At 72.7% G+C, this 110,101-nt stretch carries 86 protein-coding genes, 1 tRNA gene, 1 pseudogene and 1 riboswitch; of the genes and pseudogenes, 59 read left to right on the top strand and 29 right to left on the bottom strand.

Going from position 1 to position 110,101, the window contains the following annotated elements; translation table 11 throughout:
- Together ACIPK4_RS32885 and ACIPK4_RS32880 are read left to right on the top strand one after the other, a co-directional pair.
- Nucleotides 1-1,484: pseudogene (locus ACIPK4_RS32885) on the top strand (SUKH-4 family immunity protein); the annotation flags it as partial.
- A gap of 135 nt (nucleotides 1,485-1,619) precedes the next feature.
- Nucleotides 1,620-2,501, top strand: a complete 882-nt coding sequence (locus tag ACIPK4_RS32880; RefSeq protein ID WP_402319579.1) for a cellulose-binding protein — start codon at nucleotides 1,620-1,622, stop codon at nucleotides 2,499-2,501.
- Between the two features lie 138 nt (nucleotides 2,502-2,639).
- Here ACIPK4_RS32880 and ACIPK4_RS32875 read toward each other — a convergent pair whose 3' ends face one another.
- The gene (locus tag ACIPK4_RS32875; protein ID WP_402319577.1) at nucleotides 2,640-3,200 is read right to left on the bottom strand and encodes a CGNR zinc finger domain-containing protein; all 561 of its coding nucleotides are present in this window, start codon (nucleotides 3,198-3,200) and stop codon (nucleotides 2,640-2,642) included.
- An 81-nt stretch (nucleotides 3,201-3,281) separates the two neighbouring features.
- Here ACIPK4_RS32875 and ACIPK4_RS32870 point away from each other — a divergent pair, with 81 nt between their 5' ends.
- Nucleotides 3,282-4,139, top strand: a complete 858-nt coding sequence (locus tag ACIPK4_RS32870) for an alpha/beta fold hydrolase (RefSeq protein ID WP_402319574.1) — start codon at nucleotides 3,282-3,284, stop codon at nucleotides 4,137-4,139.
- A 105-nt stretch (nucleotides 4,140-4,244) separates the two neighbouring features.
- Here the strand turns inward: ACIPK4_RS32870 and ACIPK4_RS32865 are convergent, their stop codons facing one another.
- Both ACIPK4_RS32865 and ACIPK4_RS32860 read right to left on the bottom strand, forming a co-directional pair.
- A complete protein-coding gene (locus ACIPK4_RS32865; RefSeq protein ID WP_402319571.1) occupies nucleotides 4,245-5,141 on the bottom strand; it encodes a hypothetical protein in 897 nt (298 codons plus the stop codon).
- A 118-nt stretch (nucleotides 5,142-5,259) separates the two neighbouring features.
- The gene (locus ACIPK4_RS32860; protein WP_402319568.1) at nucleotides 5,260-6,921 is read right to left on the bottom strand and encodes an MFS transporter; all 1,662 of its coding nucleotides are present in this window, start codon (nucleotides 6,919-6,921) and stop codon (nucleotides 5,260-5,262) included.
- Nucleotides 6,922-7,292: 371 nt separating this feature from the next.
- Between ACIPK4_RS32860 and ACIPK4_RS32855 the strand changes: the two genes are divergently transcribed.
- From ACIPK4_RS32855 to mfd, 3 genes are all read left to right on the top strand, one after another.
- Nucleotides 7,293-8,069 carry an ABC transporter ATP-binding protein gene (locus ACIPK4_RS32855; RefSeq protein WP_376201765.1) on the top strand — a complete coding sequence of 259 codons (777 nt, stop codon included), beginning with the start codon at nucleotides 7,293-7,295 and terminating at the stop codon, nucleotides 8,067-8,069.
- Nucleotides 8,066-10,642, top strand: coding sequence for an ABC transporter permease (locus ACIPK4_RS32850; RefSeq protein WP_402319564.1), 2,577 nt, complete (start codon nucleotides 8,066-8,068; stop codon nucleotides 10,640-10,642). Before ACIPK4_RS32855 ends, ACIPK4_RS32850 begins: the two co-directional genes overlap by 4 nt.
- A gap of 226 nt (nucleotides 10,643-10,868) precedes the next feature.
- The gene (mfd, locus tag ACIPK4_RS32845) at nucleotides 10,869-14,405 is read left to right on the top strand and encodes a transcription-repair coupling factor (protein ID WP_402319561.1); all 3,537 of its coding nucleotides are present in this window, start codon (nucleotides 10,869-10,871) and stop codon (nucleotides 14,403-14,405) included.
- An 80-nt stretch (nucleotides 14,406-14,485) separates the two neighbouring features.
- Here mfd and ACIPK4_RS32840 read toward each other — a convergent pair whose 3' ends face one another.
- Nucleotides 14,486-14,668 carry an antitoxin gene (locus tag ACIPK4_RS32840; RefSeq protein ID WP_054222295.1) on the bottom strand — a complete coding sequence of 61 codons (183 nt, stop codon included), beginning with the start codon at nucleotides 14,666-14,668 and terminating at the stop codon, nucleotides 14,486-14,488.
- Nucleotides 14,669-15,002: 334 nt separating this feature from the next.
- Here ACIPK4_RS32840 and ACIPK4_RS32835 point away from each other — a divergent pair, with 334 nt between their 5' ends.
- Nucleotides 15,003-15,590, top strand: a complete 588-nt coding sequence (locus tag ACIPK4_RS32835) for a hypothetical protein (RefSeq protein ID WP_402319558.1) — start codon at nucleotides 15,003-15,005, stop codon at nucleotides 15,588-15,590.
- A complete protein-coding gene (locus ACIPK4_RS32830; RefSeq protein WP_402319555.1) occupies nucleotides 15,587-17,095 on the top strand; it encodes a serine/threonine-protein kinase in 1,509 nt (502 codons plus the stop codon). The genes ACIPK4_RS32835 and ACIPK4_RS32830 overlap by 4 nt, the downstream gene beginning before the upstream one ends.
- Before the next feature lie 43 nt (nucleotides 17,096-17,138).
- Here the strand turns inward: ACIPK4_RS32830 and ACIPK4_RS32825 are convergent, their stop codons facing one another.
- The gene (locus ACIPK4_RS32825) at nucleotides 17,139-19,535 is read right to left on the bottom strand and encodes a YfhO family protein (protein WP_402319553.1); all 2,397 of its coding nucleotides are present in this window, start codon (nucleotides 19,533-19,535) and stop codon (nucleotides 17,139-17,141) included.
- Nucleotides 19,536-19,789: 254 nt separating this feature from the next.
- On the opposite strand from ACIPK4_RS32825, the gene ACIPK4_RS32820 reads away from it, so the two are divergent.
- Together ACIPK4_RS32820 and ACIPK4_RS32815 are read left to right on the top strand one after the other, a co-directional pair.
- Complete coding sequence (locus ACIPK4_RS32820) at nucleotides 19,790-20,416, top strand: SurA N-terminal domain-containing protein (RefSeq protein WP_376204191.1); 627 nt, start codon at nucleotides 19,790-19,792, stop codon at nucleotides 20,414-20,416.
- Between the two features lie 30 nt (nucleotides 20,417-20,446).
- Nucleotides 20,447-21,517 (top strand): nucleoside triphosphate pyrophosphohydrolase, encoded by a 1,071-nt coding sequence (locus tag ACIPK4_RS32815; protein ID WP_402319550.1) that lies wholly within the window; start codon nucleotides 20,447-20,449, stop codon nucleotides 21,515-21,517.
- Nucleotides 21,518-21,544: 27 nt separating this feature from the next.
- On the opposite strand, the gene ACIPK4_RS32810 is transcribed toward ACIPK4_RS32815, so the two are convergent.
- Nucleotides 21,545-22,753, bottom strand: a complete 1,209-nt coding sequence (locus ACIPK4_RS32810; RefSeq protein ID WP_402319547.1) for a globin domain-containing protein — start codon at nucleotides 22,751-22,753, stop codon at nucleotides 21,545-21,547.
- Nucleotides 22,754-22,874: 121 nt separating this feature from the next.
- Between ACIPK4_RS32810 and ACIPK4_RS32805 the strand changes: the two genes are divergently transcribed.
- The 9 genes from ACIPK4_RS32805 to ACIPK4_RS32765 all read left to right on the top strand — a co-directional run bounded on the left by ACIPK4_RS32805 (nucleotide 22,875) and on the right by ACIPK4_RS32765 (nucleotide 33,738).
- The gene (locus ACIPK4_RS32805) at nucleotides 22,875-24,149 is read left to right on the top strand and encodes a cytochrome P450 (RefSeq protein WP_402319544.1); all 1,275 of its coding nucleotides are present in this window, start codon (nucleotides 22,875-22,877) and stop codon (nucleotides 24,147-24,149) included.
- Nucleotides 24,150-24,251: 102 nt separating this feature from the next.
- Nucleotides 24,252-25,286 carry a transglycosylase family protein gene (locus ACIPK4_RS32800; RefSeq protein ID WP_402319542.1) on the top strand — a complete coding sequence of 345 codons (1,035 nt, stop codon included), beginning with the start codon at nucleotides 24,252-24,254 and terminating at the stop codon, nucleotides 25,284-25,286.
- A gap of 282 nt (nucleotides 25,287-25,568) precedes the next feature.
- Nucleotides 25,569-25,738: riboswitch (cyclic di-AMP (ydaO/yuaA leader) on the top strand.
- Nucleotides 25,739-25,740: 2 nt separating this feature from the next.
- Nucleotides 25,741-26,451 carry a transglycosylase family protein gene (locus ACIPK4_RS32795; RefSeq protein ID WP_402319539.1) on the top strand — a complete coding sequence of 237 codons (711 nt, stop codon included), beginning with the start codon at nucleotides 25,741-25,743 and terminating at the stop codon, nucleotides 26,449-26,451.
- A gap of 329 nt (nucleotides 26,452-26,780) precedes the next feature.
- The gene (eno, locus tag ACIPK4_RS32790) at nucleotides 26,781-28,076 is read left to right on the top strand and encodes a phosphopyruvate hydratase (RefSeq protein WP_054222303.1); all 1,296 of its coding nucleotides are present in this window, start codon (nucleotides 26,781-26,783) and stop codon (nucleotides 28,074-28,076) included.
- Between the two features lie 210 nt (nucleotides 28,077-28,286).
- Nucleotides 28,287-28,775: a septum formation initiator family protein gene (locus tag ACIPK4_RS32785; protein ID WP_402319537.1), complete on the top strand. Its 489-nt coding sequence runs from the start codon at nucleotides 28,287-28,289 to the stop codon at nucleotides 28,773-28,775.
- A 46-nt stretch (nucleotides 28,776-28,821) separates the two neighbouring features.
- Nucleotides 28,822-29,379: a DUF501 domain-containing protein gene (locus tag ACIPK4_RS32780; protein ID WP_402319534.1), complete on the top strand. Its 558-nt coding sequence runs from the start codon at nucleotides 28,822-28,824 to the stop codon at nucleotides 29,377-29,379.
- A complete protein-coding gene (locus ACIPK4_RS32775) occupies nucleotides 29,376-30,347 on the top strand; it encodes an exopolyphosphatase (RefSeq protein ID WP_402319532.1) in 972 nt (323 codons plus the stop codon). The genes ACIPK4_RS32780 and ACIPK4_RS32775 overlap by 4 nt, the downstream gene beginning before the upstream one ends.
- Before the next feature lie 458 nt (nucleotides 30,348-30,805).
- Nucleotides 30,806-32,191 carry an NAD(P)/FAD-dependent oxidoreductase gene (locus ACIPK4_RS32770; protein ID WP_054222307.1) on the top strand — a complete coding sequence of 462 codons (1,386 nt, stop codon included), beginning with the start codon at nucleotides 30,806-30,808 and terminating at the stop codon, nucleotides 32,189-32,191.
- Between the two features lie 155 nt (nucleotides 32,192-32,346).
- Nucleotides 32,347-33,738: a class I SAM-dependent methyltransferase gene (locus tag ACIPK4_RS32765; RefSeq protein ID WP_402319528.1), complete on the top strand. Its 1,392-nt coding sequence runs from the start codon at nucleotides 32,347-32,349 to the stop codon at nucleotides 33,736-33,738.
- A 111-nt stretch (nucleotides 33,739-33,849) separates the two neighbouring features.
- Here the strand turns inward: ACIPK4_RS32765 and ACIPK4_RS32760 are convergent, their stop codons facing one another.
- Together ACIPK4_RS32760 and ACIPK4_RS32755 are read right to left on the bottom strand one after the other, a co-directional pair.
- Nucleotides 33,850-36,405: an ABC transporter permease gene (locus ACIPK4_RS32760; protein ID WP_402319525.1), complete on the bottom strand. Its 2,556-nt coding sequence runs from the start codon at nucleotides 36,403-36,405 to the stop codon at nucleotides 33,850-33,852.
- A 56-nt stretch (nucleotides 36,406-36,461) separates the two neighbouring features.
- Nucleotides 36,462-37,226 carry an ABC transporter ATP-binding protein gene (locus tag ACIPK4_RS32755; protein WP_402319675.1) on the bottom strand — a complete coding sequence of 255 codons (765 nt, stop codon included), beginning with the start codon at nucleotides 37,224-37,226 and terminating at the stop codon, nucleotides 36,462-36,464.
- Between the two features lie 450 nt (nucleotides 37,227-37,676).
- Here ACIPK4_RS32755 and ACIPK4_RS32750 point away from each other — a divergent pair.
- A tRNA-Leu gene (locus ACIPK4_RS32750) sits at nucleotides 37,677-37,756 on the top strand.
- A gap of 229 nt (nucleotides 37,757-37,985) precedes the next feature.
- On the top strand, nucleotides 37,986-38,834 hold the full coding sequence (locus tag ACIPK4_RS32745) for a Bax inhibitor-1/YccA family protein (RefSeq protein WP_402319522.1): 849 nt from the start codon (nucleotides 37,986-37,988) through the stop codon (nucleotides 38,832-38,834).
- Nucleotides 38,835-38,985: 151 nt separating this feature from the next.
- Here the strand turns inward: ACIPK4_RS32745 and ACIPK4_RS32740 are convergent, their stop codons facing one another.
- Entirely contained in the window at nucleotides 38,986-39,216 is a 231-nt protein-coding gene (locus ACIPK4_RS32740) for a DUF4287 domain-containing protein (protein WP_048479109.1), read from the bottom strand.
- Between the two features lie 106 nt (nucleotides 39,217-39,322).
- Here ACIPK4_RS32740 and ACIPK4_RS32735 point away from each other — a divergent pair, with 106 nt between their 5' ends.
- Nucleotides 39,323-39,697, top strand: coding sequence for a hypothetical protein (locus tag ACIPK4_RS32735; protein WP_402319519.1), 375 nt, complete (start codon nucleotides 39,323-39,325; stop codon nucleotides 39,695-39,697).
- On the opposite strand, the gene ACIPK4_RS32730 is transcribed toward ACIPK4_RS32735, so the two are convergent.
- The 3 genes from ACIPK4_RS32730 to ACIPK4_RS32720 all read right to left on the bottom strand — a co-directional run bounded on the left by ACIPK4_RS32730 (nucleotide 39,681) and on the right by ACIPK4_RS32720 (nucleotide 43,477).
- Nucleotides 39,681-40,544, bottom strand: a complete 864-nt coding sequence (locus ACIPK4_RS32730) for a hypothetical protein (protein ID WP_402319672.1) — start codon at nucleotides 40,542-40,544, stop codon at nucleotides 39,681-39,683. The genes ACIPK4_RS32735 and ACIPK4_RS32730 overlap by 17 nt on opposite strands.
- A gap of 386 nt (nucleotides 40,545-40,930) precedes the next feature.
- Nucleotides 40,931-42,151 (bottom strand): acetyl-CoA C-acetyltransferase, encoded by a 1,221-nt coding sequence (locus ACIPK4_RS32725; protein ID WP_402319516.1) that lies wholly within the window; start codon nucleotides 42,149-42,151, stop codon nucleotides 40,931-40,933.
- Nucleotides 42,152-42,442: 291 nt separating this feature from the next.
- Nucleotides 42,443-43,477 (bottom strand): SGNH/GDSL hydrolase family protein, encoded by a 1,035-nt coding sequence (locus ACIPK4_RS32720; protein ID WP_402319513.1) that lies wholly within the window; start codon nucleotides 43,475-43,477, stop codon nucleotides 42,443-42,445.
- Nucleotides 43,478-43,611: 134 nt separating this feature from the next.
- On the opposite strand from ACIPK4_RS32720, the gene ACIPK4_RS32715 reads away from it, so the two are divergent.
- Nucleotides 43,612-44,997, top strand: coding sequence for a cystathionine beta-synthase (locus tag ACIPK4_RS32715; protein ID WP_376203877.1), 1,386 nt, complete (start codon nucleotides 43,612-43,614; stop codon nucleotides 44,995-44,997).
- 328 nt (nucleotides 44,998-45,325) lie between these two features.
- Here the strand turns inward: ACIPK4_RS32715 and ACIPK4_RS32710 are convergent, their stop codons facing one another.
- Entirely contained in the window at nucleotides 45,326-45,703 is a 378-nt protein-coding gene (locus ACIPK4_RS32710) for a hypothetical protein (protein WP_054222315.1), read from the bottom strand.
- A 237-nt stretch (nucleotides 45,704-45,940) separates the two neighbouring features.
- Between ACIPK4_RS32710 and ACIPK4_RS32705 the strand changes: the two genes are divergently transcribed.
- Entirely contained in the window at nucleotides 45,941-46,783 is an 843-nt protein-coding gene (locus tag ACIPK4_RS32705; protein WP_054222316.1) for a MurR/RpiR family transcriptional regulator, read from the top strand.
- A 23-nt stretch (nucleotides 46,784-46,806) separates the two neighbouring features.
- Here ACIPK4_RS32705 and ACIPK4_RS32700 read toward each other — a convergent pair whose 3' ends face one another.
- Nucleotides 46,807-48,171, bottom strand: a complete 1,365-nt coding sequence (locus tag ACIPK4_RS32700; RefSeq protein WP_402319509.1) for a diaminopimelate decarboxylase — start codon at nucleotides 48,169-48,171, stop codon at nucleotides 46,807-46,809.
- Nucleotides 48,172-48,275: 104 nt separating this feature from the next.
- Here ACIPK4_RS32700 and hutU point away from each other — a divergent pair, with 104 nt between their 5' ends.
- The 8 genes from hutU to ACIPK4_RS32660 all read left to right on the top strand — a co-directional run bounded on the left by hutU (nucleotide 48,276) and on the right by ACIPK4_RS32660 (nucleotide 58,274).
- On the top strand, nucleotides 48,276-49,940 hold the full coding sequence (hutU, locus tag ACIPK4_RS32695; protein ID WP_402319506.1) for a urocanate hydratase: 1,665 nt from the start codon (nucleotides 48,276-48,278) through the stop codon (nucleotides 49,938-49,940).
- A gap of 38 nt (nucleotides 49,941-49,978) precedes the next feature.
- Nucleotides 49,979-51,169 (top strand): allantoate amidohydrolase, encoded by a 1,191-nt coding sequence (locus ACIPK4_RS32690; RefSeq protein WP_054222369.1) that lies wholly within the window; start codon nucleotides 49,979-49,981, stop codon nucleotides 51,167-51,169.
- On the top strand, nucleotides 51,160-52,500 hold the full coding sequence (locus ACIPK4_RS32685) for a formimidoylglutamate deiminase (protein WP_402319503.1): 1,341 nt from the start codon (nucleotides 51,160-51,162) through the stop codon (nucleotides 52,498-52,500). The genes ACIPK4_RS32690 and ACIPK4_RS32685 overlap by 10 nt, the downstream gene beginning before the upstream one ends.
- A gap of 275 nt (nucleotides 52,501-52,775) precedes the next feature.
- A complete protein-coding gene (gene hutI / locus ACIPK4_RS32680) occupies nucleotides 52,776-53,957 on the top strand; it encodes an imidazolonepropionase (RefSeq protein WP_054222320.1) in 1,182 nt (393 codons plus the stop codon).
- A 159-nt stretch (nucleotides 53,958-54,116) separates the two neighbouring features.
- Complete coding sequence (locus ACIPK4_RS32675) at nucleotides 54,117-54,776, top strand: LPXTG cell wall anchor domain-containing protein (protein WP_402319500.1); 660 nt, start codon at nucleotides 54,117-54,119, stop codon at nucleotides 54,774-54,776.
- A 17-nt stretch (nucleotides 54,777-54,793) separates the two neighbouring features.
- Complete coding sequence (locus ACIPK4_RS32670) at nucleotides 54,794-55,840, top strand: hypothetical protein (protein ID WP_402319497.1); 1,047 nt, start codon at nucleotides 54,794-54,796, stop codon at nucleotides 55,838-55,840.
- The gene (locus ACIPK4_RS32665; protein WP_402319494.1) at nucleotides 55,837-56,919 is read left to right on the top strand and encodes a neocarzinostatin apoprotein domain-containing protein; all 1,083 of its coding nucleotides are present in this window, start codon (nucleotides 55,837-55,839) and stop codon (nucleotides 56,917-56,919) included. The genes ACIPK4_RS32670 and ACIPK4_RS32665 overlap by 4 nt, the downstream gene beginning before the upstream one ends.
- Before the next feature lie 14 nt (nucleotides 56,920-56,933).
- Entirely contained in the window at nucleotides 56,934-58,274 is a 1,341-nt protein-coding gene (locus ACIPK4_RS32660) for a hypothetical protein (RefSeq protein ID WP_402319491.1), read from the top strand.
- Between the two features lie 76 nt (nucleotides 58,275-58,350).
- Here the strand turns inward: ACIPK4_RS32660 and ACIPK4_RS32655 are convergent, their stop codons facing one another.
- Complete coding sequence (locus tag ACIPK4_RS32655; protein WP_054222324.1) at nucleotides 58,351-59,868, bottom strand: peptide MFS transporter; 1,518 nt, start codon at nucleotides 59,866-59,868, stop codon at nucleotides 58,351-58,353.
- A 495-nt stretch (nucleotides 59,869-60,363) separates the two neighbouring features.
- Here ACIPK4_RS32655 and ACIPK4_RS32650 point away from each other — a divergent pair, with 495 nt between their 5' ends.
- Nucleotides 60,364-61,041 (top strand): response regulator transcription factor, encoded by a 678-nt coding sequence (locus tag ACIPK4_RS32650; RefSeq protein ID WP_048479095.1) that lies wholly within the window; start codon nucleotides 60,364-60,366, stop codon nucleotides 61,039-61,041.
- 15 nt (nucleotides 61,042-61,056) lie between these two features.
- On the top strand, nucleotides 61,057-62,322 hold the full coding sequence (locus ACIPK4_RS32645; RefSeq protein WP_376203967.1) for an ATP-binding protein: 1,266 nt from the start codon (nucleotides 61,057-61,059) through the stop codon (nucleotides 62,320-62,322).
- A 73-nt stretch (nucleotides 62,323-62,395) separates the two neighbouring features.
- On the opposite strand, the gene ACIPK4_RS32640 is transcribed toward ACIPK4_RS32645, so the two are convergent.
- Nucleotides 62,396-62,914, bottom strand: coding sequence for a GtrA family protein (locus ACIPK4_RS32640; protein WP_054222326.1), 519 nt, complete (start codon nucleotides 62,912-62,914; stop codon nucleotides 62,396-62,398).
- Between the two features lie 200 nt (nucleotides 62,915-63,114).
- Between ACIPK4_RS32640 and ACIPK4_RS32635 the strand changes: the two genes are divergently transcribed.
- The 4 genes from ACIPK4_RS32635 (at nucleotide 63,115) to ACIPK4_RS32620 (ending at nucleotide 67,273) form a co-directional block, all read left to right on the top strand.
- Nucleotides 63,115-64,254 (top strand): 5-(carboxyamino)imidazole ribonucleotide synthase, encoded by a 1,140-nt coding sequence (locus tag ACIPK4_RS32635; protein WP_402319485.1) that lies wholly within the window; start codon nucleotides 63,115-63,117, stop codon nucleotides 64,252-64,254.
- Nucleotides 64,251-64,787 carry a 5-(carboxyamino)imidazole ribonucleotide mutase gene (gene purE, locus ACIPK4_RS32630; protein ID WP_054222328.1) on the top strand — a complete coding sequence of 179 codons (537 nt, stop codon included), beginning with the start codon at nucleotides 64,251-64,253 and terminating at the stop codon, nucleotides 64,785-64,787. The genes ACIPK4_RS32635 and purE overlap by 4 nt, the downstream gene beginning before the upstream one ends.
- Complete coding sequence (locus ACIPK4_RS32625) at nucleotides 64,784-65,962, top strand: dipeptidase (protein ID WP_402319482.1); 1,179 nt, start codon at nucleotides 64,784-64,786, stop codon at nucleotides 65,960-65,962. Before purE ends, ACIPK4_RS32625 begins: the two co-directional genes overlap by 4 nt.
- A 156-nt stretch (nucleotides 65,963-66,118) precedes the next feature.
- A complete protein-coding gene (locus ACIPK4_RS32620) occupies nucleotides 66,119-67,273 on the top strand; it encodes a membrane dipeptidase (protein ID WP_402319479.1) in 1,155 nt (384 codons plus the stop codon).
- 61 nt (nucleotides 67,274-67,334) lie between these two features.
- Here ACIPK4_RS32620 and ACIPK4_RS32615 read toward each other — a convergent pair whose 3' ends face one another.
- Nucleotides 67,335-68,678, bottom strand: coding sequence for a UDP-glucose/GDP-mannose dehydrogenase family protein (locus ACIPK4_RS32615; protein WP_054222330.1), 1,344 nt, complete (start codon nucleotides 68,676-68,678; stop codon nucleotides 67,335-67,337).
- A gap of 219 nt (nucleotides 68,679-68,897) precedes the next feature.
- Here ACIPK4_RS32615 and ACIPK4_RS32610 point away from each other — a divergent pair, with 219 nt between their 5' ends.
- The 3 genes from ACIPK4_RS32610 to ACIPK4_RS32600 all read left to right on the top strand — a co-directional run bounded on the left by ACIPK4_RS32610 (nucleotide 68,898) and on the right by ACIPK4_RS32600 (nucleotide 72,201).
- Nucleotides 68,898-70,055: an acyl-CoA dehydrogenase family protein gene (locus ACIPK4_RS32610; RefSeq protein ID WP_054222331.1), complete on the top strand. Its 1,158-nt coding sequence runs from the start codon at nucleotides 68,898-68,900 to the stop codon at nucleotides 70,053-70,055.
- A gap of 200 nt (nucleotides 70,056-70,255) precedes the next feature.
- Nucleotides 70,256-71,338, top strand: coding sequence for an NDP-sugar synthase (locus ACIPK4_RS32605; RefSeq protein ID WP_054222332.1), 1,083 nt, complete (start codon nucleotides 70,256-70,258; stop codon nucleotides 71,336-71,338).
- A gap of 53 nt (nucleotides 71,339-71,391) precedes the next feature.
- Nucleotides 71,392-72,201 carry a polyprenol monophosphomannose synthase gene (locus tag ACIPK4_RS32600; protein ID WP_402319474.1) on the top strand — a complete coding sequence of 270 codons (810 nt, stop codon included), beginning with the start codon at nucleotides 71,392-71,394 and terminating at the stop codon, nucleotides 72,199-72,201.
- A gap of 101 nt (nucleotides 72,202-72,302) precedes the next feature.
- On the opposite strand, the gene ACIPK4_RS32595 is transcribed toward ACIPK4_RS32600, so the two are convergent.
- Nucleotides 72,303-73,664 carry an LCP family protein gene (locus ACIPK4_RS32595; RefSeq protein ID WP_402319472.1) on the bottom strand — a complete coding sequence of 454 codons (1,362 nt, stop codon included), beginning with the start codon at nucleotides 73,662-73,664 and terminating at the stop codon, nucleotides 72,303-72,305.
- Nucleotides 73,665-73,770: 106 nt separating this feature from the next.
- Here ACIPK4_RS32595 and ACIPK4_RS32590 point away from each other — a divergent pair, with 106 nt between their 5' ends.
- The 3 genes from ACIPK4_RS32590 (at nucleotide 73,771) to ACIPK4_RS32580 (ending at nucleotide 77,346) form a co-directional block, all read left to right on the top strand.
- A complete protein-coding gene (locus ACIPK4_RS32590) occupies nucleotides 73,771-74,319 on the top strand; it encodes an acyl-CoA thioesterase (protein ID WP_054222335.1) in 549 nt (182 codons plus the stop codon).
- 166 nt (nucleotides 74,320-74,485) lie between these two features.
- A complete protein-coding gene (locus ACIPK4_RS32585) occupies nucleotides 74,486-75,658 on the top strand; it encodes an acyltransferase family protein (RefSeq protein ID WP_402319468.1) in 1,173 nt (390 codons plus the stop codon).
- Between the two features lie 155 nt (nucleotides 75,659-75,813).
- Nucleotides 75,814-77,346 (top strand): glycosyltransferase family 39 protein, encoded by a 1,533-nt coding sequence (locus ACIPK4_RS32580; protein ID WP_402319465.1) that lies wholly within the window; start codon nucleotides 75,814-75,816, stop codon nucleotides 77,344-77,346.
- A gap of 7 nt (nucleotides 77,347-77,353) precedes the next feature.
- Here the strand turns inward: ACIPK4_RS32580 and ACIPK4_RS32575 are convergent, their stop codons facing one another.
- A complete protein-coding gene (locus ACIPK4_RS32575) occupies nucleotides 77,354-78,742 on the bottom strand; it encodes an LCP family protein (RefSeq protein WP_402319462.1) in 1,389 nt (462 codons plus the stop codon).
- A gap of 282 nt (nucleotides 78,743-79,024) precedes the next feature.
- Between ACIPK4_RS32575 and ACIPK4_RS32570 the strand changes: the two genes are divergently transcribed.
- The gene (locus ACIPK4_RS32570; protein WP_376204279.1) at nucleotides 79,025-80,053 is read left to right on the top strand and encodes a glycosyltransferase family 2 protein; all 1,029 of its coding nucleotides are present in this window, start codon (nucleotides 79,025-79,027) and stop codon (nucleotides 80,051-80,053) included.
- A gap of 85 nt (nucleotides 80,054-80,138) precedes the next feature.
- On the opposite strand, the gene ACIPK4_RS32565 is transcribed toward ACIPK4_RS32570, so the two are convergent.
- The 4 genes from ACIPK4_RS32565 to ACIPK4_RS32550 form a co-directional block, all read right to left on the bottom strand.
- Nucleotides 80,139-81,809, bottom strand: coding sequence for an LCP family protein (locus tag ACIPK4_RS32565; RefSeq protein WP_402319459.1), 1,671 nt, complete (start codon nucleotides 81,807-81,809; stop codon nucleotides 80,139-80,141).
- A gap of 133 nt (nucleotides 81,810-81,942) precedes the next feature.
- On the bottom strand, nucleotides 81,943-83,691 hold the full coding sequence (locus ACIPK4_RS32560) for an LCP family protein (RefSeq protein ID WP_402319456.1): 1,749 nt from the start codon (nucleotides 83,689-83,691) through the stop codon (nucleotides 81,943-81,945).
- Between the two features lie 224 nt (nucleotides 83,692-83,915).
- Complete coding sequence (locus tag ACIPK4_RS32555) at nucleotides 83,916-85,127, bottom strand: LCP family protein (RefSeq protein ID WP_402319454.1); 1,212 nt, start codon at nucleotides 85,125-85,127, stop codon at nucleotides 83,916-83,918.
- A gap of 231 nt (nucleotides 85,128-85,358) precedes the next feature.
- Entirely contained in the window at nucleotides 85,359-86,111 is a 753-nt protein-coding gene (locus ACIPK4_RS32550) for a TIGR03089 family protein (protein WP_402319452.1), read from the bottom strand.
- Nucleotides 86,112-86,251: 140 nt separating this feature from the next.
- On the opposite strand from ACIPK4_RS32550, the gene ACIPK4_RS32545 reads away from it, so the two are divergent.
- A complete protein-coding gene (locus ACIPK4_RS32545) occupies nucleotides 86,252-87,697 on the top strand; it encodes a peptidoglycan recognition protein (RefSeq protein WP_402319449.1) in 1,446 nt (481 codons plus the stop codon).
- Nucleotides 87,698-87,799: 102 nt separating this feature from the next.
- On the top strand, nucleotides 87,800-88,816 hold the full coding sequence (locus ACIPK4_RS32540) for a DNA-3-methyladenine glycosylase family protein (protein ID WP_402319446.1): 1,017 nt from the start codon (nucleotides 87,800-87,802) through the stop codon (nucleotides 88,814-88,816).
- Between the two features lie 63 nt (nucleotides 88,817-88,879).
- Here ACIPK4_RS32540 and ACIPK4_RS32535 read toward each other — a convergent pair whose 3' ends face one another.
- The 3 genes from ACIPK4_RS32535 to ACIPK4_RS32525 form a co-directional block, all read right to left on the bottom strand.
- Complete coding sequence (locus ACIPK4_RS32535; protein WP_402319444.1) at nucleotides 88,880-90,175, bottom strand: coenzyme F420-0:L-glutamate ligase; 1,296 nt, start codon at nucleotides 90,173-90,175, stop codon at nucleotides 88,880-88,882.
- Nucleotides 90,172-91,131, bottom strand: coding sequence for a 2-phospho-L-lactate transferase (gene cofD / locus ACIPK4_RS32530; protein WP_402319441.1), 960 nt, complete (start codon nucleotides 91,129-91,131; stop codon nucleotides 90,172-90,174). Before cofD ends, ACIPK4_RS32535 begins: the two co-directional genes overlap by 4 nt.
- Nucleotides 91,132-91,195: 64 nt before the next feature.
- Complete coding sequence (locus tag ACIPK4_RS32525; protein ID WP_376201386.1) at nucleotides 91,196-91,729, bottom strand: cysteine dioxygenase family protein; 534 nt, start codon at nucleotides 91,727-91,729, stop codon at nucleotides 91,196-91,198.
- 640 nt (nucleotides 91,730-92,369) lie between these two features.
- Here ACIPK4_RS32525 and ACIPK4_RS32520 point away from each other — a divergent pair.
- The 3 genes from ACIPK4_RS32520 (at nucleotide 92,370) to ACIPK4_RS32510 (ending at nucleotide 97,979) form a co-directional block, all read left to right on the top strand.
- The gene (locus ACIPK4_RS32520) at nucleotides 92,370-92,633 is read left to right on the top strand and encodes a WhiB family transcriptional regulator (protein WP_003983763.1); all 264 of its coding nucleotides are present in this window, start codon (nucleotides 92,370-92,372) and stop codon (nucleotides 92,631-92,633) included.
- Between the two features lie 190 nt (nucleotides 92,634-92,823).
- Complete coding sequence (locus ACIPK4_RS32515) at nucleotides 92,824-96,504, top strand: glycosyltransferase family 2 protein (protein ID WP_402319438.1); 3,681 nt, start codon at nucleotides 92,824-92,826, stop codon at nucleotides 96,502-96,504.
- On the top strand, nucleotides 96,501-97,979 hold the full coding sequence (locus ACIPK4_RS32510; RefSeq protein WP_402319435.1) for a DUF5719 family protein: 1,479 nt from the start codon (nucleotides 96,501-96,503) through the stop codon (nucleotides 97,977-97,979). Before ACIPK4_RS32515 ends, ACIPK4_RS32510 begins: the two co-directional genes overlap by 4 nt.
- A gap of 57 nt (nucleotides 97,980-98,036) precedes the next feature.
- Here ACIPK4_RS32510 and ACIPK4_RS32505 read toward each other — a convergent pair whose 3' ends face one another.
- Complete coding sequence (locus ACIPK4_RS32505; protein WP_082410338.1) at nucleotides 98,037-98,516, bottom strand: metallopeptidase family protein; 480 nt, start codon at nucleotides 98,514-98,516, stop codon at nucleotides 98,037-98,039.
- Nucleotides 98,517-98,603: 87 nt separating this feature from the next.
- Here ACIPK4_RS32505 and ACIPK4_RS32500 point away from each other — a divergent pair, with 87 nt between their 5' ends.
- From ACIPK4_RS32500 to ACIPK4_RS32475, 6 genes are all read left to right on the top strand, one after another.
- Nucleotides 98,604-99,032, top strand: coding sequence for a DUF3499 domain-containing protein (locus ACIPK4_RS32500; protein WP_082410342.1), 429 nt, complete (start codon nucleotides 98,604-98,606; stop codon nucleotides 99,030-99,032).
- Between the two features lie 82 nt (nucleotides 99,033-99,114).
- The gene (locus ACIPK4_RS32495; RefSeq protein ID WP_385192723.1) at nucleotides 99,115-100,485 is read left to right on the top strand and encodes a phosphomannomutase/phosphoglucomutase; all 1,371 of its coding nucleotides are present in this window, start codon (nucleotides 99,115-99,117) and stop codon (nucleotides 100,483-100,485) included.
- Between the two features lie 144 nt (nucleotides 100,486-100,629).
- On the top strand, nucleotides 100,630-100,815 hold the full coding sequence (locus ACIPK4_RS32490) for a Trm112 family protein (RefSeq protein ID WP_402319431.1): 186 nt from the start codon (nucleotides 100,630-100,632) through the stop codon (nucleotides 100,813-100,815).
- A gap of 156 nt (nucleotides 100,816-100,971) precedes the next feature.
- On the top strand, nucleotides 100,972-102,105 hold the full coding sequence (locus ACIPK4_RS32485) for an SIS domain-containing protein (RefSeq protein ID WP_402319428.1): 1,134 nt from the start codon (nucleotides 100,972-100,974) through the stop codon (nucleotides 102,103-102,105).
- A 42-nt stretch (nucleotides 102,106-102,147) separates the two neighbouring features.
- Complete coding sequence (gene manA, locus ACIPK4_RS32480; RefSeq protein ID WP_402319426.1) at nucleotides 102,148-103,305, top strand: mannose-6-phosphate isomerase, class I; 1,158 nt, start codon at nucleotides 102,148-102,150, stop codon at nucleotides 103,303-103,305.
- Between the two features lie 93 nt (nucleotides 103,306-103,398).
- On the top strand, nucleotides 103,399-104,328 hold the full coding sequence (locus ACIPK4_RS32475) for a cation diffusion facilitator family transporter (protein WP_402319423.1): 930 nt from the start codon (nucleotides 103,399-103,401) through the stop codon (nucleotides 104,326-104,328).
- A gap of 102 nt (nucleotides 104,329-104,430) precedes the next feature.
- On the opposite strand, the gene lepB is transcribed toward ACIPK4_RS32475, so the two are convergent.
- Nucleotides 104,431-105,120: a signal peptidase I gene (gene lepB, locus ACIPK4_RS32470; protein WP_402319421.1), complete on the bottom strand. Its 690-nt coding sequence runs from the start codon at nucleotides 105,118-105,120 to the stop codon at nucleotides 104,431-104,433.
- 352 nt (nucleotides 105,121-105,472) lie between these two features.
- Here lepB and ahcY point away from each other — a divergent pair, with 352 nt between their 5' ends.
- Nucleotides 105,473-106,909 (top strand): adenosylhomocysteinase, encoded by a 1,437-nt coding sequence (ahcY, locus tag ACIPK4_RS32465; RefSeq protein WP_402319418.1) that lies wholly within the window; start codon nucleotides 105,473-105,475, stop codon nucleotides 106,907-106,909.
- 104 nt (nucleotides 106,910-107,013) lie between these two features.
- The gene (locus ACIPK4_RS32460; RefSeq protein ID WP_402319415.1) at nucleotides 107,014-107,634 is read left to right on the top strand and encodes a hypothetical protein; all 621 of its coding nucleotides are present in this window, start codon (nucleotides 107,014-107,016) and stop codon (nucleotides 107,632-107,634) included.
- Between the two features lie 60 nt (nucleotides 107,635-107,694).
- Here the strand turns inward: ACIPK4_RS32460 and ACIPK4_RS32455 are convergent, their stop codons facing one another.
- A complete protein-coding gene (locus ACIPK4_RS32455; protein ID WP_402319413.1) occupies nucleotides 107,695-108,654 on the bottom strand; it encodes an RDD family protein in 960 nt (319 codons plus the stop codon).
- A 111-nt stretch (nucleotides 108,655-108,765) separates the two neighbouring features.
- Between ACIPK4_RS32455 and ACIPK4_RS32450 the strand changes: the two genes are divergently transcribed.
- A complete protein-coding gene (locus ACIPK4_RS32450; protein WP_402319410.1) occupies nucleotides 108,766-109,773 on the top strand; it encodes a stage II sporulation protein M in 1,008 nt (335 codons plus the stop codon).
- The last annotated feature ends 328 nt before the right edge of the window (nucleotides 109,774-110,101 follow it).

The following is a 110,101-nucleotide window of genomic DNA, read 5'->3' as shown; positions in this document are numbered from 1 at the left end:
TGGGGCGTGGGCTGGATCATGCTGCGACGATGCTGGCGGGTCCTGCGGTGACGGGTCAGCCGCCGGCGCCTCCGGGTCCGCCGGGTGCGCCGGGTGCGGGTCAGCCGCCCGCTCCTCCCGGTCCGCCGGGTGCTCCGGGTTCGCTGGGGCGTGGGCTGGATCATGCTGCGACGATGCTGGCGGGTCCTGCGGTGACGGGTCAGCCGCCGGCGCCTCCGGGTCCGCCGGGTGCGCCGGGTGCAGGTCAGCCGCCCGCTCCTCCCGGCCCTCCCGGGGCCCCTGGTGGCGCGGCCCATCAGGCCGCCACCATGCTCGCGGGGCCCGGCGTACCCCAGCCGCCCGGTCCGCCGGGGGCTCCCGGCGCGCCCGGCGCACCCGGGGGCGGTCTCGACCACGCCGCGACGATGCTGGCCGGTCCCGCCGTGACGGGCCGCCCGCCCGCGCCTCCCGGTCCGCCCGGGCAGCCGCAGGCCGGTCCCGCGGCGCAGGCCCCGGCGCCCACCGGCGTGCCCACGGTCGGCCCCGGGTACCAGGCGGTGCTCCGCTACCGCGCGCCCGACGGCTCCGAGCAGCAGCTCATCCGGCGTTCCGCGCCGGGCACCCCGCACCCGGAGTGGCAGATCCTGCACGAGCTGCGCGCGATGAACGTGCCGCCGCAGCAGGTGCTGGAGCTGCACACCGAGCTGGAGTCGTGCGAACTGCCCGGCGGATACTGCGCGCGGATGATCCGGGAGACCTGGCCGCAGGTCCGGATCACGAGCGTGGCCCCGTACGGGAAGGACCACGCGGGCCGTCAGCAGGGCATGCGGCATCTGCTGACCCATCAGGGTGAGCTGCACCAGGTGGCGGACGGTCCGGCGCGCCCCGCGCCGGTACGGGCGCCGCTGGCGCCGGTGCCGCTCCAGCCGGCGATTCCGCTGGACGCCATCGGTGCCGAGCTGGCCGGGGCGTTCGGTCCGCAGGGCGTGTTCCGTTTCGACCAGCGGGCGGTGTCCCGCCAGGGCGTGCCGGAGATCGTGGCGCAGACGCTGGTGTGGGCGGGTCTGCCGACGGACTTCGGGCCGTTCTTCTGGGCGCAGGCGGTGCCGGGTCAGCCGGTGCCGACGCTGGCGGAGCTGGCCGCGCAGCGGCAGGTGCAGGCGGCGTCCGACGCGGGTTCGTACCTGGTCGTGGGCAGCGACTTCGGCAAGGCGCTGTGCGTGCAGTACGGGACGGCGCACATAGTGGCGGTCCCGGTGGAGGCCGGTCCGGGCGGTGCTCCGGTGCCGCCGCAGTTCGTGAATTCGAGCCTGCCGCAGTTCGCCCGGTCGCTGGCGATGCTGGGTCACATGTGGCGCCTGCGGCAGCATCTGACGCCGGAGCAGGCGGGGCGCTGGACCGTCGATTTCCAGACGAATCTGGCGGGGCTCGACAGTGCGGCGCTTGCGTCGCCGGAGAGCTGGTGGTCGGTGCTGCTGGAGCAGATGTGGGACGGATTGCTCTGATCGGATGATCAGGTGAATGGCCGGGCCGGGACCCTCGTACGGGGTCCCGGCCCGGCCATTCCGGCTTCCGGGAGCAAATGGCGCATCCTTGACAGGAATCCCCCCGAGAGAGGCGCTTCCAGGATGACTGCTCCCATGTCACCTCACGGACCGGGTTTTGCGACCGTACGAGGTCGCGGCTACCGCGTGGACGAGGTCGACCGGTATCTGGCCCGGCTCTCCGGCAGCCGGGACGAGGCGTGGGAGCGGGTCGCGCGGCTGACGGTGCTGGCGAAGCGGATGGAGGCGGAGGCGGACCGGCTGCGCGAGGTGGTGGCGGCGCTGGCCCCGCAGACGTACGACGAGTTGAGCGAGCGGGCGCGGCGGATCCTCATGCTGGTGGAGGAGGAGGCGGACACCGTACGCCGGGACGCGCGGGCGGACGCGGTGGACATGACGGGTGCGGCGGAGGCGTACGCGGACCGTGTGGCGGAGCTGGCCCGGCAGGACGCGGAGGCGGTGCGCGAGCAGACGGAGGTCCGGGCGCGGCAGGGGCTGCTGCGGGCGGAGCGGGAGGCCGACGCGATCCGGTCGGAGGCCAGGGACGATGCGGGGGAGTGGCGCGCGCAGGCGCAGGCTGCGCTGACGGAGATGCGGCGCCGGTCGGACGCGCTGCTGGCGGACCGCGAGCAGGAGCACCTGGAGCGGTGGGAGGCGGCGCAGCGGGAACTGGCGGCCCGCGAGGCCGAACTGGAGGCCCGGCACGCCGAGCTGGAGCGGTTCGCGGAGGGGCGGCTGGCGGAGGCCCGGCGCGGCTTCGCGGAGGCGGAGGAGACGGCGCGGCACGGGCAGGAGGATGCGGAGGCACGGGCCGCGGAGCTGCTGGCGGAGGCCCGCGTGCAGGAGGAGCGCACGGGCCGCGAGACGGAACGGATCCTGCGGGAGCACGCGGAGGCGCAGGAGGAGATGCGGGCGCACATGGACCACGTCCGCTCCAGCCTGGCGGCGCTGACGGGCCGGGCGCCGGCGGAGGGCTGACCGGGCGGGGGGCCTGCCCCGGCGGGGGGCCTGACCCCGCGGAGGGCTGACCGGGCGGAGGGTTGACCCGGCGGGAGGCCTGACCCGGCGGAGGCCTGACCCGGCGGAGGACCGTCGTCGGCCCGCGGCCGGCCGGGGTCAGGGCTTGTGGCGGGCGTAGTAGCGGGCGACCCGGGCGCGGTTGCCGCAGGCCGAGGCCACGCACCAGCGGCGCCTGGGGTGGGCGGGCAGGAACAGCAGGACGCAGTCGGCGCCCTCGCACTCCCGGACCTCCCGCACCCGGGGGTCGGTCAGGAGGTCCGCGGTCGCCTGGGCGAGTTCGGCCGCGAGGCACCGGGCGGGGGTGCCGGTGCGGTGGGGGGTGGCCGTGAGGCCGGACTCCGGGGTCCAGGCGAGCGTGGGGTGGGCCGGGGCGGCCGCCGCCGCCCCGTTCAGTGCGCGCAGGGCGTCCGCCGGGGGCGGTCCGCCGCGCCGTGCGGCCGCCAGCGCCGCACCGGCCGCCTCCCGTACGGCGTGGACGGCCGCCACCTCGGCCGGGCCGACCTCCGCGACCGGCCCGAGCCTGCCCTTCTGGGCGGCCAGCCAGGCGGCGAGCCCCTCCGGGCCGGCGATCAGGTCGCCGGCGCCGGTGGGGCGGGTGTTGAGCAGGTCCAGGGCGAGGGGTTCGCCGGTCAGCGGGAACGTGGGGGGCACTGTCATGGAGCTAATGCTACGTGAACCCCTTGACCCATTAGTAGTTCATGGTGAAACTAATGGGACCTAGCCCTTGGGAGGCATGTGATGCAGCTCGTCCACCACCGCACCGCCGAGGTGCACGGGGTCCGCGTCGCCTACCGCGAGAGCGGCCCGGCCGACGGCCCGGTCCTGCTGCTCCTGCACGGATTCCCCACCTCCTCGCACCAGTTCGCCCGGCTGATGGACGCCCTGGGTGACACCTCGTACCGGCTGATCGCCCCCGACTACCCCGGCTTCGGCCGCACCGAGGCGCCGGACGGGTTCACGTACACCTTCGACCGGCTCGCCGACATCGTGGAGGGCCTCACCGACGTCCTGGGGCTGGACCGCTTCGCGCTGTACGTCTTCGACTTCGGCGCGCCCGTCGGGCTGCGGCTCGCCGCGCGGCGCCCCGGACGGGTGACGGGGCTGATCGTGCAGAACGGCAACGCGTACGAGGAGGGCCTCTCCGAGGCGGCCCGCGCGTTCGCCGCACTGCGGCGCGAGGTGCCCGGCGACGAGGAGCGGGTGCGGGGGCTGTTCACCCCGGACGGCGTCCGCTTCCAGTACGAGACGGGCGTCGCCGACCCCGCTCTGGTCTCCCCGGACGGCTGGACCCTCGACGTGCACTACCTCGGGCTGCCGGGGCGCGCCGACGCACAGGCCGACCTGGCGTTCGACTACGCCTCGAACTTCGCCCAGTACCCCGCCTGGCAGGCCTGGCTGCGGGCCGCCCGGGTGCCGGTCCTCGTCGTCTGGGGCGCGGGGGACCCCTTCTTCACCCCGGCGGGGGCGAAGGCGTACCTGCGGGACGCGCCGGACGCCGAGGTGCACGTCTTCGAAGGGGCGGGGCACTTCGCGCTGGAGACCCACCTCGGGGAGATCGCCCCGCTGATCGGGGAGTTCCTCACGAAGCTCCCCTGACCTGACCTGACCTGACCTGACCTGACCTGACCTGACCAGACCAGACCCGACCTGCCCTGACCGATCTGATCTGACCCGACCTGACCCGGCCCCGCCCCCCGGCGCCTAGCCCGCGGCCGGCTGCCGGTCCGGCGGCTGGGGCAGGGGCTGCGGCTGCGCCTGAGGCTGCGCCGGGCCGGGCAGCGCCGCGGTGGGCGCGTGGCGGTACGGGTCGCTGCGCAGCCCGCGAGAGGTGACCACCACCGTGAAGGCGGCGGGCGCGGTGGCCGGCAGCTGCGCCGTCAGGGTGCCGGTGGCCGGGTCGTACGTGGTCGGCAGGACGGTGGAGTCGACCTCGACCCGGGCCTCCGGGCCGAAGCCGCCGCCCTCCACCACGAGCGCGGTGCCCTCCACCGTCACCCCCGTGACCACCGGGTTCGCACGCGTGGCCATCTTGTTCACCAGGTACGCCCCGGCCGGGGCGCCGGTCAGCGCCCAGATCTCGGCGGGCAGGCGGGGGAGCCCGCCGCCCACGTCGGAGAGGAAGAAGAGCACCACGTACAGCATGGTGACCGCGCTGAGCGCCACGTACTGGAGGTCGACCAGGTCGGTGCGCCCGCCGTCGTTGGCGATCAGCTCGCGCAGCGGCCGCCGCCCGGACTGCGTCGGCTTCGGGGCGGGCTTGGCCATGCTGCCGTTCTCCACCCGGATGCCGACGACCGTCTTGGCCGCGATCAGGGCCACGTACGGGCCCCCGAGCAGCGGCAGGTACACGGTGGTCAGGGAGGACAGCGGGCCGTGCTCGCCGGTGAACCAGCCGACGCCGCCGCCCGCCGTGAGCCCGTACGCGAGGATCGTCAGCAGGAGCCAGACCAGGATCACCGTCCAGGCCAGTGCCAGGGTGGTGGAGGTGGAGAGCCGGCCGTCGCGGCCGGTGATGAAGCCGGGACGGCGGCGCAGCCGCAGGGCGATCGGCACGGCAAGGGCGGCCAGTAAGGCCAGCGCGAAGAGTGCGGCGGTCATGCGTGTCCCCCCGGAGTACAGCTCGGATGCAGGACTCCGAGGTGTACTCCGTTGACCGGGGCCATGACAAGCTGACAAGCCGCCACCGCGGTACCCCCGCGGTGCGCACCGGTCCTCCTCAGTCCTCCCGCTGCTCCTCCAGGATGGGGAACCGGCGCGGGGCCACCAGCAGCAGGACCAGCAGGGCCGCCACGGCCGCGGCGGTCGCGCCGAGGAAGATGTGGTCCACGGCGGCGGCCACCGATTCGCGCAGGTAGTCGGCGGCGGCCCGCGGGAGCAGCTCCGGCCGGTCGAGGGCCTCGGACACGCCGTCGAGGTGGTCCGGCAGCCCGCCGATCGGGGAGTGCGCCAGCCGGGCGGCGAGGGTCGCGTTGGCGACCGCTCCGAACAGGGCGGCCCCGAGGCTCTGCCCGACCTGGCGGCAGAACAGCACCGAGGCGGTCGTCGTGCCGCGCTCGGACCAGCCCACGGTGGACTGGACCCCGACGATCAGCGGCAGCTGGAACAGGCCGAGGGCCGCACCCAGCAGCAGCATGATCATCGTCGGCTGCCAGGGCCGGGCCGGGTACGGCAGCAGCGTGAACGCGAACAGGATCACGGCGGCGAGCGAGATCCCGACGGCGGCGGAGTTGCGGAAGCCGATGCGCCGGTAGACGTGCTGGCTGAAGGCGGCGGAGACGGGCCAGGTGAGGGTCATCGCGGACATGACCAGCCCGGCGCTGATGGGGCCGAGGCCGAGGACGGACTGCGCGTACGTGGGGACGAACACCAGCGGGGCGACCATGAGCAGGCCGAGTGCCCCGAGCGCCAGGTTGACGGCGGCGATGGTGCGCCGGCGCCACACCCACCCGGGCAGGATCGGTTCCCCGGCCCGGCGTTCGATCCGGACGACCACGGCCGCCAGGGCCGCGCTCGCGCCGAGCAGCCCGAGGGAGGGCGCGGACAGCCAGGGCCAGGCGACCCCGCCCTGCACCAGCGCGAAGAGCAGCAGGCCGCCGCAGGCGAAGACGCCGCACGCGCCCGCCCAGTCGACGGGGCCGCGGGGCCCGCGGGAGCGTACGGGTTCGACGAGGTGGCGGGCGAGCATCCACAGGGCCAGGCCGCCGAGCGGCAGGTTGATCAGGAAGATCCAGCGCCAGTCGGCGTACGACGCGATGAACCCGCCGACGGCGGGGCCGGCCACGGCGGAGGCGGCCCACACCGAGGACATCCTGGCCTGGATCCTCGGGCGGTCCTTGAGCGGGTACAGGTCGGCGGCCAGGGTCTGCACGGTGCCCTGGAGTGCGCCGCCGCCCAGCCCCTGGACGAGCCGGAAGGCGATGAGGGCGGCCATGTTCCAGGCGAGCGCGCACAGCAGGGAGCCGAGGACGAACAGGGCTATGCCGAAGAGCAGGACGGGTTTGCGGCCGAAGGTGTCGGAGAGCTTGCCGTAGACCGGGAGGGTGACGGTGACCGCGAGCAGGTAACCGGCGAAGAGCCAGGAGAAGACGGAGAAGCCGCCCAGGTCGCCGACGATCTGGGGCACGGCGGTGGAGACGATGGAGCTGTCGAGGGCGACGAGGGCCATCGCCAGCATGAGGGCCGTGACCAGGGCGGTGCGCGGCCCCGGCCGCCCCCCGGCCCCGGCTCCGGACCTGGCTTCGGTCGCGGCCCCGGCCCCGGCCCTGGCCCCGGCTCCGGTCGCGGCCGCGTTGGCCGGTATGCCGTCCCCGGCCGCGCCCTCACCGCGCTTGCCGGTGGTGTCCCCGGTGCGCTCGCCCGTGCTCTCCTCCGCGCCCACCAAGATCCTTTCACCGTGCACGTATCTGCGGGGAACACCTTCTCATCGCGGGGTATCCGGCGGTATCCCCCCGGTACCCCCCAGAACGGGTACGCCAAAGGGTGCAGAACCCCTAGGGGTTGCTCCTCATCAGGGCCCAGGGGTCATTCGTCCCGGCGGAGGAGGAGGGCGGCTCCGCGATGTCCTTAACTGGTTCATACGAGCGGGGGTGGGGCTAACCCCCCGGTGGATACGGCGACGGGCACCAGCGCGCCCAACGCCTGCGCCCCGCAGACTTCAGGACGGCAGCACGGCCGAAACCGGCCACACGGCCCGGGCCGGCCACAGGCGCGGCAACGCAACGAACGAGGGGGAGCACCGTGACAACGGCTATGACCGAAACCAGGCACGGGGGTACTGGAGGGCATGAAGCCGTCGCGGCCCGGGCGCGCAAGGTCGTCAAGGCCTACGGCGCCGGGGAGACCCGCGTGGTCGCCCTCGACGAGGTGGACGTCGACATCAGGCGCGGGCAGTTCACCGCGATCATGGGCCCCTCGGGCTCCGGCAAGTCCACGCTGATGCACTGCCTCGCCGGTCTCGACACCGTGACCAGCGGGCAGATCCACCTGGACGACACCGAGATCACCGGGCTGAAGGACAAGAAGCTCACGCAGCTGCGCCGCGACCGGATCGGGTTCATCTTCCAGGCCTTCAACCTGCTGCCCACGCTCAACGCCCTGGAGAACATCACGCTCCCCATGGACATCGCGGGCCGCAAGCCCGACGCGGAGTGGCTGAACCGGGTCGTGGAGACCGTCGGCCTCGCGGGCAGGCTGAAGCACCGGCCGACCGAACTCTCCGGTGGCCAGCAGCAGCGCGTGGCCGTGGCCCGCGCCCTCGCGGCCCGCCCGCAGATCATCTTCGGCGACGAGCCCACCGGAAACCTGGACTCCCGGGCCGGCGCCGAGGTCCTCGGCTTCCTGCGCCGCTCGGTGGACGAGCTGGGCCAGACCATCGTGATGGTCACGCACGACCCGGTGGCCGCCTCGTACGCCGACCGCGTGATCTTCCTGGCCGACGGCCGGATCGTGGACGAGATGTACGGGCCCACCGCCGACCAGGTGCTCGACCGCATGAAGGACTTCGACGCCCGCGGACGGACCTCATGAGCGTCATGAAGACGTCGCGGCGGAACTTCGTCGCGCACAAGGGCCGGATGGCGCTCTCCGCCATCGCGGTCATGCTGTCCGTGGCCTTCGTCTGCGGCACGCTGGTGTTCACCGACACCATGAACACCACCTTCGACAAGCTGTTCGCGGTGACCAGCTCCGACGTCACGGTCAGCCCCAAGGCGGCCGAGGAGGGCGGGGACGCGCCGAGCCGCGGCAAGCCGGAGACCCTCGACGCCTCCGTCGTCGAGAAGGTCAAGACGGCCGAGGGCGTCCGCAGCGCCGAGGGCGGCGTCGTCTCGATGGCGGTCACCGTCGTCAACGCCAAGAACGAGAACATGGGTTCGTCCACCGGTGCCCCGACCATCGCGGGCAACTGGAGCGACAGCGAGCTCAAGTCCATGAAGATCGCCTCCGGCAACGCCCCGCGCGGCCCGACCGAGGTGATGGTCGACGCCGACACCGCCGAGAAGCACCACCTCGCCATCGGCGACGAGCTGCGCACCATCGCGCTGCCCGGCGACATCCGCGCCAGGATCAGCGGCATCGCCGCCTTCAAGGTGACCAACCCGGGTGCGGCCGTCGTCTACTTCGACACCGCGACCGCGCAGACGGGCCTGCTCGGCGCCCCGAACACCTTCACGCACGTCAGCGTCACCGCCAAGGACGGCGTGAGCAACGACCAGCTCAAGCAGAACATCGCGACCGCGGTCGGCAGGGACACCTACAAGCTCCAGACGGCGAAGGAGGCCGCGGACTCCAACCGCAAGGACGTCGGCTCCTTCCTCGACGTCATGAAGTACGTGATGCTCGGCTTCGCGGGGATCGCCTTCCTCGTCGGCATCTTCCTGATCTTCAACACGTTCTCGATGCTGGTCGCCCAGCGGACCCGCGAGATCGGCCTGATGCGCGCCATCGGCGCGGACCGCGGCCAGGTCAACCGGTCGATCCTGGTCGAGGCGCTGCTCCTCGGCGTCGTGGGCTCCGTCCTGGGCATCGGCGCCGGCATCGGCATCGCCGTCGGCCTGATGAAGCTCATGGGCAGCATGGGCATGCACCTGTCGACCGACGATCTGACGGTCCTGCCCGCCACCCCGGTGCTGGGCCTGGTCCTGGGCATCGTCGTCACCGTGGTCTCCGCCCTCGTCCCGGCCCTCCGGGCGGGCAAGGTCTCCCCGATGGCCGCCCTGCGTGACGCCGGCACCCCCGGCGACCGCAAGACCGGCGTCGTACGGGCCGTGATCGGCCTGGTCCTCACCGGCGCCGGCACCGCCGCGCTGCTGCTGGCCGCGCAGGCCGACAAGGCCTCCACCGGTTCGATGTGGCTCGGCCTGGGCGTGGTCCTCACCCTGATCGGCTTCATCGTGATCGGCCCGCTGCTCGCGGGCGGCGTGGTGCGGGTGCTGTCCGCCCCGGTGCTGCGGCCCTTCGGCTCCATCGGCCGGCTGGCCGAGCGCAACGCGCTGCGCAACCCGCGCCGCACCGGCGCCACCGCCGCGGCGCTGATGATCGGCCTGGCGCTGGTCGCCTGCCTGTCGGTGGTCGGCTCCTCGATGGTGGCCTCCGCCACCGAGGAACTCGACAAGTCGGTCGGCGCGGACTTCATCGTCGCCTCCGAGAACGGCCAGCCGGTGATGCCGCAGGCCGAGCAGGCGATGCGCGCCACCAAGGGCCTCACCCACGTCACCGCCTACCGGGGCGTCGAGGTGAAGCTGACCGCGCCGGACGGGAGCTCGGCCAAGGACGAGCTGAGCGTCACCGACCCGACCTACGCGCAGGACGTGCGGCGCAAGATGATCGCGGGCGAGCACAAGGACGCGTACGCCGCGGGCGCCATGTCCGTCGGCTCCGAGTACGCCAAGGCGCACGCGATCAAGGTCGGCGACCGGATGAAGGTGGCCTTCGCCGGAGGCAGGGAGACCGAGCTGAAGGTCGCCGCGATCACCAGCGACGACGGCAACCTCGACAAGGGCGTGAAGTACGTCAGCACGGCCACCGCCGAGGCGAACCTGCCCGCCGACCGGATGCCGCGGCCGTTCATGCTGCTGGCCAAGGCCGAGAACGGGCAGGCGGACACCGCCTACACCGCGCTCAAGAACGACCTGGCGCAGTACCCGCAGTACAAGGTGCGCAACCAGACCGACTACAAGGAAGCGCTCAAGGACCAGGTCGGCTCGCTGCTGAACATGGTCTACGGGCTCCTCGCCCTCGCGATCATCGTGGCGGTCCTGGGTGTCGTGAACACCCTGGCCCTCTCGGTCGTCGAGCGGACCCGCGAGATCGGCCTGATGCGCGCCATCGGCCTCTCCCGCCGCCAGCTGCGCCGCATGATCCGCCTGGAGTCGGTGGTGATCGCCCTCTTCGGCGCGCTGCTGGGCCTCGGGCTGGGCATGGGCTGGGGTGCCACCGCCCAGCAGCTGCTCGCCCTCCAGGGCATGAAGGTCCTGGAGATCCCGTGGCCGACGATCATCGGCGTCTTCGCCGGGTCGGCCCTGGTGGGCCTGTTCGCCGCACTGGTCCCGGCCTTCCGGGCGGGGCGGATGAACGTACTGAACGCGATCGCGAGCGAGTAGTGCGCAACGCGGTCGTCACGGGGGAACCACGGGGGAAAGGTCCGGCCCCGGTCCGCTCTTCGGAGCGGGCCGGGGCCGGTGCCGTTCCCGCGTGTATCCGGCCCCCGCGGGGCGGGCCGGATACCGCGAGCGGGCGACCCCGGCGCGTCGTAGGGTGGGAACCCCCGGCCCGTGTGACGTGTCGGGTCCTTCGCGTTGCCCCTCCACCGGACGGAAGCCTCCTTTCATGAGCCTGCACGGACTGCTCGACGCCGTCACCCGGGACCCGGCCCTCGCCGAGGCGGTCACCGCGGCCGGGGACGGCAACCGCATGCACGTGGACCTCGTCGGACCGCCCGCCGCACGGCCCTTCGCCATCGCCGCCCTGGCCGCCAGGACCGGGCGGACCGTGCTCGCGGTCACCGCCACCGGCCGGGAGGCCGAGGACCTGGCCGCCGCGCTGCGGTCGTTCCTGCCGCCCGACGAGGTGGCGGAGTACCCCTCCTGGGAGACCCTTCCGCACGAGCGGCTCTCCCCGCGCAGCGACACCGTGGGCCGGCGGCTCGCCGTACTGCGCCGCCTCGTGCACCCGAGCAAGGACGACCCGGCCGCGGGGCCCGTCTCCGTCGTCGTCGCGCCGATCCGCTCCGTGCTCCAGCCGCAGGTCAAGGGGCTCGGGGACCTGGTGCCGGTGAGCCTGCGGCGAGGCGAGAGCGCTGACCTGGGGGAGGTCACCGAGGCGCTGGCCGCGGCCGCGTACGCCCGCGTCGAGCTCGTCGAGAAGCGCGGCGAGTTCGCCGTGCGCGGCGGCATCCTCGACGTGTTCCCGCCCACCGAGGAGCACCCGCTGCGCGTGGAGTTCTGGGGCGACGACGTCGAGGAGATCCGCTACTTCAAGGTCGCCGACCAGCGGTCCCTGGAGGTCGCCGAGCACGGGCTGTGGGCCCCGCCCTGCCGGGAGCTGCTGCTGACCGACGAGGTGCGGGAGCGGGCCGCGGCCCTCGCCGAGGCCCATCCCGAGCTCGGTGAACTGCTGAACAAGATCGCCGAGGGGATTGCGGTGGAGGGCATGGAATCCCTCGCGCCGGTCCTCGTCGACGACATGGAACTGCTGGTCGACGTCCTGCCGGCCGGGTCCATGGCCGTGGTCTGCGACCCGGAGCGGGTGCGCACCCGGGCCGCCGACCTGGTGGCGACCTCGCAGGAGTTCCTGATGGCGTCCTGGGCGGCGACCGCCGGCGGCGGGCAGGCCCCCATCGACGTCGGCGCGGCCTCGCTGCGCGGGATCGCGGACGTCCGGGAGCACGCCCGCGAGCTGGGCATGATGTGGTGGTCGGTGTCCCCGTTCGCGGCGGACGACGCCGACCTGGCCGCGGACACCCTCAAGCTCGGCATGCACGCCCCCGAGGCCTACCGCGGCGACACCGCCCGCGCGCTGGCCGACACCAAGGGCTGGATCGCCGACGGCTGGCACACCGTCTACCTCACCGAGGGCCACGGGCCGGCCGCCCGCACCGTCGAGGTGCTCGGCGGCGAGGGCATCGCGGCCCGCCTGGAGGCGGACCTGCGGACCCTGGAGCCGTCCATCGTCCACGTGGCGTGCGGTTCCCTCGACAACGGGTTCGTCGACCCGGCGCTGAAGCTGGCCGTGCTCACCGAGACCGACCTGACCGGGCAGCGCACCGCCACCAAGGACCTGGGCCGGATGCCGACGCGGCGCCGCAAGGTCATCGACCCCCTCACCCTGGAGGCGGGCGACTACATCGTGCACGAGCAGCACGGCGTCGGCCGCTACATCGAGATGGTGCAGCGCACCGTCCAGGGCGCCACCCGCGAGTACCTCCTCGTCGAGTACGCCCCCGCCAAGCGCGGCCAGCCCGGCGACCGCCTCTACATCCCCACCGACCAGCTGGAGCAGGTCACCAAGTACGTCGGCGGCGAGGCACCGACCCTGCACCGGCTCGGCGGCGCCGACTGGACCAAGACCAAGGCGCGCGCGAAGAAGGCCGTCAAGGAGATCGCCGCCGACCTGATCAAGCTGTACAGCGCGCGCATGGCGGCCCCCGGCCACACCTTCGGCCCGGACACCCCCTGGCAGCGCGAACTGGAGGACGCCTTCCCGTACGCGGAGACGCCCGACCAGCTCACCACGATCGCCGAGGTGAAGGACGACATGGAGAAGTCGGTCCCGATGGACCGGCTGATCTGCGGCGACGTCGGTTACGGAAAGACGGAGATCGCGGTCCGCGCGGCGTTCAAGGCGGTCCAGGACGGCAAGCAGGTCGCCGTCCTCGTCCCCACCACCCTGCTGGTGCAGCAGCACTTCGGGACCTTCTCCGAGCGCTACAGCCAGTTCCCCGTCAACGTGAAGGCGCTGTCCCGCTTCCAGTCCGACACCGAGTCCAAGGCCACTCTGGAGGGCCTCAAGGAGGGCTCGGTGGACGTGGTCATCGGTACGCACCGGCTGTTCTCGCAGGAGACGAAGTTCAAGGACCTGGGCCTGGTCATCGTCGACGAGGAGCAGCGGTTCGGCGTCGAGCACAAGGAGCAGCTGAAGAAGCTCCGCGCCAACGTCGACGTGCTGACCATGTCCGCGACGCCGATCCCGCGCACCCTGGAGATGGCGGTGACGGGCATCCGCGAGATGTCGACGATCACCACCCCGCCCGAGGAGCGCCACCCGGTCCTCACCTTCGTCGGCCCCTACGAGGAGAAGCAGATCGGCGCGGCGATCCGGCGCGAACTGCTGCGCGAGGGCCAGTGCTTCTACATCCACAACCGGGTCGAGTCCATCGACCGGGCGGCCGCCAAGCTCCGCGAGATCGTGCCCGAGGCGCGGATCGCCACGGCGCACGGCCAGATGTCCGAACAGGCCCTGGAGCAGGTCGTCGTGGACTTCTGGGAGAAGAAGTTCGACGTGCTCGTCTCGACGACGATCGTCGAGTCCGGCATCGACATCTCCAACGCCAACACCCTGATCGTGGAGCGCGGCGACAACTTCGGCCTCTCCCAGCTGCACCAGCTGCGCGGCCGGGTCGGGCGCGGCCGCGAGCGCGGGTACGCGTACTTCCTGTACCCGCCGGAGAAGCCGCTGACCGAGACCGCGCACGAGCGGCTCGCGACGATCGCCCAGCACACCGAGATGGGCGCGGGCATGTACGTGGCGATGAAGGACCTGGAGATCCGCGGCGCGGGCAATCTGCTCGGCGGTGAGCAGTCCGGTCACATCGCGGGCGTCGGCTTCGACCTGTACATCCGCATGGTCGGAGAGGCGGTGGCCGACTACCGGGCCGCCGTCGAGAACGGCGGGGCGGAGGAGGAGCCGCCGCTGGAGGTCAAGATCGAGCTGCCGGTCGACGCGCACGTCCCGCACGACTACGCGCCGGGCGAGCGGCTGCGCCTGCAGGCGTACCGGTCCATCGCGGCGGCGAACTCCGAGGCGGACATCAAGGCGGTGCGCGAGGAGCTCCACGACCGGTACGGCAAGCTGCCGGAGCCGGTGGAGAACCTGCTGCTGGTGGCGGGGCTGCGGATGCTGGCGCGGGCCTGCGGGGTCGGCGACATCACCCTCCAGGGCGTCAACATCCGCTTCGGTCCGGTGGAGTTGCGCGAATCGCAGGAGCTGCGGCTCAAGCGGCTCTACCCGGGTGCGGTCCTCAAGCCGGCCACCTCGCAGGTGCTGATCCCGCGGCCGAAGACGGCCAGGGTGGGCGGCAAGCCGCTCGTCGGGCGGGAACTGCTGGCCTGGACCGGGGAGTTCCTCACCACGATCCTCGGCTCGTAGCCGTCACCCGTCGCGCGTACGCCCCGGGAACCGGTGCTGCCGGTTCCCGGGGCGGTCGCCACGGGGGCTCGCCCGCGGGGCTACCGGTTGGGGTCGTCGTCGATCCCCAGGCGCCGCTCCGCCTCCTGCTGGCCCTGGTCGACCTGCTGGGTGTACTTGCCGCCGGTCCGCTGGTTGACCTGCCGCTCGGCGGCGTCGGACGCCTGCTTCGCCTGCTTGCCGTGGCCGTGGAGCATGGCCTTGGCCTTGTCGAGAATCCCCATACGAGGGCTCCTTCCGTGTCCTTTTGCGACGCTACGCGTGTTTCGCGGGATCCGCCCGCCGAGGCCGGGACCGGGGCGCGCCGGGACCGGACCGGCTCGGCGGGGGTGGCCGCCGCCGGTCAGCGGGCGTCGGTGATTTGCCGGCCGCCGCACGGCCCGTGCCGGCCGCAGGTGTGCGGCGACCCTGCAACGGTTCGCGCATCCCCTCACTGGCGGCCGGAAACGCTGTATACGCTCAGACCCGAAACTTCGTCGACACGGTCCGTCAGGAGCAGCGATGCACGGCCCCGGCCTCCCGCCGCAGCAAGGCCCCCAGCCCAGTACCGGGGGAGTCGTGGCACTGCGCGTGCTGTTCGCCCTGCTGCCCGTCCTGAGCTGCGGCTTCCTGGGCTGGGGCACGATGCTGCGGCTCGCGGCGGTCACCCGCAAGCCCCGGGACTGGTGGCTGCTGGGCCTCAACTGCCTGCTCACGGTCGTCTGGGTCGCGCTGATCGGCGCCGACCCGACGCCCAACACCGACGGCTGGCAGGGCAACACCGGCGCCTTCGGCGTCATCCTGACCGGCTTCGCGACCTGCGTGTACTTCCTCGTCGCCGACATCCGCCACCACGAGGCCCTGGCCGTCGCCGCCCGGGCCGTCCCCTGGTACCCGGCGCAGCCCGCGCCGTACGTGCCGCCGCAGCAGCAGCCCCGCCCCGCGTACGGCTACCCGCCGGTCCAGCAGACCCCGGTCCCGACGCCGACGCCCACTCCGACGCCCAACCCGAACCCCGCCCCCGGCCCGGCCACCCCGCCGCGGATCGGACAGGTGCGCGCCGAACTCGACGAGCTGAGCGAGCTGCTGCGCAAGCAGACGCCGCACCCGCAGGCGAACCCGAACCCGAACCCGCCCGGCAACGAGGGTGAGGGCCCGGCGCGGTGACGGACGAGGACCGGATCATCGGCGAGCGCTACCGGCTGGCCTCCATCCTGGGCCAGGGCGGCATGGGCCAGGTGTGGACGGCGTACGACCAGCGGCTGGACCGCCGCGTCGCCGTCAAGCTGCTGCGCCCCGACAAGGTGGCGGGCCCCGGCTCCGTCGCCGACGAGCTGCGCCGCCGCTTCGTGCGCGAATGCCGCGTCACGGCACAGGTGGACCACCCGGGCCTGGTCACGGTCCACGACGCGGGCAGCGACGGCGACGAGCTGTTCCTCGTCATGGGCCACGTCGAGGGCACCGACCTCGCCGACCACCTCGCCCAGCACGACCCGTACCCGTGGCAGTGGGCGGTCGCCGTGGTCGCGCAGCTGTGCGGGGTGCTGTCGGCCGTGCACGCGGTGCCGATCGTGCACCGCGACCTCAAACCGCGCAACGTGATGGTCCGCCCCGACGGCACCGTGCTGGTCCTGGACCTCGGCGTCGCCTCGGTGATGGACACCGACACCACCCGCCTCACCAGCACCGGCACCCCGATCGGCAGCCCGGCGTACATGGCGCCCGAGCAGGCGATGGGCGGCGCGGTGGGCCCCTCCACCGACCTCTACGCCCTCGGCGTCCTGCTGTACGAACTCCTCAGCGGCAACGTCCCCTTCGCCGGGTCCACCGCGCTCGGCGTGCTGCACCGCCACCTGTACGAGCCGCCCGTCCCGGTGCGCCGGCTGCGCCCGGAGGTGCCGCACCAGCTGGAGGCGGTGCTGCTCCACCTCCTGGCCAAGGACCCGCAGGAGCGGCCCGCCTCCGCACAGCAGGTCTACGAGGCCCTCGTGCCGCTGCTGCCCAAGGACGGCACCCCGAAGGGCGCGCTCGACCCGACCCGTCCCTTCCTGCGCCCGCACGCACCCTGGCCGGACCGCGCCACCACCGTCCCGCCGCAGCCGACCGCACCGCCGACGCCGGCCAAGCCGGACATCCCGGCCGCGGTCGACGAGGCCCGCAGCCTCCTGGACCAGGGCCGCCTCACCCAGGCCGTCGACATCCTCGGCGGGATCCTCCCGGCCGCGGCGGCCGAGCACGGCGAGCACTCGCCGGTGGTCCGCTCCCTGCGCAAGCAGTACGCCGCCACGCTCATGGACGACGGCCAGTACCGCCGGGCCCTGCCCGAACTGCGCCGACTCGCCGACGAGTTCCCGGCCGGCGACCCCCAGTCCCTGCGCTTCCGGTACGACGCGGCCCAGTGCCTGGAGCAGCTCGGTGAGGCCGGGGCGGCCCTGGCCGAATACCGCTCCCTGCTCCCGCTGTTCGAGAACCACTACGCCAACCCGGACCCGGGCCTGCCGCTGGAGGTCCGTCGCCGCATCGCCCACCTCCAGCTGTCCATGGGCGACCGCGTGGCGGCCCACGACACCCTGGCCCGCCTGCTGTTCGACGCGGACCGCATCCACGGCCCGGCGCACCCCTTGTCCACGGAGGTCCGCCGCACCCTCCACTGGCTCAGCCAGGTCCGCTGACGCCTCCCGGCGCCGCACGCCCCCGGGCGCGCGGCGCCGCGTCCTACGCGGACAGGGCGTGCTCGTCCGGACGGGCGGCCCGCGCGGCCCGGGCCCCGCGCCGGCGCTGCGCGGCGAGGAGGGCGCCCAGGAGCAGCAGGGCCGTCGCCGCGACGGCGGTGCCCGGCAGGAGACCCGGGGGCCGGAAGGTGCAGCTGATCGTCGTGGTCCCCGGGGTCAGGGGGACGGAGACCAGGCCCAGGTAACCGGCGGCCGGCCGGCCGTTGCAGGTCCAGCCCGCGATCGCCGGGGACGAGAGCACCGCCGTGCCCGTGGTGCCCGCCGGGACGGTGGCGCTGATGCCCGACGGGCCGACCCGCAGGGAGGTGGGGGCCGTCGCGCGGAGCCGGGCCACCGCCGCGTCCAGGCGGCCGCGGTCCAGGCAGGACAGGGCCCGGCGCGGCGGCGCGGGAGCGTCGAGGACGAGGGCCGAGGTGGCGCCCCGGGAGACGCCGAGCGGCTGGAGGGCCGCCCGGTTGCGGGGCGCGTTGCCGTTCAGCCGGAACGCCGGCCCGTCGGCCAGGTGCGCCGTCGCGTTGTACTCCGGGGCCCACAGGTAGGCCTCCGTGCCCGCGCGGCACACCCCGGGCGCGACGGGGTCCTCGTACACGGGGGCGCCCAGCAGGAGTTCCTGGTTGGCGAACGGCGGCCCGTCGGCCGCGTAGGACGGTGCGGGTCCCGGCGGCCGGACGGTGATCAGCGGGGGCACCTGCGCGCGGGCGACCGTGCCGTCCGGGCGTAGCCGGGCGCCGACGGCGAACACCGCGTCCGTCACCGGGTTGTCGATGCTCTGCACGTTGCGCCCGCGCGAGGTCCAACCGGCCCCGAGGGCCACCATCGTCCGCGTGAACACGTCCGGCGTGTGGCTGCTGTAGTAGGCGCCGCCCTCCCCGCCGAGCAGCAGCGGATCGTTGCCCGACAGGGCCGGGCGGCTCGGGTCGGTGCGGTACGCGGGCCAGCCGTCGGCGCCGGCCAGGGCCGCGGAGCGCGTGGTGTGCGCCGTACCCCACGAGGGGTAGTCGTCCAGGCCGGCCAGCTTGCCCTTGTGCCCGTACGCCGTGGTCGCCGCAGCCTGGCCGGCCAGGACCAGCGCCAGCACCCCGGCCGCCGGGAGGAGCAGCCTGCGGTGGCGCAGGCACCACCAGGCCGTGCCCGCCAGCAGCAGCCCGCCGCCGAACAGCGCGAACCCCCACGAGGTGGCCAGCGTGCTGCCGCTCGCCGCGAGGGCCGCCGCGGCCAGCACCGCCGCTCCCGCCGCCAGCGCCCGCGGCCCCGGCAGTCCGGCCGCCAGCGCGGTCCACGCGGCGATCACGGCCACCCCGGCCAGGACGAACGTCTGCCGGTAGGGACTGCCGTTCGGGGTCGCGAACACGTGCCAGGCCAGGTGCGTCGGCGTCCACTGGAAGGAGACCAGCACGGCCGCCGTCAGCCCCGTCCACCACAGCCGGGTGCGCGCCGGCACCGCCCCGTGGAACGGCAGGGCCGCCACCAGCACCAGCGTGCCCGTGCCGACGAACAGCGCCGGAGAGGAGAAGGAGTACGTCGCGGGCAGGATCCGCGCGAACAGGTCCGGCCAGGGCACCGGCCGGAACTGCCGCGTCCATCCCGGGTAGGCCTGCTTCGAGCTCAGGAAGAGGGGGACCAGCAGCGGAGCGGAGACCGCGATGCCCAGCAGGGTCGTTGCCGCCCCGCGGCCGAGCACCCGTGCCCGTTCCCGGACCCCCTCACGCTCCAGCACCACCCGTACCAGGAGCACGAGGGCGGTGCCCAGCGTCGCCATGTACGCGGTGTAGAAGTTCGCCGTCCAGCACAGCGCGACCACGAGGACGGCGGCCGCCGGCCGGCGCCCCCGCAGCGCCCACTCGCCCGTCAGGCACAGGAGCGGGAACGCGATCAGCCCGTCCAGCCACATCGGGTTGTACGAGGCCTCGATCACCGACCAGCCGCACAGCGCGTACGAGGCCCCCAGCAGGGCCGCCGCCCACCACGGCCCGCGGCGCTGGGTCCGCAGCAGCCACACCATGGCCGCCGCGGCGGCGGCCGTCTTCAGCACGGTGACCGCGTACACCGCGAGGTCGACGTCCTCGCGCGGGAAGAGGGCGATGAGCACCGCGAACGGGCTGGAGAGGTAGGTGCCGAAGTCGGGCAGGAAGCTCGTGCCGTAACCCGACTGCCAGTTGAACAGCAGACCGCCCTGCGCCCGCCCGTGCAGGAGGTCCCACAGGTGCGCGTGGAAGGGGACGAACTGATTGCCGAGGTCGTTGATGCTGCGGTGGCGGTGCCCGTACGGGAACACGCGGGCGACCGCGTCCCCGGTGCACACGGCCACCACCGTGATCAGGGCGGCGAGGGCGGAGCCGGACAGGCTCCGGCGGCGCGGCGAGCGGTGCGGTGTCGACATGGTGGGCCGACTGTGGCACCACCGGTGGACCGGAGGGTGGCCACGGAATGACCGTGACATCAACGGACGCGTACCCCAACACCCCGGGAATCGTTGGTCGAAGCAGTGGCTCGGATCACCGTGACTGCATACCATCGATCACCGCACGGCCTTCGGGGATGTCCTGTCGACCAGGCCGGGCGTCGCGGGCCCGGCCTGGTCGACAGGACACCCCCTGTGCACCGACGCACAATCTTCCGGCCCTGGAGGCTCCTTTGCACCGTCGCACAGCGCTCTCCGTCTCCGCCGCCCTGCTCGTGGCGGCCCCCCTGCTGTCCGCCTGCTCGGGCCAGGCCCGCGCCGGTACCGCGGCCGTCGTCGGCGGCGAGCGGATCACCACCTCCGCGCTCCAGGCACAGGTGGGCGAGGTCCGCGCGGCGCAGAACGACTCCGGGCCGACCGCCGCCCAGCTGATCCAGGCCTCGCCCGGTCTGGAGCGCATCAAGCTGAACAAGATGATCCAGACGGTCGTCCTGGAGCGCGCCGCCGAGGACGCGGGCGTGAGCGTCAGCGAGAAGGAGGTCCAGGACTTCCGCAAGGCCCAGCTGGAGAAGGCCGGCGGCAGCGAGAAGCTGGCCGCGGCGGCGCTGGAACAGGCCCAGCTCGCGCCCGGCCAGCTCGACGCCGACGCCCGTTTCAAGCTGCTGCGCGACAAGCTGTTCGACCACTACGGCAGCCAGGACAAGGCCGTCGAGAAGCTCGCCTCCGCCGCGAAGGCCCTGCACATCGAGGTGAACCCGCGCTACGGCGTCTGGGACGCGCAGCAGATCGTGCTCGGCGACCAGGACACCCCCTGGATCGTCCAGCGGACCCGGCCCGAGCAGGCCCCCGCCGGAGCCTGAGCCGTCCGGGGGAGGAGGTAGGTTCGGAGGGTGAACGACCACGCCGCCGAACCCGCCCCCGCCGCGCCCGCCGCCGACGCACCGGCCGTCGGCCGGATCGTCCTGCTGACCGCCAGCCACCGGGTCGCCCCCGGCCTGCTGTCCTGGCCGGCCTGGCAGACCCTGCACGCCGCGGACCGGGTGCTGTGCGCCGACCCCGGCCACCCGCAGCTGCCGTACCTGCGCGAGGCGGGCGTCGAGGTCGCGCACGAGACCCCGGACGCGCACGAGCTCGTAGAGGCCTGCGCCGGCGGCCGCACGGTCGTGGTGATCCCGGGCGGCGAGGGAGACCAGCGGCTCACCGACGGGCTGGCCCGGCTGGCCGGCTCCGGCCGCGTCGAGATGCCCGACCTGGAACTGCTGCCCGGCTCCTACGACCTGCCCGGCGCGCGCCTGCTCGACCTCGTCCAGGTGATGGACCGGGTCCGCCGCGAATGCCCCTGGACCTCGCGCCAGACCCACGAGGGCCTCGTCAAGTACGCGATCGAGGAGGCGTACGAGCTCGTCGAGGCCATCGAGGACGGGGACCGCGAGGCGCTGCGCGAGGAACTCGGCGACGTTCTGCTCCAGGTGGTCTTCCACGCGCGCATCGCCGAGGAGGACCCCGAGCGGCCCTTCTCCGTCGACGACGTGGCCGGCAGCCTCGTCGAGAAGCTGATCCACCGGCATCCGCACGTCTTCGGGGACGCGGAGGCGCTGACCCCGGAGGACGTCCACGCGCACTGGCAGCGCACCAAGGCGGTCGAGAAGCAGCGGGAGTCGGTCACCGACGGGGTCCCGCTGGGGCAGCCCGGGCTCGCGCTCGCGGCCAAGCTCGCCGGCCGGGTCCGCTCGGCCGGGGTGCCCGTGGAGCTGCCCCGCGGCGAGGGCGTCGGGTACGAGCTGCTGGAACTGGCGGCGCGCGCCGAGGCGGCCGGGACCGACCCCGAGACCGCGCTGCGGGCCGCGGCCCGCGTCTACCGGGACGCGATCCGCGCCGCGGAGGGCCTCGGCGGGGACGGCGGCGAACGCGACGGCGAGGACGACGACCAGGACTACGGCGAGGAGGACGGCGGGGCGTGATCCGCGGCGCTGCGCCGCAGGACCCGGTCAGGCCCGGGGCGCGCGGCCCGAGGGGTCGTGCCAGTGCGTTGCGGGACGGCTGAGGAACCACTCCCCGAATCCCAGGGGGCGGCCGTTCGGGCCGTGCCCGGTGCCGGCCGCGGGTGCACCGTCGTGGAAGATCCGGCCGGGCGGGGTGCCCAGCCCCTCCAGCAGGTCCACGGTCTGCTCGACGAACGGCGGCGGTCCGCTGAGGTAGACGTCCTGATCGGGCCACCGGGCCCGGTGGCCGAGCGCGGTCGCGAGCCGCGCGGTGGCCTGGTCGCGGTGCTGCCCCGGGGCGGGCGTGATGTAGGTGACGCCGAGCCAGCCGAAGGCGGCGGCGTACTCGTCGATCAGCGGGCGGTCGTAGAGGTGCGCGGCGTCGCGGGCGACGACGAAGAGCCGTACGTCCTGATCGGGGGGCTGCCCGGCGAGCTCCTCCAGCAGGGCCCGGATCGGCGCCCAGCCGGTGCCCGCCGCGATGAGGCTGACCGGGCGGCCGGCGCGGCGCAGGGTCAGCCGCCCGGAGGCCGAGCCGAGCCGCAGCATCTCGCCGGGCCGGGCCTCGCGGACCAGGGCGGTGCTCAGCCGGCCGTGCCGGACGCGGCTGACGTGCAGGTCGAGGGTGCGTTCCGGGCGGGGGGCGTTGGCGATGGAGTACGTGCGCCAGGCCGCCGGAACCCGTGGGCTGCTCACGCTCACGTACTGGCCGGGCCGGTGGGGGAAGGGGGCGTGCGGGCGCAGGGTCAGCACCCCCGTGTCCTGCCCGTACCGGAGGTGGCGGACGATCTCGGCGTCCCACCACGGGGGGTCCTCGCTCGCGGCTGCCCCGGCCATCATGGCGTCGGCGATCACCTGGTATGCCTCGGACCAGGCCTTCTCCACGGCCGGGGTCCAGGCGTCGCCGCAGGTCCGGGCGAGCGCGGCGAGCAGGCTCGCGCCGACGGCGGCGTAGTGCTCGGGGCGGGCGCGGAACTTGCGGTGGTCGCGGCCGAGGGCGTGGAGATAGGGGAGGAGGCTCTCGTCGCCGAGACGGGCGACCACGTGGGTGAGCGCGGCGAACAGCCGGTCGCGCTGGCGCTCCATCTCCTGGGCGGAGGCCGGGAAGAGCTCACGGATCCCGGGGTTGTGCCAGAAGAGGTGGGTGTAGAAGTACTTGACCGCGTGTTCGGCCCGTCTCTCCACCACCGCGAAGCTGCTCTTCAAGATCCTCACGTCCACAGCACCGAAAGTAGGAACGCCGGACGACGCGGAGTCAAGGGAGGGCGGATCTACGGACAGCCGCGGCGAACACCCCATATGGGGTGGCGGCCGGCCCGCGGGATACGGTCAGCGGGTGCACGAGCCGACCTCCGCAGCCCCCGCAGACAGCACTCCTCCCCAGGGTCCGACCCTGTTCGACTGGGAGTTCGCGACCGATCCGTACCCCGCGTACGCCTGGCTGCGCGAGCACTCCCCGGTGCACCGCACCAAGCTGCCGAGCGGGGTCGAGGCCTGGCTGGTCACCCGGTACGCCGACGCCCGCCAGGCCCTCGCCGACCAGCGGCTCAGCAAGAACCCGGCGCACCACGCCGAGCCGGCGCACGCCAAGGGCAAGACCGGGATCCCGGGCGAGCGCAAGGCGGAGCTGATGACCCATCTGCTCAACATCGATCCGCCGGACCACACGCGGCTGCGGCGGCTGGTGTCGAAGGCGTTCACCCCGCGGCGGGTCGCCGAGTTCGCCCCGCGGGTGCAGGAGCTGACCGACCACCTCATCGACCGGTTCGCGAGCAAGGGGGAAGCGGACCTCATCCACGAGTTCGCGTTCCCGCTCCCCATCTACGCCATCTGCGAGATGCTCGGCGTACCGCGCGAGGACCAGGACGACTTCCGCGACTGGGCCGGGATGATGATCCGCCACGGCGGCGGTCCGCGCGGCGGGGTCGCCCGGTCCGTGAAGCAGATGCGGACCTATCTCGGCGAACTCATCCACCGCAAAAGGGATGATCTGGGCAATGACCTGATTTCGGACCTCATCCGCGCGAGCGACCACGGCGACCACCTGACGGAGGCCGAGGCCACCGCCATGGCCTTCATCCTGCTCTTCGCCGGCTTCGAGACGACCGTCAACCTCATCGGCAACGGCGTCCACTCCCTCTTCATGAACCCCGACCAGCGCATCCGCCTCCAGGACTCCCTCGCCGCAGGGGAGAGCGGCCTGCTGGAGACGGGCGTCGAGGAGCTGCTGCGCTACGACGGCCCTGTGGAGCTGGCCACCTGGCGGTTCGCCACCGAGCCGCTGACCCTCGGGGACAAGGACGTCGCCGCGGGGGATCCGGTTCTCGTCGTGCTCGCCGCGGCCGACCGGGACCCCGGGCGGTTCACCGATCCGGACGCCCTCGACCTCTCCCGCACCGACAACCAGCACCTCGGATACGGACACGGCATCCACTACTGCCTGGGTGCTCCGCTCGCACGACTTGAAGGACAGACGGCGCTTGCGACTTTGCTCACGCGTCTGCCCGATCTGGAACTCGCTATTCCACCCAACGAGCTTCGCTGGCGCGGCGGTCTGATCATGCGTGGCCTGCGCACTCTTCCCGTCCGGTTCACACCTCGAAACACCTGAACGTCCCCTGACCGGAAGTCAGCGCACGGCAAGAGTTGTGACTTGCATGCCAAGAAGGCTAGGTTCTGCCGTTACCCAGCCGTTATGCGAAAGGTGCAGCTCATGCGTTCCGGGAACGGCCGCCACAGACGCCCCCGCCAGGTACCCGCGATAGTCGTCACCGCCGGAGTCACAGGCTCCGCGCTGGCGCTGCCGCTGCTCGCCGCCACCGGCGCGAGCGCGGCCGACACCTCGACGTGGGACAAGGTCGCCGAGTGCGAGAGCGGTGGTTCCTGGAGCGCGAACGTCGGCAGCGGGTCCTACGGCGGACTTTCGTTCACGCAGGAGCAGTGGAACGCCTCGGGCGGTCAGGAGTTCGCCGAGCGCCCCGACCTCGCCAGCCGTTCCCAGCAGATCGCCGTCGCCGAGCGCGTGCTGGGCACCCAGGGCCCCCAGGCCTGGGGCCAGTGCTCGGAATCGGCCGGACTGACCCAGCAGGCCCCCGCGGCGTCCGTCGACCCGGGCCTGCCCGGCACCCTCGCTCCCGTCGCCCCGAGCGCCTCGCGCCCCGACGACTCGGTCCCGAAGGGCGGCTCCGGCGCGAAGGCCACCGACTTCGGCGCCCCGACCCACGGTCCGTCCCCCGTCTTCACGCTGCCGCCGGCGCCGCTCGCACCGAACAGCGGACTGCCCGTCATGCCCGAGCCGGACGCGCCGTCCACGTCGCCGACGGCCCCGGTGCTCCCGGGCACCCCGACCCCGACCCCGGGTGCCCCCACGCTCCCGACGACGCCCACCACGCCGGGGACGACCCCGACCGCCCCGGCCGGCCCCACGGACCCGAACGCCCCGGTCACCCCGGCCGCCCCGGCGACCCCGACCACCCAGGGCGCCCCGGCCGCCTCCGGGGACCCGGCCGGCATCCCGGACGTCTCCGGCACCGGCAAGCACCGTGGCACGCCCGCCGTCGAGGCGCCCGCGTCCCCCGGTGCGGCGGCGGACCCCTCGTACACCGTCAAGGAGGGCGACAGCCTGGCGACCATCGCGTCCGCCAAGAAGGTCAAGGGCGGCTGGAACGCGCTCTACGCGGCCAACGAGCAGGTCATCGGGGATGACGCCAATCTGATCAAGCCCGGTCAGAATCTGGATCTAAGCTAGGAATAGCGGCACTTCGGGCACCCGGAACGAGCTGAATGTCCGTTATCTGCAAGTGAGACATGTGTCTCTTCCGGTCAACTGGCGTGTCCCGCCTGCCGCCTTCCGCAAACCCCGCCCTCACCTGCGCAAATGCCCACAAGGAGAGCGCAAGTAGGGCCCGTTTCTCCCCGGTGTTCCTCGTTGAACATCGGGGAGGGACCTGTCTACCTTCTGATTCGCCCGCCACCGCGGGCTCCTTCGACCGCATCGCCGAATCCTGCCGGCGGACGGAGGGAACAGTCGTCGCGTCAAGCGCCGAAGGCAGGAGCGGGGGAACCAAGGTAGGCGCCGGGACCGGCCGTTGAGAGACGGACGGGAACGGCTAGGGGTTAAGCCGTGCGCCACGACGCACGGCCGGGCACTCATCCGCCCGAACCCGACAGCTCACCTCGCAGGCGTCGGTGAGGAGAACTCCATGCTGCTTTCCGGCAAGGGCAAGCACCGCCGCGCCACGGCCATCGAGCGCACCACCCGCATCGTCACGCTCGCCGGCGTCGCCGGTGTCGCGGTCGCCGCGCCCCTGATGGCGGCCGGCTCCGCCTCCGCCGCCACCGCCTCCGAGTGGGACCGCGTCGCCCAGTGCGAGGCCGGCGGCAACTGGTCCATCAACACCGGCAACGGCTACTACGGCGGCCTGCAGTTCTCGTCCTCCACCTGGGCCGCCTACGGCGGCAAGGCGTACGCCGCGCAGGCCAACCAGGCCTCCAAGTCGCAGCAGATAGCCATCGCCGAGAAGGTCCTCAAGGGCCAGGGCAAGGGCGCCTGGCCGGTCTGCGGCAAGGGCCTGTCCAACTCCTCCTACGCCGGCGGCGGCGCCGCGGAGACCACCAAGAAGGTGGAGACGAAGACCGAGACCAAGAAGGCCCAGCCGAAGAAGGCCGAGCCGAAGAAGGAGACGCCGAAGCGCGCCGAGGCCCCGGCCCCGACCACCCGCTCCGAGCGCGCCGAGGCGCCGGTCGTCAAGACCGGCAACGGCTCGTACGAGGTCAAGGCGGGCGACACCCTGGGCACCATCGCCGAGGCGAACGGCGTCAAGGGCGGCTGGGAGAAGCTCTTCGAGCTCAACAAGGACATCGTCTCGGACGCCGACCTGATCTACCCGGGTCAGATGCTGAAGCTCAGCTGAATCCTGCGGTGAACAACCGCACAAGCGTGCACGGCACGTGACATCCCCACCGCCCGGCGCGTCTCCCCTCACGCGCCGGGCGGCGGTGTCTTCCCCTTCCGGTCGCGGTCGGGCCCCGGCCCGAGCCCGTTCCGGACGATCCGGAATCCGGCCGAGACGCCGATGATCAAGGGTCGTATGTCCTGGAAGGCGGGTATTCGGGCCCTTTTTCGTCCCAGGAGGCGGGCGGTCGGCCGGCCGAGCGCCCGGAGCCGGTTAGGCTCTAGGCGGCGAGGCCATTCCACGGCCTGACATGCCGCCGCACACCCAGCGTCACATCCCAGAAGGAGATGCTCGTGCCGTCCATCGACGTCGTCGTAGCCCGGGAAATCCTGGACTCCCGAGGCAACCCCACGGTCGAGGTCGAGGTGGGCCTCGACGATGGCAGCACCGGCCGTGCTGCAGTTCCGTCCGGCGCCTCCACCGGTGCCTTCGAGGCCATTGAGCTCCGTGACGGTGACCCCAACCGTTACATGGGCAAGGGTGTCGAGAAGGCCGTCCTCGCGGTCATCGAGCAGATCGGCCCGGAGCTCGTCGGCTACGACGCCACCGAGCAGCGCCTGATCGACCAGGCCATGTTCGACCTGGACGCCACCGACAACAAGGGCTCGCTCGGCGCCAACGCCATCCTCGGCGTGTCGCTCGCCGTCGCGCACGCCGCGTCCGAGGCCTCGGACCTCCCGCTCTTCCGCTACCTCGGCGGTCCGAACGCGCACCTGCTGCCCGTTCCGATGATGAACATCCTCAACGGTGGGTCGCACGCCGACTCCAACGTGGACATCCAGGAGTTCATGATCGCCCCGATCGGTGCGGAGTCCTTCTCCGAGGCGCTGCGCTGGGGTGCCGAGGTCTACCACACCCTCAAGAAGGTCCTGCACACCAAGGGCCTGTCCACCGGTCTCGGTGACGAGGGCGGCTTCGCCCCGAACCTGGAGTCCAACCGCGCCGCGCTCGACCTCATCATCGAGGCCATCAAGCAGGCCGGCTACGTCCCGGGCAAGGACATCGCGCTCGCGCTGGACGTCGCCGCGTCCGAGTTCTACAAGGACGGCAAGTACGAGTTCGAGGGCCAGTCCCGCTCGGCCGCCGAGATGACCGACTACTACGCCGAGCTCGTCGAGGCGTACCCGCTCGTCTCCATCGAGGACCCGCTGTTCGAGGACGACTGGGCCGGCTGGAAGACCATCACCGACCGTCTCGGCGCCAAGGTCCAGATCGTCGGCGACGACCTCTTCGTCACCAACCCGGAGCGCCTGGCCCGCGGTATCGAGGAGGGCTCCGCCAACGCCCTGCTCGTGAAGGTGAACCAGATCGGTTCGCTGACCGAGACCCTCGACGCCGTCGAGATGGCCCAGCGCAACGGTTTCAAGTGCATGATGTCGCACCGCTCCGGCGAGACCGAGGACGTCACCATCGCCGACCTCGCCGTCGCGGTGAACTGCGGTCAGATCAAGACCGGCGCCCCGGCCCGCTCGGACCGCGTCGCCAAGTACAACCAGCTGCTGCGCATCGAGGAGATCCTCGACGACGCCGCGGTGTACGCCGGCCGCTCGGCCTTCCCGCGGTTTCGCCCTGCGAACCAGTAGGCACGGCCGCCCTGCGAACCAGTAGGCACAGCCGCTCTGCGAACCAGTAGGCACGGCCGCCCTGCGAACCAGGAGCACCCAGCAGCCGGCAGGCACGGGACGGGGCAATCACGCTCTTGCCCCTCCCGCCTTCCGTACGTCCCCGCACTCGGTCCCGTACCGTGTGCGGGGACGTATTGCGTAGCGCGTACATAAGGGGAGGCGGGGTCAATGGCCGGGAAAAAGGATCGGTTCTCCACCTTCTCCACCGCGACCAGGCTCAAGCAGCTCGGCGAGCGGACCGCAGCCCACGTCTACCGCTCGCAGACGCGCCGCCAGGTCCGCCGCAGCCGGCTCACCGGCCGGGCCGCGCTCCTGGTGCTGGTCCTCTGTACGCTTGTCGTCGCCCTCGCGTACCCGATGCGCCAGTACGTGTCCCAGCGGTCGGAGATCGCGGAGCAGCAGCGGGCCGCCGAGGCCGCGAGCCGGCGCCTCGAACGCCTCCGCGACGAAAAGGCCCGCTGGCAGGACAACGCGTACGCGGAGCAGCAGGCGCGCAAGCACCTGCACTTCGTCCGACCGGGCGAGATCAGCTACATCATGACCGACCCCGGGGCGGGGGCCGCCGAGCGGCACCGCACCGGAGCGGCCGGATCCGACCGGCCGTGGTACTCGAACGTCTGGGACGGCGTCGACAAGGCCGACCGCCCCGGCGAGTGACGAGCACCCGCACCCATCCACGAGAACGAAGAGACTTCCTCCAGGCATGCAGACGCCCCCGCCCCAGACCGACCGGACCGAGCCGACCGACGCGGACATCGACGCGTTCCAGCAGCAGCTCGGCCGCCCGCCGCGCGGGCTGCGCGCCATCGCCCACCGCTGCCCCTGCGGTCAGCCGGACGTGGTGGAGACCGCCCCGCGGCTTCCCGACGGCACGCCCTTCCCGACGCTGTACTACCTCACCTGCCCGCGCGCGGCCTCCGCGATCGGCACGCTGGAAGCCAACGGCGTGATGAAGGAGATGCAGGCCCGGCTCTCCGAGGACCCCGAGCTCGCCGCGGCCTACCAGGCCGCGCACGAGGACTACATCCGGCGCCGCGACGCCATCGAGGTGCTCCAGGGCTTCCCGAGCGCCGGCGGGATGCCGGACCGGGTGAAGTGCCTGCACGTGCTGGTCGGTCACTCGCTGGCCGCCGGCCCCGGGGTGAACCCGTTCGGCGACGAGGCCCTGGCGATGCTGCCGCAGTGGTGGGCCAAGGGCGCCTGCGTCACGCCGTGCGCCCCGAAGCCGGAGACGGCGGAGCAGCAGGAGCCGGACGCGTGACCCGCGTCGCCGGCATCGACTGCGGTACGAACTCCATCCGCCTGCTCGTCGCGGACTTCGACCCGGCCACGGGCGAGCTGGTCGAGCTGGACCGGCGGATGACGATCGTCCGCCTGGGCCAGGGCGTGGACAAGACGGGGCGGCTGGCCCCGGAGGCGCTGGAGCGGACCTTCGCGGCCTGTCGCGAGTACGCGTCGGTGATCGAGGAGTTCGGTGCCGAGCGGGTGCGGTTCGTGGCGACCTCGGCCTCCCGCGACGCCGAGAACCGGGACGAGTTCGTCCAGGGCGTCTTCGGGATCCTGGGCGTCGAGCCCGAGGTGATCTCCGGTGACGAGGAGGCGGAGTTCTCCTTCACCGGCGCCACCCGGGAGCTCGTCACCCACGACCACCTGGAGCGGCCGTTCCTGGTGGTGGACATCGGCGGCGGTTCGACCGAGTTCGTGGTCGGCGAGGAGCACGTACGGGCGGCCCGCTCGGTGGACGTGGGCTGTGTCCGGATGACCGAACGGCACCTGGTCGTGGACGGGGTGGTCACCGACCCGCCGACCGCGGAGCAGATCGCCGCCATACGGGCCGACGTCGAGGCGGCGCTGGACCTGGCCGCGCAGACGGTCCCGCTGGCCGAGGCGCGCACGCTGGTCGGCCTGGCCGGCTCGGTGACCACGGTCGCGGCGATCGCCCTCGGGCTGCCGGAGTACCTCTCCTCGGAGATCCACCACGCGCGGATCCCGTACGAGACGGTCCGGGAGATCAGCGAGCGGATGCTGACGGCCACGCACGCCGAGCGTGCGGCGATCCCGGTGATGCACCCGGGCCGGGTGGACGTGATCGGTGCGGGAGCCCTCGTGCTGCTCGCGATCATGGAGCGGACCGGCGCCGCGGAGGTCGTGGTCTCGGAGCACGACATCCTCGACGGAATCGCGATCAAGACCGCGGAAGAGGTCGAGGCGGACCGCAAGCGGTCCTGACAGGGCATCGCTGAGCGGACGGGGCTTGCGGTCAGCTGATCGCAAGCCCCGTCGATTCAGGTGTTGCGAGAGGCCTTCAGGGGCCCTTACGGGGGTCTTAGGTCCCCTCGGCCACAGAAAGTTCGTGAAGTTCTTCACAAGGAAAAGAGGCCTGATGGGCCGCGGGAAGGGCCCTTCGGGGGGTTCCGGGGGTGCGCAGACCCCCTTCATGCGGGTGTTCGTGCGATTCGGGGGCGGGCTCCGGTCTCCTCGGTAGGTATCCACCAACCCGGTGGTCTACTCCGGTTGCAGGCCCGGAGGCCAGTTCAGAGCAGGTGAACAACGACTCCCGTTACACCCTGGTTCCCATTTCGCGCCATGACCTCGGTCACGTGGGCCGCGCAGTGTAGCAGAGGCCTTTCGTCACCTTGTGAAGGGGCTCACGAGCATCACCCCTTGGGGTGCTGGATACTCGTTCCATGAGCACCACGGAGCGTCCCAGGATCCTCGTTGTAGGAGGTGGGTACGTAGGCCTGTACGCAGCCAAGCGCATCATGAAGAAGATGCGCTACGGCGAGGCGACCGTCACGGTCGTCGACCCGCGCTCGTACATGACCTACCAGCCCTTCCTCCCTGAAGTGGCCGCAGGCAGCATCTCGCCTCGGCACGTCGTCGTCCCGCTGCGACGCGTGCTGCCCAAGGCAGAGGTTCTCACCGGCCGGGTCACCAGCATCGACCAGGACCGCAAGGTCGCCGTCGTCACGCCGCTCGTCGGCGAGGCGTACGAGCTGCCTTTCGACTACCTGGTGATCGCGCTCGGCGCCGTCTCCCGCACCTTCCCGATCCCCGGCCTCGCCGAACAGGGCATCGGCATGAAGGGCGTCGAAGAGGGCATCGGCCTGCGCAACCACGTCCTCGAGCAGCTCGACAAGGCCGAGTCCACGACGGACGAGAACGTCCGCCGCAAGGCCCTCACCTTCGTCTTCGTCGGCGGCGGCTTCGCCGGTGCGGAGACCATCGGCGAGGTCGAGGACATGGCCCGCGACGCCGCGAAGTACTACACCACCATCAAGCGCGAGGACATGCGCTTCATCCTGGTGGACGCGGCCGACAAGATCCTCCCCGAGGTCGGGCCCAAGCTCGGCACCTGGGGCAAGGAGCACCTCGAGTCGCGCGGCATCGAGATCTACCTCAACACCTCGATGGACTCCTGCGTGGACGGCCACGTGGTGCTGAAGAACGGCCTCGAGGTCGACTCCGACACCCTCGTGTGGACCGCCGGCGTCAAGCCCAACCCGGTGCTGGCCCGCTACGGCCTGCCGCTGGGCCCGCGCGGCCACGTCGACACCGCCCCGACCCTCCAGGTCCAGGGCACCGACTACATCTGGGCCGCCGGCGACAACGCCCAGGTCCCGGACATCGCCGCCCGCAAGGCCGGCGTCGAGAACGCCTGGTGCCCGCCGAACGCCCAGCACGCGCTGCGCCAGGCCAAGGTCCTCGGCGACAACGTCATCTCGGGCATGCGGGGCTTCCCGCAGGCCGAGTACTCGCACTCCAACAAGGGTGCGGTGGCGGGCCTCGGCCTCCACAAGGGCGTCGCGATGATCGTCATGGGCAAGACGAAGATCAAGCTCAAGGGCCGGCTCGCCTGGTACATGCACCGTGGCTACCACGGCATGGCCATGCCGACCTGGAACCGCAAGATCCGCGTCTTCGCCGACTGGACCCTTGCCATGTTCCTCAAGCGCGAGGTCGTCTCCCTCGGTGCGCTGGAGACCCCGCGCGAGGAGTTCTACGAGGCCGCCAAGCCGGCGCCGGCTCCGGCCGCCACGGCAGCCCCGGCCGCCAAGGCCAAGGCCTCCTGACCCGGGTCCCACCGGCAACACCTCCAGCACGTCCCCGAAGGGGCCGCCCGCCATCCGTGGTGCGGGCGGCCCCTTCGGCGTGCCCGCCCGATTGAGCGCAGCCGGAAACGGGTAGGCCGTCGCGTCGGGTCGGATCGTTTCCGGAGGTGCCTACGATGACCGAAGCCGCGCCGCGGCTGGCCGCTCTTGCCGAGACCCTGCTGGGCGCCCCCCTGCCCGTCCGGATCCGCGCCTGGGACGGCAGTGAGGCCGGGCCGCCCGACGGCCCCACCCTGGTGCTGGCCAACCGGCGCGCCCTGCGCCGCGTCCTGTGGCGACCGGGAGAACTGGGCCTGGCCCGGGCCTGGGTGGCCGGGGACCTGACCGTGGACGGCGACCTGTTCGAACTGCTCGACCGCGTGGCCGGCCTGCTCTGGGAGCGGGGGCCCGCCGACGTCCCCGAGGCCCCGCAGGCGGTCCGCCGCTCCGGCCTCGGCAAGCTGGGTGCGCTGCGCCCGCACCTGCCGCGCCTGCCGGAGCGGGCGGGCGGCGCCGCCGGGACGCCCGCGCTGCTGCGCGACCCGGACGCCCGGGCGGCGCTGCGCGACCTCGTCGCCCTGGCCCGGCCGTGGCCGGCGCCCGCACCGCCCCCCGAGGAGGCCCGGCGCCGGGGCGGCCAGACGCACAGCAAGAGCCGCGACCGGCAGGCGATCAGCCACCACTACGACGTCGGCAACGAGTTCTACGAGCACGTCCTCGGCCCCTCCATGGTGTACTCCTGCGCCTACTGGAGCCCCGGCGCCACCCTGGAGGAGGCCCAGCGGGACAAACTCGACCTGGTCTGCCGGAAGCTGGGCCTGCAGCCCGGCGGCCGGCTCCTCGACGTCGGCTGCGGCTGGGGCTCCATGGCGCTGCACGCGGCCCGGGAGTACGGGGCCCGCGTCACCGGCGTCACGCTCTCGCGCGAGCAGGCCGTGTACGCCCGCAAGCGGGCCGCGGAGGAGGGCCTGGCCGACCGGGTGGACATCCGGATCCAGGACTACCGGGACGTCAAGGACGGTCCCTACGACGCCATTTCGTCCATCGGGATGGCCGAACACGTCGGCGCCGAGCGCTACCGCGAGTACGCCCGCACCCTGCACGCCCTGCTGGCCCCCGGCGGCCGGCTGCTCAACCACCAGATCGCGCGCCCGCCGGAGCCCGACGAAGAGGCCTACCGGGTGGACGAGTTCATCGACGCCTACGTCTTCCCCGACGGCGAACTCTCCCCGCTGGGCACCACCGTGGGCGAGCTGGAGCGGGCCGGGTTCGAGGTCCGCGACGTGGAGGCGCTGCGCGAGCACTACGGGCTGACCCTGCGCGCCTGGGTGGCGCGGCTGGAGGCGCACTGGGAGGCGGCCGTGCGGCTGACCTCGCCGGGGCGGGCCCGGGTCTGGCGGCTGTACATGGCGGCGTCGGCGCTGGGCTTCGAGCACGGCCGGCTCGGCGTCAACCAGGTGCTCGCCGTGAAGCCGGGGCCGGCCGGCCGGTCGGGGCTGCCACTGCGGCTGCGTACCTGGGACGCGTGACCCCGTACGAACGGGAAGGGCCCCGGGGCGTGTGCCCCGGGGCCCTTCCGTGTCCCTGCCGTGGAACCGTGTCCCTGCCGTGAAAGGTGTGCGTGGTGTGAAACGCCGCGCCTACTCGGTCTTGATGGCGGTGAGCATGTTCAGCCGGGCGGCGCTGCGGGCGGGCCACATGGCCGCCAGCACGCCCACCACACCGGCGAGCAGCAGGAAGACGCCGATCCGGTCGTACGGGACGACCAGTGCGTAGCCCGGCACCGACTTGGTGAGGGTGGTGCCGACCGCCCAGGCGAGGAAGACGCCGACGACGATGCCGAGGACCGCGCCGAAGAGGGAGATGACCACGGCCTCCAGGCGGATCATGTTCTTGACCCGGCTCCGGTCGAGGCCGATCGCCCGCAGCATGCCGATCTCCTGCGTCCGCTCGAAGACGGACATCGCCAGCGTGTTGACCACGCCGAGCACCGAGATGATCAGGGCCATGCCGAGCAGGCCGTACATGATGTTCAGGGCGGTGTTGATCATGCCGCCCATCTCGTTGCGCATGTCCTGCTTGGTCGCGATGGACAGCGCCGGGTTGTTGCCGAGGGCGTCGAGGACGGCCTTCTCGCCGGCCTTCGACTCGCCGCCTGCGGTGTTGACGTACACCTCGGGGATGTACGGCTCCTCGGAGTGCGCGGAGAGGATCCTGTCGTCGACGACGTACGGGGAGAGCAGGCCCTCCAGGTCCTTGTAGACCGCGCCGACCTTGAGCGAGCCCTTCTGGCCGTCCTCGTACACGACCTGGAGGGTCGAGCCGACGGACAGCTTCCGGCTCGTCGCGGTCTTCTCCGCGACGGCGACCTCGCCCTTGCCGAGGCTGCTCAGCGAGCCGCTGACGACCTCGACGTTGAGCATCTCGCCGATGGCGGCCGGGTTGACGCCGGAGGCGGCCCGGAACTCGTCGCCGATCTTCAGCGAGAACGCCGACTGCGGGGAGACCGCCTTGATGCCCTTGGCCTTGGAGAGGGTCTCGGCGACGCTCTTGTCGAGGCTGCCGCCGCCCATGGCCATGGAGACCTTGTAGTCGGCCTTGATCTTGTCGGTGCTCATCCGGTCCACGGCCTTGCCCATGGTGATGCCGAGCACGGACAGGGAGGTGACGAGGGTGAGGCCGATGGTGAGGGAGGCGGCCGTGACGGCGGTGCGGCGCGGGTTGCGCACGGCGTTCTGCGCGGCGAGCTTGCCCGGGACTCCGAAGACCTTCTCCAGCAGCGGCCGGACGGCGGCGATGAGCGGCCGGGACAGCAGCGGGAGCAGCACGATCAGGCCGATGAGGAGGAAGAACGCGCCGCCGCCGATGAGGTAGCGGCCCTTCTCGCCGCCCACGGACACCCCGCCCAGGACCATGACCAGGCCCAGCAGTTCGAGGATGCAGCCGAAGACGTTGCGCAGGAGCAGGGACTTCGAGCTGGCCGGCAGGTGGGCGCTGCCCATGGCGGCGACCGGGGGGATCCGGCCGGTGCGCCAGGCGGGGAACACCGCGGCGACCATGGTGACCAGCACGCCGATGACGACGGCGACGACGATCGTCGACGGGGCGACGACCAGGTCGCCCGCCGGGATCTTGGCGTCCATCGAGTCCATCAGCGAGCGCATGGCGACCGCGAGGCCGATGCCGCTGGCCAGGCCGATGGCGGAGGAGATCGCGCCGACGACCAGGGCCTCGCTCATGACCGAGCGCATGACCTGGCCGCGCTTGGCGCCGACCGCGCGCAGCAGGGCCAGCTCCTTGGTCCGCTGGGCGACGAGCATGGTGAACGTGTTGTAGATCAGGAAGATGCCGACGAAGAGCGCGATGCCGGCGAACACGAGCAGCATGGTGCTCATGCCGCTCATCTGCTTCTTGATGGAGTCGGCCTGCTCCTTGGCGAGTTCGGCGCCGGTCTGGGCCTTGATGTGCTTGTCGCCGCCGAGCAGCGGCTTGATGTCGGCCAGCAGCTGGTCGGCGGAGGCGCCGGCCTTGGCGGAGACGGAGAGCTCCTGGTAGTAGCCGGGCTTGAGGTACAGCTTCTGGGTGGTGGCGGTGTCGAAGAGGACGAGGCTGCCGCCCGCGTTGACCTGGCCGTCGTCGGTGGTGAAGACACCGGCGAGGGTGTACTCCTTCACCGGGCCGTTGCTGGCGACGCGGACCCTGTCGCCGACCTTGTACCCGCCCTTGTTCGCCGTCTCCTTGTCGAGCGCGATCTGCTCGGCGCCGGCGGGCCCGTTGCCGTCGGTGAAGCGGTAGGAGGGGTCCTTGCCGTCGGCCGCGGGGGCGTAGTTGGAGCCGCGGTTGGCCCAGCCGGTGCCGATCAGCTTGCCGTTCTCGTCGCCGACGCCGGCGAAGCCGGAGATCCGGCCGGAGACGGTGTCGACGCCCTTGACGGTCTTGACCTTGTCGAGGGTCTGCTGGCTGATGCCGGGCTCGCCCTCCTTCTGCCCGTCGTCGCCCCGGCTCTGGCCGTACGAGGTCACGGAGACGGCGACGTGGTCGTAGCTCTTGGCGGACTGGCCGGAGAGGGCCTTGCCGAGGGTGTCGGTGAAGACGAGGGTGCCGGAGACGAAGGCGACGCCGAGCGTGACGGCGAGCACCGTCATCAGCAGCCTGGCCTTGTGCGCGAGGACGTTGCGCAGGGCGGTACGGAACATGGTGGAGGAGTCCAGGATGTCGAGGGGGTCAGCGGGGCCGGGGGAGGGTCGGTCCCTCAGCTGGTGCGGCCCTTGGCGTCGAAGGCCTTCATACGGTCGAGCACCCCGTCGGCGGTGGGGCTGAGCATCTCGTCGACGATGCGGCCGTCGGCGAGGAAGATGACGCGGTCCGCGTAGGAGGCGGCCACCGGGTCGTGGGTGACCATGACGACGGTCTGGCCGAGCTCGCGGACGGAGTTGCGCAGGAAGCCGAGGACCTCGGCGCCGGAGCGGGAGTCCAGGTTTCCGGTGGGCTCGTCACCGAAGATGATCTCGGGGCGGGAGGCCAGGGCGCGGGCCACGGCCACGCGCTGCTGCTGGCCGCCGGAGAGCTGGGTGGGGCGGTGGGAGAGGCGGCCGGAGAGCCCGACCATGTCGACCACCGCGTTCAGCCACTGCTGGTCGGGCTTGCGGCCCGCGATGTCCATCGGCAGGGTGATGTTCTCCAGCGCCGTCAGGGTCGGCAGCAGGTTGAACGCCTGGAAGATGAAGCCGATCTTGTCGCGGCGCAGCTGGGTCAGCTGCTTGTCCTTGAGGCTGCCGAGCTCGGTCTCGCCGATGCGCACAGAGCCCGCGGAAAAGGTGTCGAGGCCGGCCACGCAGTGCATCAGGGTGGACTTGCCGGAACCCGAGGGGCCCATGATCGCGGTGAACTGGCCCTGGCCGAAGTCCACGGAGACGTTGTCCAGGGCGACCACCTGGGTCTCGCCCTGGCCGTACACCTTGGAGAGGCCGGTGGCCCGGGCGGCCACGGCCTGGGTGGTGTGCGGGGCGTAGTTCATGGTGGTCACGGGAGCGGCTCCTCGGGCTGCGGACCTCGTGCGGTCTGCTGATCGGCGGGACCTTTCCATCGTCGCCGCGCCCGCGCGGCCGGGGATCAGCCGCGGTGCCCGTTCCCAGGCCCACTGGAGTCTGATCGCGGGGCGGGCCGCCTCCTCCTCTGGTATGACGGCGGGCCCGGCGGTGCTCGGGGACGCCCCGGCGGCGGACCGGACGGCCGGGGGGTGGCCCGGGGTGGCGGGAGGGTGGCGCGAGCCATCGAAATCCCGTCAATCCCGCATCGGGGGTGATCGCCGCCCGTAACGGGCCCACCGTGTGTTCTCGGGCCTGACAGCCCCTCAAGCGCCAATAAAATCAGACAACATCGGATAGACGACCCACTGGCGGCCGGGATGATCCGGATAGGCTCGGGCGCAGCGTTCAGTGCTTATGTACGGGAGCCGCTACGCCCTGCCCGGATGGTGGAATGCAGACACGGCGAGCTTAAACCTCGCTGGCTTAGGCCGTGCCGGTTCGAGTCCGGCTCCGGGCACGACAACGCTCTGTCCACACCGCGCGACACACGAACGGCGGGGGCGCCCCGAGGGCGCCCCCGCCGTCGCGTTTTTCCCACTCCTCCTGATGTCACGTTGTTTTCCCGTACCCGGGACGGGGAACCGGCCCGGGTACGGGAAAAGATCCTCCCTGAGCAGTAGGGTCAGATTTTTGCTAACGCATTACTCTTGTCGCAAGGCTGCGCACCGTGGCCATGGAGGAGTGAGATGAGGAGCAGTAACCCGGTCTTCTCGCGACGGGGGTTCAGCCGCGACAGCGGGGGCTACGCGAACTTTGACGCGCAGCACCAGCAGGCCGGGACCAACCCGTACGCGACGAATCCTTACGCCACCGACGTGGCCACCGGCATGCCGCAGGCGCCCGCGCGCGCCGACGTCATGACGATGGACGACGTCGTGAGCCGTACGGCCATGACGCTCGGCACGGTCATCCTCACGGCCACGATCGCGTGGATCGCCCTGCCCGTCGACCCGGCGAACATCAACAAGTCGTACGGCATCGCCATCGGCGCCGCGCTCGTCGCGATGGTCCTGGGGCTCGTGCAGACCTTCAAGCGCAAGGCCTCCCCGGCGCTGATCATGGGCTACGCGGCCTTCGAGGGCTTCTTCCTCGGCGTCATCAGCTCGGCCACCAGCACCTACCTGGGCGCCGGCGTGGTCATCCAGGCCGTGCTCGGCACGATGTGCGTGTTCGCCTCCGTGCTCTTCGCGTACAAGATGCGCTGGATCCGCGTCACCCGCCGCTTCTACGGCTTCGTGATGGCGGCCGCCATGGGCTTCATGCTGCTCATGGTCGCGAACCTGCTGTTCTCGCTGTTCGCGGGCGGCGACGGCCTCGGCTTCCGCAGCGGCGGCCTCGGCATCCTGTTCGGCATCGTCGGCGTCATCCTCGGTGCCTGCTTCCTCGCCCTGGACTTCAAGCAGGTCGAGGACGGCATCGCGTACGGCGCCCCGCGCGACGAGGCCTGGCTGGCCGCCTTCGGTCTCACCATGACCCTGGTGTGGATCTACCTGGAGCTGCTGCGCCTGTTCCAGATCCTCTCCGGCGACGACTAGTCGCACCGGCAGACGCCACCGGCAGACGGCATGGGAAGGCCCCGCGAGCTCGACGCTCGCGGGGCCTTCCCGCGTCTCGGAAGGGGTACGGGATCGGGAGCAGGGATCGGGGGAACAGGGACCGGGTCCGGGGGACCGGGACGGGGAGGGCTCAGCCGAACTTGCGGGCCGCCCTGCGCAGGTCGTACTCGTGGATGATCGCCTTGGCCTGGCCGTACGAGAGCTCGTGCGCGCCGCGCAGCCAGCTGACCTTCTCCTCGAACCGGACGAGGGAGGGGCCGTCGTCCACGGTGCGGAGCCAGTCGGACACTTCACGACCGGTGGTCAGGGGGATTCTGTCGATCATGTTCCGGTGGGTCTGCTCGGAGAACTCTACGGACATGGGCGCCTCCGGAGGTATCGCCTTGCTGTGCTGTTCTCTTCACGCCACCGTGCCGGAGAGTTCGCCCGTTGGCAATGGTGCCCGGACGGCGCGTAAGGTCGGCCGGGTGCTTGATACTTCGCCGCTGACCGCCGCCGTGGAACGTTTCGCCGACCGGCTGCGGGCCATGCCGCAGAGCCGTCTGCGGCAGGGGGCCGCCGCCCAGGCGCTGGAGCTGGCCAGGGAACTCTCGGTACGCGCCCAGGCGCTGGAGGCGGCGCAGCGGGGCGCGGGGGCGGCTCCGGCGCGGAACATGCCCGACGCGGGCCTCTTCGTCGTCGGGGACCAGGTGGCCGTGGCCGGAACCGACCTCGCCGAAGCGCTGCGCGCCACGGCCGACGGGACGGCCGAAAGCCCCCGGGACACCGCGAAGGCCCCGTCCGAGATGCTGGACGAGGCCGTACGGATGGTCGAGCAGGCAGAGGTCAGAGCGACGCGATGACGCGGTCCGCGAGGATGTAGACGTTGTTGTCCGGGTCCTGGGCGTCGCCGCAGGAGAAGGTCAGGGCGTAGGCGCCCGAGATGCCCGAGCCGCCCAGCAGCACCGGCGCGGTGCCCGAACGCAGCGCCTCGGCGAGGCGCTCCGCCGTCTCCCGGTGGCCCGGGGTCATGCACAGCGTGGTGCCGTCGGTGAAGACGTACACGTCCAGCGTGCCCAGCGGGCCCGGACGGACGTCCGCGAGGGCCGTACGGGCCTCCGCGAGCTCCTCCAGGCGCGAGACCGTGCGCTCGTGGTCCGCGCCCGGGGCCGGGGCCTGGACCGGTACGAAGTCGGGGTGCGAGGGGTGGCGCCGGCGCGCGGCGGCCAGCTCGGCCGAATCCTCGGGGTAGTCTCCCCCGGCCTCCGGCCGGGCGGTGCCCGCAGCGGCCTCGTCGCCGAGCACCGGCTCCAGGCCCACGAGGTCCGCCTGACGGGGCAGGAAAACGCCGGGGACGTCCTCGCCCAGCCCGGGCAGGCCGCCCAGCAGTGAGGTAGGGGTGTCCCCGGCGAAGCGAGGGGAAGCGTCGGCGGCGTCACGGGCCTCCTGCGCGGCCCAGAAGGCCCGCGCCTCGGCGAGCTCGCGCTCGCGCTCCTCGGCCAGGGCCTCGGCCACGGCGGCTCGTATCTCGGCGGCGGGGGAATGCACGGCACTGCGGGCGTGCGGGACGGTCGCACCGCGGCTGTGGCCGGGCGAAGCCAGCTCACCGCGGAGGGCCGTCACCTGCTTGCGCAGGCCGTGTACGGCGTGCAGCGCAGCAGCGCCCACGGCCGCGGCGGCGGCCGTGGTCAGCAGCAGGGCAAGAGACATGGCGCTCACTGACTAACTCCTGATTGATTCGATCCCCCGACTTCCTACATCAGAGTGTCCCGACCTGGGAATGGCGTGCAGTGCATTACGTCACGAATTGGACAGGGCTTTGGTCACACGGGGACGAGGTGAACCTGTCCTGACCTGGGGAAACAGCAAACCCCCAGGACGAAAGTCACATCCTGGGGGAGATTCGGTCACAGATCGGCCGCGACGGGATTGGAACCGGCGTCAGTACGCCGCAAGGGATCAAGCGGATCCCTTGCGGCGCCTACGCCCAGGCTCAGCTCAGGCGCTCGACTCCTGTGGCCGCGCTGAGCTTCGCCACCGCCGCGGGCAGGTGCCGCCGCTCGTTCCTCGCGGCGACCCCTACCCGCAGCTCCGGCTCAGCTCAGGCGCTCGATGACCATGGCCATGCCCTGGCCGCCGCCCACGCACATCGTTTCCAGGCCGAACTGCTTGTCGTGGAACTGGAGGCTGTTGATCAGGGTGCCGGTGAGGCGGGCACCGGTCATCCCGAACGGGTGACCGACGGCGATGGCGCCACCGTTGACGTTCAGCTTCTCCAGCGGGATCTCCAGGTCCCGGTACGACGGGATGACCTGCGCCGCGAAGGCCTCGTTGATCTCGAACAGGTCGATGTCGCCGACGGTCAGACCGGCGCGCTTCAGGGCCTGCTTCGACGCCTCGACCGGGCCCAGGCCCATGATCTCGGGGGAGAGGCCGGTGACACCGGTGGAGACGATCCGGGCGAGCGGGGTCAGGCCCAGCTCCCGCGCCTTCGTGTCGCTCATGATGACCAGCGCGGCGGCGCCGTCGTTCAGCGGGCAGCAGTTGCCGGCCGTGACCAGGCCGTCGGGGCGGAAGACGGGCTTGAGGCCCTGGACGCCCTCCAGGGTCACGCCGGCGCGCGGGCCGTCGTCGGTGGAGACGACCGCGCCGTCCGGGGTGGTGACCGGGGTGATCTCGCGGGCCCAGAAACCGTTCTTGATGGCCTCCTCGGCCAGGTTCTGGGAGCGGACGCCGAACTCGTCCATGTCCTGGCGGGTCACGCCCTTGAGCCGGGCCAGGTTCTCGGCGGTCTGCCCCATCGAGATGTAGGCGTCCGGGATCAGGCCGTCCTCGCGCGGGTCGTGCCAGTCGCTGCCCTCGCTCTGGGCGACGGCGGCGGTACGGGCCTCCGCGTCGGCGAAGAGCGGGTTGTGCGTGTCCGGCAGGCCGTCCGAGGAGCCCTTGAAGAACCGGGAGACCGTCTCGACGCCCGCGGAGATGAAGACGTCGCCCTCACCCGCCTTGATGGCGTGCAGCGCCATGCGGGAGGTCTGGAGCGAGGAGGAACAGTAACGGGTGATCGTGGTGCCCGGCAGGTAGTCCATGCCCATCTGCACGGCCACGATGCGGGCCAGGTTGTGGCCCTGCTCGCCGCCGGGCAGACCGCAGCCGAGCATCAGGTCGTCGATCTGGCGCGGGTCCAGCTCCGGGACCTTGGCGAGGGCGGCCTGGATGATCGTGGCGGTCAGGTCGTCCGGGCGGACGTCCTTGAGGGACCCCTTGCCGGCGCGCCCGATGGGGGAGCGGGCAGTGGAAACGATGACGGCTTCGGGCATCGGGGCTCCAAAGGGGGTGAGTTGCGGCTCGTTGCGGGACCGCAAGCGAAGTTACCGGCCCGTACGGTCGAGGTCACCGGCTTCGGTGTGTGATGCCGGTCGCTCCGGGGGGTGCAACGCCCCCTCCACCCGCACTGTTCCCAGGCTCCGGGCCCGCCCGCACCCGCCCCCCGAACGCGGGCGGAGCCGGGCAGGGCCGGGCTCCCGGCCCGTCCGGCCTTTGCGGACCGGGTCCGGGCGGAGCGGCCGGCGGGGTGGGCCGGGGTCAGGTGCCGGTGGGGTGGGCCGGGGTCAGGTGCCGGCCACCCGGGACCCCGGGAGGGAGTCCGGAAGGGGTTCCGGGCCCAGGTCCTCGGCCGGGACCCGGCGACGCCGCCGGTGCTTCAGCAGGGCCCACGGCCCCCGCGCCGGCGTGACCTCGGTGCCCGCCTGCCCGGCGGCGGCCGATGCGGCCTTGGCCACCGGGAGCATGTCCTCGTGCCGCGCCACCTCCAGCCGGTCGGACTCCGGCCACAGCGCCAGCGCCGCGCACAGGGTCGGCAGCACGGCCATGGCGGCGGTCGCGTACCCCTCCGCCGAGGGGTGGTACGAGTCCGGTCCGAACATCTCGCGCGGGTTGGCGGCGAACTCGGGGCCCAGTAGGTCCCCCATGGAGACCGTACGGGCGCCCAGCGCGACGACCCCTATGGTCTGGGCGGCGGCCAGCTGGCGCGAGACCCGGCGGGCCAGCCACCGCAGCGGCTGGTACACCGGCTCGATGGTGCCCAGGTCGGGGCAGGTCCCGACCACCACCTCGGTGCCGGCGAGCCGCAGCCGGCGTACGGCCGAGGTGAGGTGGCGCACCGACTGGGTCGGCGGCATCCGCCGCGTCACGTCGTTGGCGCCGATCATGATCACGCACACGTCCGGCGGCGGCAGCCCCCCGTCCAGGAGCAGTCCGGCCTGCCGGTCGAGGTCATCGGACATGGCCCCGGAGAGGGCCACGTTGCGCAGCTCCACCGGCCGCTCGGCCACCGCCGCCAGCCCCGAGGCCAGCAGCGCGGCCGGGGTCTGTCTGGCCCGGCGCACGCCGAGCCCGGCGGCCGTGGAGTCGCCCATCATGCCGAGCCGCAGCGGCCCGGGCCCGGAGCCCGCGGGCCCGGCGAACTCGCTCCCGTACAGCCCGTCGGCCCGCGGCGGAGCCCCGAGCCCGGTGCCCACCGTCCGCTTCGCGAACTGGACCTCCGCCAGCACCAGCCCCACGGCGGCGACCCCGACCAGCCCGAGCCCGCCTCCGCCGTACGCCGCGCCCGCCGCGATCCGGCGGGCCGTCCTCGCCCTGGACACCCCTCCAGCCACCTTCCCTTCCTGCCGGGTCCCGATGACCTACCTGCCCCGTACTGCCGGTCGGCCAATCCCTTTCCGCATAGTCTGGCGGGACCTCCCGGAGAACCCGTGGAGTCCCCTCCCTGGAGAACATGGTGCAATTCCACGACTCGATGATCAGCCTCGTCGGCAACACCCCGCTGGTGAAGCTCAACCGTGTGACCGAAGGCCTGCAGGCCACCGTCCTTGCCAAGGTCGAGTACTTCAATCCCGGTGGATCCGTTAAGGACCGGATCGCCGTCCGGATGATCGAGGCCGCCGAGCAGAGCGGTGCCCTCAAGCCCGGCGGCACCATCGTGGAGCCCACCAGCGGCAACACCGGTGTAGGACTCGCCATCGTGGCCCAGCAGAAGGGCTACAAGTGCATCTTCGTCTGCCCTGACAAGGTGTCCATGGACAAGATCAACGTGCTGCGCGCGTACGGCGCCGACGTCGTGGTCTGCCCGACCGCCGTCGACCCGGAACACCCGGACTCGTACTACAACGTGTCCGACCGCCTCGTGCGCGAGACCCCGGGTGCCTGGAAGCCGGACCAGTACAGCAACCCGAACAACCCCCGTTCGCACTACGAGACCACCGGCCCCGAGCTGTGGGAGCAGACGGACGGGAAGATCACCCACTTCGTCGCCGGCGTCGGCACGGGCGGCACGATCTCGGGCACCGGCAACTACCTGAAGGAGGTGTCCGGCGGCAAGGTCAAGGTCATCGGCGCCGACCCGGAGGGTTCGGTCTACTCCGGCGGCTCGGGCCGCCCGTACCTGGTCGAGGGCGTCGGCGAGGACTTCTGGCCGACCGCCTACGACCCGAACGTCACCGACGAGATCATCGCGGTGTCCGACAAGGACTCCTTCCAGATGACCCGCCGCCTCGCCAAGGAGGAGGGCCTCCTCGTCGGCGGCTCCTGCGGCATGGCGGTCGTCGCGGCGCTGAAGGCCGCCGAGGGCCTCGGCCCGGACGACGTGGTCGTCGTCCTGCTGCCGGACAGCGGCCGCGGTTACATGAGCAAGATCTTCAGCGACGAGTGGATGGCCGGTCACGGCTTCCTCGAGGAGGAGGGCCCCGCGGCACGCATCGGCGACGTGCTCGCGGACAAGGAGGGCGCCATGCCGTCCCTGGTCCACATGCACCCCGAGGAGACCGTGGGCGAGGCCATCGAGGTGCTGCGCGAGTACGGCGTCTCGCAGATGCCGATCGTCAAGCCCGGCGCCGGCCACCCGGACGTGATGGCCGCGGAGGTCATCGGCTCGGTCGTGGAGAAGGAGCTGCTGGCGGCGCTGTTCGCGAAGCAGGCCTCGCTGTCCGACCCGCTGGAGAAGCACATGAGCCGCCCGCTGCCGCAGGTCGGCTCGGGCGAGCCGGTCTCCGAGCTGATGGCCGTGCTGGGCGAGGCGGACGCGGCGATCGTGCTGGTCGAGGGCAAGCCGACCGGTGTGGTGAGCCGTCAGGACCTGCTGGCGTTCCTCGCCAAGGGCTCGAAGTAGCCGCTGCCGTGGTGCCGTGGTGCCGGGGCGCCGTGGTGACGCCCCGTCGCCCCGTCGCCCCGTCGCGCAAAAGGTACGGGCCCGTCATGTGACGGCAGCACCGGCTTAACACGGCTCCGGCACAGTGGTGGTTGTCGGCCAGGGAGCACCCGCTCCGGGCCGGCACCACCGAACGGCGTTGGCGTACTTCCGGAGCGGCTCCCGGACCGCGTGAACGCCCTGGACGCGGACGGCCCTGACCCGGCCCGTGTCCCTCGCGGGGACCGCCGTCGTCCCGCCCCTCGGGCTTCCGAGGGTGCGGCGGTCCCCGCGCACAGCTTCCGGCGCTCTATTCGGCCCGCTCGCGCGGCCGCGGGCGCAGGTGCTTGGACGCGTGGACGAAGTTCACGCCGAGGACGCCCGCCCAGGCGACCAGCAGCCCGCCGAACCCGGCCTGCGTGGCGCCGATGGCCGACAGCGGGATCGCCAGGACCAGCGAGACGATGGCGAAGCCGAAGCGTTCGCCGAAGCCGCCCTCCAGCGGCGACGGCCCGCCGCCCCGGCCGCCGCGGGCGGCGTCCAGGCGTTCCTCGGCCAGCCGGCGCCGGACCTGGGTGTCGACCTTCTCGACGAAGGAGTCCACGAGTGCGGCCTCGTACTCCGGCCCCAGCTCCCGCCGGGCGTCCAACGTCGCGTCGAGTTCCTTCTTCAGCTCCTGGGACTCCATGCGCCCAGCGTAGGAACGGGGGGCGGCCCGGGCACGGGGGATAGCCCCCGTATCCGCCCCCGCGCCGGTGCCCGTATCCGCCCCCGCGCCGGTGTCCGTGCCCGCCCGTATCCGCCCGCCTCCGCACCGGTTTTCGGCCCTCGGACCGTCTCGCGGAGCGGTCCGCCGCTTGCCGTGCTGCATAACCGCATGCAAAGTGCTCCGTGACTGAATAACGACGGGGACGGAGGGGTCGGGATGAGCGACAGCCCGGCAGCGCGGCTGCAGAAGCTGTTCGAGGGGCACCGGCTGACGCCCACCCAGCGACGGATCGCCCACTGCATGGTGCGCGGGGCGGCGGACGTGCCGTTCCTGTCGAGCGTGGAGCTCGCCGAGCTGGCCGGGGTCAGCCAGCCCTCCGTGACCCGTTTCGCGGTGGCGCTCGGCTTCGACGGGTATCCGGCGCTGCGCCGGCACCTGCGCGAGGTGGCTCCCGCCGAGCGCGCCGTGGCCGCGCAGGAGGACACGTACAACGAGTACCAGCAGGCCGTCCAGGGCGAGATCGAGAACCTGCGGCAGCTGTCGGCCATGCTCGCCGACCCCTCGCCGGTCGAGGAGGCCGGCCGGGTGCTCGCCGGGTCCAGGCCGCTGCCCGTGCTGGGGCTGCGGGCGGCGTCCTCGCAGGCGCGCGGGTTCGCGTACTTCGCCGCCAAGGTGCACCCCGACGTGCGGCTCCTCGACGAGGGCGGCTCGATGCTCGCCGACCGGATCGACGCCGCCGCCGCGGCCGGGGCCTCGGCCCTGCTGTGCTTCGCGCTGCCGCGGCACCCGCGGGAGGTGGCGGAGGCACTCGACCACGCCCGGGAGGCGGGGTTGCAGGTGGTGACGGTCGCCGACTCGGCCTTCGCCCCGGTGGCCCGCTCCTCCGACCTGCTGATCCCGGCGCCGGTCGGCACCGGCCTGGCCTTCGACACGGCGTGCGCGCCGATGCTGCTGGGGCGGGTGCTGCTGGAGGCCATGGCGGACGCCCTGCCGGACGCGCAGGCGCGGCTGGAGGCCTTCGACGCACGGGCGGCGGCCCGCGGGCTGTTCGTGGAGTAGGGGGTGTCCTGCCGCCGGCGGGGTCAGAGCAGGGCGTCGCGGTGGGCGGCTCCGGACTCGGCCGTCAGCTCCGGCAGGGACTGGGCCGGGCGGACCAGGGTGAAGCGGACCGCGCCCGAGGGGGTCGTCGTGAAGCCGTGGACCGCCGGGCGCGGGAGGCTGTTGTAGCCGTAGTGCGCCGTGAAGAAGTACGCGCCGGTGTCCGGTACGGCGATCAGATCGCCCGGGGCCAGCTCCGGCAGCTCCCGGCCGGTGGCCAGCAGGTCGCCCGCGAAGCAGGCCGGGCCCGCGATGTCCTGGGCGACGGGCGGGCCCGTCTTCGGGGCGCCCTTCGCGTCGTACGGCAGGATCCGCAGCGGCCACGCCGCGGGCGCGTACACCGTACGGGTCGCCAGCTGGACCCCCGCGTGCGTCAGCGCGATGGGGCGGCCACCGGTGGTCTTCGTGTACTCGACGCGGGAGAGCACCAGACCGTGCTTGGCGGCCAGGGACCGGCCGAACTCCGTCACCAGGCCGTAGCGGCCGCCGAACAGGCCCGGGACGGCCTCCCGCAGGGCCGCCACGTACTGCGCGTACGTCGGGGTCACGGCGTCCGAGGCGAAGTTCACCGGCAGGCCCCCGCCGATGTCGAGGGTGTCGACCTGGCGGCGCCCCGCCGCCGCATTGGTCTCCTCGGCCAGGGCGTGCAGCTCCCGCACCCCTTCCGCGATCAGCGGCAGCGGGACGCCCTGGGAGCCCGAGTGGACGTGCAGCCGGGTCAGCCACGGCCGTTCCAGGAAGACGCGTACGAGCCGTTCGCGCGCGCCCGCATCGCGCAGTGCGATCCCGAACTTCGAGGTCGCGGTGGCCGTGGAGAGCGCGTCGATGGCGCCCGCGCCCGTCTGCGGGTTGATCCGGATCCCGATCGGGGACTCGGTGGGGGCCGCGGCGACGAGCTCGTCCAGGCGCTGCAGTTCCTGCCGGTTGTCGGCGTTGACGGCGATCCCGAGGGCCAGCGCCCCGCGCAGTTCGGCCACGGTCTTGGCGGGGGAGTCCAGGACGGTCCGCCGCGGCTCCACGCCGGCCGCCAGGGCCAGCGCCAGCTCGCCGGGACCCGCGGCCTCGCAGCCGAGGCCGCACTCCGCGAGCAGCCGCAGCACCGGCACGAGCGGGCACGCCTTCACCGCGAAGGTGTGCAGCACGGGCGTGCCGGGAGCCAGCGCGTCCGCGAAGGCGCTGGTCAGGGCGGTTGCGGAGGCCCGGAGGCCGGCGACGTCGAGCAGGCAGACCAGAGGCTGCGCGCCCTCCTCCCCGCCCATCAGGCCCTGCTCTACGGCGGCCCGTACGGCCAGGTCCCGGCGGGCCGCGGCGTCCGCCGCGCCCGCCGCCGTGTGCGTCTCGACAGCCATGTCCGCCAGCCAATCACCCGGCGGGTCGGCCCGCAGCTGTTGACTGAATCTATTCAGCCGGTCAGGATGTGAATGGATTGACCAACATCGGAGGAGGCACCGCCATGTCAGGACCCCGCCCCGTACGCGCTGCGCGAGGCACCGAGCTCAGCACCCTGGGATGGCAGCAGGAAGCCGCCCTCCGCATGCTGCAGAACAACCTCGACCCCGAGGTCGCCGAGCACCCCGACAAGCTCGTGGTCTACGGCGGCACCGGCAAGGCCGCCCGCGACTGGCGTTCCTTCGACGCGATGGTCCGCACGCTGCGCACCCTCAAGCAGGACGAGACGATGCTCGTCCAGTCCGGCCGCCCGGTCGGCGTGATGCAGACCCACGAGTGGGCGCCGCGCGTGCTGCTCGCCAACTCCAACCTCGTCGGCGACTGGGCCAACTGGGAGGAGTTCCGCCGTCTGGAGCAGCTCGGTCTGACCATGTACGGCCAGATGACCGCAGGTTCCTGGATCTACATCGGCACCCAGGGCATCCTGCAGGGCACGTACGAGACCTTCGCGGCCGTCGCCGCCAAGAAGTTCAACGGCACCCTGGCCGGCACCATCACCCTGACCGCCGGCCTCGGCGGCATGGGCGGCGCCCAGCCGCTGGCCGTGACGATGAACGACGGCGTCGCGATCTGCATCGACGTCGACCCGCGCGCCATCGAGCGCCGCATCGAGCACCGCTACCTGGACGTGAAGGCCGACAACCTGCGGCACGCGCTGCAGCTCGCGGTCGAGGCGCGCGACGCCCGCAGGCCGCTGTCCATCGGCCTGCTCGGCAACGCGGCCGAGCTCCTCCCGCAGATGCTCGCGGAAGGCGCCCCGATCGACATCGTCACCGACCAGACGTCGGCGCACGACCCGCTGTCGTACCTGCCGGTGGGCGTCGACTTCGACGACATGGCGGCGTACGCGGCCAAGGACCCGGCCGGCTTCACGACGCGGGCCCGCGAGTCGATGGCGAAGCACGTCGAGGCCATGGTCGGCTTCATGGACGCCGGCGCCGAGGTCTTCGACTACGGCAACTCCATCCGCGGCGAGGCCCAGCTGGCCGGCTACGACCGCGCGTTCGCCTTCCCCGGCTTCGTCCCGGCGTACATCCGCCCGCTGTTCTGCGAGGGCAAGGGTCCCTTCCGCTGGGCGGCCCTGTCCGGCGAGGCCTCGGACATCGCGAAGACCGACAAGGCGATGCTGGAGCTCTTCCCGGAGAACGAGTCGCTGCACCGCTGGATCAAGATGGCCGGCGAGCGGGTCCACTTCCAGGGCCTGCCCGCGCGCATCTGCTGGCTCGGCTACGGCGAGCGCGACAAGGCCGGCGAGCGCTTCAACGAGATGGTGGCCGACGGCACGCTGGCCGCCCCGCTGGCCATCGGCCGCGACCACCTCGACTGCGGTTCGGTGGCCTCCCCGTACCGCGAGACCGAGGCGATGCTCGACGGCTCCGACGCGATCGCCGACTGGCCGCTGCTCAACGCCATGGTGAACGTGGCCTCCGGCGCCTCCTGGGTCTCGATCCACCACGGCGGCGGCGTCGGCATGGGCCGCTCGATCCACGCCGGCCAGGTCACCGTCGCCGACGGCACCAAGCTCGCGGGCGAGAAGATCCGCCGCGTGCTCACCAACGACCCCGGCATGGGCGTCATCCGCCACGTCGACGCGGGCTACGACATCGCCGAGTCGGTGGCGGACGAGCGCGGCGTCCGCGTCCCCATGCGTGAAGGCGACTCGGCGTGAGCAAGGACGTCCCGGCGGCCGCGGCCTCGTTCCACACCATGTGGGACGAGCTGCGGCCCATCGGCCGCAACGCCGGGTCCGGCGGGTACCGCCGCTACGCGTGGACGGGTGCCGACGCCGACTGCCGGACCTGGTTCCAGGAGCAGGCCGAGGCCCGCGGCCTCGCCTACGAGACCGACCGCAACGGCAACCAGTGGGCCTGGCTCGGCGACCCCCTCGCCGGTGACGCCGTCGTCACCGGCTCCCACCTGGACTCCGTGCCCGACGGGGGCGCCTTCGACGGCCCCCTCGGCGTGGTGTCCTCCTTCGCGGCCCTGGACGAACTCCGCAGGAGGGGCGCGGAGTTCTCCAGGCCGCTGGCCATCACCAACTTCGGTGACGAGGAGGGAGCCCGGTTCGGCCTCGCCTGCGTCGGCTCCCGGCTCGCCGCCGGGCAGCTGACCAAGGAGAAGGCGTTCGAGCTGCGCGACGCCGACGGGATCAGCCTGCCCCAGGCCATGGAGGCCGCCGGGTACGACCCCCAGGCCATCGGCGCCGACCCGGAGCGCCTCGCCCGCATCGGCGCCTTCGTCGAGCTGCACGTCGAGCAGGGCCGGGCCCTGGACCTGTCCGGGGACTCCGTCGGCATCGCGTCCGCCATCTGGCCGCACGGTCGCTGGCGGTTCGACTTCCGGGGCGAGGCCAACCACGCCGGCACCACCCGCCTGGTGGACCGGCGCGACCCGATGCTCACGTACGCGGCGACCGTCCTGGCCGCCCGCAGCGAGGCGGCCCTCGCCGGGGCCGTCGCGACCTTCGGCAAGATCGCCGTCGAGCCGAACGGCGTCAACGCCATCCCCTCGCTCGTGCGCGGCTGGCTCGACTCCCGCGCCGCCGACCAGGCCACCCTCGACACGGTCGTCACGGCCGTCGAGAAGGCCGCCCGCGAGCGCGCCGACCAGGACGGCGTCGACCTGGCCGTCGTCCGGGAGTCCTTCACCCCGGTCGTCGAGTTCGAGCACGCCCTGCGCGACGAGATGAACCGGATCCTCGGCGGGGCCGTCCCCGTGCTGGGCACCGGGGCGGGACACGACGCCGGAATCCTCTCCGCCGCCGTCCCGACCGCCATGCTGTTCGTACGGAACCCCACCGGCGTCTCCCACTCCCCGAGGGAGTTCGCCCCCGAGGACGACTGCGTGGCCGGTGTGCTCGCCCTCGCCGACGTACTGGAAGGCCTGGCATGCCGCTGACGACGTACTGGCTGGAGCACGCCTGGCTCGGCGCCCACGTCGAGCCCGGCGTCACCCTCGAGGTGTCCGCCGACGGGCGGATCGGCTCCCTGCGCACCGGGGCCGGGGCCCCGCCGCCGGGGGCCGAGGTGCTGCGCGGGCTGACCGTCCCGGGCCTGGCCAACGCCCACAGCCACGCCTTCCACCGGGCCCTGCGCTCGGTGGTCCAGGTCGGCTCGGGCACCTTCTGGACCTGGCGCGAGGTCATGTACCGGGTCGCCCAGAACCTCACCCCCGACACGTACTTCGCGCTCGCCCGCGCGGTGTACGCGGAGATGGCCCTGGCCGGCATCACCAACGTCGGCGAGTTCCACTACGTCCACCACGCCCCCGGCGGCGCCCCGTACGCCGACCCCAACGCCATGGGCGAGGCACTGATCGAGGCGGCCGCCGCGGCCGGCATCCGGATCACCCTCCTCGACACGGCGTACCTCTCGTCCGGCTTCGGCGCGGCCCCGGACCCGCACCAGCTGCGGTTCTCCGACGGGACGGCCGAGGCCTGGGCGGAGCGCGTCTCGGCCCTCAAGCCCCGCGAGCACGCCCTGATCGGGGCGGCGATCCACTCCGTGCGCGCCGTACCGGCCGGCCAGCTGGGCACCGTCGCCCGCTGGGCCGAGGAGCGGCAGGCCCCCCTGCACGTCCACCTGTCCGAGCAGACCGCCGAGAACGACGCCTGCCAGGCCGCCCACGGCCGCACCCCGACCCGGCTCCTGGCCGACCACGGGGTGCTCGGCCCGCGCACCACCGGCGTCCACAACACGCACCTGACGGACGAGGACATCGCCCTGCTCGGAGGCACCGCCACCGGCACCTGCATGTGCCCCACCACCGAGCGGGACCTCGCCGACGGCATCGGCCCGGCCGCACGGCTCCAGCGCGCGGGCAGCCCGCTGTCCCTCGGCAGCGACAGCCACGCCGTGATCGACCTGCTGGAGGAGGCCCGGGCGATGGAGCTCAACGAGCGGCTGGCCAGCCGCACCCGGGGCCACTGGACGGCGAACGCGCTGCTCACCGCGGCCACCGACGGCGGCCACGCCGCCCTCGGGCTGCCCGACGCGGGCCGCCTGGAGGTGGGCGCGCTCGCGGACTTCACGACCATCGCGCTGGACACCGTCCGCACGGCGGGGCCGCTGCCGCGGCTCGGCGCCGAGACGGCCGTCTTCGCGGCCTCGGCCGCCGACGTCCGCCACACGGTGGTGGCCGGCCGCCACGTGGTCCGCGACGGCGCCCACACCCTGGTCGGGGACGTCGCCACGGCCCTGGCCGAAGCCATCGCCGCCGTCCGCGGCTAAGGGCTGTCCCGTCATCCCCGGCGGGCGCGCGGCGTCGGCTACGGCACCTCGCTGCGTTGTCGGGACGCCCGGATACGCCCAGTATGCGGACGTCCCTCCGCCGTGCGACGCACCGCGTCCGACGCCGCGCGCTGATCCACCAGGGATCACGGGACAGCCCTTGGCTTGACCGTTCCCCTGCCCGCCCTTCCTCCGTTCCCCGGTACGGGCCGGGGTGGACCCCCGGTTCCGGGAAGGGGCGGGGAGGGGAAACGCACACGCTCTGAGAGGAACCCATGACGTCGACCACCGTCATCAAGAACATCGGCAGCCTCGTCACCAACGACCCCGCGCTCGGCGACGGCACCCCCCTCGGCCTGATCGAGAACGCCGCCCTCGTCATCGACGGCGACGAGATCGCGTGGGTCGGCGAGGCCGCCGCGGCCCCCGCCGCCGACGCCGCGTTCGACGCGAAGGGCCGCGCCGTCATCCCCGGCTTCGTCGACTCCCACTCCCACCTCGTCTTCGCCGGTGACCGCACCGCCGAGTTCAACGCCCGGATGTCCGGCCGCAGCTACTCCGCGGGCGGTATCCGCACCACCGTCGCCGCCACCCGCGCCGCCTCCGACGCCGAGCTGGAGGCCAACCTGCTGCGCCACCTCGACGAGGCCCGCCGCCAGGGCACCACGACCTTCGAGACCAAGTCCGGCTACGGCCTCACCGTCGAGGACGAGGCCCGCGCCCTGCGCATCGCCGCCGCGCACACCGAGGAGGTCACCTACCTCGGCGCGCACATCGTCTCCCCCGACTACGCCGAGGACCCGGCGGGCTACGTCGACCTCGTCACCGGCGAGATGCTGGCGGCCTGCGCCCCGTACGCCCGCTGGGTGGACGTGTTCTGCGAGAAGGGCGCCTTCGACGGAGACCAGGCCCGCGCCGTCCTCACCGCCGGCGCCGCCGCCGGGCTGATCCCGCGCGTCCACGCCAACCAGCTGTCCTACGGTCCCGGCGTACAGCTCGCCGTGGAGCTGGGGGCCGCCTCCGCCGACCACTGCACCCACCTCACCGACGCCGATGTCGACGCCCTCGCGCAGGCCGCCGGCACCACCGTCGCCACCCTGCTGCCCGGCGCCGAGTTCTCCACCCGCGCCCAGTGGCCCGACGCCCGCCGCCTGATCGACGCGGGCGCCACCGTCGCGTTGTCCACCGACTGCAACCCCGGCTCCTCGTACACGAGTTCCATGCCGTTCTGCATCGCCCTCGCCGTGCGGGACATGCGGATGACCCCGGACGAGGCGCTCTGGTCGGCCACCGCCGGCGGGGCCCGCGCCCTGCGCCGCACCGACGTGGGCGTCGTGACCCCCGGAGCCCGCGCCGACCTGGCTCTCCTGGAGGCGCCGAGCCATGTCCACCTGGCTTACCGGCCCGGCGTGCCGCTCGTCTCCGCGGTGTGGCAGCGGGGCGTCCGCGCCGCCTGAACCACCCCCCGATCGCGAAGCGACAGGCCCGGATCCGGGCGGCCCGCAGGCCGTGGATCCGGGCCTGTCCCGTGTCTTCCCTCCTCAGGGCCCCCGGCGTACCTTGAGCCACCAATCTGATATGTCGTCAGTAACTTGTGGCCCGAGGGGAAGACGAAGGTGACCGACCGCAAACGCTCCACCGCGCTCGCGCTGGCCTCCGCGCTGGCCGGAACGGCGGTCCTGCTGGCCGCCCCCGCGGCCCACGCCGACGTCGTCGACGTCGCGTACGACTGCAAGACCCCCATCGGGGACAAGTCGGCGGTCTCACCGATCGACATCAAGGCGGTCAGGGAGGGCGACGGCTACAAGCTGACGATGTCCTTCCAGAAGGGCGTCTCGTCCAGCCCCGTGGAACTCGGCAAGGGCGCGATGAGCCCGAGCGCCGTCATCCTGGCCGACGGCGCAGAGAAGGCGTCCGTGCCGGTCTCCGGAGCCGCCAACCCCGAGGCCGTGCCCGCCAACACCCCCATCAAGATCACCGACCTCTCGGGCACCTACACCCCCGGGAAGAGCGGCAAGGTCACCTTCACCGCGGGCGTCCTCACCATCAAGGCACTGGGGACCGTCACCACCTGCACCCCGGGCAACAGCCCCAAGCCCTCCCTGGAACTCGACGTGAGCGCCGCCGCGTCCGGCGGCTCCTCGCAGGACACCCTCCCGCAGACCGGACCCACCGACTCCGCCCTCGCCCTCGGCACCCTCGGCGCCACCGTGCTGCTCACCGGCGCCGCCGGCGTGCTCTGGCTGACCCGGCGCGGCCGGCGGGCCCGGTCCTGAACGGAGCACCCCCGGCCATGCCCGTGCTCCACACCTCCGCTGCCCTGGGGCGCCTGTGCTCCGCGCTGCTCGCCGCGTTCCTGCTGTCCGCGTCCACGGCGGTCCCGGTGGCCACCGCGGATACGCGGACCGCCGCGGACGCGCGGACCGCCGCGGACGCGCGGACCGCCGCCGACGAGAGCGGCTGGACCGCCGAGCCCGCCCCCGGCGCCGGAGGCGCGCCGGCCCGCCCGTACTTCTACCTCGCGGGCCCCGCCGGCACCGTCCTGGAGGACCGGCTGGCCCTGACGAACACCTCCGACCGGGAGCGCACCGTCACCCTGCGCGGAGCCGACGCCTACAACACCGCCGACGGCGCCCTCGCCGTGCGCCCCGCCGCGGCGAGCGGCGCCGGCTCCTGGATCAGCTTCGGGGCCGCCGCCACCGTGAAGGTCCCGCCCCGCACCCGCGCCGTCGTCCCCTTCACCGTCACCCTGCCGCCCTCCGCCCTCCCCGGCGAACACCCGTCCGCCGTGGTCGCCACCGCGGACGGCCAGGAGGCGGGCGTACGGGTCCACCTGAGCGTCGGCGGGCCGACGCTGGCCGCCCTCACGGTCGAGGACGTCTCCGTACGCGGCAAGGGCGCCTCCGCGGTGGTCGCGTACACCCTGGTCAACCGGGGCAACGTGACGCTCGCCCCCGAACTGGCGCTGCGCGCCGAAGGGCTCCTCGGCGAGGTCCCGGGCCGGACCGCCCACGCCCTGCCCGTGGAACTGCTGCCCGGCCGGCGGGTGTCGCTGACCGAGCCCTGGCCCGGTGCCCCGGTCCTCGACGACGTCGCCCTCACCCTCACGGTCACCGCCCCCGGCGCGGCACCGGCCACCGCCACCGCCTCGGCGCGGTTCGTGCCCTGGGGGATCGCGGGCCGCACCGGCGCCGGGCTGCTCGGCCTCGGCGCGGTCGCCCTGGCCGCGCTGCTCCTCGTACGCGGCCGGCGGGCCCGCAGCGGCCCCCCGGCGGACGGGGAACCCGTACCCGCGGGGAACCGGGCACCGGAACACGAGCTGACGGGAGCATCCAGGTGAGCGCCAAGGCCGGCGGCAAGGTCGGGTCCCTCGTCGCGGCCGCACTGGCGGTGTGCGCCCTCGCCCTGTTCCCGGCCCCGGCGGCCGCGGCCCCGGGCGCCGAGGGCGAGCCCGCGGTGGCGCTCTCGCTCCAGGAGGCCGCGAAGGGCGCCGAGATCACCGTCACCGGCACCGGCTGGCGCGCCAGGACCCTGGTGATGCTGCTGGTCTGCGGACAGAACATGATCGGCGGCACCAACAGCTGCGCCAACGCCGACGGGGCCGCGGTCTCGGTCGGCGACGACGGGCGGTTCACGGCCCGGCTGGCCGTGGCGGCACCGCCCAAGCCCTGTCCCTGCGTGGTCGACGTCACCTCCGTCAACGGGGACCAGTCCACCGTCGCCGTTCCCCTGAAGATCACCGACCACCCGGTGGCCGAGCTGCCGGCCGAGTCCGGCACCGCGCGTCTGGCCATGCTCACCGGAGCCCGGCTCGAAGGCGAGGACGGGGTGCTGACCTGGTTCGGCGCCCCGCCCGGCCGGACGTTCGCGGTCACCGTCGGCAACCTCGGCTCGGTCCCGGTCAAGGACCCCGTCTTCCAGCTGGGGACCGCCCACGGGGTGTTCGCGCCGCTGTGGGACGAGGTCCGCTGGAAGGGCACGATCCCGCCGGGCGGCAAGGCGGAGGTCCGGCTGAACGTCAGCCTGGCGGCGGGGGCCCACGGGGACTACACCGTCTCCCTCAAGTACGGCGACACGGTGGTGGCCACGCAGCCCTGGGGCGTCGACCGCCCCTACGGGGTGCTGCTGTTCTGGGGCCTGCTGCTGGTGGTGGTCCCGGCAGCCGTCTTCCGCATCGGCATGGCCGTCGTCGACAAGGTCCGCCCGCCCGCGGCGCCGGGCGGGGGCCGTCACCGGGGTGCCGGGGCTCCGGAGCCCGGCGGCCCCTCCGGAACGGCGGCCGGGCCGGACTCATCCCGTGCCACCACGGCGATCCTGCCGTGGTTCACCCCGGACAGCGCGCCGGGGCCGGCGTCCCCACACGTACCACAGGCGTCCGCACCGTCTGAGAACAGTCCGACGACGAAGGGGCATTTGTGAAGACCCAACGGAGGGTGAGCGCGGCCGTGATCGCGCTGCTGCTCGGCGGCGCCGGTGTCGCCATCGGGGCCGCTCCGGCCCAGGCGGCCGAGACCAAGTTCAACGTCAAGTGCGTGCCGCCGGCGGGCGGCGGTGACCCGGTGGAGGGCGAGACCACCGCCAAGGTCGGCGCTCCGGCCTCGGCGAAGGTCGGTGACGAGGTGGAGGTGTCCTGGGAGACCGTGAAGCCGGCCTCGAACAACACCGACCTGATGGACATCCCGCAGGACTCGGTCCAGCCCACCGGCTGGATCACGGTGGGCGGCGGGGGCGGCGAACTGAAGGTGGTCGGGGAGAAGAAGAACCCGCCGATCCCGAAGAAGGCCCCCATGCAGATGTCCACGATGAAGGGGAAGCTGAAGCTCACCAAGGCGGGCAAGATCACGCTGACCCCCGGCAAGTACGACGTCGCGGTGACCTTCTCCTTCGGCACGTTCGTCACCAAGTGCGCCCCGACGGGCGCCGTGGGCGTCGGGGCCACCATCGACGTGGCGGAGGGCACCAGCGGCGGCGCGACGACGGGCGGGGCCACGACCGGCGGGGCCACGACCGGCGGCGCCACGACCGGTGGCTCGACGACCGGTGGCGCCACGACCGGTGGCTCGACGACCGGTGGCGCGACGAGCGGCGGGTCCACCGGCGGAGGTTCCTCCAGCGGCGGCGGCGGGGGCCAGACGGATTTCCCCGGCAAGCCCGTCGAGGTCGCCTTCGACTGCGGCCCGGTGGTCCCCGGCGGCATCAAGACCCCGGTGACGATCAACGCCAGGAAGAACGGCGGCAGCTACGACCTGACCGTCAAGACCGCCAAGGGTGCGATGGCCAGCCCGATGGCCCTGCCCGCGGGGGCCCTCAAACCCTCCATGAACGTCAAGCTCGGCGGCGCCGACAGCGGTGTGGTCAAGGTCTCCGGCCCGGCCAACGCCGAGCCGATCCCGGACAAGGCGCCGGTCAGCCTCAGCGACATGACGGGCACCTACAAGCCCGGCAAGACCGGCAAGGTCACGCTGAGCCCGGACCAGCTGACGATCGACGTCACGATGGCCCCGGGGTCCACGCCGATCAACGTGCCCTGCAAGGCGGCCAGCAGCGGCGTCTCGCTGGAGCTCGACACCACCGGCCAGGAGGGCGGCTCCGGCTCGCCGGCCACCACCGGCTCCACCACCGGCTCCGCCACCGCCTCGGGCGGCCTGGCCGAGACGGGCGCCGAGGACGGGGGCGGCATCAGGGCCCTGGCCCTGGTCGCCGGCACGGTGATCCTGCTCGGCGGCGCGGTCTTCACCTTCACCCCGTGGCGCCGCCTGCGCGGCACCCGGTAGCCCGTACGAAAGCGGCGGCCCGGCACACCAGGAGGTGTGCCGGGCCGCCGTGCGCGTGCGCGGGTGCGTAAGTGCATCAGTGCACGTCGCCCATCAGCACCTGGACCTTCTTGCGGTACGCGTAGACCGCGAGGCCGGCCACGACCGCGGCGGCGGCCTGGAAGCCGATCACCCAGGTGCCGTTCAGGTCGACACCGCCGATGGACAGGAGGCTGGTGATGCAGTCACCGGCGGTGACCGCCAGGAACCAGACACCCATCATCTGGGAGGCGTACTTCTGCGGCGCCATCTTCGTGGTGACCGAGAGGCCGACCGGGGAGACGCACAGCTCACCGATGGTCTGGATCATGTAGATCGAGACGAGCCACATCGGGGAGACCTTGGTGTCGCCCGTCGCCATGGCCATCGGGACGATGAAGACGAAGAACGAGGCACCGATCAGGACCAGGCCCATCGCGAACTTCACGATGGTGTTCGGCTCCTGGTTCTTACGGGCCAGCCACAGCCACAACCAGGCGAAGACCGGCGCCAGCGCCATCACGAACAGCGGGTTCAGCGACTGGTACCAGGTGGCCGAGAAGTCGAAGCCGAACATGGTGCCGGCGGTCTTGTCGTCCGCGAACAGGGACAGCGTGGAGCCACCCTGGTCGTAGATCATCCAGAACACGGCGGCCGCGATGAAGAAGAAGATGTACGCGGTCATCTTCGACTGCTCGGCGCCCGACAGGTCCTTGTCGCGCTTGATGCGGGCCAGGACGGCGATCGGGATGAACAGACCGGCCAGCGTCAGCGGGACCAGGGCCCAGTTCAGCGTGTAGGCACCGAGGGCGACCACGGCGCCGTAGAAGACGGCGACACCCAGGACCGCGAAGACGAGCTTCGTGAGGACGGCCTTGCGCTCCTGCGCGGACAGCGGGTTCGGGACCACGCTGCTCTTCGGGCTCAGGTGCTTGGTGCCGAGCAGGAACTGGGTCAGACCCAGGCCCATGCCGAGGGCGGCGAGGGCGAAGCCCAGGTGCCAGTTGTGCTCCTTGCCGACCGTGCCGACGACGAGCGGGGCGACGAAGGCACCGAGGTTGATGCCGACGTAGAAGAGGGTGAAGCCACCGTCACGGCGCGGGTCCTCCGGGCCGTCGTACAGGTGGCCGACCATCGTGGAGATGTTGGCCTTCAGCAGACCGGAGCCCGCCGCGACCAGGATCAGACCGACGAAGAACATCGCCTGGCCGGGAAGGGCCAGCGACAGGTGACCGGCCATGATCACGAAACCGGCGATGGCGACCGTCTTGCGGGCGCCCCAGACACGGTCACCGAACCAGCCGCCCGGCATGGCCATCAGGTAGACCATGGAGACGTACACGGAGTAGATGGCCGTGGTCGTGGCCGCGGTCATGGCCAGACCGCCACCCTGGCTGCCCGTCGCGGCGTCGGCGCCGCCCGAGACCAGGTAGTACACCAGGAGTGCACGCATGCCGTAGTAGGAGAAGCGCTCCCACATCTCGGTCATGAACAGAGTGGCCAGGCCACGGGGGTGTCCGAAGAAGGTCTTCTCGGCGGACGGATCCGCCGATGCCCTCGTCAGGCTGGAAGCCATGGTCGATCCTTGCTTGCTCGGGACGCTTCGCTTCGTGAGCGGAACAGCGCCCGGGTGGGGGGTGGCCGGCACCGGCGACGGTGTCCCACCCCACGCCCAGGGGTCTGCCCCCGTCCGGCGAGGAGGGGGGCAGGGGACATTCGTAACCGGGATCCACGCCCCGACGCGCAGCTTCGCGCGCGGGGGCCCGGCCCACAGGTCATTCACTGTCACCGGATGCGATGAGGCGAGTCGTCAAGACCCCCTGATCGATCCGGACAGAATCGAGACCTTCGGCTCGCTTTTCGGCGCAAAGGTCTCAGAGGTAGTGCATCAGGCGTCTCGCCACCATACGACACGACAGTGCGGCATATGAAAGGACTTGAGAGATGGATCACAGGCGCGCCGGGAACCGTTTCTCCACATTCGAAGGCCGCCCTCCCGTCATAAGACCAGATCGGCAGGGGTGTGCGGGCGCGCCCCTGCTTTGACCCGCCGCGGACTACCATCACCCACATGACGCGTGTACTGCTCGCCGAGGACGACGCATCCATCTCGGAGCCCCTGGCCCGCGCCCTGCGCCGGGAAGGGTACGAGGTCGAGGTCCGCGAGGACGGCCCCACCGCCCTGGACGCAGGCCTCCAGGGCGGCGTCGACCTCGTCGTCCTGGACCTGGGCCTGCCGGGCATGGACGGACTCGAAGTCGCCCGCCGGCTGCGCGCCGAGGGCCACGGCTTCCCCATCCTCGTGCTCACCGCGCGGGCGGACGAGGTCGACACGGTCGTCGGCCTGGACGCCGGCGCCGACGACTACGTGACCAAGCCCTTCCGCCTCGCCGAGCTGCTGGCCCGGGTCCGGGCCCTGCTCCGGCGCGGCGCGGGCGACGCCACCCAGGCCCCCGCCACCCACGGCGTGCGCATCGACGTCGAATCGCACCGGGCCTGGATGGGCGAGGAAGAGCTCCAGCTCACGGCCAAGGAGTTCGACCTGCTGCGGGTCCTGGTCCGCGACGCCGGCCGGGTCGTCACCCGCGACCAGCTGATGCGCGAGGTCTGGGACACCACCTGGTGGTCCTCCACCAAGACCCTCGACATGCACATCTCCTGGCTGCGCAAGAAGCTCGGCGACGACGCCGCGAACCCGCGCTACATCGCCACCGTCCGCGGGGTCGGCTTCCGCTTCGAGAAGAGCTGAGCGACCTCCCGGACCATGCGCCGCCGCCTGATCAACTCCACGCTCGCCGTGGTGCTCGTCGTGATCGCCGTCTTCGGGATCTCCCTGGTGATCGTCGAGACCCGGACGATCACCAGCAGTGCCCAGGACCGCATCGAGTCCGAGGCGCTGCGCCTGGTGGGCATCGTCGAGTCGAGCGTCCTGGAACGCAAGCCCATCGACGCCCAGGCCCTCGCCGAGCAGCTGGACGTGGGCGGCTACGCCCGGATCACCGTCCCGGGACAGCCGCCCGTGGAGGTCGGCGACCGGATCCCCGACAGCGTCATCCGCGGCACCGCCAAGGGGGAGCAGGGCGAGACCGTCGTCGTCGAGCAGTCCCGCTCCACGGTGACCCGGGAGGTCGGGCGGACCCTGGCCGTGGTCGGGGCGGTGGCGCTGCTCGCCGTCGTGGCGGCCGTCCTGCTCGCCGTACGGCAGGCCAACCGGCTGGCCTCCCCGCTCACCGACCTGGCCGAGACGGCCGAGCGGCTGGGCTCCGGCGACCCGCGCCCCCGGCACAAGCGGTACGGGGTCCCCGAGCTGGACCGGGTCGCGGACGTGCTGGACTCCAGCGCGGAGCGGATCGCCCGGATGCTGACCGCCGAGCGGCGCCTGGCCGCGGACGCCTCCCACCAGCTGCGCACCCCCCTCACGGCCCTGTCGATGCGGCTGGAGGAGATCACGGTCACCGATGACCTGGAGACCGTGCGGGAGGAGGCGAGCATCGCCCTGACCCAGGTGGAGCGGCTCACGGACGTGGTCGAGCGGCTGCTGACGAACTCGCGGGACCCGCGGACGGGCTCGGCGGTCCCCTTCGACCTGGACGAGGTCGTCAAACAGCAGGTCGAGGAGTGGCGGCCGGCCTACCGCAGCGCGGGCCGGGCCATCGTGCGCTCCGGGAAGACGGGCGTGCGGGCCGTCGGCACCCCGGGCGCGGTCTCGCAGGTGCTGGCGACCCTCGTGGAGAACGCGCTGATGCACGGGGGCGGCACGGTCGCGCTGCGTACCCGGGTGATCGGCAACCAGGCCGTGCTGGAAGTCACGGACGAGGGGCCGGGGGTCCCGCCGGACCTCGGCAACCGGATCTTCGAGCGGACGATCAGCGGCCGCAATTCCACCGGGATCGGCCTGGCCGTGGCCCGGGACCTCGCGGAGGCCGACGGGGGCCGCCTGGAGCTGCTGCAGACGCAGCCCGCGGTGTTCGCGCTCTTCCTGAGCCGGACGGCGCCGGAGCGGCCGGAGCCGGAGCAGACGGTCCGCTGAGGGCCGTCCCGTCATCCCCGGCGGGCCCGCGACGCCGGCTACGGCACCTCGCTGCGCTGACCCCCGGCGGGGCTCACTTGCGGGCGGGCTCGGGGGCGCGGGCGGCGTCCTGGCCGGTGCGCTGCTCGACGACCAGCGAGGCGGCCGCGGGGACGGGGAGCGCCTTGAAGACCCACGTCCGGTAGGACCAGAAGCGGAAGACGGTGGCGACGCCGATTCCGATGAACTTGAGCACATTGCTCGCGAGCGGGCCGTCCCAGCCGAACCCGTAGGTGGCCGTGTAGAGCACCCCGTTCTCGATGACCAGGCCGATCACGCTGAACACGGCGAACAGGGTCAGCTCGCGGGTGCGGCCGGACTGGGCGCGGTCCCGGTAGGCGAAGTAGCGGAAGCCGAGGTAGTTCGTCGCGATGGCGACGACGGTGGCTATGACGCTCGCCCGGACGACCTGGAGGTCGGTCGTGTGCCTGATCAGGTTGAAGACACCGAGGTTGACCAGCACGCCGAGTCCGCCGACGGCCCCGAACTTCGCGACCTCCCGCATGAGACCGCGGGCGCGTTCGAGGGTGGATCCGTTCTGGGACGTACTCATGTGATGGTTCACTCCTGTCGTTTTCCGCCCCTGCAGCAAGGCGTGGTCGTCCCCGTCATGCTAAGTGTCGCCCGGTTGGTCCGTCTGCGCCTTCGCGCGGCGTGCGACGCAGCGCACAGGGCGGGGGGCGACGGGGTGTTTCGCCGGGTTCGCGCCAGGCCACGTCCGGATGGCGGAATACCGGCGGATACTCTGGAGGGGTGACGTTCCCGGTAGTCGGCATGGTCGGCGGCGGACAGCTCGCCCGCATGACCCACGAGGCGGGCATCCCCCTCGGCATCAGATTCAAGCTCCTCAGTGACACCCCACAGGACTCGGCGGCCCAGGTCGTGAGCGATGTCGTCATCGGCGACTATCGCGACCTGGAGACCCTGCGCGCCTTCGCGCGCGGCTGTGACGTGATCACTTTCGACCACGAGCACGTGCCCATCGAGCACCTGCGGGCCCTGGAAGCGGACGGCGTCGCCGTCCGCCCGGGGCCCGACGCGTTGATGCACGCCGCCGACAAGGGGGTGATGCGCGCGAAGCTCGACGCGATCGGTGCCCCGAGTCCCCGCCACCGGATCGTGAGCGATCCGGCGGACGCCGCGGCCTTCGCGGACGAGGTGGGCGGCTTCCCGATCATCCTCAAGACCGTGCGCGGCGGCTACGACGGCAAGGGCGTGTGGTTCGTCCGGACCACCGAGGACGCCCAGGCCCCGTTCAAGGCGGGCGTGCCGGTCCTGGCGGAGGAGAAGGTCGATTTCGTCCGCGAGCTGGCGGCCAACATCGTCCGCTCGCCGCACGGCCAGGCCGTGGCCTACCCCGTCGTCGAGTCCATCCAGGTCGACGGCGTGTGCGACACGGTGATCGCCCCCGCCCCGAACCTGTCCGAGGAGCTGGCGGGCCAGGCCCAGGCCCTGGCCCTGCGCATCGCCAAGGAACTCGGCGTGACCGGCCACCTGGCCGTGGAGCTGTTCGAGACCGCCGACGGCCGGATCCTCGTCAACGAACTGGCGATGCGCCCGCACAACAGCGGCCACTGGACCCAGGACGGCGCGATCACGTCCCAGTTCGCCAACCACGTCCGCGCGGTCCTGGACCTCCCCCTGGGCGACCCGCGCCCCCGGGCCCGCTGGACGGTCATGGCCAACGTGCTCGGCGGGGACTACCCCGACATGTACGCGGCGTACCTGCACTGCATGGCGCACGACCCCCAGCTCAAGATCCACATGTACGGCAAGGACGTGAAACACGGCCGCAAGGTCGGCCACGTCAACACCTACGGCGACGACCTGGACGATGTGCTGGAACGCGCACGCCACGCAGCCGGCTACCTCAGGGGAACGATCACCGCATGAGCACCTCCACCGCTGGGCCCGTCATCGGCATCGTCATGGGGTCGGACTCCGACTGGCCCGTCATGGAGGCCGCAGCCCAGGCCCTGGACGAGTTCGAGATCCGCTACGAGGTCGACGTGGTGTCCGCGCACCGGATGCCGCGCGAGATGGTCGCGTACGGGGAGCAGGCCGCCGAGCGCGGCCTCAAGGCGATCATCGCCGGGGCCGGCGGCGCCGCCCACCTGCCCGGCATGCTCGCCTCGGTGACCCCGCTGCCGGTCATCGGCGTCCCGGTGCCGCTGAAGTACCTCGACGGCATGGACTCCCTGATGTCGATCGTCCAGATGCCCGCCGGGGTTCCCGTCGCCACCGTCTCCGTCGCCGGAGCGCGCAACGCCGGACTGCTGGCCGTACGGATCCTGGCCGCCCACGACCCCGAGCTGCTCGGCCGGATGAAGGACTTCCAGCAGGAGCTCAACGACCAGGCCACCGAGAAGGGCAAGCGGCTGCGGGCGAAGGTCGCGGGCGCGGAGTCCTTCGGATTCGGCAAGTGAGCGCCGCGCAGCGCCTGGGCGAGGCGCGGGAGCTGCTCGCCGAGCACCCGGTCGTCGACGGGCACAACGACCTGCCGTGGGCGCTGCGCGAGCAGGTCCGCTACGACCTGGCGCAGCGCGACATCGCGGGCGACCAGAGCGGCCGGCTGCACACCGACATCCCCCGGCTGCGCGCCGGCGGGGTCGGCGCGCAGTTCTGGTCGGTGTACGTCCGCTCCGACTACGCGGGCGACACGGCGGTCAGCGCCACCCTGGAGCAGATCGACGCCGTCGCCCAGCTGATCGACCGTTATCCGGCGGACCTGGTGCGGGCGCTGACGGCGGACGACATGGAGGCGGCCCGCGCCGACGGCAAGATCGCCTCGCTGATGGGGGCCGAGGGCGGCCACTCCATCAACAACTCGCTCGCCACGCTGCGCGCCCTGCACCGGCTGGGCGTGCGCTACATGACGCTCACGCACAACGACACGATCGACTGGGCGGACTCGGCGACCGACGAGCCCCGGCACGGCGGTCTGAGCGACTTCGGCCGCGAGGTCGTCCGCGAGATGAACCGCATCGGGATGCTCGTGGACCTCTCGCACGTCGCCGCGACGACGATGCGGGACGCGCTCGCCGTCTCGGCCGCCCCGGTGATCTTCTCGCACTCGTCCTCGCTGGCGGTCTGCGACCACCCGCGCAACGTCCCGGACGACGTCCTGGCGCAGCTGCCCGCCAACGGCGGCGTCGCGATGGCCACGTTCGTACCGAAGTTCATCCTCCCGGCGGCGGTGGAGTGGACCCGGGCCGCTGACGCGAACCTGCGCGCGCACGGCTTCCACCACCTCGACACCACGCCCGAGGCGATGGCCCTGCACCGGGCCTTCGAGGCCGAGCGCCCGCGCCCGGTGGCCACGGCCGCCACGGTCGCCGACCACCTGGACCACATGCGCGAGGTGGCCGGCGTCGACCACATCGGCATCGGCGGCGACTACGACGGCACGGCCTTCACCCCGGCCGGGCTGGACGACGTCGCGGGCTATCCGAACCTGATCGCGGAGCTGCTCTCGCGCGGCTGGTCGCGGGCCGACCTGGCCAAGCTGACCTGGTCCAACGCGGTACGGGCGCTGCGCGACGCGGAGGCGGTGGCGCGCGAGCTGTCGGCGTCCCGCGGCCCCTCCAACGCGGTGCTGTAGCCGCAGCGGCCCTTTCCGGCGGCGGGGCGGCGGGGCGGCGGGGGCGCCGCCCCGCGGGTTACACCCGAACGCCACATCCGCCGGGCGACCGGGCCGGACGGCGTGTCACGGTGGCAGCAGCTCTCCCTGCTGCCGCCGAGACCGGAGCCGAACGCCATGGCCGACCTGCAGGATGAACCGCACGCCGCCTTCCCCGCGCCCACGGCGCCCACCGCCCACACCGCGGGCACCGCGGCCCCCGGCGCCGGGGCCCCCGTGGCCCCCGGCGCCGCCGCCCCCCTTGCGCCCGGCGCCGCCCGAGCCGAGGACGGGCCCGCCGCGGTGGCGGGCAGCGCCCTGGAGCGGGCCGTCGCGCTGCTGTCCGTGCATCCCGTCGCCGACGGGCACAACACCCTCGTCCGGACCCTGCGCCGGAGTCCGTACCACGACATCGACACCCCGGACGGCGGTGTCGACACCGACATCCCGCGGCTGCGCGCCGGCGGGGTCGGCGCCCAGTTCTGGTCGCTGCTGCCGCCGGAGGCGGCCCCCGGCACCGACCAGGTGGTGTCCGACGCCCTCGAACAGATCGACGTGGCACGGGACCTGATGCACAGGTACCCGGACGGCCTGTCCCTCGCGCTGACCGCGGACGACATGGCCGATGCCCGCAACCGGGGCCGGATCGCCTCGTTCCTGGGCCCCGTGTCCGGCCGCACGCTGACCGATTCGCTGGGTGCGCTGCGCGCGTTCCACACGCTGGGGGTCCGCATGCTCGCGCCCGCGGGGGCGGCCTGGGCCGGGGACGAGCTGACGCCGTTCGGGTACGAGGTGGTCAGGGAGATGAACCGGCTGGCGATGCTGGTGGACCTGACCGGATGCACGCCGGAGGTGGCCTGCCAGCTCGCCGGGGCCTCCAAGGCGCCGGTGATCGTCTCGCACACCGCGGCCGCGGCGCTGAACCCGCACCCGGGGAACGTGACCGATGACGTGCTGCTGGCCCTGCGGGCCTCGAACGGGCTGGCGATGGTCACCTTCGACGCCGAGCAGACCGGGGACTCGCTGCACGCGGTCGCCGACCACGTGGAGCACGTACGCACCGTCGCGGGTCCGCACTGCGTCGGCCTCGGCGCCACCTTCGGCACCGAGCCGGGCGTCCCCCGGCCGACGGGGCTGACCGATCCCTCGGGCTATCCGCGGCTGGTCGCGGAGCTGCTGGAGCGCGGCTGGTCGGAGACCGACCTGGCCATGCTGACCTGGGAGAACGCCCAGCGGGTGCTGCGCGACGCGGAATTCACGGCCCGCGCCGCCCAGCACCGCAGACCGGCGTAGCCCGCAGCCCGCCGCCCGTAACCCCTAGCCCCTAGCCCGCAGCCCCGCGCGGGGCCGCGGTTCAGGCCCGGGGGCGGCCCATCGCCCGGTACGTCCAGCCGGCCGCGCGCCAGCGGTCGGTGTCGAGGGCGTTGCGGCCGTCCAGGATCAGGCGGTCGGTGACGACCGCGCCCAGCTCCACCGGGTCGAGGTCGCGGAACTCGCGCCATTCGGTGAGGTGCAGGACGACCTCCGCGCCGCGGGCCGCCTCCAGGGCCGAGTCCGCGTAGCCGAGGGTCGGGAAGACGCGCCGGGCGTTGTCCATGCCCTTCGGGTCGTAGACGGTGACCTGGCCGCCCTGGAGGTGGATCTGTCCGGCCACGTTCAGGGCGGGGGAGTCGCGGACGTCGTCGGAGTCCGGCTTGAAGGTGGCGCCGAGCACCGCGACCCGCTTGCCGAGGAAGGAGCCGCCGACGGCGTCGCGCGCGAGCTCGACCATGTGCCCGCGCCGGCGCATGTTGATGGAGTCGACCTCGCGCAGGAAGGTCAGCGCCTGGTCCGCACCCAGCTCGCCGGCGCGCGCCATGAACGCCCGGATGTCCTTGGGCAGGCAGCCGCCGCCGAAGCCGATCCCGGCCCGCAGGAACTTCGCGCCGATCCGCTCGTCGTGGCCGATGGCCTCGGCCAGCTTGACCACGTCGCCGCCGGCCGCTTCGCAGACCTCCGCCATCGCGTTGATGAAGGAGATCTTCGTGGCGAGGAAGGAGTTGGCGGCGGTCTTGACGAGCTCGGCCGTCGGGAAGTCGGTCACCACCAGCGGGGTGCCCTCCGACAGCGGTGTCGCGTACACCTCGCGCAGCAGCTTCTCGCCGCGGTCGCCCTGGAGGCCGATCACGATGCGGTCGGGGTGCAGGGTGTCCTGGACGGCGAAGCCCTCGCGCAGGAACTCCGGGTTCCACGCCAGCTCCACGTCGGCGCCGGCCGGGGAGAGGTCCGCCAGCTTCGCGGCGAGGCGGTCCGCCGAGCCCACGGGCACGGTGGACTTGCCGACGACCAGGACCGGCCGGGTCAGGTGCGGGGCCAGTGACTCCACCGCGGAGTCGACGTACGACATGTCGCACGCGTACTCGCCGTGCTTCTGCGGGGTGTTCACACAGACGAAGTGGACGTCGCCGAACTCGCCGACCTCCTCCCAGGACTGCGTGAAGCGCAGCCGCCCGGTGGAGCCCGGCAGGCCCGCGACGTGCGCGGCGAGGAGTTCCTCCAGCCCGGGCTCGTACATCGGCACCCGGCCCGCGGCCAGCATCTCGATCTTCTCCGGCACCACGTCCAGCCCGAGCACCTCGAAGCCCAGCTCCGCCATCGCCGCGGCGTGGGTGGCGCCGAGATAGCCGGTGCCGATCACAGTGATCCTGAGGGGGGCCATGGGTGCTCCAGAGGTGCGGGGCCGTTTGCGGCCACTGAGCATAGTCGGGCCGGTCAGGGGGGACGTTCCCCAGGAGACGCCGCTGTCACGCAGCTCACGTGGTCCGTACATATCGCTGGCGGGACGCCGGACACTAAGATTTGGGTTACTTAACGGTAGTTAGCATCACGCAGCGCGCATCACGCACCGCACGCGCACCACACTTGGGGAGTGAGAGTCTTGGCGGGTTCTGCCGACTTCGACCTGTACCGCCCGGCCGAGGAGCACGACATGCTCCGCGAGTCCGTCCGCTCGCTCGCCGAGGCGAAGATCCTGCCGTTCGCCGCCGCGGTCGACGAGGAGGCGCGCTTCCCGCAGGAGGCCCACGACGCGCTCGTCGCCAACGACCTGCACGCCGTCCACGTCCCGGAGACCTACGGCGGCGCCGGCGCCGACGCCCTCGCCACCGTGATCGTGATCGAGGAGGTGGCCCGCGTCTGCGCCTCCTCCTCCCTGATCCCGGCCGTGAACAAGCTCGGCTCGCTCCCGGTGATCCTCTCGGGCTCCGAGGACCTGAAGAAGAAGTACCTCGGCCCGCTGGCCAAGGGCGACGGCATGTTCTCCTACTGCCTCTCCGAGCCGGACGCGGGCTCCGACGCCGCCGGCATGAAGACCCGCGCCGTGCGCGACGGGGACTTCTGGGTCCTCAACGGCGTCAAGCGCTGGATCACCAACGCGGGCGTCTCCGAGTACTACACGGTCATGGCGGTCACCGACCCCGAGAAGCGCTCCAAGGGCATCTCGGCCTTCGTCGTCGAGAAGGGCGACGAGGGCGTCTCCTTCGGCGCGCCCGAGAAGAAGCTCGGCATCAAGGGCTCCCCGACCCGCGAGGTCTACCTCGACAACGTGCGGATCCCCGCCGACCGCATGATCGGCGCCGAGGGCACCGGCTTCGCCACCGCGATGAAGACCCTCGACCACACCCGCATCACGATCGCCGCACAGGCGCTCGGCATCGCGCAGGGCGCTCTGGACTACGCCAAGGGCTACGTCCAGGAGCGCAAGCAGTTCGGCAAGCCCATCGGCGACTTCCAGGGCGTGCAGTTCATGCTCGCGGACATGGCCATGAAGGTCTCGGCCGCCCGCGCCCTGACCTACCAGGCGGCCGCCGCCTCCGAGCGCGGTGACGCCGACCTGACCTACCTCGGCGCCGCGGCCAAGTGCTTCGCCTCCGACATCGCGATGGAGGTCACCACGGACGCCGTCCAGCTGCTCGGCGGCTACGGCTACACCCGTGACTACCCGGTCGAGCGCATGATGCGCGACGCGAAGATCACGCAGATCTACGAGGGCACCAACCAGGTCCAGCGCATCGTCATGGCGCGCAACCTGCCGTAGCGCGCCCTCCGCAGCCCAAATCGACGCAGGGGCCCGGCCGATGGCCGGGCCCCTGCGTCACCGGCCGTGCAGCGGAGCTGTCGGTCGGCCGGACCGCTTCCTGCAGCCTGCATCACGATTCGCCTGCTGCGGTCTGGCACGTCCCCCCGATGGGCTAACTTTAAACCTTCGTACGCCCGAACCCGTTGGGGAGAAAAACAATGACGGAAGCGATCCTGCTCGTCGGTGGGCAGGGGACGCGTCTGCGCCCCGTGACGGTCAACACCCCCAAGCCGATGGTTCCCGCGGCGGGTGTCCCGTTCCTCGCTCATCAGATAGCCAGGGCCGCCGCCGCCGGTGTCACCCACATCGTGATGGCCACCTGCTACCTCGCGGAGGTCTTCGAGCCGTACTTCGGCGACGGGTCCGCCTTCGGCGTCACCCTCGAGTACGTCGTCGAGGACGAGCCCCTCGGCACCGGCGGAGCCATCCGCAACGCCGCGCAGCGCCTGACCGGCGGCCCGGACTCCCCCGTGCTCGTCTTCAACGGCGACATCCTCACCGGCCTGGACATCGCGGGCCTCGTCGACTCGCACCAGGCGGCCGGCGCCGACGTCTCCCTGCACCTCGTGCAGGTCGAGGACCCGCGCGCCTTCGGCCTGGTCCCCACGGACTCCGAGGGGCGGGTGCTGGCCTTCACCGAGAAGCCGCAGACCCCCGAAGAGATCATCACCGACCAGATCAACGCCGGCTGCTACGTCTTCCGCCGCAGCGTGATCGACTCCATCCCGGCCGGCCGCCCCGTCTCCGTCGAGCGCGAGACCTTCCCCGGCCTGCTCGCCTCCGGCGCCAGGCTGCACGGCGTCACCGAGAACACGTACTGGCTGGACCTCGGCAAGCCCGAGTCCTTCGTCCAGGCCTCCGCCGACCTCGTACGGGGCGTCGTCGCCTCCCCGGCCGTTCCCGGCCCGCGGGGCGAAGCCCTGGTGCTCCCCGGCGCAGTGGTCGCCGACGGGGCCGAGCTGTCGGGCGGTACCGTGGTCGGGGCCGGTGCCCGGATCGAGGCGGGTGCCGTCGTGCGCGGCTCCATCGTGCTGGACGGCGCGACCGTCGGCCCGGACGCGGACGTGACCGCCAGCCTGATCGGTGCCGGCGCCTCCATCGGCCCGCGTACCATGCTGGACAGCGCGGTCATCGGGGACGGCGCGCTGGTAGGTGCTGACAACGAACTTCGCGCTGGAGCGCGGGTGTGGTGCGAGGCGGAGCTGCCTTCTGCCGCACTGCGTTTTTCCTCGGACCGGTGACCCCGTGGTCGAAGGCACGCGCGTATCGACCGACTTCAGTGAGGCATAACCCTGTGATAGGCGAGCAGAAGACCCCCCGCGAGAGCGACACGGCATCCGCCCGGCTTCCCGAGGCGTGGGCCAACACCCCGCTGTACGTGGTGATGCCCACGTACAACGAGGCGGGCAATCTGCCGGGCATGGCCGAACTCCTGATGGGCCTCGACCTCCCGGGGCTGCGGCTCCTGGTCGTCGACGACTCGTCGCCCGACGGCACCGGCAAGATCGCGGAGGACCTCGCGAAGGGCTACCTCACGCAGGACGGCGCCCCGCGCATGTCGGTCCTGCACCGGACGACGAAGGACGGCCTCGGCCGCGCCTACGCCGCCGGCATGGCCCAGGCCGTGGAGGAGGGCGCGCAGTACGTCCTGCAGATGGACGCCGACGGCTCCCACCCGGCATCCAAGATCGTCGAGATGCTGGGCGTGGCCCGCTCCACCGGCGCCGGCCTCGTCGTCGGCAGCCGCTACGTCCCGGGCGGCACCCTCTCCGACGCCTGGGGCGCGCACCGCAAGCTGCTCTCCCGCTGGGCCAACGCCTACGCGAGCACCATCCTGGGCACCCGCGTCCGTGACATCACCGGTGGCTTCAACCTGTGGAGCGCCGAGGCGCTGCGGGCGATCGACCTGGCGTCGGTCGGCAGTGCGGGCTACAGCTTCCAGGTGGAGATGAAGTTCAAGGCGCTGCGCCGCGACTTCCAGGTGATGGAGGTCCCGATCCACTTCGAGGACCGCACCGTCGGCGAGTCGAAGATGAACCTCGCGGTCCAGCTGGAGTCCATCGCCATGCCGTGGAAGCTCCGCGCCCGCGCCGGCAAGCGCTGACCACCCCGCGCGATCCCCGCGTGAAAAACGCAATCCCCGCGTGAAAGGGGGCACTCCCGAAGGAGTGCCCCTTTTCCGCTTTCCGCTCCCGGCGTCACCGGTCACCGGTTGCCGGTGACGGTCACCTTCTCGTCGTTCTGGATCTGCTTGACGAGCTGCTGCACCTTCGGCTTGTCCCAGAGCAGGTTGCCGCCGCGCTCACCCGAGATCGGGATGTTCATCGACGTGCCCTCGCCGCCGCTGATGCCCTTCATCGCGAAGAACATGTCGCCCATGTCCCACAGGGACATGTCCTTGTCGACGATCAGCGTGTCCAGGCCGGCGCCCAGCACCGGGTACAGCTTGAACGGGTTGAGGATCGTGCCCGGCGTCGCCGCCTGGTTGGCCAGCGTCGCCAGGAACTTCTGCTGGTTCTTCGTCCGCGCCAGGTCCGACTCGGCGAACGCGTACCGGGTCCGGACGAAGGCCAGCGCCTGGCTGCCGTTGAGGGTCTGCTCGCCGGCCTTGAAGTCGGCGCCCGACTTCTCGTCCTTGAAGCCCTTCTCGATGTTCATGTCGACACCGCCGAGCGCGTCCACGATGTTCGCGAAGCCGGCGAAGCCGATCTCCGCGTAGTGGTCGATGCGCAGACCGGTGTTGAACTCCACGGTGCGCACGAGCAGTTCGGGGCCGTCGTCCGCGTAGGTCGCGTTCAGCTTCGTGTGCTTGCCGGTGCCCGCGAACTTCTTCCCGGACTCGGAGCCGACGAAGGACGGGACCTCCACGTCCGAGTCGCGCGGCAGCGAGATCATCGTGTTGCCGCTGGAGCAGGCCGCCAGGATCATCATCGAGTCGGTGCGCTTGCCCTCGGCCGAGCCCGTGTGGAGCTTCTTCTTCTCCTCGTCGGACATGCCCTCGCGGCTGTCGGAGCCCACGATCAGGTACGTCGTGCAGTCGCCCTCCTTCGGGCGCTCGATGACCTTGGAGAGGTCGACCTCGCGGCGCACCTTGGAGTCGGCCCAGAAGTACGTGCCGACGGTCGTCGCCAGCAGCGCCGTGACCAGCACGATGGAGCCGATCTTGATCCGCTTGCGCCAGTCCGGGGCCGGTCCGGCCGGACGGCCCGGCCGCGCCGACGGCGGCTGCCCCGGCCCGCCGGGGCCCCCCGGGCCCCCGGGCGCGCCGGGACCCGCCGGGCTGCTCTGGGGCCGCCCGTAGACCTGGCCGGTGTTGTAGCCGCTGTCGTACCCGTCGTACGTGTCGTGGCCCGGGGCCTGCTGCGGCGGTACCCCGTACGCGGGCGGCTGCCCGGGCCGGGCCGGCGGCTGCGCCGGGCGCTGCGCTTGCTGCTGCGGCGGCACCGGCCGCTGCTGCCGGCGCTGGACGTGCGGCATCCGCCGGGCACCTTCCGGCTGCGCCTGTGCGCTGCCGCGTCCGTACCGGTCGTCGCCGCTGTCGTTGCGCCCCTCGGGCCACTCACTCATGCCGCCTAGGATGCCTGGCCGGATGCGGTGCCCGACAGTCCGGGCGACGCTTCGTTCCGGTGCTGTTGCACACCTGATGCCTGCGCGTCGGCTTTAAGGTGGCCGTATGACAGAGATACCGGGCGACACCGCCGGCGACCTGCAGGGGAAGCCGATCTCGGCCTCGCGCACCACCCTCAGCCACATCATGACGGCCAATGACACCAACCTCCTCGGCACGGTGCACGGCGGTGTGATCATGAAACTGGTCGACGACGCGGCCGGCGCCGTCGCCGGGCGCCACTCCGGCGGGCCCGCCGTCACCGCCTCCATGGACGAGATGGCCTTCCTCGCACCGGTCCGCGTGGGCGACCTGGTCCACGTCAAGGCCCAGTGCAACTGGACCGGCCGCTCCTCGATGGAGATCGGCGTACGGGTCCTGGCCGAGCGGTGGAACGAGTCGACCCCCGCCACCCAGGTCGGCAGCGCCTACCTGGTCTTCACCGCCGTGGACGCCGACGGCAAGCCCCGCACGGTCCCGCCGGTGCTCCCCGAGACCGACCAGGACCGGCGCCGCAACCAGGAGGCCCAGATCCGCCGTACGCACCGGCTCGCCCGGCGTCGGGCGATCATGGCGCTGCGCGAGGAGCGGGCGGCGCAGGGATTCGACGACTGAACAGGCACGGCTGAAACAGGCACGGACGGGGCGTGTTTCACGTCACGGAAGACCCCTATCGGCTCGGGGTGCGTAGGGCCCGCGTTAGTGTGACCTGTCCGACGCCTGAGAGAACGCTGTGTCGGCGTCCGTCCGTCCTCGGATTTCCTGCGGAGAAGTACCCCTGATGTCCACCGTCGTGCCTTCCCTGCCCCCCTTGCGCGAGGGGACTTCCGACGTGCCGGCCCAGGCTGCGAACTCCGCTCCCCGCCGGCCCCGCCTGTACGTGCTGGACGGGCTGCGGCTGATCGCCGCCCTGTCGGTGGTCTCCTTCCACTGGGCCGGCGTCAACATCCACCCGGAGGTCTGGGGGCAGAAGCCGCAGGTGCTCATGCCCGACACCCACCGGTTCGCCTCGTACGGCTGGATGGGCGTCCAACTCTTCTTCCTCATCAGCGGCTTCGTGATCTGCATGTCGTGCTGGGGGCGTTCGCCGCGGGACTACTTCACCTCCCGGGTCGTGCGCCTCTACCCCGCCTACTGGGCCGGGATCGTCATCACCACCCTGGTGGTCAACTTCGCGGCGACGGTCCGCGCGAGCCGCCGGCCGATGAGCATCAGCGACGTGCTGACCAACCTCACGATGCTGGAGCGCCCGCTCGGCGTCACCGAGGCGGACGGCGTGTACTGGACCCTCTGGATCGAGCTGCGCTTCTACCTGCTGTTCGCCGTCGTCGCCGTGATGGGCCTGACGTACCGCCGGGTGCTCGCCTTCTGCGGCATCTGGGCCATCCTCGCGGTGATCACCCCCGGCGTGGACAGCAAGCTCATGGACACGGTCTTCATGCCGCAGGACGCCCCGTACTTCATCGCGGGTGTGGCCATGTACCTGATCTACCGGTTCGGTGTGAACCCGATGCTGCTCGGGGTGGTCGCGTTCTCCTGGCTGATCGCGCAGAACCGGCTGCACATCACCGTGGGCGGCTACGAGTACGAGGTGCACCACACGCTGTCCTGGCCGGTCATGGCATTCATCTCGGCCGCGGCCTTCCTCGTGATGCTCGCCGTGTCGATGGGCGCCTTCAACTGGATGCGCTGGAAGTGGCTGACCGTCGCGGGCGCCCTGACCTACCCCGTCTACCTCCTGCACCAGGAGCTCGGCTGGGCCATGATCCGCTGGGGCCGGGACCACGGCATCGCACCCTTCCCGCTGCTCGCGATGTGCCTCGCGGTGATCCTTTCCCTGGCCTGGCTCGTCCACCGGTTCGTCGAACGCCCGCTGTCGGGTGTGCTCAAGCGGCTGCTGGACGGGGCCCGGCTGACGCTCCCGAAGACCGATCCGCCGGTCCGCCGCGGCTAGCCGCCCCGGCGCGAGCCGTGCCCGGCGGCCCCGGGGCAATTGGTCCCTGCCGGGGCACCTGATCTACCCTTTCCTGTCGAGCTCGGTCCGGACGACCCCGGGTTCCGAGGCCACCGACGGCAGCCGCCCCGAGGGACCCGGAAGGTACGAGCATCATGACCAGCAGCAGTACGGCGGTCGCGCACGCGTCTGTTGACGGCCCCACCGGTTCCGCCGCCGAACCTGCCCGCCCCCACCCCGCCCCCGCGTCCGGCCCCGCCCGGTTCGACTGGCTCTGGGCCGCCGTGCTGACCTTCGTCGTCGCCTGCATAGGCGGCGGCGCCGCCCAGCCCTGGCGCGACGAACTCGCCAGCTGGAACGCCGCCGGCCGGGACACCGGTGACCTCGTCGGCATGCTCGGCCACGTCGACGCCGTCTCCGGTGCGTACTACCTGCTCCTGCACGGCTGGGTCTCCGTCTTCGGCGATTCCCCGGCCATGCTCCGCATGCCCTCGGCACTGGCCATGGCCGGCGCGGCGGCCTTCGTGCTGCTCACCGCCCGCACGCTCTTCGACCGCCGGACGGCGGTCTTCGCCGGGCTGCTCTTCGCCCTGGTGCCCGCCGTCTCCAAGTACGGCCAGGAAGCCCGCTCCTACGCCTTCGTCGTGCTGGCCGTGGCCGCGGCCACCTGGCTGCTGCTGCGCGCGCTGGAGCGCCCGACCGTGGCGCGCTGGCTGCCGTACTCCGTGGCCGTCGCCACCGCAGGGCTCTTCCACGTCGTCTCGCTGCTCGTCCTGCTGCCGCACGCCCTGATCGTGCTCTGGCGCTGGTGGGACGCGCGGGCGGGACGGCTGCTCGTCGGCTACGCCGCCGCCGTCGTGGTCGGGCTGCTGCCGGTCATCCCGCTGGTGCTGCTCGGCCAGCGTCAGGTGAGCCGGCAGATCAGCTGGCTCAAGGCTCCGCACCTGCGCGACCTGGCCGGGCTCTGGAGCAACCTGACCGCCTCGCCGCTGGTCTCCTTCGTCCTGCTCGCCGCCGCCCTGCTGCCCCTGGCCTGGAGCCGTGGCCGCCGCCCGGCGGCGGAGCTCGCCCTGGTGGCCGCGCTGCCCATCGCCGTGGCCTGGGTGATCTCCCACGGCTCGACCTCGTACTTCCTCGACCGCTACCTGCTCTTCACGCTGCCCGCCTGGGTGCTGCTGGCCGCAGCCGGGCTGGGCGCGCTGCGCCCGCGGCTGCTCGGCGTGGCGGGCCTGGTGGTCCTGGTGGCGCTCGGCGTCACCGACCAGCGGCACCTGCGCACCAAGTACGCCAAGGACGGTACGGACGGCAAGCGCGTCGCCGACGTCATCGCCAAGGACTACAAGCCCGGTGACGGCTTCGCCCCGGTGCGGGGCGCCGACCGCGTCTTCATGATCGACTTCACGGTCGACTACTACCTGCCCGGGAACGTGAAGCTGAAGGACGTCTTCGCCGAGCGGTCGGCGCTGGCCGCCGACGACCTGTTCCCGGTGGAGTGCGAGCAGACCGTCCAGTGCCTGAAAGACCTCAACGGCACCCAGAGGGTGTGGGTGGTCACCTGGAGCGGGACCTCGAACCCGTACCACAAGCTCCCCGAGGGGCAGGAGAAGGCGCTGAAGGACCACTACAAGGTGGTCAAGAGCACCAAGGTCCGCAACCTCCAGGTCACGCTGGTCGAACGCGACCGCTGACGCCCGCTCAGGTGCCGCAGACCACCTGGTCGCCCGTGACCACCCCGAACTGGCCCTGCTGCGGGTCCTCGGCGCGGACCGGCACCACCTTGCGGTAGTCCGCGCCGGCGATCACCAGCACGGTCCGCCCCTGGCCGGGCACCGCCCGCAGCTCGCTGCCGGGCAGTGCGGACGACACCGTACGGGCCGAGCGGTCCCAGCGCGGGTCGTACGTGATCACCGTGCGCTTGACGTCGCGGCTCGCGCCGTTGCCCGGGGCCCGGGTGGTGTCGAAGCCGGTGGCGCGCAGCGCCTGGTCCACCCGCCCGCCCAGCCCGTCGATCCGGGTGCCGTTCTCCACCTGCACCCGGATCTGCTGCGGCGGTACGTCGACCGCGACCGCGGGCTGCTGCTGAGGCCGGCGCGCGGGGCCCCCCGGCGCGGCGGGGACCAGCGGCCGGTCCAGGCGCAGCGCCTCGAAGAGCTTCTCGGCCTTCGGCCCGTCCCACTTCACCGTCGAGCCGATGCCCTTGACGGGGTACGAGGGGTTCCCGATCGGCACCGAGGCGAACTCGGAGGAGGACGGGGTGAAGTCGCGCAGGGCCTGGCCCAGGGCCAGCATCTGCTCCGAACCGAAGCCCCGGTCGGCCCGGACCGAGCCCAGCAGCGTCGAGCTGACCTCCTTGAACTTCACGGGGTTCAGCAGCACCCCGCCGCCGGTCGCCTGCTTGATCAGGGCCGCGACGAACCGCTGCTGGCGCTGCATCCGGCCGAGGTCCGCGGCTCCGTCGACATGGCGCGAGCGCACGTACTGGAGGGCCTGGCCGCCGCTGAGCCGGTGCGTGCCCGGCAGCAGGCTGAGGCCGGTGTTGTCGTCGTGCAGGGCCTTGGCGGTGCAGATCTCCACGCCGCCCATGGCGTCGACCGTCTTCATGAAGCTGGTGAAGTCGACCTCCAGGTAGTGGTCGATCTTCACCCGGGTCATGTTCTCGACGGTCCGCACGGTCAGCTGCGGTCCGCCCTCCGCGTACGCGGCGTTCAGCTTCACGGGGTGCGGCCCGTGTTCCTTTCCGCTGGAATCGTCCCGGTGCGCGGGCAGCTCGGCGTAGCTGTCGCGCGGCAGGCTGACCACGCTGGCCCGCTCCCTGTCGGCGGAGAGGTGGATCAGCATGACGGTGTCGGTGCAGTGGCAGGGGGCGCCGCCGAGGCGGTACGCGCGCTTGTCCTCAGGGGTGATCTTGTCGCGGCCGTCGGTGCCGACCAGCAGGAAGTTCAGGCCGTGCCCGGCCTGCGGCCGGTTCTTCATGTCCTTGAAGGGGTCCACCCGCTCGATCCCGGTGTCCAGGCCGGTCATCACCGCGTGGCCGACGGCCCCTGAGCCCAGCACCACCACCGCCAGCCCGGTGGCCAGCCGCACGCCCCACCGGGGCCGGTCCCCCCGGCGCCGAGCCGCACCACCGCCCCGCCGCGCGCGCTGCGGCTGCGGGGGCCGGGCGGGTCGGGTGGGACGGTGTGGCTGGGGCACGGGGGACACCTCCGCGGGGGCAGTGGGGCCGACAGGAACGAACCAGACACATCAGGCAGATCGTCAGAACAATAGGCCCATACGATCAGCGTCTGGTTCTACCGATCATGCGGCGCGCACCCGTTTCCCCCGTACGCGGTAACGTGACACCGATACCCGACCGTGAAGGACCACATGCCCGCCCAGCAGCCCGCAGTCTCGGTGATCATGCCGGTGCTCAACGAGGAGCGCCATCTGCGTGACTCCGTCCGCCACATCCTCGGACAGGAGTACGCCGGTGAGATGGAGGTGGTGATCGCGCTGGGGCCGTCCACGGACCGCACCGACGAGATCGCCGCCGAGCTCGTACGCGAGGACCCCCGCGTCGTCACCGTCCCGAACCCCACCGGCCGCACCCCGGCCGCACTCAACGCCGCCATCAAGGCCTCGCGCCACCCGATCGTGGTGCGCGTCGACGGTCACGGCATGCTCTCGCCGGACTACATCGCCACCGCGGTCCGCCTCCTGGAGGAGACCGGCGCGCAGAACGTCGGCGGCATCATGCACGCCGAGGGCGAGAACGCCTGGGAGGACGCCGTCGCGGCGGCGATGACCTCGAAGATCGGCGTCGGCAACGCCGCCTTCCACACCGGCGGACAGGCCGGTCCCGCCGAGACCGTCTACCTCGGGGTCTTCCGCCGTGAGGCGCTGGAGCAGCAGGGCGGGTACAACGAGGAGTTCATCCGCGCCCAGGACTGGGAGCTGAACTTCCGCATCCGCGAGGCCGGCGGCCTCATCTGGTTCTCGCCCGAGCTGAAGGTCCAGTACCGCCCCCGGCCCTCCGTACGCGCGCTGGCCAAGCAGTACAAGGACTACGGGCGCTGGCGCCACGTGGTGGCCCGCTACCACTCGGGCTCCATCAACCTGCGCTACCTCGCCCCGCCGACCGCCGTCTGCGCCATCGCCGCCGGTGTGGTCGCCGGTGCGGCCCTCACCCCGTGGGCCTTCGTGGTCCCGGCCGGCTACCTCGCGGCGATCACCGTGGGCTCGGTCCCGGCCGGCAAGGGCCTCTCCCTCAAGGCGCGGGCGCAGATCCCGGTGGCCCTGGCCACCATGCACATGTCCTGGGGCTTCGGCTTCCTGACCAGCCCGCGCTCGCTCGCGGCCAAGGTCATCGCGAGCCGCCGCCCGGCGGTGCACCGCGACCTCGTCGGCGAGGCCTGAGCGGCGGCAGGCAGAGGGGCCCGGGACGCTGTCGGCCGACAGCGTCCCGGGCCCCTCTGCCCGTGTACGGGGCCGCGTGCGGGCCCTACCAGGTGAAGCCCGGCTGGACCGCCATGCACTCCTTGTCGTCGTCGCCGTTGAGCGGGCGGGCCGAGTCGGGGGCCTTGGTGGGGGCGGGCGGCGGCGGGGTCGGCGCGTTGCCGGTCCGCCAGTCCTTGCCGACGAACAGGACGATCCCGGTGACGTCGTCGGACTTCTCCACCGAGCTCGCCGGCAGGCCGAGCGCGGTGGCCACGGCCGCCGCGTCGGCCGCCTGGTCCGGGCTGGAGAAACGGACCACGGTGGTGTCCTCGCCCGCCGCCTGCGTGCTGGCCGCCGCCTTGGTGAAGCCCTTGCCGATCAGGACGGCGGCCACGTCGTCGGCCCGGCCCTTGACCCGGGTCTGGGCGCCGTCCTTGCCGCCGGTCGCGTTGCGCACGCTGACCGCGATCTTCGCCGGGGGCGCGGCCGGACTGGCGGCCGGCTGGGACGGGGCCGCGGGGGAGCCGGAGGCGGCCGGCCCCGACGGGGTGGCGGCCGGGTTGCCGGACCCCTTGCCGTCGAGGGCGATGTCCTCGCGGACCATCCGGAACACGTCCTCGGCCTCACCCGGCTTGGGCTCGACCCGGCCCTCCTCGCGGGTGCTGTACACCCACGGCATGGTGGTCATGGTGATCCGCCCGGTGGGGACCTTCTTGAGCTCCACGCTGAGGTCGTACAGCTTGTCGATCTTGTTCAGGCCGGGGTCGACGACCATGGCCTTGATGGCCGCCTGTGCCAGGCTGTTGAGCTTCACGGGGTTGCTGAGCTTGGCGTTCTTGCGGAACTCGCGGGCCATCGAGTTCATGTACATGTGCTGCGCGTGGGTGCGGCCGAGGTCGGTGCCGTCCTCGAAGCCGTAGCGGGTGCGCAGCCACTGCAGGGCCTGCTCGCCCTGGATGGTGCTCGTCCCGGCGGGCAGCTTCAGGCCCGAGCCCTTGCCGTCCTTGGTGCGCGACTCCACGTTCTGCTGGACGCAGACCGGGACGCCGCCGATGGCGTCCGCCATCGTCACCACGCCCTTGAAGTCGATCATCATGAAGTGGTCGATCGGGATGCGCGTGAGCTCCTGCCAGGCGGCGACCGTGCAGCCCGGCCCGCCCCGGCTGAGGGACTCGTTGGTCTGCACGAGGCCCTTGCTGGCCGGGTGCACCTTGCCGCCCGGCTCGGTGCACTTGGGCATGCTCAGCATCGTGTCGCGCGGCATCGACACGACCGACATGTTGCTGCGGTCCGCCGACAGGTGCAGCAGCATCTGCACGTCCGCCAGCGGCGGCCCGCCGAAGGTGTCCTTGGCCCCGCCGAGCGCCTGGTTGGCCGCGTCGTCACGGGCGTCGGAGCCGATGAGGAGGATGTTCAGCGGGGTCTGGCCGAACGCGTTGGGCTTGGAGCCGCCCAGCTTGTTCTCGCCGAGGTTCAGGACGTCCGTCTTGATGCTGCCGTTGAGGTGGCGGTAGTAGAGGTAGCCGCCCGCCGCCGTCGCGAGTATGAGGAACGACAGGACGGAGGACACCCAGCGCAGCGCGCGCCGCCGGCCACTTCGCCTCGCGGCGCCGCCACCGCTGCCGGACCCGTTCGCCGGTGGAGCGGACGCGCCGGACGCGCCGGACCCGCCGCCGGATATGTCACCGCCGGGCTGGGTGGGCGCCCCCTCCCCCCGCACGCTGCTCTGCCTCACACGTCCCCCTCAAGATCACTTCGTGTCGTGGTGTGCCGGTCCCACCGGCACAGGCCGGCCGCCGGCCGGGCGGCCCCGGTCCACCGGGCCGTCCCGCCTGCCGTCCTGCTCGGTCCTGTGCTGTGCTGCGGACCTACTTGGCGCAGACCGTCTTGTCGGCCTCGACCCGCTGAATGTCGTCCGGTGCCTTCTGCGGCGCCGTCAGCGAGACCCCCGCCCCCTTGAAGTCGGCGCCGAGCGTCAGCTTCATCGGAGTCTTGGGCGCGGCGTCCGCCGAGCCCATCTTCAGTGCCGTGGCCGGCAGCCCCATGATGTCGGCCAGCGCCCGGGCCTGGTCGGCCTGGTTGGGCGCGTACTCCAGCTGGGTCGTGTCGACCTTGGCGGGCGCGTTGCCGCGGTTGCTGGCCTTGTTCACGCCCTTGCTGTTCTGTAGCCAGGTCAGCGTGGTGGACGCGGAGCCGCTGGGGCCGCCGCCGTTGTAGACGTCGACCCGTACGTCGCCGGCCGGTGCCCGGTTGCCCTGGAGCAGGGCGTTCGCCTTGCTCTGGGCCTCCGCGTCGGCCGCGTCCTTCGCCGCCTGCTCCTTCTTCTCGACCTCCGTCAGGGAGACGTCGCCCTGGATCATCTTCAGCAGCGGATCGGCCGCCCCGTGCTCGATGACGACGGTCGCCTTCTGGCCCTCCGGCTCGGCCGGGTTGTCGAGCACCGGAAGCGTGGTGAAGGTGATGTTCTTCAGGTTCATGTCCTTCAGCTCACCCGCCAGATTGGTGAGCTTGTCGATGGACCCTATGCCCGAGTCGACGGTCAGCGACTTGGTCGCCGCCTCCGCGAGGGAGAAGAACTTCTTCGGACTGGTCAGCGTCTCCTTCGACTTCATCTCGCGCATCATCGAACTCAGGAACTGCTGCTGGGTCTTGATCCGGTCCAGGTCGCCGTGGTTGCCGAACGAGTGCCGGGTCCGTACGAAGGCCAGGGCCTCCTCGCCCTGCAGCCGGTGCTCGCCCGCGTCCAGCTTCAGCTTGGAGTCCTTGTCGTCCACGGCCTTCGCGAGGCAGACCGGAACGCCGCCGACCGCCGTGCTCAGCACCTTCACCGCGTTGAAGTCCACCATCATGAAGTTGTCGACGGTGATCCCGGTGAGCTCCTTCACCGTCCGCATGGTGCAGCCCGGGTCGCGGCCCTCCTGGCCGAGGCTGACGTTGAACCGCGTCCCCTTCTGGCCGGGGATGGTCTTCGTCGAACCGTCGGGCTGCTTCGTCGGGCAGGCCGGGATGTTCGTGATCAGGTCGCGCGGGATGGACAGCGCGGTGGCGTTGCTGCGGTCCTTGGACACGTGGAAGAGGATCGTGGTGTCGGCGTGGCCGACGCTCTCCGCGTCCCCGTAGCCCTCGTTGCCGGCGCCGCTGCGCTTGTCGGTGCCGATGACCAGGATGTTGATGGGCTGGTCCTTCTTGAACCCGCCCGTGCCCGCGTCGCCGACGTCGGTGACCTTGAGGTTGCCGTTCAGGTGGTTGTAGTAGAGGTACGCGCCCAGTGAGCCGCCGACCAGCAGGAAGGCGAGGGTGCCGCCGGTGATGACGAGGATCTTCTTGCGCCGGCCGCCGCCTCCGCCGCCCTTGCGCGGACGCCCGCCGCGCCGTCCGGGCGGACCCTCGCCGCGCCGCGGTCCGGGCACGGCAGGTGCCGAGGGGGCCTTGGGGGAGGCGGGGGTCCCGGGCGCCTTGGTGCGCGCCGCGGAAGGTCTGCGGGGAGCTGCGACGGAGGGCTGCTGCTGCGCAGCGGAGCTGTCCAGTCGCAGCTCGTAGTTGCCGGTGCGGGGGTTGAGTACCCACTGGTCTGCGGGGTCGATCTCGTCCGCCCGCCCACGGCTTTGCGCATCCACGGTTGCTCGAATCCTCCGTCGGTGCCTCGCGACGCGCCTCCCCCAAGACGCCCGGTCAACGATCCGGCTGCTGGTGCACGGCCTCTTTTCTGGCCGGGGCACCGGATCGCTCACCTTATCCGCCCTGGTCAACCGCAAACCATGGTGGTGACAAATTCCACTCCCCTTATAACGGGGCAAAAAGCTCAAGCCGTTCGGTTCGGACACCGGCTTTTGGTATTGCTTTACCGGCAATCGGCCGCGTCCGCCGTGGTCCCCGTGAAGGTGGGGACGGGCGTCGGGGCGGATCCGGTTCCCTGCGGGGCCGCGGAGGGCGCCCCGCCCCCGGCGGTGCGGGCCGTCTGCGGGGCCCGTTCGGTTTCGGCCGTCTGCGGGGCCACCGTCACCGGACGGTCCGCCCGCAGCCGCTCGAACAGTTGGGCCGCGGCCGGCTGCACCAGTTCGTCCCGGTTCGGGTCGGCGACGTACGGGCGGCGCGGCACCGTAAGGAATTTGACCTGCTCGGTCGGTATGTCCCGGATGCCCCGGACCAGTTCGTACAGGTCGCGCAGCGAGGCCAGCCCGGGGTCCGTGGTCAGCGACGAGGTCGCCGCGTCCAGCAGCGGGTACAGCCGGCCCGGGTTCAGCAGCACCCCGTTGCTCTGCACCTTCCTGACGAGCGAGCCCAGGAACTGCTGCTGGCGCGCCATCCGTTCGGTGTCGCTGCCGTTGCCCAGGCTGTGGCGGGCCCGGACGAAACCGAGGGCCTGCTCCCCGTGCAGGGTCTGCCGGCCGGCCGGCAGCTTCAGCTTCGCCTCGGGGTCCGAGATCGGTTCCTTGAGGCAGATCTCCACGCCGCCGACCGCGTTGACCATCCTCTTGAACCCGCCGAAGTCCACCACCATGTGGTGATCGACGCGGATTCCGGTGAGCTTCTCCACCGTACGGATGGTGCAGGCGGCCCCGCCCCACTGGTACGCCCAGTTGAACTGCGCGAGCCGCTCCGCGGTGCGGCTCCCGTTCTCCGTCAGGCAGGCGGGGATCCGTGTCATCAGGTCCCGCGGTATCGACACCGCGGTCGCGCTCCTGCGGTCCGCCGGCAGGTGCAGCAGGATCGCGGTGTCCGAGCGCTCGGTGCCGCCGTCCTGCCCGTACCGGGCGTTCTCCTTGCCGGAGCGCGAGTCCGAGCCGATCAGCAGGATGTTCTGCGAACCGCCCGCGGCGTGGGTGGGGCGCTCCCGTTCGTAGCGCTCCAGCTCCGCTGCCGCGGAGGTGTCCTCCGTGATGTTCCCGTCGAGCTTGCGGTAGAGCCACCAGCCGACGGCCGCTCCGCACAGCACCAGCAGGGCCAGCCCGAGGGCGATCCAGCGCAGCAGGCGGCGCCGGCGGCTGCGCGGGGGCTTCGGGGAGCCTCCGGCCGCTTCGGCGTCGCCCGGTATGCCTGCACTGTCCCTCACTCGCGCTCCGTCCCCTCACCGCAACGGGACTGCGTCCGCTGCGTCGGTGACCCTGCGGGCCGTACGGGTGGAAGCACGGCCTCTGCCGATCGTGCCCCCGACCCGCCGGTAGGGCCCGGGGGCAGGGCCTTGTCTAGACCCGTCCGGGTGACAGATGGGGGCGCCGGGCCGGGCGAAGCGGCGGCGGGGCGGGGCGCCGGGTGAGCCCCGACGGCGGGGACGGCCCCGGGCTCAGGCGGCGGTGTGGGTGACGCGCTCGCTCTCCGTCCGCTGCGCCAGCGCGTCCGCCGGCAGCCGGTCCAGGTTCCGGCAGAGCACGACCGAGGCGCCTGCGGCCAGCGCGGCGTACAGCCCGGCGGACAGTCCCTCCCAGGTGTCGTACCCCAGCCCGGACAGCACCCGCGACCCCTCGCCGAGGCCGAGCTTCGCCGCGTCCTCGCGGGCGCGTTCGACGAGCTCCGCGTGCGTGAACTCCTCGCCGCCGACCGCCAGCGCGGGACCACCGGCCTCCACGGGGACGAAGGGGGCGAAGCGGTCGCCCTGGCCCGGCACCTCGACCGCGTAGTCCGCGAACCCGGCCGGCGGCTGCGGGAACCGGCCGCCCAGCGGCCGCAGCGCGAGCGCCACGCGCTCCCCGCCGCACTCCAGGGCCCGCTCCAGCTCGTCCGGCCCGCTGACGACGAGATCGGCGTCGCCCGGAGGCCCGTCCACCGCGGCCACGACCCCGACCGAATGGCAGGCGAGCAGCCACACGGCGCTCTGCCAGTGCGCGGGCAGCAGCAGCGCCAGCCGGTCGCCGGGCTCGGCGCCCAGGTCGCCCTGAAGGAGATTGGCGGTCTTGGCCACCCAATTGGCGAAGGTCGCGACGGACAATTCGACGCGTTCGCCGGTGGCGTCGTCGTAGAAGGTGACGAGCGGGCGGCCCGGATCGGCGGCGAGCGCGGATCGCAGCAGGTCGGCAGGGGTGCGGTCAGTGGCGTTCACCCGCCCCAGCCTACGCGGGGCCCTCGCCCGTACGGCGGGCATCGGCTCCTCCGTACGGGCGAGGCGACGCGCGGCACCGATCGGACGGACCGTCAGTTCTCCGATGGCGCTTCGTGGTGACTGTGCCCAGCATCGCTTCCATGCGTGGATTCCTTGCTTCCTCGATCGGTGTCGCGACGGCTGCCGCCCTGGCCCTGCCGCTCGCGCTCTCCACTCCGGCCGCGGCCGCGCCTGCCCTGGGCGCGGCCGCCCCCACGGCCCCCGTGGCCCCAGCCGGGTCCACCCAGTCGCTGCCGCTCGCCCCGCTGGGCCCCGCGGCCGACAGGTCCCCCGGCGTCCCGGGCATGAGCACCTCGCCGCGGCTGCCCGAAACCCAGGGGCTGCCGCAGCGCGAGGTCAAGAGGTTCTCGCTGGTCGGCGTCGTCTGGGACGACGCGAGCACCCAGCTGTTCGGCCGGGTCCAGGTCCGCACCCGCGCGGTGGGGACCGGGAGCTGGTCCGACTGGCAGGACATCGAGACCCGCAACAGCGAACACGCCCCCGACCTCGGCACCACGGAGAGCGGCTCCGGCCGCGTCCGCGGCAGCACCGCCCCGCTGTGGGTCGGCGACTCCGACGGCGTCGAGGTCCGCGTCCAGGCGGAACCCGGCACGCCCGCCACCCGCGGGGCGACCCGCGCCGCGAACCGGCTGCCGTCGGGCATGCGGATCGAACTCGTCGACCCGGGCGCGGCGGATCCCGTGACGGTCATCGACGCCAAGAACGGCGCGTCGGGCACGTCCGACGAACCGGAGGGCGACGACAAGGGCGACATCGTGAGCCTGCCCGGCATGACCATGGAGGCGGCCGAATCCTCCAACGCCAACGTCCCGCTGGCCGCACTCGGCGCCAAGGAGATCGCCGCACTCAACAAGGCGGACTCCACCGCCGACGCCGTCCTCGCCAGTGAAGGCACCCTCAGCGCGGCGGCCCGCCCCTACATCGGCCCGCGGCCGCGGATCGTCACCCGGCTGGGCTGGGGCGCCGACGAATCCCTGCGCGAGCCGGGCTTCGTCTACACGAGCACGGTCAAGGCGGCCTTCGTCCACCACACCGCCTCCGGCAACAACTACGCCTGCAAGGACGCCCCGGCGGTGCTGCGCGGCCTGTACCGCTACCACGTGGTCAGCAGCGGCTGGCGCGACATCGGCTACAACTTCGCGGTCGACAAGTGCGGCACGGTGTACGAGGGCCGGGCGGGCGGGGTCGCCAAGGCGGTGCTCGGCGCGCACACCATGGGGTTCAACACGGACAGCATGGGCATCGCGGTGATCGGCACGTACACGACCACCACCCCGCCCGCGGCCGCGGTGAAGGCGGTGGCGCAGCTCACGGCCTGGAAGCTGGGGCTGTTCAACAGGGACCCGCGGGCGAAGACGACCCTGAAGTCGGGCGGCGGCAACCTGTTCGCGAAGGGCACGAACGTGAAGCTGAACGTGATCTCGGGGCACCGGGACGGCTTCGCGACGGAATGCCCGGGCAAGCTGCTGTACGGCCAGCTTCCCCCGACCCGCACCACCTCCGCCAAGCTCCAGGGCCGCCCCTGAACCGGCCCCACCGCGCCCGGCACGTGCCCACGTGCGGCGCCGCCGCCGGGACGGCCCCGCAGTGGCGCCGCACGCGGGCACCGCCGGGCTACGCTCAAGGGCATGGCCGGCCGCTACGACCCCCTCACCCGCACCGCCGTCCGCGGCGGGCGCACCTCCGTGCCCGCGGGCATCCCCGCCCCGCACCCGGGGGCCGGCGCCGACGCCCGCGTGCGGGAGTGGGAGAGCGGCGGCGTCGACCTCGGGCTGACGCTCGGCCCCCTCCGCCGGGGCCCCGGCGACCCCACCTTCCGCATCACCCCCGACGGCTCCGTCTGGCGGACCAGCCGGACCCCCGCGGGCGCGGCCACCCTCCGCGTGGCCCTGCGCCCGGGCACGGGCACCGCCGTGGCCGAGGGCTGGGGCCCCGGCGCCGAGTGGATGCTCGACCACCTGCCCGCACTCCTCGGCTCCGGCGACGACCCCACCGCCTTCGTCCCCCGCCACCGCCTCGTCCACGCGAGCCACCGCCGCCGCCCCGGCCTGCGGCTGACCCGCACCGGGCTGGTCCTGGAGTCCCTGATCCCCACCGTCCTGGAGCAGAAGGTCACCGCCGACGAGGCGTACCGCGCCTGGCGCCGGCTGGTGTCCTGGTACGGGGAGCCCGCGCCCGGACCGGAGAACCGCCCCCAGGGCCTGTACGTCATGCCCGACGCCCGGACCTGGGCGCTGATCCCCTCCTGGGACTGGCACAAGGCCGGCGTCGACATCAAGCGGTCCGCCACGATCGTCCGCTGCGCCCGGGTCGCGAACCGCCTGGAGGAGGCCGCCGCCATGGAGCTCCCGCAGGCCGCCGCCCGGCTGGAGGCCGTTCCCGGCATCGGCCCCTGGACCTCCGCGGAGACCCTGCAGCGCAGCAACGGCGCGGCCGACGCCGTCACCACCGGAGACCTGCACCTGCCCGGCATCATCGGCTGGGCCCTCGCCGGGAACCGGGCCGCCGACGACGCCGAGATGCTGGAGCTGCTCGCCCCGTACGCGGGCCAGCGCCACCGCGCGGCCCGCCTCGTCCTCCTCGCGGGCCACGCACCGCCCCGCCGCGCCCCGAAGATGCGCAAGACGGACATCGGCCTGCTCTGACCCGCGACGCGCCCGCACCGGCCGGCACGCGCCCGGCCGGCACGCGCCCGCACCGGCCGGGCCCTAGCGGACCTCGATGAAGTCCTCCGCCGCCCGTGCGGGCCGCTCCGCCGGAGCCGACGCGGCGTGGCCCACGGCCACGGCCCCCATCGGCTCCCAGTCCTCGGGCAGCCCGAGGACCTTGCGCACCACGTCCCGGCAGAACATCGTCGAGGACACCCATGCCGAGCCCAGCCGCTCCCCGGCCAGTGCCACCAGGAAGTTCTGGATGCCCGCGCCCGTCGCGACCACGAACATCTCCCGCTCGGCCGCATCACGCCGGGCGTGCCCGTAGTCGTGCGCGCCGTCCGTCACCATGCACGGCACGACCAGGTACGGGGCCTTGCGCAGCACGTCGCCGCGCCGGACCCGCCGGGCGATGGACTCCTCGCTCTTGCCGTCGCGCCTCAGGTCCTCGATCCAGGCGTCGCGCATCGCGTCGAGCAGTTCCGCCCGCGCCGCCCCGGACTCCAGCAGGACGAACCGCCACGGCGTGGTGTGGTGCGGCGCCGGGGCGGTCACCGCGGCGGCGACCGCGCGGCGGACCGCGCCGGGGTCCACCGGCTCCGCGGTGAAGGCCCGTACGGTGCGGCGCTGCGTCACGGCTTCCCGTACCGCCTCCGAGGTGCCCAGCCGGAACATGTCCTCGGCCGCCGGTCGCACCAGGTCGGCCGCCGTCGAACCCTCGCCGAGGAGGTGGCCGAGCCCGCGGACGACCGCGACCGGCAGTCCGGCCGCCTTGCCCTTGACCAGGTCCCCGGCCGCGGCGAGCTCGTCCGCCGTGGCCACTATGGTCGCGCTCAGCGGGTTGCCGTGGGCGTCCGTGCCGCCGCGCAGGTCGTCCAGGACCCGTACGCCCGCCGAGCCGATGGCCACGTCGGTGAGCCCGGAGCGCCAGGGCCGCCCGAAGGTGTCGGTGACGATGACGCCGACGTCGACGGAGAGCAGGTCCCGCAGCCCGGCGCGGATCGCGGCGGCCGAGGCGTCGGAGTCCTCGGGCAGCAGCAGTACGGTGCCGGGTTCGGTGTTGGAGGCGTCGACTCCGGCCGCGGCCATGACGAGGCCCTGCCGGTTCTCGACGACCCGCAGCGGGCCGCGGCGGGCCACGACCCGTACGGTCTCGGCGTCGATGGCCTCCTCGCGGGATTCGGCGCGGACGATCCGGCCCTCCGCCTTGGAGACGATCTTCGAGGTGACCAGCAGGACGTCCCCGTCGCGCAGTCCGGGCCCGGCCGCCGCGATCAGCCGGGCCAGGTCGTCGCCGGGGCGGACCTCGGGGATCCCGGCGACGGCGCGCACCTCGTACGAGGGGACGCTCACCGGGCGGCCTCCGCGAGGGCCAGCGCGGCGCGGGCCATCTCGGCGGTGGCGGCCAGGTCGGTCATCATCAGCGGCACCGCGCGGCAGGCGATCCCGGCGGCCTCCACCTCGGCGACCGCGTCCGCGTCGGCGGTGTCCACGAGCCAGCCGTCGAGGAGATCCCCGCCGTAGTGCAGGGCGACGGCCGCGGCGCTGGCCTCGACGCCGACGGCGGCCAGCACCTTGTCGGCCATCCCGCGTACGGGCGCGCCCCCGACGATGGGGGAGAGACCCACGACGGGCGCCTCGGCGCCGGCGACGGCCTCGCGGATGCCCGGCACGGCGAGGATGGTGCCGACGGAGACGACCGGGTTGGACGGCGGGAGGACGATCAGGTCGGCGGCCGCGATGGCCTCCAGCACGCCGGGCGCGGGCTTGGCCTGCTCGGCGCCGACGGGGACGACGGCCTCCGCGTCGAGGGAGGCGCGGAGCCTGACCCAGTACTCCTGGAAGTGGATGACGCGGCGCTCGCCGCTGTCGGGGTCGGTGACGGCGACGTGGGTCTCGACGCGGTCGTCGGACATGGGCAGCAGCCGGACGCCGGGCTGCCAGCGGTCGCAGAGGGCCTCGGTGACGGCGCTCAGCGGGTAGCCCGCGCCGAGCATCTGCGTACGGACGATGTGGGTGGCGAAGTCGCGGTCGCCGAGCCCGAACCAGCCGGGTCCGACCCCGTACGCCGCGAGCTCCTCCTTGACGGTGAAGGACTCGTCGGTGCGGCCCCAGCCCTGGTCCTCGTTGATGCCACCGCCGAGGGTGTACATCACCGTGTCCAGGTCGGGGCACACCTTCAGCCCGAAGAGGTGGATGTCGTCACCGGTGTTGCCGATGACCGTGATGTCCGCGTCGGGAACCGCCGACTTGAGTCCGCGGAGGAAACGGGCGCCGCCGATACCGCCGGCCAGAACAACAATGCGCATGCGGACAGTCTGTCAGCCGCGGACCGTCCACCGGGGGCCGGTGGCCGGGCGGAGGGCGGGACCGTCAGGCGGGTACGTGCTCCGGCTGCGCCGGGGAGCAGCTGTGCATCGGCATCTCGGTCAGGCCGGGGAAGTAGACGTGCAGGCTGACCGCTCCGTCGAGGGTGTCGTTGACGACCTCGTGGGCGTAGCCGGGGGCGAAGACGCGCTGGGCGCCGGCGCCGAGGGTGAGCGATCCGCGCGGGCCGTGCTCGGTGAGCTCGCCGTCGAGGACGGTCAGGACGCCGGAGGAGGCGCCGTGGTCGTGCAGGCCGCTGCCCTGGCCGGGGACCCAGCTGAGCAGCCAGACCTCGTAGCCGGGGCCTGTGCGCAGCCGGTGGTACCAGCGGGTGGTGGCGTCGTACTCGACCAGGTGCTCCCATGCGGCGCGGTCGGCGGCGATGGAGCGGGCGAGCCCGGCGAACTCGGCGACGGTGACCGGGTGTTCGCGGGCGGGCTGGAGCAGGTGCTGGACGGAGAGGATGTCGCCGGCGATCTGGAGGTCGCTCTCGACGGTGAGGGGGGTGCCGACGGTGGCGGTGGCGGAGGCGCTGTTCATCGTGGGGGAGTCCTCGACGGATGTCAGTCGTGCTGGCGGTCGCTGTGGGGGTGGCCGGAGCTCAGGGGAGCCGAAGCTCCGAAGGCATCAACAGCTGCAACAGCAACAGCGAACCTGGGCAGCACTCAGGAACCCACGAATGGGGGTCCGGGCGGCGGCCGAGGTCACTGACATGGGGACAAGGAGACCGGGTCGAAGGCCGGACTGTCAACCCAATGCCTCGTTTGCCGCAAAAGTTTCATCTGATCCGGTTGCTGTGCTGGGAGAAAGGTTTGTGCAGTCCGATGCAGGGGAGGTGGGCGCTGCACGACACACGGTTACCCCGTCCAAACCTGACTCGCCACCTCGTGATCGAAATGTGATCTGCGCCGCTTCTTTGGCTTGATCGCAACCGCCCTTCGGAGTGACGCGTCGATTCGGGGGAAGACGCGCGGAGCGGCCTCCCGATGCATGTGTCACGATTTTTGGCGATATGAACACTTTCTGCATACGCTTGGTTCCGCAGAGTGAATAAGGGGCCCAATAGCAGATCTCGGCTTGACTGCGCAGGAGCCACCCACTTGTAATTTCACTCGTGTCGTTACGTAGCGATGAGTAACGGCACCATCACGGGGACGCACAGACAGAGCGAGGGGCGCACATGACCGAGCTGTTTCAGGAACTGCTGGTCGAGGAGGCGGACGAAGAGCTCGGATGGCAGGAGCGCGCTCTGTGCGCCCAGACCGACCCCGAGTCCTTCTTTCCCGAGAAGGGCGGCTCCACCCGCGAGGCCAAGAAGGTCTGCCTCGCCTGCGAGGTCCGCTCCGAATGCCTCGAGTACGCACTCGCCAACGACGAGCGATTCGGCATCTGGGGCGGCCTGTCCGAGCGCGAGCGCCGACGGCTGAAAAAGGCAGCAGTCTGAGCACGCAGAGCAACACACGAGCAGAGCAAACGGTCCGCCTCCTGCACCTTCCCCGCAGGAGGCGGACCGCTGTGTTCCCAGCCGTTAGTGTGGGGCGCTGTCCAGCAGCCTCCGGGAGCACACCACCCCCGGACCCCCTCCCCGGACCGCGCGTCCGGGGGGAACCCCAGGCCGGAGGGCCAGTAGAGCGATGTCCCTGCACAGCCAGTCGACGGCCTCCCACCAGGCTGCCGCCACACCCGAGTTCCCCCGGCACGTCGTCACCGCGGTCCTCGTCGCCCACGACGGCGCCCGCTGGCTGCCGAAGACGCTCGCCGGCCTCCTCGGCCAGGAACGCCCCGCCCAGCGCCACATCGCCGCCGACACCGGCAGCGCCGACGACTCCGCACGCCTGCTCGGCGACGCACTGGGCGAGGACCGCGTCCTCCACCTCGCCCGCCGCACCGGCTTCGGCACCGCCGTCGACGAAGCAGCCCGCTCCGCCGGCACCCCGAGCCCCGAGGACCTCCCGTACCTCAAGCGCCCCAGCGGCTGGGACCCCGTCAGCCGCACGTGGCGCGACGACGCCTACGACCTCCCCGAACTCCCCCACGGCGAACCCGTCCAGTGGCTCTGGCTGCTCCACGACGACTGCGCACCCGAGCCCGACGCCCTCACCGAACTGCTCCGCGTCGCCGAGGAGAACCCCGACGCCGCCGTCATCGGCCCCAAACTGCGCGGCTGGTACGACAAGAAGCAGCTCCTCGAAGCCGGCGTCACCATCGCCCGCAGCGGCCGCCGCTGGACCGGCCTCGACCGCCGCGAACAGGACCAGGGCCAGCACGACCAGGTCCGCCCCGTCCTCTCCGTCTCCACCGCCGGCATGCTCGTACGCCGCGACGTGTACGACGCCCTCGGCGGCTTCGACCGCCGCCTGCCCCTCATGCGCGACGACGTCGACCTCTGCTGGCGCGCCCAGAGCGCCGGCCACACCGTCCTCGTCGCCCCCGACGCCGTCCTGCGCCACGCCGAGGCCTCCGCCCGCGAGCGCCGCACCGTCGACTGCGCCGGACGCACGAGCGCCAGCCCCCACCGCGTCGACAAGGCCGGCGCCGTCTACACGGTCCTCGTCAACAGCTCCGGCCGCGCCCTGCCGTACGTCCTGCTGCGCCTCCTCGTCGGCACCGTGCTGCGCACCCTCGCCTACCTCGTCGGCAAGGCCCCCGGCCAGGCCGTCGACGAGATCACCGGCCTCCTCGCCACCCTGCTGCGCCCCGGCCGGATCCTCGGCGCCCGCCGCAGACGCGGCCGCCCCGCCGTCCCCGCCAAGGAACTGCGCCCCCTCTTCCCGCCGCCCGGCGCGAGCCTGCGGGCCAACGCCGAACAGCTCGCGGGGTACTTCGGCACCGACCGCGTCAGCGACACGTCCCCCGTGGGACGGCACGGCGGCGCCGTCGAATCCGGCCCCGGCGGAGACGACGCCGACTACCTGGAGATCGAACAGTTCGCGCGCCTGAAGCGGATCGCGCGCAACCCCGCGCCCGTCCTCTTCGCCCTCCTCCTGCTCGTCTCCGTCATCGCCTGCCGCGCCCTGCTCGGCGGCGGCTCCCTGATGGGCGGCGCCCTGCTGCCCGCCCCCGACAGCGGACTCGCCCTCTGGCGCGGCTACACCGACGACTGGCAGCCCGTCGCCGCCGGCTCCACCGCCGGGGCGCCCCCCTACCTCGCCGTCCTCGGCGCCTTCTCCGCCCTCCTGTTCGGCTCCACCGGCGCCGCCCTGACCCTGCTGCTCGTCTGCTCGGTCCCGCTCGCCGGACTCACCGCCTACTTCGCCTCCCGGCCGCTGGTCGAATCCCGGCTGCTGCGCGCCTGGGCCGCCATCGCCTACGCCTTCCTGCCCGCCGTCACCGGCGCCCTCGCCGGCGGCCGCCTCGGCACCGCGGTCCTCGCCGCCCTGCTCCCGCTCATCGCCCGCTCCGCCGTCGCCGCCTTCGGGTTCGGCGCGGCCGACGGCGACCGGGCCGGCTGGCGCCCGGTGTGGACGTACACCCTCCTGATCACCCTGGCCGCCGCCTTCACCCCCGTCGTCTGGCCGCTCGGTGCCGTCCTCGGGACCGCCGCCCTCGTACTGCGCCGCGCCGAGTGGAAGACGTACGCCCCGCGGCTGCTCGCCACCCTCGCCGTCCCGCTCCTCGTGCTCGCCCCCTGGTCGCTGAGCCTGCTCACCCACCCCGGCCGGTTCCTGGACGAGGCCGGACTGCCGTACGGACCCGGCTCGGCCACCGCCCTGGACCTGCTCGGCATCAGCCCCGGCGGCCCCCGCACCGCCGGCGGCCTGCTGCTCGTCGGCATCGTCCTCGCCGCCCTGGCCGCCCTGCTGCGCGCCGAGCGGCAGTTCGCCGTCCGCACGGCCTGGGCCGCCGCCGTCACCGCGCTGCTGTTCGCCGTCGTCCTCAACCGCACCGGCTGGGCCGGGCCCGCCACGCTCGTCTACGGACTGGCCCTGCTCGCCGCAGCCGTCGTCGGCGCCGACGGGGCCAAGGAGCGGGTCGCCGCCAGCAGCTTCGGCTGGCGCCAGCCGCTCGCCGCGCTGATCGCGCTCGCCGCGGCCGCCGGGCCGCTGCTCGGCGCGGCCGGCTGGATGATCAGCGGTGCCGACGGCCCGCTGGAACGCCGCGACCCCGTCCAGGTCCCCGCCTTCGTCGCCGAGGAGAGCGGCACCCGCGACCAGGCCCGCACCCTCGTCCTCGGCGGCGCCTCGCCCGCCACCGTCTCCTACACCCTGGTCCGCGGCTCCGGCGGCCGCCTCGGCGACGCCGAGATCGCCGCCGAGGCCGGCAGCAGCCGCCAGCTCGACAAGGTCGTCTCCAGCCTCGTCGCCGGCTCCGGCGCGGACCAGACCGACCAGCTCAGCGGGTTCGCCATCCGCTACATCCTGGTCCGAGACAAGGCCCCGCAGCAGATGCGCAAGGTCCTCGACGCCACCCCCGGCCTCAGCCGCCTCAGCCAGCTCGACGGCAGCGCCCTGTGGCGGGTGGACCGTCAGGTCGCCCGCGCCACCATCGTCTCCGGCAAGCCCGGCGAGGCCCCCATCCCGGTCGCCTCCGGACCCGTGGAGGTGCACACCAAGATCCCGGCCGCCGAGGCGGGCGGCGCCGGCCGGGTGTTGCGCATCGCCGACCGCGCCGCCCCCGGCTGGCAGGCCACCCTCGACGGCAAGCCCCTCAAGCCCAAGACCCTCGACGGCTGGGCCCAGGGCTTCGAACTGCCCGCCTCGGGCGGCCGCCTCGACCTCGTCCACGACGACGCGCTGCTGCGCACCGCCTGGCACTGGGCGCAGGGCCTGCTCGCACTCGTCCTGCTCGTCATGGCCCTGCCCGGCCGCCGGGCCCGCCTCGACGACGACCTGCCGGAGGAGGAGACGGACGGCCCCGACCGGGCCGCCGCGGGCGAGGCCGGCGAGGGCCGCCGGGCCCGCCGGCTGCGCGCCGAGGCGCAGTCCCAGGCCGCCGCGCCGGCCGCCGCCGAGGAGGGCGCGGGCGCCGTCGCCGATCCGTACGCCGGGATCCCGGCCCAACCGGTCTACGGCGACGACGCGTACGCGTACCAGGCGTACGACGAACAGGGCTACCCGTACGAACAGCAGCAGCCCCAGCAGTCCCAGCAGTCCCCGCAGCCCCAGCAGCCGTACGTGCCGGCGCCCGCCCAGGCACCCGGGTACGAGCAGTACCCCTACCCGCAGCAGGGCTACGACGACCCGCAGTCGCACCCGCAGCAGCCCCAGCAGCCGCCGCAGCCGTACCCCTACCCGCCGTACGAGCAGCCCTACGAGCAGCAGTACGACACCTACGGACAGCACCAGCCGCGTCCGGACGGGAGCCCCCAGCAGTGAAGCAGCGCGCACCCCTGACGCTGGCGGCGGTGGCCGCGGCCCTGGCGGCCGTCACCGGCGTCGCCCACCTCACCGCCCCCGCCGCCCCGGCCGCCGACGCCAGGCCGGCGGCCGCGGCCCGGATGCCCGTGGAGCGCTCCGCGCTGGTGTGCCCGGCGCCCAGCTCCTCGGACATCGCGGAGACCACGTACACGGCGATCACGCCCGGTGCGGCCGGCGGCGGCAAGGGCACGGCCCGCCTCCTCGGCGCGACCAAGGAGGCCAAGCCGGTGCTGGAGCTGAAGGAGCGCGGCAAACCCGCCGGGGCCACCGCCAACGGCGCGGAGGCCCCCGCACTGACGGGTGTCGCCGACGGGACCCTGGCCCCCGGCTGGACGGCGCAGCAGACCACGAAGGTCGGGGTCGGCCGGGCGCGCGGCCTCCTCGGAGTCGGCTGCACGACGCCGGGCACCGACTTCTGGTTCCCCGGCGCGAGCACGGCCAAGGGGCGCGAGGACTACGTGCACCTCACCAATCCGGACGACACCGCGGCCGTGATCGACATCAAGATGTTCGGCCCGGACGGGCCGGTCAAGTCCGAGGGCGGCACCGGCGAGAACATCCGCATCGACCCCAAGTCCACGAAGGCGGTCTCGCTGGCCTCCCTCGCCCCCGGTGCCCAGCTCGCGGACGTCACCGCCCATGTGACCACCCGTGCGGGCCGGGTGGGAGCCTCCGTCCAGGTCGGTGAGGAGGGCGTGGGCGCCGACTGGCTGGCGGCCTCCGCCGATCCGGCGGGCTCGCTCGTGCTGCCCGGAATCCCGGCGGACGCCACCTCCGTACGGCTGGTGGCCTTCGCGCCGGGTGAGGAGGACGCGGACCTCACCGTCAAGCTGGCCGGCGCCAACGGCTCGATCACCCCGGCGGGCACCGAACAGCTGCACGTCAGGGGCGGTATGACGGCCAGTCTGGACCTCAAGGACGTGACCCGGGGCGAGGCGGGCTCGCTGGTGCTCGCCCCGGGGAAGGGCAAGAGGGCCGTGCCCGTGGTGGCGGCCCTGCGCGTCGTCCGCGGCAGCGGCGCCAAGCAGGAGCTGGGGTTCATCCCCGCGGCCGGACCGGTCGGGACGCGGGCCACCGTCGCCGACGCCCGCGCGGACGAGAACGCGACGGTGCTCTCGCTGACGGCGGCCGCCGGCACCGACGCCAAGGTCAAGGTGACGGCGTCGGCGGGCACGGAGGCCGGTGAACCGGCCTCGAAGGAGATCACCGTCAAGACGGGCACGACCCAGACGCTGGCGCTGGCCCCGGCCGGGGCCAAGGGCGCCTACGCACTCACGGTCGAGACCGTCTCCGGCGGCCCCGTGTACGCGTCACGCCTCCTGACCCTGCCCCACGAGGGCATCCCGATGTTCACGATCCAGGTGCTGTCGGACGACCACGCGATGGTCTCGGTCCCCAGGGCCACCGAGGACCTCACGGTCCTGACCGACTAGCCGCCGCCGGGCCCGCCGCCCACCCGCCGCCGGGGCCCGGCGGCGGGCCGACGGCCGTCAGTCCTGGCCGTACCGGGGGTCCACCGTCTCCGGGGACAGCCCCAGCAGCTCCGCCACCTGCTCCACCACGATCTCGTGCACCAGCAGCGCCCGTTCGTCCCGGCTCTTCGTCCGGATCTCCACCGGCCGCCGGAACACCACCACCCGCGCCGGCCGCCCCGCCCCCGTCGCCTCCGACAGCGCCCCGAGCGGCACCGCCTCGTCGTTCCAGCCGGCGTCCGGACCGCCCGGCGGTCCCGGCACGTCCGCGACGACGAACTCCACCTCCGCCAGCTGCGGCCACCGCCGCTCCAGCCGCTCGACGGAGTCCCGTACGAGGTCGCCGAACAGCTCCGCCCGGCTCGCCGACAGCGGCACCTGCGGCGGCGCCAGCGGCCCCCGCATGCCCCGCCCGTGCCGGTCGCGACGGCGCGGCCGGGGCTCGGCGGGAGGCTCGGCGGAGCGGGGCGGGCCGGGGGGCAGGGGGGTGTCCGTCACCCCCGCAGCGTAGCCCGCAGAGCCCCCGCGGCCCGGGCCTTTCGGGACCCGCCACGCCCCCCCGCAGGCACGACACGGGGGAGTGGCCTGCGGGAGAGTCGTCGCGGCCCGGTCAAGAGTGCGGTACCGTCCAACGTCGTGAGCCTTGTACGTCGCTGTTCGCGCACCGCGTGCGGCCGCCCTGCCGTCGCGACACTGACGTACGTCTACGCCGATTCGACCGCAGTTCTCGGCCCGCTCGCCACCTACGCCGAACCCCACTGTTACGACCTGTGCGCCGAGCACTCCGAGCGCCTGACCGCCCCGCGCGGCTGGGACGTCGTGCGCCTGACCGACGGCTCCGCGCCGTCCCGCCCCAGCGGCGACGACCTCGAAGCCCTGGCCAACGCCGTCCGTGAGGCGGCGCGCCCGCACGACCGCGCCGCCGAGGCCGGCGGAACCGGACAGGGCAGGGGCGGCGGCACCGGGGAGACGCGTCGCGGACACCTGCGCGTCCTGCGATCGCCCGATTCCTGACATTCCTCTCCCATCGGGACCCGCCTTCCGCGCAGGGTAGGGTCGGTGGCCCCGCACAGGACCATCAGGAAGGCAGTCAGCAGTGGCCGCAGATCTTTCGAACATCGTCAAGGCGTACGACGTACGTGGTGTCGTACCGGACGAGTGGGACGAGTCGCTGGCCGAGCTGTTCGGTGCCGCGTTCGTGGAGGTCACCGAGGCCACCGCGATAGTGGTGGGCCATGACATGCGGCCCTCCTCGCCCGCCCTGTCCGCCGCCTTCGCGCGCGGCGCCGCCGCCCGCGGCGTGGACGTCACCCTGATCGGCCTGTGCTCCACCGACCAGCTCTACTACGCCTCCGGCGTGCTGGACCTGCCCGGTGCGATGTTCACCGCCTCGCACAACCCGGCCCAGTACAACGGCATTAAGCTCTGCCGCGCCGGCGCCGCCCCGGTCGGCCAGGACACCGGCCTGTCGACCATCCGCGAGCTCGCCGAGAAGTGGTCCGACGAGGGCGCCCCCGCGATCGCGGCCGGCACCGTCCCCGGCACCGTCACCGAGCAGGACACCCTCGCCGGCTACGCCGCGCACCTGAAGTCCCTGGTCGACCTCGGCTCCATCCGCCCGCTGAAGGTGGTCGTGGACGCGGGCAACGGCATGGGCGGCCACACCGTCCCCACCGTGTTCGAGGGCCTGCCCCTGGAACTCGTGCCCATGTACTTCGAGCTCGACGGGACCTTCCCGAACCACGAGGCCAACCCGCTGGACCCGAAGAACCTCGTCGACCTCCAGGCCCGCGTGAAGGCCGAGGGCGCCGACCTCGGCCTCGCCTTCGACGGTGACGCGGACCGCTGCTTCGTCGTCGACGAGCGCGGCGAGGGCGTCTCCCCCTCCGCCGTGACCGCCCTGGTCGCCTCCCGCGAACTGGCCCGCAACGGCGGCACCGGCACGGTGATCCACAACCTGATCACCTCCTGGTCCGTCCCCGAGGTCGTCCGCGAGAACGGCGGCACCCCGGTGCGCACCCGGGTCGGCCACTCCTTCATCAAGGAGGAGATGGCGAAGACGGGTGCGATCTTCGGCGGCGAGCACTCGGCGCACTACTACTTCAAGGACTTCTGGAACGCGGACACCGGCATGCTCGCCGCGCTCCACGTCCTGGCGGCCCTCGGCGGCCAGGACGGCGCCCTCTCCGACCTCGTCGCCTCCTACGACCGCTACGTGGGCTCGGGCGAGATCAACTCCACCGTCGCCGACCAGGCCGACCGCGTCGCCGCGGTCAAGGCCGTGTACGGCCCGCTGGACGGCATCACCCTCGACGAGCTGGACGGCCTCACCGTCACCTCCGCCGACTGGTGGTTCAACCTGCGCGCCTCCAACACGGAGCCGCTGCTGCGCCTGAACGTCGAGGCCCGCGACGCCGCGCAGCTCGTCAAGATCCGCGACGAGGTCCTCGCCCTCGTCCGCGCCTGATGCGCCCGCCGGGCGGGAACACGCCGAACGTGCCTCCCGCCCGGCGCCGCACCGCGTCCGCGTCCGACGACGTCGGGCCGCACCGCAGGTGACTCGGCGGTACGCTGACCTCGCCCAATCCGCATGTTCGAAGGGAAGCGCCCCATGCCGCTCGAAGCCGGCCTTCTGGAGATCCTCGCCTGCCCCGCCTGCCACTCGCCCCTCAAGGACAAGTCGGCCGACGAGACGGCCCCCGAGCTGATCTGCACCGGCCGGGACTGCGGCCTCGCCTACCCGGTCCGCGACGGCATCCCGGTCCTCCTCGTCGACGAGGCCCGCCGCCCCGCCTGAGGTCCCGCCCCGCCCGAGCCCAGGCCGCCACGGCCCCGGGGCCCGGGCCCGCCCGCCCCGGGCCGCAGCCGCACAGGCAGCACAGGGGCGCCCGCCGCAGCGCCGGGCGCCCGAGCAACCGAGTCGCCCGCCCTTCTTCAACAGCCGGAGGCCGCCATGCTCGACGAGTCGCTCCTCGACGCACCGGACGCGCTCGCCCGCGCCGACCGCCGCGGCCTGCTCCGCGGAGCCGCCGAGGCCGGGGCCAGAGTCCGCACCGCAGCCCGGCACGCGACCGAGGCCGGCCTCGCCGACCTGCGCCCCGACGGCCGGCCCCGCGCCGTCCTCATCGCCGGGCCCGGCACCGCCGCCACCGGAGTCGCCGACCTGCTCGGAGCCCTCGCCGGAGCCTCGGCCCCCGTCACCCGCCTGCACCCCACCGGCGTCGCCCACGCCGCCGGAGCCCTGCGCTGGGCCCTGCCCGGCTGGGCCGGCCCCGTCGACCTGCTGCTCCTCGCCACCACCGACGGCACCGAACCCGGCCTCGCCGTCCTCGCCGAGCAGGCCTACCGGCGCGGCTGCACCGTCGTGGCCGTCGCGCCCGAGCGGTCCCCGCTGAGCGCGGCCGTGGACGGCGCGCACGGGCTCCTCGTACCGATGGCCAAGGCCCCGTACCAGGAGTACGACGAGTCCGCCGCGGCCGGCCCCGGCGCCCTGTGGGCCCTGCTGACCCCGCTGCTCGTGCTCCTCGACAGGGTCGGGCTGATCACCGCCGCCCCCGACACCCTCCAGCGCGTCGCCGACCGGCTCGACCGCACCGCCGAGCGCTGCGGACCGGCCATCGCCACGTACTCCAACCCGGCCAAGACCCTCGCCTCCGAGCTCGCCGGAGCCCTCCCGCTCATCTGGAGCGAAGGTGCCGGCGCAGGCCCGGCGGGCCGCCGCTTCGCCGCCACCCTCGCCGAGCTCGCCGGCTGCCCCGCGCTGGCCGCCGACCTCCCCGAGGCGCTGCCCGCCCACGGGGTCCTGCTCGCCGGCTCCCTCGCGGCCGGAGCCGATCCCGAGGACTTCTTCCGGGACCGGGTGGAGGAGCCCCAGGCCCTCCACGCCCACATCGTCCTGCTGCGCGACCGGCCCGCCGGCGGCCTCAGCGCCGCCCCCGCCGCGCGCGAGCTCGCCCTCAGCCACGACACGGCCGTCAGCGAGCTCGAACCCGAGGAGGGCAGCGAGCTGGAGCAGCTCGCCGAACTCCTCGCCGTCACCGACTTCGCCACCGCCTACCTCGCCCTGGCGACCAGGGGACACGGCTGAGGCACGCACCGTGCCCGGCCCCCACATCCAGAAAGACGACCGATGGACCGCCTGACGAACACCATTCGCCCCTACGCCTGGGGATCCACCACCGCGATCCCCGCCGTACTCGGGGTCGAGCCCACCGGGGAGCCCCAGGCCGAGATGTGGATGGGCGCCCACCCCGGCGCCCCGTCCCGCCTCGACCGCGGCGCCGGTGAAACCACCCTCGCGGACGTCATCGCCGCCGACCCCGAGCGCGAGCTCGGCCCGGCCGCCGTCGCCAAGTTCGGTCCCCGGCTGCCCTTCCTCCTCAAGCTCCTCGCGGCGGGTGTCCCGCTCTCCCTGCAGGTCCACCCCGACCTGGAGCAGGCGCAGGAGGGCTTCGCCGACGAGGAGCGCCGCGGCGTCCCGATCGACGCGGCCCACCGCAACTACAAGGACGCCAACCACAAGCCCGAGATGATCTGCGCGCTCACCCCCTTCGACGGCCTGTGCGGGTTCCGCGCGCCGCTGGAGGCCGCCGAGCTGCTCGCGGGCCTCGGGGTGGACTCCCTCAAGCCGTACGTCGACCTGCTGCGGGCCCATCCCGAGGAGGCGGCCCTGCGCGAGATGCTCACCGCCGTACTGACCGCCGACCGGGCCGAGATGGCCCGTACGGTCGCCGAGGCCGGCGCCGCCATCGAGCGCCTCGGGGGCCCGTACGCGCCGTACGCCTCGCTCGTCCACCACTTCCCGGGCGACCCGGGCGTGATCGCGGCCCTGCTCCTCAACCACGTCCGCCTCCAGCCCGGCGAGGCCATGTTCCTCGGCGCCGGCGTCCCGCACGCCTACCTCGACGGCCTCGGCGTGGAACTGCTGGCCAACTCCGACAACGTGCTGCGGGCCGGACTCACCCCCAAGCACGTGGACGTGCCCGAGCTCCTGAAGGTCGTGCGGTTCGAGGCCGGTGACCCGGCCGTGCAGCGCCCCGAGGGCAACGGCGAGGAGGTGTACGAGACCCCCATCGACGAGTTCCGGCTCTCCCGCTTCGTCCTGGCCCCCGGCGCCGCCGCCCACCCCCTCCCGGACACCGCCCCGCAGATCCTGCTGTGCACGGCGGGCCACCCCCAGGCGGGCGAAGTGACGCTGTCCCCCGGGGAGTCGGTCTTCGTCCCCGCGGGCGAAAAGGTCGAACTGTCCGGTACCGGTACCATCTTCCGGGCCACCGTCACCGTCTGACGCGGCGTCCGCGGCCACGGCTGCAACAATGTGCCGCCGTAGCGCGGCGCCCCCGCAGGGGCCGCCGTACCGAGGAAGGGACTTCGAAAACCCATGAGCGCGTCGGGCGGTACCAGGGCGATCGTGGCGGCACTCGCCGCCAACCTCGCCATCGCTGTAGCCAAGTTCGTGGCCTTCGTCTTCAGCGGCTCGTCGTCGATGCTCGCGGAAAGCGTCCACTCGCTGGCCGACTCCGGCAACCAGGGGCTCCTGCTCCTCGGCGGAAAGAAGGCCCAGCGCGAGGCGACGCCGCAGCACCCCTTCGGATACGGGCGCGAACGCTACATCTACGCCTTCCTCGTCTCCATCGTCCTCTTCACCGTCGGTGGCATGTTCGCCATCTACGAGGGCGTCGAGAAGATCCAGCACCCGCACCCCATCGAGGACTGGTACTGGCCGATCGGCGTGCTCCTCTTCGCGATCGTCGCCGAGGGGTTCTCCTTCAAGACGGCGATCAGGGAGTCGAACGAGATCCGCGGCGCGCTGTCGTGGAGCCAGTTCATCAAGCGCGCCAAGGCCCCCGAACTGCCGGTCGTCCTGCTGGAGGACTTCGGCGCGCTCGTCGGCCTGGTCCTGGCCCTCGGCGGCGTCGGCCTCGCCCTCGCCACCGGCGACGGCGTCTGGGACGGCATCGGCACCCTCTGCATCGGCACCCTGCTGATCCTCATCGCGATCGTGCTGGCCGCCGAGACCAAGTCCCTGCTGCTCGGCGAGGCCGCGGGCGCGGAGGACGTCGAGAAGATCAAGGCCGCGCTCGTCGACGGGGACGTCGTCACCCGCGTGATCCACATGCGCACCCTCCACCTCGGCCCGGAGGAGCTCCTGGTCGCCGCCAAGATCGCCGTCCAGCACGACGACACGGCCACCGAGATCGCCGACGCCATCAATGCCGCCGAGGCGCGGATCCGCGCGGCGGTCCCGATCGCCCGCGTGATCTACCTGGAGCCGGACATCTACCACGCGGAAGCCGCCGCGAAGGGCTGACCGCACCCCCGTTCCGTCCGAAGGCCCCCGCAGCGCAACCGCGCCGCGGGGGCCTTCGCACGACCGACAGGGGCCGGCGGGCCGTACAGGGGCCGGCCGGTGCTACCAGGTGACCGCCGACACCTGCCCGAACTGCTGGAACCGCCTCCTGCGCCGCGCCCGCCCGCGCACCACCAGAGCCGCGACCCCCAGCCCGCCGCCGGCGAGCAACAGGGCGATCCCCACCAGGCCCGCCGCGCCGGCCGCCAGGAAACCCACCGGCGCCGCTACGGCCCGCCCCCGTACCGCGGAGACCGGCAGGGTCCCGTCGTGGTCGGAGAGCCGCACGTGCGAGTCGGGCGAGTTGCCGCGGTTGTCGCCCAGCACGAACATCCGCCCCTCGGGCACGACCACGTCGAAGGGGCCGGTCGCCGGGGTGGCCCGGTCCTTCAGGTACGGCTCCTCCAGCGGCACGCCGTTGAGCAGCAACGTGGCATCGCCCGCCCGGTAGGAGATCCGGTCGCCGCCGAGGGCCACCACCCGCTTCAGGACGTCTCCCTGCGCAACCCGGGACGGAGCCGAGATCAGGGCGATGTCCCCGCGCCGGATCCCGCCCCCGCCGCCGAGCGTGAAGTAGGCCGTGTCCCCGCGCCGGTACGTCGGGGCCATCGCATCGCCCGGCACGGAACGGGAGGTGTACCCGTCCTCGACCAGGACGGCGCCCGCCACCGTCACCCCGAGGGCCAGCACCCCGCCGAGCGCCAGCAGCGCGATCGCCCCGATCCCGAGTCTTCGCCCCGGCGTGCTCTCCATGTACGTGTCCCTCCCGAACGGCAGTGCGTGCGCGGGAGATCGTAAAGCCTGCCCGGTCCCGCCCTGCACGGCCGGGACCGCCGGGGCGTCCGCGGGCCCGAGGGGCCTTCGCGCGACCGTCCGCGCAGGCGTTCACGTGGCGACTTCTTTCCCCCGGCGGCTGGGGCGCGCTCCGCCGACCGGTGTAGATTCGTCACAGTGTCAGGCGTCGCTGCTGATGGCGGTCGGGCGGTCCTCGGGACCGGCCGAGGGGAGAGAGGGCCCCCGACGGACTGAGTGCCCGGTGCACCGTCCCACAGGCGATGCGCGGCTCAGCCGTACCCACCTTCTCGACCCATGAGGAGCAGCACCCATGGACTTCAAGGTCGCCGACCTTTCCCTTGCCGCCTTCGGCCGCAAGGAGATCACCCTCGCCGAGCACGAGATGCCCGGCCTGATGTCGATCCGCCGCGAGTACGCCGCGGCCCAGCCGCTGGCCGGCGCCCGCATCACCGGCTCCCTCCACATGACCGTGCAGACGGCCGTGCTGATCGAGACGCTGGTCGCCCTCGGCGCCGAGGTCCGCTGGGCCTCCTGCAACATCTTCTCCACCCAGGACCACGCGGCCGCCGCCATCGCCGTGGGCCCGAACGGCACCCCGGAGAACCCGCAGGGCGTCCCCGTCTTCGCCTGGAAGGGCGAGACGCTGGAGGAGTACTGGTGGTGCACGGAGCAGGCGCTGACCTGGCCGAACACCCCCACCGGCGGCCCGAACATGATCCTCGACGACGGTGGTGACGCCACCCTCCTCGTCCACAAGGGCGTCGAGTTCGAGAAGGTCGGCTCCGCCCCGGACCCGTCCACCGCGGACTCCGAGGAGTACGGCCACATCCTCACCCTGCTGAACCGCACCCTCGGCGAGAGCCCGCAGAAGTGGACGCAGCTCGCGTCCGAGATCCGCGGCGTCACCGAGGAGACCACCACCGGTGTCCACCGCCTGTACGAGATGATGGACGAGGGCACGCTGCTCTTCCCGGCCATCAACGTGAACGACGCCGTCACCAAGTCGAAGTTCGACAACAAGTACGGCTGCCGCCACTCCCTCATCGACGGCATCAACCGCGCCACCGACGTCCTCATCGGCGGCAAGGTCGCGGTCGTCTGCGGCTACGGGGACGTCGGCAAGGGCTGCGCCGAGTCGCTGCGCGGCCAGGGCGCCCGCGTCATCGTCACCGAGATCGACCCGATCTGCGCGCTCCAGGCGGCCATGGACGGCTACCAGGTCGCGACGCTGGACGACGTCGTCGAGACGGCCGACATCTTCATCACGACCACGGGCAACAAGGACATCATCATGGCCGCCGACATGGCCAAGATGAAGCACCAGGCGATCGTCGGGAACATCGGCCACTTCGACAACGAGATCGACATGGCCGGCCTGGCCAAGGTCGACGGCATCGTCAAGGACGAGGTCAAGCCGCAGGTCCACACCTGGACGTTCCCCGACGGCAAGGTCCTGATCGTGCTCTCCGAGGGCCGCCTGCTGAACCTGGGCAACGCGACGGGCCACCCGTCCTTCGTGATGTCGAACTCCTTCGCGGACCAGACCCTGGCCCAGATCGAGCTCTTCACCAAGCCGCAGGAGTACCCGACCGACGTCTACGTGCTGCCCAAGCACCTCGACGAGAAGGTCGCCCGCCTCCACCTGGACGCCCTCGGCGTCAAGCTCACGACGCTCCGTCCGGAGCAGGCCGACTACATCGGCGTCAAGGTCGAGGGCCCGTACAAGCCGGACCACTACCGCTACTGATCCGCCACCGCTCCCCAGCGGCAGCGGCAGCAGCACCAGCACGTCCCGCAGGCCCCCGGCGCGAAGCCGGGGGCCTGTCCCGTACCGAGGCAAGGACCGACACGATGCCCCGCGGCCGCTACTCGCTCCACGACCCGCACGACCACGCCCCGCTGGGCGAGGAGCACTTCCACTGCGCCCCGGGCCCCTCCGGCTGGCGCTACGTCTCCCAGCTCACCGGCCCCGACGGCGACCACCGCGGCTCCGTCGACCTGGCGATCGACGAACTCGGCCGTCCCATCCGCCTCGAACTCAACGCGTCGAGCTGGCAGGTCCGCGGCGCCGCCATCGACGGCGTCACCTGGGTGCGCTCCGACCCCGCCGGCACCGAGGCCACCGAGGGCAACGTCCCCGCCGCCGGCTTCACCGGCACCTCGCCGGCCTTCCTCGTCGCGACGGCCCGCCTGCTGCGCCTGACCCCGGGTGCCCCCGCGACCCGGGTCCGGCTCGTCGCCCTCACCGACCCGGTGCTGGCCCCCCGCACGGTCGACCAGGCCTGGGCCCTGCTCGGGCGCGCCGAGCACGCGACGGACAGCGGCCCCCTCGTGGTGGACGAGTACCAGGTCACCGCCCTGGACACGGGCGAGGTCCACGCCGTCCACCTGGCGGGCGACGTGGTGCTCGCGGCGCCCGGCATCGAGCTGGAGCACCTGGAGACCCCGCCCTCGACGTTCCCCGAGGACTGACGTTCCCCGAGGACTGACGTCCGCCGGCTCCCACGCGTCCGCGCCGTGCGGGCCGGGCGATCACGCCGGGGGCGCGAAGCCCGTCGCGGGGGGCGGCGGCGCGGGGGTCCCGGGCGCGGGCGCCACCACCGGGGCCACCACCGGCGCGGGCACGGCGCCCGCCACCGGGACCGGCCGGGGTACGGACGTCCCGGCCGACGGCCCGTACGCCCCCGGAGCCGGTTGTCCCCACGCGGCGGGCATCCCCGCGGGCATCGCGGGCGCCCCGGGACCGGGCCCGAAGGCACGGGCCGCATCCCGGGACTGCCGCTCGTGCACCACCGCCATCAGGAACGCGGCGGCCGGCACCCCCACCGGCGGCGGCGCCCCCGTACGCGCCACCAGGTCGTCCGCGAGCCGCGCCGCCATCTGGGCGCCCACCTGCGGGTCCAGCTGGCCCATCCGCGTCAGGTACTGCCGTATCGCCAGCCACAGCCCGTCCGGTACGGCCGACAGGTCCAGCCCGGAGAACCGTCCGGCCAGCCACGGCGGCGGAGCGGGCACCGGCATCACCCGCGCCCCCGGCACCCGCTCCCGGACGACCAGCGCCCCCGCGAACACGTCCCCGAGCCGCCGCCCCCGCGCCGACACCAGCGACGCGATGCAGGCCAGGGCCCCGAAGGTCATCAGCAGCTCCACGACCCCCATCGCCCCGCGCACCAGCGCGTGCCGGAACCGGATCGGCCCGCCGTCGTCGCGCACCACCCGCAGCCCGCACGCCAGCTTGCCGAGGGAACGCCCGTGGGACAGCGTCTCCACCGCGATCGGCACGCCGACCAGCACCAGCACGAAGCCCGCCACCGACACCGCGGCCTGCGCGGCGGGATCCAGCGAGGCGGTCGCGACGGTCAGCGCGATCGAGACGATCAGGTACCCGGTGACGTACACGAGCAGGTCGAGGAAGATCGCCAGTGCCCGGCTCGGCAACCTCGCCGGCCGCAAACCCAGGACGACCGCGTCCCCCGTCACCAGATCGCTCACCCTGCACACCTTTCCCGTGACCGGACCCGCCCCTCGATCCCCCAGTCTGCCAAGCTGACCACGACAGGGGTAAGCAGAAGCAGGGTCCTGGGGCAGGGGAGCGGTAACCGGATGGATCTCGACGTCTTCGTCACGGCCCACCGGGCGGAATGGGACCGCCTGGAACAGCTGCTCGGCCGGGGCCGCCGGCTGACCGGCGCCGAGGCGGACGAGCTGGTCGCGCTGTACCAGCGGACGTCCACGCATCTCTCGCTGATCCAGTCCAGCGCCCCCGACCCCACGCTCACGGGCCGGCTGACCCAGCTCGTCGCCCGCGCCCGCGCCACCGTGACGGGTGCCCGCCGGGCCGGCTGGCGTGACGCTGCCCGCTTCTTCACCGCCGGGTTCCCGGCGGCCGTCTACCGCAGCCGCCGCTGGTGGATACCGACGGCGCTGCTCTCCACGGCCGTCGGCGTCCTCATCGGCTGGTGGATAGCCACGCACCCCGAGGTCCAGGGCGTCATCGCCGCTCCGGACGACCTGAAGGCGCTCACGAAGCCGGGCGGCGGGTACGAGACGTACTACTCCAGCAACCCGGCGGGTTCGTTCGCCGCCCAGGTGTGGACGAACAACGCCCAGGCGGCCGCGATCTGCCTGGTCCTGGGCGCGTTCCTCGGGATACCGGTGCTCTGGATCCTCTTCCTGAACATGCTCAACCTCGGCGTCGGCATCGGCCTGATGGCCTCCGCGGGCCGCCTCGACGTCTTCCTCGGCCTGATCCTGCCGCACGGCCTGCTCGAACTGACCGCGGTGTTCGTGGCCGCGGGCACCGGCCTGCGCCTCGGCTGGACCGTCGTCGACCCGGGTCCCCGCACCCGCCGCGCCGCCCTCGCCGAACAGGGCCGCGCCGCGCTGGGCATGGCGATCGGCCTGGCCGTGGTCCTGTTCGTCTCGGGCCTCATCGAGGGCTTCGTGACCCCGTCCGGCCTCCCGACCTGGGCCCGGATCACGATCGGTGTCGCCGCCGAGGCCCTGTTCCTGACGTACGTCTACGTGCTCGGCGGGAGGGCGGCACGGGCCGGCGAGGTGGGCGACGTGGAGGCCGCCGACCAGGCAGCCACCCTGCCGACCGCCGCCTGATGTGCGGATGACCCCGCTGAGCTGCTAGTCTCCTCGTCGTCCCGCAGCGACTGTTGACACGGCCGCCGTGGGGAGGTAGATTTCAACGGTTGCCTCGGACTGGACAAGCCCGACGGCGGTAGTTGAAGATCCTTCTCGCCCCCAATGAATTGAATTCCACTGGGGCACAGTCGACTCCTCATCCAGGAATCCGAAGCCGGGAAATCCGGTGGAAAACTTCTGATAGAGTCGGCATCGCCGGAAAGGGAAACGCGAAAGCGAGGACCTGGAAAGCGAAACCCGCTTCGACCGGGAATCGGACACGAAAGAGTCTGATAGAGTCGGAAAC

Source organism: Streptomyces sp. NPDC086989 (genome assembly GCF_044745505.1).
Taxonomy (GTDB): Bacteria; Actinomycetota; Actinomycetes; order Streptomycetales; family Streptomycetaceae; genus Streptomyces.
The sequence above is the reverse complement of the archived record's forward strand: the minus strand, read 5'-3'. Positions and strand labels throughout refer to the sequence as shown.

Coding starts and splice junctions, on each gene's coding strand:
- ACIPK4_RS32880 (WP_402319579.1), top strand. CDS start 1,620: ATGTCACCTCACGGACCGGGTTTTGCGACCGTACGAGGTCGCGGCTAC.
- ACIPK4_RS32875 (WP_402319577.1), bottom strand. CDS start 3,200: ATGACAGTGCCCCCCACGTTCCCGCTGACCGGCGAACCCCTCGCCCTG.
- ACIPK4_RS32870 (WP_402319574.1), top strand. CDS start 3,282: ATGCAGCTCGTCCACCACCGCACCGCCGAGGTGCACGGGGTCCGCGTC.
- ACIPK4_RS32865 (WP_402319571.1), bottom strand. CDS start 5,141: ATGACCGCCGCACTCTTCGCGCTGGCCTTACTGGCCGCCCTTGCCGTG.
- ACIPK4_RS32855 (WP_376201765.1), top strand. CDS start 7,293: ATGACCGAAACCAGGCACGGGGGTACTGGAGGGCATGAAGCCGTCGCG.
- ACIPK4_RS32850 (WP_402319564.1), top strand. CDS start 8,066: ATGAGCGTCATGAAGACGTCGCGGCGGAACTTCGTCGCGCACAAGGGC.
- mfd (WP_402319561.1), top strand. CDS start 10,869: ATGAGCCTGCACGGACTGCTCGACGCCGTCACCCGGGACCCGGCCCTC.
- ACIPK4_RS32840 (WP_054222295.1), bottom strand. CDS start 14,668: ATGGGGATTCTCGACAAGGCCAAGGCCATGCTCCACGGCCACGGCAAG.
- ACIPK4_RS32825 (WP_402319553.1), bottom strand. CDS start 19,535: ATGTCGACACCGCACCGCTCGCCGCGCCGCCGGAGCCTGTCCGGCTCC.
- ACIPK4_RS32800 (WP_402319542.1), top strand. CDS start 24,252: ATGCGTTCCGGGAACGGCCGCCACAGACGCCCCCGCCAGGTACCCGCG.
- ACIPK4_RS32795 (WP_402319539.1), top strand. CDS start 25,741: ATGCTGCTTTCCGGCAAGGGCAAGCACCGCCGCGCCACGGCCATCGAG.
- eno (WP_054222303.1), top strand. CDS start 26,781: ATGCTCGTGCCGTCCATCGACGTCGTCGTAGCCCGGGAAATCCTGGAC.
- ACIPK4_RS32785 (WP_402319537.1), top strand. CDS start 28,287: ATGGCCGGGAAAAAGGATCGGTTCTCCACCTTCTCCACCGCGACCAGG.
- ACIPK4_RS32780 (WP_402319534.1), top strand. CDS start 28,822: ATGCAGACGCCCCCGCCCCAGACCGACCGGACCGAGCCGACCGACGCG.
- ACIPK4_RS32770 (WP_054222307.1), top strand. CDS start 30,806: ATGAGCACCACGGAGCGTCCCAGGATCCTCGTTGTAGGAGGTGGGTAC.
- ACIPK4_RS32765 (WP_402319528.1), top strand. CDS start 32,347: ATGACCGAAGCCGCGCCGCGGCTGGCCGCTCTTGCCGAGACCCTGCTG.
- ACIPK4_RS32760 (WP_402319525.1), bottom strand. CDS start 36,405: ATGTTCCGTACCGCCCTGCGCAACGTCCTCGCGCACAAGGCCAGGCTG.
- ACIPK4_RS32755 (WP_402319675.1), bottom strand. CDS start 37,226: ATGAACTACGCCCCGCACACCACCCAGGCCGTGGCCGCCCGGGCCACC.
- ACIPK4_RS32745 (WP_402319522.1), top strand. CDS start 37,986: ATGAGGAGCAGTAACCCGGTCTTCTCGCGACGGGGGTTCAGCCGCGAC.
- ACIPK4_RS32740 (WP_048479109.1), bottom strand. CDS start 39,216: ATGTCCGTAGAGTTCTCCGAGCAGACCCACCGGAACATGATCGACAGA.
- ACIPK4_RS32730 (WP_402319672.1), bottom strand. CDS start 40,544: ATGTCTCTTGCCCTGCTGCTGACCACGGCCGCCGCCGCGGCCGTGGGC.
- ACIPK4_RS32725 (WP_402319516.1), bottom strand. CDS start 42,151: ATGCCCGAAGCCGTCATCGTTTCCACTGCCCGCTCCCCCATCGGGCGC.
- ACIPK4_RS32710 (WP_054222315.1), bottom strand. CDS start 45,703: ATGGAGTCCCAGGAGCTGAAGAAGGAACTCGACGCGACGTTGGACGCC.
- ACIPK4_RS32705 (WP_054222316.1), top strand. CDS start 45,941: ATGAGCGACAGCCCGGCAGCGCGGCTGCAGAAGCTGTTCGAGGGGCAC.
- ACIPK4_RS32700 (WP_402319509.1), bottom strand. CDS start 48,171: ATGGCTGTCGAGACGCACACGGCGGCGGGCGCGGCGGACGCCGCGGCC.
- hutU (WP_402319506.1), top strand. CDS start 48,276: ATGTCAGGACCCCGCCCCGTACGCGCTGCGCGAGGCACCGAGCTCAGC.
- ACIPK4_RS32690 (WP_054222369.1), top strand. CDS start 49,979: ATGTGGGACGAGCTGCGGCCCATCGGCCGCAACGCCGGGTCCGGCGGG.
- ACIPK4_RS32685 (WP_402319503.1), top strand. CDS start 51,160: ATGCCGCTGACGACGTACTGGCTGGAGCACGCCTGGCTCGGCGCCCAC.
- hutI (WP_054222320.1), top strand. CDS start 52,776: ATGACGTCGACCACCGTCATCAAGAACATCGGCAGCCTCGTCACCAAC.
- ACIPK4_RS32670 (WP_402319497.1), top strand. CDS start 54,794: ATGCCCGTGCTCCACACCTCCGCTGCCCTGGGGCGCCTGTGCTCCGCG.
- ACIPK4_RS32655 (WP_054222324.1), bottom strand. CDS start 59,868: ATGGCTTCCAGCCTGACGAGGGCATCGGCGGATCCGTCCGCCGAGAAG.
- ACIPK4_RS32650 (WP_048479095.1), top strand. CDS start 60,364: ATGACGCGTGTACTGCTCGCCGAGGACGACGCATCCATCTCGGAGCCC.
- ACIPK4_RS32645 (WP_376203967.1), top strand. CDS start 61,057: ATGCGCCGCCGCCTGATCAACTCCACGCTCGCCGTGGTGCTCGTCGTG.
- ACIPK4_RS32640 (WP_054222326.1), bottom strand. CDS start 62,914: ATGAGTACGTCCCAGAACGGATCCACCCTCGAACGCGCCCGCGGTCTC.
- purE (WP_054222328.1), top strand. CDS start 64,251: ATGAGCACCTCCACCGCTGGGCCCGTCATCGGCATCGTCATGGGGTCG.
- ACIPK4_RS32620 (WP_402319479.1), top strand. CDS start 66,119: ATGGCCGACCTGCAGGATGAACCGCACGCCGCCTTCCCCGCGCCCACG.
- ACIPK4_RS32615 (WP_054222330.1), bottom strand. CDS start 68,678: ATGGCCCCCCTCAGGATCACTGTGATCGGCACCGGCTATCTCGGCGCC.
- ACIPK4_RS32605 (WP_054222332.1), top strand. CDS start 70,256: ATGACGGAAGCGATCCTGCTCGTCGGTGGGCAGGGGACGCGTCTGCGC.
- ACIPK4_RS32595 (WP_402319472.1), bottom strand. CDS start 73,664: ATGAGTGAGTGGCCCGAGGGGCGCAACGACAGCGGCGACGACCGGTAC.
- ACIPK4_RS32590 (WP_054222335.1), top strand. CDS start 73,771: ATGACAGAGATACCGGGCGACACCGCCGGCGACCTGCAGGGGAAGCCG.
- ACIPK4_RS32585 (WP_402319468.1), top strand. CDS start 74,486: ATGTCCACCGTCGTGCCTTCCCTGCCCCCCTTGCGCGAGGGGACTTCC.
- ACIPK4_RS32580 (WP_402319465.1), top strand. CDS start 75,814: ATGACCAGCAGCAGTACGGCGGTCGCGCACGCGTCTGTTGACGGCCCC.
- ACIPK4_RS32570 (WP_376204279.1), top strand. CDS start 79,025: ATGCCCGCCCAGCAGCCCGCAGTCTCGGTGATCATGCCGGTGCTCAAC.
- ACIPK4_RS32545 (WP_402319449.1), top strand. CDS start 86,252: ATGCGTGGATTCCTTGCTTCCTCGATCGGTGTCGCGACGGCTGCCGCC.
- ACIPK4_RS32540 (WP_402319446.1), top strand. CDS start 87,800: ATGGCCGGCCGCTACGACCCCCTCACCCGCACCGCCGTCCGCGGCGGG.
- cofD (WP_402319441.1), bottom strand. CDS start 91,131: ATGCGCATTGTTGTTCTGGCCGGCGGTATCGGCGGCGCCCGTTTCCTC.
- ACIPK4_RS32525 (WP_376201386.1), bottom strand. CDS start 91,729: ATGAACAGCGCCTCCGCCACCGCCACCGTCGGCACCCCCCTCACCGTC.
- ACIPK4_RS32520 (WP_003983763.1), top strand. CDS start 92,370: ATGACCGAGCTGTTTCAGGAACTGCTGGTCGAGGAGGCGGACGAAGAG.
- ACIPK4_RS32515 (WP_402319438.1), top strand. CDS start 92,824: ATGTCCCTGCACAGCCAGTCGACGGCCTCCCACCAGGCTGCCGCCACA.
- ACIPK4_RS32490 (WP_402319431.1), top strand. CDS start 100,630: ATGCCGCTCGAAGCCGGCCTTCTGGAGATCCTCGCCTGCCCCGCCTGC.
- ACIPK4_RS32485 (WP_402319428.1), top strand. CDS start 100,972: ATGCTCGACGAGTCGCTCCTCGACGCACCGGACGCGCTCGCCCGCGCC.
- manA (WP_402319426.1), top strand. CDS start 102,148: ATGGACCGCCTGACGAACACCATTCGCCCCTACGCCTGGGGATCCACC.
- ACIPK4_RS32475 (WP_402319423.1), top strand. CDS start 103,399: ATGAGCGCGTCGGGCGGTACCAGGGCGATCGTGGCGGCACTCGCCGCC.
- lepB (WP_402319421.1), bottom strand. CDS start 105,120: ATGGAGAGCACGCCGGGGCGAAGACTCGGGATCGGGGCGATCGCGCTG.
- ahcY (WP_402319418.1), top strand. CDS start 105,473: ATGGACTTCAAGGTCGCCGACCTTTCCCTTGCCGCCTTCGGCCGCAAG.
- ACIPK4_RS32460 (WP_402319415.1), top strand. CDS start 107,014: ATGCCCCGCGGCCGCTACTCGCTCCACGACCCGCACGACCACGCCCCG.
- ACIPK4_RS32450 (WP_402319410.1), top strand. CDS start 108,766: ATGGATCTCGACGTCTTCGTCACGGCCCACCGGGCGGAATGGGACCGC.